This window comes from Neptuniibacter sp. 2_MG-2023 (assembly GCF_030547495.1).
GTDB lineage: Bacteria > Pseudomonadota > Gammaproteobacteria > Pseudomonadales > Balneatricaceae > Neptuniibacter.
Genome location: NZ_JAUOQC010000002.1, coordinates 57,672 through 173,014 on the forward strand (window position 1 = coordinate 57,672; position 115,343 = coordinate 173,014).

111 protein-coding genes and 1 tRNA gene (2 of these 112 cut by a window edge) are annotated in these 115,343 nt (G+C 42.0%); 48 read left to right on the forward strand and 64 right to left on the reverse strand.

The features are described 5' to 3' along the window. Window positions 1-459: the end of an urea carboxylase gene (uca, locus tag Q4486_RS02785; protein WP_303518173.1), read on the forward strand. It extends 3,174 nt beyond the left edge of the window; 459 of the gene's 3,633 nt are visible here — the last part of the coding sequence; its start codon lies beyond the left edge, outside the window; the stop codon is at window positions 457-459. Continuing rightward, on the forward strand, window positions 456-2,261 hold the full coding sequence (gene atzF / locus Q4486_RS02790; RefSeq protein WP_303518174.1) for an allophanate hydrolase: 1,806 nt from the start codon (window positions 456-458) through the stop codon (window positions 2,259-2,261). Before uca ends, atzF begins: the two co-directional genes overlap by 4 nt. A gap of 86 nt (window positions 2,262-2,347) precedes the next feature. On the opposite strand, the gene Q4486_RS02795 is transcribed toward atzF, so the two are convergent. From Q4486_RS02795 to gcvP, 4 genes are all read right to left on the reverse strand, one after another. Further along, window positions 2,348-3,295, reverse strand: coding sequence for a hypothetical protein (locus tag Q4486_RS02795; RefSeq protein ID WP_303518176.1), 948 nt, complete (start codon window positions 3,293-3,295; stop codon window positions 2,348-2,350). A 218-nt stretch (window positions 3,296-3,513) separates the two neighbouring features. Then, window positions 3,514-4,368, reverse strand: coding sequence for an EamA family transporter (locus tag Q4486_RS02800; protein ID WP_303415513.1), 855 nt, complete (start codon window positions 4,366-4,368; stop codon window positions 3,514-3,516). 143 nt (window positions 4,369-4,511) lie between these two features. Then, on the reverse strand, window positions 4,512-4,772 hold the full coding sequence (locus Q4486_RS02805) for an HlyU family transcriptional regulator (protein WP_303518178.1): 261 nt from the start codon (window positions 4,770-4,772) through the stop codon (window positions 4,512-4,514). Between the two features lie 327 nt (window positions 4,773-5,099). After that, a complete protein-coding gene (gene gcvP / locus Q4486_RS02810; RefSeq protein WP_303518180.1) occupies window positions 5,100-8,003 on the reverse strand; it encodes an aminomethyl-transferring glycine dehydrogenase in 2,904 nt (967 codons plus the stop codon). A gap of 277 nt (window positions 8,004-8,280) precedes the next feature. Here gcvP and Q4486_RS02815 point away from each other — a divergent pair, with 277 nt between their 5' ends. Beyond that, complete coding sequence (locus tag Q4486_RS02815) at window positions 8,281-10,266, forward strand: TonB-dependent copper receptor (RefSeq protein WP_303518182.1); 1,986 nt, start codon at window positions 8,281-8,283, stop codon at window positions 10,264-10,266. A gap of 98 nt (window positions 10,267-10,364) precedes the next feature. On the opposite strand, the gene Q4486_RS02820 is transcribed toward Q4486_RS02815, so the two are convergent. The 8 genes from Q4486_RS02820 to Q4486_RS02855 all read right to left on the reverse strand — a co-directional run bounded on the left by Q4486_RS02820 (window position 10,365) and on the right by Q4486_RS02855 (window position 16,432). Beyond that, window positions 10,365-11,426 (reverse strand): lipid A deacylase LpxR family protein, encoded by a 1,062-nt coding sequence (locus tag Q4486_RS02820; protein WP_303518185.1) that lies wholly within the window; start codon window positions 11,424-11,426, stop codon window positions 10,365-10,367. Then, the gene (locus Q4486_RS02825) at window positions 11,423-11,950 is read right to left on the reverse strand and encodes a disulfide bond formation protein B (protein WP_303415508.1); all 528 of its coding nucleotides are present in this window, start codon (window positions 11,948-11,950) and stop codon (window positions 11,423-11,425) included. The genes Q4486_RS02820 and Q4486_RS02825 overlap by 4 nt, the downstream gene beginning before the upstream one ends. A gap of 79 nt (window positions 11,951-12,029) precedes the next feature. Further along, window positions 12,030-12,374 carry a YdbL family protein gene (locus Q4486_RS02830; protein WP_303518187.1) on the reverse strand — a complete coding sequence of 115 codons (345 nt, stop codon included), beginning with the start codon at window positions 12,372-12,374 and terminating at the stop codon, window positions 12,030-12,032. 13 nt (window positions 12,375-12,387) lie between these two features. After that, a complete protein-coding gene (locus Q4486_RS02835; RefSeq protein ID WP_368389426.1) occupies window positions 12,388-12,588 on the reverse strand; it encodes a YnbE family lipoprotein in 201 nt (66 codons plus the stop codon). A 47-nt stretch (window positions 12,589-12,635) separates the two neighbouring features. Beyond that, window positions 12,636-15,008, reverse strand: coding sequence for a YdbH domain-containing protein (locus Q4486_RS02840; protein WP_303518190.1), 2,373 nt, complete (start codon window positions 15,006-15,008; stop codon window positions 12,636-12,638). A 27-nt stretch (window positions 15,009-15,035) separates the two neighbouring features. Beyond that, on the reverse strand, window positions 15,036-15,446 hold the full coding sequence (locus tag Q4486_RS02845) for a hypothetical protein (RefSeq protein ID WP_303415505.1): 411 nt from the start codon (window positions 15,444-15,446) through the stop codon (window positions 15,036-15,038). Next, complete coding sequence (locus Q4486_RS02850) at window positions 15,446-16,084, reverse strand: O-methyltransferase (RefSeq protein WP_303518192.1); 639 nt, start codon at window positions 16,082-16,084, stop codon at window positions 15,446-15,448. Before Q4486_RS02850 ends, Q4486_RS02845 begins: the two co-directional genes overlap by 1 nt. 15 nt (window positions 16,085-16,099) lie before the next feature. Continuing rightward, window positions 16,100-16,432, reverse strand: a complete 333-nt coding sequence (locus Q4486_RS02855; RefSeq protein ID WP_303415503.1) for a hypothetical protein — start codon at window positions 16,430-16,432, stop codon at window positions 16,100-16,102. Window positions 16,433-16,573: 141 nt separating this feature from the next. Here Q4486_RS02855 and Q4486_RS02860 point away from each other — a divergent pair, with 141 nt between their 5' ends. The 6 genes from Q4486_RS02860 to Q4486_RS02885 all read left to right on the forward strand — a co-directional run bounded on the left by Q4486_RS02860 (window position 16,574) and on the right by Q4486_RS02885 (window position 22,759). After that, entirely contained in the window at window positions 16,574-16,969 is a 396-nt protein-coding gene (locus Q4486_RS02860; protein WP_303518195.1) for a hypothetical protein, read from the forward strand. Between the two features lie 4 nt (window positions 16,970-16,973). Further along, window positions 16,974-18,461, forward strand: a complete 1,488-nt coding sequence (gene rmuC, locus Q4486_RS02865; protein WP_303518199.1) for a DNA recombination protein RmuC — start codon at window positions 16,974-16,976, stop codon at window positions 18,459-18,461. Beyond that, window positions 18,461-19,096, forward strand: coding sequence for a gamma-glutamylcyclotransferase (locus Q4486_RS02870; protein WP_303518201.1), 636 nt, complete (start codon window positions 18,461-18,463; stop codon window positions 19,094-19,096). Before rmuC ends, Q4486_RS02870 begins: the two co-directional genes overlap by 1 nt. 703 nt (window positions 19,097-19,799) lie before the next feature. Beyond that, complete coding sequence (ftsA, locus tag Q4486_RS02875) at window positions 19,800-21,041, forward strand: cell division protein FtsA (RefSeq protein WP_303415499.1); 1,242 nt, start codon at window positions 19,800-19,802, stop codon at window positions 21,039-21,041. Window positions 21,042-21,121: 80 nt separating this feature from the next. After that, window positions 21,122-22,345: a cell division protein FtsZ gene (gene ftsZ / locus Q4486_RS02880; RefSeq protein ID WP_303415498.1), complete on the forward strand. Its 1,224-nt coding sequence runs from the start codon at window positions 21,122-21,124 to the stop codon at window positions 22,343-22,345. A gap of 326 nt (window positions 22,346-22,671) precedes the next feature. Next, a tRNA-Ser gene (locus Q4486_RS02885) sits at window positions 22,672-22,759 on the forward strand. Window positions 22,760-22,834: 75 nt separating this feature from the next. Here Q4486_RS02885 and Q4486_RS02890 read toward each other — a convergent pair. Continuing rightward, window positions 22,835-23,425: a 2-hydroxychromene-2-carboxylate isomerase gene (locus Q4486_RS02890; protein WP_303518203.1), complete on the reverse strand. Its 591-nt coding sequence runs from the start codon at window positions 23,423-23,425 to the stop codon at window positions 22,835-22,837. A gap of 164 nt (window positions 23,426-23,589) precedes the next feature. Between Q4486_RS02890 and Q4486_RS02895 the strand changes: the two genes are divergently transcribed. Continuing rightward, complete coding sequence (locus tag Q4486_RS02895) at window positions 23,590-24,339, forward strand: AraC family transcriptional regulator (protein WP_303415496.1); 750 nt, start codon at window positions 23,590-23,592, stop codon at window positions 24,337-24,339. A gap of 81 nt (window positions 24,340-24,420) precedes the next feature. After that, window positions 24,421-25,296 carry an AEC family transporter gene (locus Q4486_RS02900; RefSeq protein WP_303518206.1) on the forward strand — a complete coding sequence of 292 codons (876 nt, stop codon included), beginning with the start codon at window positions 24,421-24,423 and terminating at the stop codon, window positions 25,294-25,296. Between the two features lie 81 nt (window positions 25,297-25,377). Here Q4486_RS02900 and yghU read toward each other — a convergent pair whose 3' ends face one another. The 3 genes from yghU to Q4486_RS02915 form a co-directional block, all read right to left on the reverse strand. Further along, window positions 25,378-26,244, reverse strand: coding sequence for a glutathione-dependent disulfide-bond oxidoreductase (gene yghU, locus Q4486_RS02905; RefSeq protein ID WP_303518209.1), 867 nt, complete (start codon window positions 26,242-26,244; stop codon window positions 25,378-25,380). Window positions 26,245-26,284: 40 nt separating this feature from the next. Then, window positions 26,285-26,959, reverse strand: coding sequence for a haloacid dehalogenase type II (locus tag Q4486_RS02910; protein ID WP_303415493.1), 675 nt, complete (start codon window positions 26,957-26,959; stop codon window positions 26,285-26,287). Window positions 26,960-27,041: 82 nt separating this feature from the next. Beyond that, window positions 27,042-27,581 carry a carboxymuconolactone decarboxylase family protein gene (locus Q4486_RS02915; RefSeq protein ID WP_303415492.1) on the reverse strand — a complete coding sequence of 180 codons (540 nt, stop codon included), beginning with the start codon at window positions 27,579-27,581 and terminating at the stop codon, window positions 27,042-27,044. A gap of 161 nt (window positions 27,582-27,742) precedes the next feature. Here Q4486_RS02915 and Q4486_RS02920 point away from each other — a divergent pair, with 161 nt between their 5' ends. The 3 genes from Q4486_RS02920 to Q4486_RS02930 all read left to right on the forward strand — a co-directional run bounded on the left by Q4486_RS02920 (window position 27,743) and on the right by Q4486_RS02930 (window position 31,488). Next, window positions 27,743-28,324, forward strand: coding sequence for a TetR/AcrR family transcriptional regulator (locus Q4486_RS02920; protein WP_303415491.1), 582 nt, complete (start codon window positions 27,743-27,745; stop codon window positions 28,322-28,324). A 234-nt stretch (window positions 28,325-28,558) separates the two neighbouring features. Next, the gene (locus Q4486_RS02925; protein WP_303415490.1) at window positions 28,559-29,521 is read left to right on the forward strand and encodes an ABC transporter substrate-binding protein; all 963 of its coding nucleotides are present in this window, start codon (window positions 28,559-28,561) and stop codon (window positions 29,519-29,521) included. A 71-nt stretch (window positions 29,522-29,592) separates the two neighbouring features. Continuing rightward, complete coding sequence (locus tag Q4486_RS02930; protein WP_303518211.1) at window positions 29,593-31,488, forward strand: diguanylate cyclase; 1,896 nt, start codon at window positions 29,593-29,595, stop codon at window positions 31,486-31,488. A gap of 27 nt (window positions 31,489-31,515) precedes the next feature. Here the strand turns inward: Q4486_RS02930 and Q4486_RS02935 are convergent, their stop codons facing one another. Further along, a complete protein-coding gene (locus tag Q4486_RS02935) occupies window positions 31,516-32,475 on the reverse strand; it encodes a ketopantoate reductase family protein (protein ID WP_303518214.1) in 960 nt (319 codons plus the stop codon). 467 nt (window positions 32,476-32,942) lie between these two features. Here Q4486_RS02935 and Q4486_RS02940 point away from each other — a divergent pair, with 467 nt between their 5' ends. From Q4486_RS02940 to Q4486_RS02965, 6 genes are all read left to right on the forward strand, one after another. Next, window positions 32,943-34,295: a magnesium transporter gene (locus tag Q4486_RS02940; RefSeq protein ID WP_303415487.1), complete on the forward strand. Its 1,353-nt coding sequence runs from the start codon at window positions 32,943-32,945 to the stop codon at window positions 34,293-34,295. 11 nt (window positions 34,296-34,306) lie between these two features. After that, entirely contained in the window at window positions 34,307-35,104 is a 798-nt protein-coding gene (locus Q4486_RS02945) for a hypothetical protein (RefSeq protein ID WP_303518217.1), read from the forward strand. Window positions 35,105-35,107: 3 nt separating this feature from the next. Continuing rightward, window positions 35,108-35,956 carry a mechanosensitive ion channel family protein gene (locus Q4486_RS02950; RefSeq protein ID WP_303415485.1) on the forward strand — a complete coding sequence of 283 codons (849 nt, stop codon included), beginning with the start codon at window positions 35,108-35,110 and terminating at the stop codon, window positions 35,954-35,956. Between the two features lie 23 nt (window positions 35,957-35,979). Further along, complete coding sequence (gene ptsP, locus Q4486_RS02955; protein ID WP_303415484.1) at window positions 35,980-38,211, forward strand: phosphoenolpyruvate--protein phosphotransferase; 2,232 nt, start codon at window positions 35,980-35,982, stop codon at window positions 38,209-38,211. Between the two features lie 48 nt (window positions 38,212-38,259). Then, window positions 38,260-38,847: a DNA-3-methyladenine glycosylase I gene (locus Q4486_RS02960; protein ID WP_303415483.1), complete on the forward strand. Its 588-nt coding sequence runs from the start codon at window positions 38,260-38,262 to the stop codon at window positions 38,845-38,847. A 92-nt stretch (window positions 38,848-38,939) separates the two neighbouring features. After that, a complete protein-coding gene (locus Q4486_RS02965) occupies window positions 38,940-39,944 on the forward strand; it encodes a class I SAM-dependent rRNA methyltransferase (protein ID WP_303518220.1) in 1,005 nt (334 codons plus the stop codon). Here the strand turns inward: Q4486_RS02965 and Q4486_RS02970 are convergent. Next, the gene (locus Q4486_RS02970) at window positions 39,941-40,267 is read right to left on the reverse strand and encodes an MGMT family protein (protein ID WP_303415481.1); all 327 of its coding nucleotides are present in this window, start codon (window positions 40,265-40,267) and stop codon (window positions 39,941-39,943) included. The two genes, Q4486_RS02965 and Q4486_RS02970, sit on opposite strands and share 4 nt — an antisense overlap. A gap of 88 nt (window positions 40,268-40,355) precedes the next feature. On the opposite strand from Q4486_RS02970, the gene Q4486_RS02975 reads away from it, so the two are divergent. Both Q4486_RS02975 and Q4486_RS02980 read left to right on the forward strand, forming a co-directional pair. Beyond that, a complete protein-coding gene (locus Q4486_RS02975; protein ID WP_303518223.1) occupies window positions 40,356-41,822 on the forward strand; it encodes a YdiU family protein in 1,467 nt (488 codons plus the stop codon). A gap of 226 nt (window positions 41,823-42,048) precedes the next feature. Beyond that, window positions 42,049-42,255 (forward strand): cold-shock protein, encoded by a 207-nt coding sequence (locus Q4486_RS02980; protein WP_368389427.1) that lies wholly within the window; start codon window positions 42,049-42,051, stop codon window positions 42,253-42,255. Between the two features lie 91 nt (window positions 42,256-42,346). Here the strand turns inward: Q4486_RS02980 and Q4486_RS02985 are convergent, their stop codons facing one another. After that, a complete protein-coding gene (locus tag Q4486_RS02985) occupies window positions 42,347-42,667 on the reverse strand; it encodes a DUF3301 domain-containing protein (protein ID WP_303415478.1) in 321 nt (106 codons plus the stop codon). A 132-nt stretch (window positions 42,668-42,799) separates the two neighbouring features. Here Q4486_RS02985 and Q4486_RS02990 point away from each other — a divergent pair, with 132 nt between their 5' ends. From Q4486_RS02990 to Q4486_RS03010, 5 genes are all read left to right on the forward strand, one after another. Beyond that, window positions 42,800-43,513 (forward strand): DUF599 domain-containing protein, encoded by a 714-nt coding sequence (locus tag Q4486_RS02990; RefSeq protein ID WP_303415477.1) that lies wholly within the window; start codon window positions 42,800-42,802, stop codon window positions 43,511-43,513. 121 nt (window positions 43,514-43,634) lie between these two features. Next, window positions 43,635-45,560, forward strand: coding sequence for a molecular chaperone HtpG (gene htpG / locus Q4486_RS02995; RefSeq protein ID WP_303415476.1), 1,926 nt, complete (start codon window positions 43,635-43,637; stop codon window positions 45,558-45,560). Between the two features lie 503 nt (window positions 45,561-46,063). After that, window positions 46,064-46,357, forward strand: coding sequence for a cytochrome c5 family protein (locus Q4486_RS03000; RefSeq protein WP_303518225.1), 294 nt, complete (start codon window positions 46,064-46,066; stop codon window positions 46,355-46,357). Continuing rightward, complete coding sequence (locus Q4486_RS03005; RefSeq protein WP_303518226.1) at window positions 46,347-46,517, forward strand: hypothetical protein; 171 nt, start codon at window positions 46,347-46,349, stop codon at window positions 46,515-46,517. The genes Q4486_RS03000 and Q4486_RS03005 overlap by 11 nt, the downstream gene beginning before the upstream one ends. Window positions 46,518-47,036: 519 nt before the next feature. Beyond that, window positions 47,037-49,277, forward strand: coding sequence for a diguanylate cyclase (locus Q4486_RS03010; RefSeq protein WP_303518227.1), 2,241 nt, complete (start codon window positions 47,037-47,039; stop codon window positions 49,275-49,277). 54 nt (window positions 49,278-49,331) lie between these two features. Here Q4486_RS03010 and Q4486_RS03015 read toward each other — a convergent pair whose 3' ends face one another. From Q4486_RS03015 to Q4486_RS03035, 5 genes are all read right to left on the reverse strand, one after another. Continuing rightward, window positions 49,332-50,435, reverse strand: a complete 1,104-nt coding sequence (locus tag Q4486_RS03015; protein ID WP_303518229.1) for a phosphoribosylaminoimidazolesuccinocarboxamide synthase — start codon at window positions 50,433-50,435, stop codon at window positions 49,332-49,334. Window positions 50,436-50,534: 99 nt separating this feature from the next. Then, complete coding sequence (locus tag Q4486_RS03020; RefSeq protein WP_303415471.1) at window positions 50,535-50,753, reverse strand: hypothetical protein; 219 nt, start codon at window positions 50,751-50,753, stop codon at window positions 50,535-50,537. Between the two features lie 345 nt (window positions 50,754-51,098). Further along, on the reverse strand, window positions 51,099-51,485 hold the full coding sequence (locus tag Q4486_RS03025; RefSeq protein ID WP_303415470.1) for a hypothetical protein: 387 nt from the start codon (window positions 51,483-51,485) through the stop codon (window positions 51,099-51,101). Between the two features lie 123 nt (window positions 51,486-51,608). Further along, entirely contained in the window at window positions 51,609-52,811 is a 1,203-nt protein-coding gene (locus Q4486_RS03030; protein WP_303415469.1) for an EAL and HDOD domain-containing protein, read from the reverse strand. A gap of 124 nt (window positions 52,812-52,935) precedes the next feature. Continuing rightward, on the reverse strand, window positions 52,936-53,241 hold the full coding sequence (locus tag Q4486_RS03035; RefSeq protein WP_067863713.1) for a hypothetical protein: 306 nt from the start codon (window positions 53,239-53,241) through the stop codon (window positions 52,936-52,938). Window positions 53,242-53,484: 243 nt separating this feature from the next. Here Q4486_RS03035 and Q4486_RS03040 point away from each other — a divergent pair, with 243 nt between their 5' ends. Beyond that, window positions 53,485-54,414, forward strand: coding sequence for an AEC family transporter (locus tag Q4486_RS03040; protein ID WP_303518230.1), 930 nt, complete (start codon window positions 53,485-53,487; stop codon window positions 54,412-54,414). Window positions 54,415-54,452: 38 nt separating this feature from the next. On the opposite strand, the gene Q4486_RS03045 is transcribed toward Q4486_RS03040, so the two are convergent. Continuing rightward, window positions 54,453-55,520 (reverse strand): nucleoid-associated protein, encoded by a 1,068-nt coding sequence (locus tag Q4486_RS03045; protein ID WP_303415467.1) that lies wholly within the window; start codon window positions 55,518-55,520, stop codon window positions 54,453-54,455. 140 nt (window positions 55,521-55,660) lie between these two features. Between Q4486_RS03045 and Q4486_RS03050 the strand changes: the two genes are divergently transcribed. Next, on the forward strand, window positions 55,661-56,194 hold the full coding sequence (locus Q4486_RS03050) for a YaeQ family protein (RefSeq protein WP_303518232.1): 534 nt from the start codon (window positions 55,661-55,663) through the stop codon (window positions 56,192-56,194). A 17-nt stretch (window positions 56,195-56,211) separates the two neighbouring features. On the opposite strand, the gene arfB is transcribed toward Q4486_RS03050, so the two are convergent. Next, window positions 56,212-56,625, reverse strand: a complete 414-nt coding sequence (gene arfB, locus Q4486_RS03055; protein WP_303415465.1) for an alternative ribosome rescue aminoacyl-tRNA hydrolase ArfB — start codon at window positions 56,623-56,625, stop codon at window positions 56,212-56,214. A 168-nt stretch (window positions 56,626-56,793) separates the two neighbouring features. Next, a complete protein-coding gene (locus Q4486_RS03060; RefSeq protein ID WP_303415464.1) occupies window positions 56,794-57,009 on the reverse strand; it encodes a PA3496 family putative envelope integrity protein in 216 nt (71 codons plus the stop codon). A gap of 377 nt (window positions 57,010-57,386) precedes the next feature. On the opposite strand from Q4486_RS03060, the gene Q4486_RS03065 reads away from it, so the two are divergent. Continuing rightward, on the forward strand, window positions 57,387-60,131 hold the full coding sequence (locus Q4486_RS03065) for a bifunctional acetate--CoA ligase family protein/GNAT family N-acetyltransferase (RefSeq protein ID WP_303518233.1): 2,745 nt from the start codon (window positions 57,387-57,389) through the stop codon (window positions 60,129-60,131). Between the two features lie 131 nt (window positions 60,132-60,262). Here Q4486_RS03065 and Q4486_RS03070 read toward each other — a convergent pair whose 3' ends face one another. Beyond that, window positions 60,263-60,547: a helix-turn-helix transcriptional regulator gene (locus Q4486_RS03070; RefSeq protein ID WP_082792353.1), complete on the reverse strand. Its 285-nt coding sequence runs from the start codon at window positions 60,545-60,547 to the stop codon at window positions 60,263-60,265. Between the two features lie 361 nt (window positions 60,548-60,908). Between Q4486_RS03070 and Q4486_RS03075 the strand changes: the two genes are divergently transcribed. Genes Q4486_RS03075 through Q4486_RS03085 form a run of 3 tightly spaced genes read left to right on the forward strand, consistent with a single transcriptional unit; the run spans window position 60,909 to window position 65,664 of the window. After that, the gene (locus tag Q4486_RS03075; protein WP_303518235.1) at window positions 60,909-63,545 is read left to right on the forward strand and encodes an RND family transporter; all 2,637 of its coding nucleotides are present in this window, start codon (window positions 60,909-60,911) and stop codon (window positions 63,543-63,545) included. After that, entirely contained in the window at window positions 63,545-64,354 is an 810-nt protein-coding gene (locus tag Q4486_RS03080; protein WP_303415461.1) for an outer membrane lipoprotein-sorting protein, read from the forward strand. Before Q4486_RS03075 ends, Q4486_RS03080 begins: the two co-directional genes overlap by 1 nt. Further along, window positions 64,354-65,664: a hypothetical protein gene (locus Q4486_RS03085; RefSeq protein ID WP_303518237.1), complete on the forward strand. Its 1,311-nt coding sequence runs from the start codon at window positions 64,354-64,356 to the stop codon at window positions 65,662-65,664. The genes Q4486_RS03080 and Q4486_RS03085 overlap by 1 nt, the downstream gene beginning before the upstream one ends. Window positions 65,665-65,697: 33 nt before the next feature. Here the strand turns inward: Q4486_RS03085 and Q4486_RS03090 are convergent, their stop codons facing one another. Together Q4486_RS03090 and Q4486_RS03095 are read right to left on the reverse strand one after the other, a co-directional pair. Next, entirely contained in the window at window positions 65,698-66,978 is a 1,281-nt protein-coding gene (locus Q4486_RS03090; RefSeq protein ID WP_303415459.1) for a GGDEF domain-containing protein, read from the reverse strand. Window positions 66,979-67,158: 180 nt separating this feature from the next. Further along, window positions 67,159-67,572 carry a DUF2892 domain-containing protein gene (locus tag Q4486_RS03095; protein WP_067863752.1) on the reverse strand — a complete coding sequence of 138 codons (414 nt, stop codon included), beginning with the start codon at window positions 67,570-67,572 and terminating at the stop codon, window positions 67,159-67,161. Between the two features lie 209 nt (window positions 67,573-67,781). Between Q4486_RS03095 and Q4486_RS03100 the strand changes: the two genes are divergently transcribed. Next, the gene (locus tag Q4486_RS03100; protein WP_303518240.1) at window positions 67,782-68,711 is read left to right on the forward strand and encodes a universal stress protein; all 930 of its coding nucleotides are present in this window, start codon (window positions 67,782-67,784) and stop codon (window positions 68,709-68,711) included. Between the two features lie 25 nt (window positions 68,712-68,736). Next, window positions 68,737-69,000 (forward strand): hypothetical protein, encoded by a 264-nt coding sequence (locus tag Q4486_RS03105; protein WP_067863758.1) that lies wholly within the window; start codon window positions 68,737-68,739, stop codon window positions 68,998-69,000. 139 nt (window positions 69,001-69,139) lie between these two features. Here the strand turns inward: Q4486_RS03105 and Q4486_RS03110 are convergent, their stop codons facing one another. From Q4486_RS03110 to xthA, 5 genes are all read right to left on the reverse strand, one after another. Continuing rightward, a complete protein-coding gene (locus tag Q4486_RS03110) occupies window positions 69,140-69,865 on the reverse strand; it encodes a hypothetical protein (RefSeq protein ID WP_303518242.1) in 726 nt (241 codons plus the stop codon). Window positions 69,866-69,980: 115 nt separating this feature from the next. Further along, complete coding sequence (locus Q4486_RS03115) at window positions 69,981-70,298, reverse strand: 4a-hydroxytetrahydrobiopterin dehydratase (RefSeq protein WP_303518245.1); 318 nt, start codon at window positions 70,296-70,298, stop codon at window positions 69,981-69,983. A gap of 84 nt (window positions 70,299-70,382) precedes the next feature. Then, window positions 70,383-70,649 (reverse strand): hypothetical protein, encoded by a 267-nt coding sequence (locus Q4486_RS03120; RefSeq protein WP_067863768.1) that lies wholly within the window; start codon window positions 70,647-70,649, stop codon window positions 70,383-70,385. Between the two features lie 72 nt (window positions 70,650-70,721). Continuing rightward, window positions 70,722-71,981: a DEAD/DEAH box helicase gene (locus Q4486_RS03125; RefSeq protein WP_303415453.1), complete on the reverse strand. Its 1,260-nt coding sequence runs from the start codon at window positions 71,979-71,981 to the stop codon at window positions 70,722-70,724. Window positions 71,982-72,192: 211 nt separating this feature from the next. Beyond that, entirely contained in the window at window positions 72,193-73,008 is an 816-nt protein-coding gene (gene xthA, locus Q4486_RS03130) for an exodeoxyribonuclease III (RefSeq protein WP_303415452.1), read from the reverse strand. 193 nt (window positions 73,009-73,201) lie between these two features. On the opposite strand from xthA, the gene gorA reads away from it, so the two are divergent. Next, window positions 73,202-74,554 carry a glutathione-disulfide reductase gene (gene gorA, locus Q4486_RS03135; protein ID WP_303518248.1) on the forward strand — a complete coding sequence of 451 codons (1,353 nt, stop codon included), beginning with the start codon at window positions 73,202-73,204 and terminating at the stop codon, window positions 74,552-74,554. 117 nt (window positions 74,555-74,671) lie between these two features. On the opposite strand, the gene chrA is transcribed toward gorA, so the two are convergent. Both chrA and Q4486_RS03145 read right to left on the reverse strand, forming a co-directional pair. Continuing rightward, window positions 74,672-75,844, reverse strand: a complete 1,173-nt coding sequence (chrA, locus tag Q4486_RS03140) for a chromate efflux transporter (RefSeq protein WP_303415451.1) — start codon at window positions 75,842-75,844, stop codon at window positions 74,672-74,674. Window positions 75,845-75,987: 143 nt separating this feature from the next. Then, window positions 75,988-77,244: a glycosyltransferase gene (locus Q4486_RS03145; RefSeq protein ID WP_303415450.1), complete on the reverse strand. Its 1,257-nt coding sequence runs from the start codon at window positions 77,242-77,244 to the stop codon at window positions 75,988-75,990. Window positions 77,245-77,353: 109 nt separating this feature from the next. Here Q4486_RS03145 and Q4486_RS03150 point away from each other — a divergent pair, with 109 nt between their 5' ends. Both Q4486_RS03150 and Q4486_RS03155 read left to right on the forward strand, forming a co-directional pair. Then, window positions 77,354-77,887: a DinB family protein gene (locus Q4486_RS03150; protein WP_303518251.1), complete on the forward strand. Its 534-nt coding sequence runs from the start codon at window positions 77,354-77,356 to the stop codon at window positions 77,885-77,887. Window positions 77,888-77,955: 68 nt separating this feature from the next. Continuing rightward, window positions 77,956-79,053 (forward strand): DUF1835 domain-containing protein, encoded by a 1,098-nt coding sequence (locus Q4486_RS03155; RefSeq protein WP_303518253.1) that lies wholly within the window; start codon window positions 77,956-77,958, stop codon window positions 79,051-79,053. Between the two features lie 415 nt (window positions 79,054-79,468). Here the strand turns inward: Q4486_RS03155 and Q4486_RS03160 are convergent, their stop codons facing one another. Further along, window positions 79,469-80,497: a GGDEF domain-containing protein gene (locus tag Q4486_RS03160; RefSeq protein ID WP_303518254.1), complete on the reverse strand. Its 1,029-nt coding sequence runs from the start codon at window positions 80,495-80,497 to the stop codon at window positions 79,469-79,471. Window positions 80,498-80,863: 366 nt separating this feature from the next. Here Q4486_RS03160 and Q4486_RS03165 point away from each other — a divergent pair, with 366 nt between their 5' ends. Next, window positions 80,864-82,513, forward strand: a complete 1,650-nt coding sequence (locus Q4486_RS03165) for a SulP family inorganic anion transporter (protein ID WP_303415446.1) — start codon at window positions 80,864-80,866, stop codon at window positions 82,511-82,513. Here the strand turns inward: Q4486_RS03165 and Q4486_RS03170 are convergent. Continuing rightward, complete coding sequence (locus Q4486_RS03170; RefSeq protein ID WP_303415445.1) at window positions 82,489-83,109, reverse strand: YigZ family protein; 621 nt, start codon at window positions 83,107-83,109, stop codon at window positions 82,489-82,491. The genes Q4486_RS03165 and Q4486_RS03170 overlap by 25 nt on opposite strands. Then, window positions 83,106-84,284 carry a cation diffusion facilitator family transporter gene (locus Q4486_RS03175; RefSeq protein ID WP_303415444.1) on the reverse strand — a complete coding sequence of 393 codons (1,179 nt, stop codon included), beginning with the start codon at window positions 84,282-84,284 and terminating at the stop codon, window positions 83,106-83,108. The genes Q4486_RS03170 and Q4486_RS03175 overlap by 4 nt, the downstream gene beginning before the upstream one ends. Before the next feature lie 538 nt (window positions 84,285-84,822). On the opposite strand from Q4486_RS03175, the gene Q4486_RS03180 reads away from it, so the two are divergent. After that, window positions 84,823-85,704: a bile acid:sodium symporter family protein gene (locus tag Q4486_RS03180; protein WP_303518256.1), complete on the forward strand. Its 882-nt coding sequence runs from the start codon at window positions 84,823-84,825 to the stop codon at window positions 85,702-85,704. A 28-nt stretch (window positions 85,705-85,732) separates the two neighbouring features. Here the strand turns inward: Q4486_RS03180 and queE are convergent, their stop codons facing one another. Further along, window positions 85,733-86,365: a 7-carboxy-7-deazaguanine synthase gene (gene queE / locus Q4486_RS03185; RefSeq protein ID WP_303415440.1), complete on the reverse strand. Its 633-nt coding sequence runs from the start codon at window positions 86,363-86,365 to the stop codon at window positions 85,733-85,735. A 114-nt stretch (window positions 86,366-86,479) separates the two neighbouring features. Here queE and Q4486_RS03190 point away from each other — a divergent pair, with 114 nt between their 5' ends. Together Q4486_RS03190 and Q4486_RS03195 are read left to right on the forward strand one after the other, a co-directional pair. Further along, window positions 86,480-86,989 (forward strand): DUF3087 family protein, encoded by a 510-nt coding sequence (locus Q4486_RS03190; protein ID WP_303518259.1) that lies wholly within the window; start codon window positions 86,480-86,482, stop codon window positions 86,987-86,989. A 175-nt stretch (window positions 86,990-87,164) separates the two neighbouring features. Continuing rightward, window positions 87,165-87,803 carry a rhodanese-like domain-containing protein gene (locus Q4486_RS03195; protein ID WP_303415436.1) on the forward strand — a complete coding sequence of 213 codons (639 nt, stop codon included), beginning with the start codon at window positions 87,165-87,167 and terminating at the stop codon, window positions 87,801-87,803. Window positions 87,804-87,837: 34 nt separating this feature from the next. On the opposite strand, the gene Q4486_RS03200 is transcribed toward Q4486_RS03195, so the two are convergent. The 17 genes from Q4486_RS03200 to ccoN all read right to left on the reverse strand — a co-directional run bounded on the left by Q4486_RS03200 (window position 87,838) and on the right by ccoN (window position 103,924). Then, entirely contained in the window at window positions 87,838-88,296 is a 459-nt protein-coding gene (locus Q4486_RS03200) for a hypothetical protein (protein WP_303415435.1), read from the reverse strand. Between the two features lie 210 nt (window positions 88,297-88,506). Further along, window positions 88,507-89,478 carry an SLAC1 anion channel family protein gene (locus Q4486_RS03205; RefSeq protein WP_303415433.1) on the reverse strand — a complete coding sequence of 324 codons (972 nt, stop codon included), beginning with the start codon at window positions 89,476-89,478 and terminating at the stop codon, window positions 88,507-88,509. Between the two features lie 120 nt (window positions 89,479-89,598). After that, window positions 89,599-90,513 carry a recombination-associated protein RdgC gene (gene rdgC / locus Q4486_RS03210; protein ID WP_303518261.1) on the reverse strand — a complete coding sequence of 305 codons (915 nt, stop codon included), beginning with the start codon at window positions 90,511-90,513 and terminating at the stop codon, window positions 89,599-89,601. A gap of 104 nt (window positions 90,514-90,617) precedes the next feature. Continuing rightward, on the reverse strand, window positions 90,618-91,088 hold the full coding sequence (locus Q4486_RS03215; RefSeq protein WP_303415429.1) for a thioredoxin fold domain-containing protein: 471 nt from the start codon (window positions 91,086-91,088) through the stop codon (window positions 90,618-90,620). Between the two features lie 40 nt (window positions 91,089-91,128). Beyond that, complete coding sequence (locus Q4486_RS03220) at window positions 91,129-92,010, reverse strand: alpha/beta hydrolase (protein WP_303518262.1); 882 nt, start codon at window positions 92,008-92,010, stop codon at window positions 91,129-91,131. 101 nt (window positions 92,011-92,111) lie between these two features. Continuing rightward, a complete protein-coding gene (locus tag Q4486_RS03225) occupies window positions 92,112-92,654 on the reverse strand; it encodes an adenine phosphoribosyltransferase (protein WP_067863821.1) in 543 nt (180 codons plus the stop codon). Between the two features lie 160 nt (window positions 92,655-92,814). Continuing rightward, on the reverse strand, window positions 92,815-93,609 hold the full coding sequence (fnr, locus tag Q4486_RS03230) for a fumarate/nitrate reduction transcriptional regulator Fnr (protein ID WP_303415414.1): 795 nt from the start codon (window positions 93,607-93,609) through the stop codon (window positions 92,815-92,817). A 72-nt stretch (window positions 93,610-93,681) separates the two neighbouring features. After that, a complete protein-coding gene (gene hemN / locus Q4486_RS03235) occupies window positions 93,682-95,070 on the reverse strand; it encodes an oxygen-independent coproporphyrinogen III oxidase (RefSeq protein ID WP_303518264.1) in 1,389 nt (462 codons plus the stop codon). Window positions 95,071-95,153: 83 nt separating this feature from the next. Continuing rightward, on the reverse strand, window positions 95,154-95,816 hold the full coding sequence (locus Q4486_RS03240) for a sulfite exporter TauE/SafE family protein (RefSeq protein WP_303415410.1): 663 nt from the start codon (window positions 95,814-95,816) through the stop codon (window positions 95,154-95,156). Further along, window positions 95,809-96,009, reverse strand: coding sequence for a cbb3-type cytochrome oxidase assembly protein CcoS (gene ccoS, locus Q4486_RS03245; RefSeq protein WP_067863833.1), 201 nt, complete (start codon window positions 96,007-96,009; stop codon window positions 95,809-95,811). The genes Q4486_RS03240 and ccoS overlap by 8 nt, the downstream gene beginning before the upstream one ends. A gap of 52 nt (window positions 96,010-96,061) precedes the next feature. Beyond that, window positions 96,062-98,542: a heavy metal translocating P-type ATPase gene (locus tag Q4486_RS03250; RefSeq protein WP_303518267.1), complete on the reverse strand. Its 2,481-nt coding sequence runs from the start codon at window positions 98,540-98,542 to the stop codon at window positions 96,062-96,064. Next, window positions 98,542-99,063 carry a FixH family protein gene (locus Q4486_RS03255; RefSeq protein ID WP_067863839.1) on the reverse strand — a complete coding sequence of 174 codons (522 nt, stop codon included), beginning with the start codon at window positions 99,061-99,063 and terminating at the stop codon, window positions 98,542-98,544. The genes Q4486_RS03250 and Q4486_RS03255 overlap by 1 nt, the downstream gene beginning before the upstream one ends. A gap of 133 nt (window positions 99,064-99,196) precedes the next feature. Beyond that, window positions 99,197-100,621 carry a cytochrome c oxidase accessory protein CcoG gene (gene ccoG, locus Q4486_RS03260; protein ID WP_303415406.1) on the reverse strand — a complete coding sequence of 475 codons (1,425 nt, stop codon included), beginning with the start codon at window positions 100,619-100,621 and terminating at the stop codon, window positions 99,197-99,199. A 149-nt stretch (window positions 100,622-100,770) separates the two neighbouring features. Further along, the gene (gene ccoP, locus Q4486_RS03265; protein WP_303415405.1) at window positions 100,771-101,664 is read right to left on the reverse strand and encodes a cytochrome-c oxidase, cbb3-type subunit III; all 894 of its coding nucleotides are present in this window, start codon (window positions 101,662-101,664) and stop codon (window positions 100,771-100,773) included. Beyond that, window positions 101,661-101,846, reverse strand: a complete 186-nt coding sequence (locus Q4486_RS03270) for a cbb3-type cytochrome c oxidase subunit 3 (RefSeq protein WP_067863848.1) — start codon at window positions 101,844-101,846, stop codon at window positions 101,661-101,663. The genes ccoP and Q4486_RS03270 overlap by 4 nt, the downstream gene beginning before the upstream one ends. 6 nt (window positions 101,847-101,852) lie before the next feature. Continuing rightward, complete coding sequence (ccoO, locus tag Q4486_RS03275; RefSeq protein ID WP_303415723.1) at window positions 101,853-102,470, reverse strand: cytochrome-c oxidase, cbb3-type subunit II; 618 nt, start codon at window positions 102,468-102,470, stop codon at window positions 101,853-101,855. A 23-nt stretch (window positions 102,471-102,493) separates the two neighbouring features. After that, complete coding sequence (gene ccoN / locus Q4486_RS03280) at window positions 102,494-103,924, reverse strand: cytochrome-c oxidase, cbb3-type subunit I (RefSeq protein WP_303415403.1); 1,431 nt, start codon at window positions 103,922-103,924, stop codon at window positions 102,494-102,496. Window positions 103,925-104,295: 371 nt separating this feature from the next. Here ccoN and Q4486_RS03285 point away from each other — a divergent pair, with 371 nt between their 5' ends. Further along, window positions 104,296-104,895, forward strand: a complete 600-nt coding sequence (locus Q4486_RS03285; protein WP_368389425.1) for an alpha/beta fold hydrolase — start codon at window positions 104,296-104,298, stop codon at window positions 104,893-104,895. Next, a complete protein-coding gene (gene rlmM / locus Q4486_RS03290) occupies window positions 104,892-105,959 on the forward strand; it encodes a 23S rRNA (cytidine(2498)-2'-O)-methyltransferase RlmM (protein ID WP_303415402.1) in 1,068 nt (355 codons plus the stop codon). The genes Q4486_RS03285 and rlmM overlap by 4 nt, the downstream gene beginning before the upstream one ends. A 30-nt stretch (window positions 105,960-105,989) precedes the next feature. On the opposite strand, the gene Q4486_RS03295 is transcribed toward rlmM, so the two are convergent. After that, window positions 105,990-106,271, reverse strand: a complete 282-nt coding sequence (locus Q4486_RS03295; RefSeq protein ID WP_303415401.1) for an antibiotic biosynthesis monooxygenase — start codon at window positions 106,269-106,271, stop codon at window positions 105,990-105,992. A 150-nt stretch (window positions 106,272-106,421) separates the two neighbouring features. On the opposite strand from Q4486_RS03295, the gene tusA reads away from it, so the two are divergent. Beyond that, a complete protein-coding gene (tusA, locus tag Q4486_RS03300; protein ID WP_303415400.1) occupies window positions 106,422-106,664 on the forward strand; it encodes a sulfurtransferase TusA in 243 nt (80 codons plus the stop codon). 121 nt (window positions 106,665-106,785) lie between these two features. Further along, entirely contained in the window at window positions 106,786-107,202 is a 417-nt protein-coding gene (locus Q4486_RS03305; protein WP_303415398.1) for a ProQ/FinO family protein, read from the forward strand. A gap of 65 nt (window positions 107,203-107,267) precedes the next feature. On the opposite strand, the gene Q4486_RS03310 is transcribed toward Q4486_RS03305, so the two are convergent. The 5 genes from Q4486_RS03310 to mqo all read right to left on the reverse strand — a co-directional run bounded on the left by Q4486_RS03310 (window position 107,268) and on the right by mqo (window position 114,344). Then, window positions 107,268-109,214 carry an EAL domain-containing protein gene (locus tag Q4486_RS03310; protein ID WP_303518269.1) on the reverse strand — a complete coding sequence of 649 codons (1,947 nt, stop codon included), beginning with the start codon at window positions 109,212-109,214 and terminating at the stop codon, window positions 107,268-107,270. Between the two features lie 23 nt (window positions 109,215-109,237). Continuing rightward, window positions 109,238-109,945 (reverse strand): transglutaminase-like cysteine peptidase, encoded by a 708-nt coding sequence (locus tag Q4486_RS03315; protein ID WP_303518272.1) that lies wholly within the window; start codon window positions 109,943-109,945, stop codon window positions 109,238-109,240. 22 nt (window positions 109,946-109,967) lie between these two features. After that, complete coding sequence (locus Q4486_RS03320) at window positions 109,968-111,065, reverse strand: DUF3080 family protein (RefSeq protein ID WP_303518275.1); 1,098 nt, start codon at window positions 111,063-111,065, stop codon at window positions 109,968-109,970. Then, window positions 111,046-112,458, reverse strand: coding sequence for an MATE family efflux transporter (locus Q4486_RS03325; RefSeq protein WP_368500056.1), 1,413 nt, complete (start codon window positions 112,456-112,458; stop codon window positions 111,046-111,048). Before Q4486_RS03325 ends, Q4486_RS03320 begins: the two co-directional genes overlap by 20 nt. A gap of 392 nt (window positions 112,459-112,850) precedes the next feature. After that, window positions 112,851-114,344: a malate dehydrogenase (quinone) gene (mqo, locus tag Q4486_RS03335; RefSeq protein WP_303415390.1), complete on the reverse strand. Its 1,494-nt coding sequence runs from the start codon at window positions 114,342-114,344 to the stop codon at window positions 112,851-112,853. 443 nt (window positions 114,345-114,787) lie between these two features. On the opposite strand from mqo, the gene Q4486_RS03340 reads away from it, so the two are divergent. After that, the gene (locus tag Q4486_RS03340; RefSeq protein WP_303415388.1) at window positions 114,788-115,189 is read left to right on the forward strand and encodes an SMI1/KNR4 family protein; all 402 of its coding nucleotides are present in this window, start codon (window positions 114,788-114,790) and stop codon (window positions 115,187-115,189) included. A gap of 3 nt (window positions 115,190-115,192) precedes the next feature. Next, window positions 115,193-115,343: the beginning of a tetratricopeptide repeat protein gene (locus tag Q4486_RS03345; protein WP_303518276.1), read on the forward strand. 263 nt of this gene lie beyond the right edge of the window; 151 of the gene's 414 nt are visible here — the first part of the coding sequence; it begins with the start codon at window positions 115,193-115,195; the stop codon falls past the right edge of the window.

Sequence of the window (115,343 nt, forward strand, 5' to 3'; positions counted from 1 at the left end):
AAAATAGAGGAAACTGAGTTTTCCCTTGCTGAGTATCAAGCCTTACTTGATCAGCATCAGGATGAAATTCTGCAGTGTAAAGAGCGTCAACAAACTGCGTTTGAGGAGGAACGTCAACGCTGGGTTGAGAGCGGCCAAGCTAACTTTGAAGCAGATATGATGGTTGAGTCTCAAGGGCTTGATGAGCTGCTTAGCGAACATGAAACCGCAGTGGAAAGCCAAGTGGCAGGAAATATCTGGCAGGTCTTGGTAGAACCAGGTCAAAAGGTCAAAGTGGGTGAAGTCGTCATGATCTTAGAAGCAATGAAGATGGAATTAGAAGTGGTTGCATCTGAATCGGGCGTTATTAGTAGTATCAGCCAAGAAACGGGGGCTCAAGTTCACTCGGGTCAGCGACTTATGGTTATTAATACTCAAGTAGAAACATCAGTAATATCACAGGAGACGGGTGCTGTATGAATATGCCAATGACTGTTATCGAACTATTAGCTGCCTATGAATCAGAGCAGTGGTCACCTGCTGAGTACCTTACTCAAAAATTGGCTGAGGCCAGAGCTGATACACGTAACTGCTGGATAGAATCTATCTCGGATGAGCAGTTAAATGGATTTCTGAATAACCTAAAAGGTAAAACGATTAAAGAGCTACCTCTTTACGGAATACCTTTTGCGATCAAAGATAATATTGATCTTGCTGGGCTACCAACCACAGCGGGGTGTAAAGCCTATACCTATGAACCTGAATCCTCTGCTTATGTGGTTCAGGCTCTTATCAATGCGGGGGCTGTGCCTTTAGGTAAAACCAATTTGGATCAGTTTGCAACGGGACTTGTCGGTACGCGTAGCCCGTGGGGCGCGGTGAAAAATAGTTTTAATGATGAGTATATCTCCGGCGGTTCAAGTTCTGGTAGTGCTGTCACGGTGGCGACGGGTCAGGTCTGTTTCTCTTTAGGTACAGATACTGCAGGTTCTGGACGGGTTCCCGCCGCGTTTAATAATATCTTGGGGATGAAGGCAACTAAAGGCATGGTCAGCTGCACAGGCTTAGTACCGGCCTGTAAAACCCTAGATTGTATTACTATTTTTGCCCACACAACGGATGATCTTAATCTACTGTTGGATATCGCCGGCGAATATGATGAGACAGATTGCTATGCAAGGCCTAATGCAGCTTCTAACGATGCCTCAGCTTACCAACCTGAAAACGCGCTTAAAGGTCGTAAGATTGGTGTGCCAGCGCCTGAGCAGTTAGCATTTTTTGGTAATAAGAGTGCCGAAGCGCTGTTTAACGCATCGCTGGATAAACTGCGAGAGCAAGGTGTTGAACTGACCGAGATCGATTTTGATCCTTTTGCCCAAGCAGCACTGCTGCTCTATGAAGGCCCTTGGGTTGCTGAACGCTATGCCGCGATTGAGTCTTTCTTCGAGGAAGATTCAAGCCGTTGCCTGCCTGTAATAGAAACCATTATTGGCGGCGCTGCAGGGAAAACTGCGGTAGATGCGTTTAAGGCGATCTATCAATTGCAGGCTTATAAAGTGCAGTGTGATGCGATCTTATCTACTGTCGATGCAGTGGTGATCCCTACCGCGGGTACTATCTATACCATTGATGAAGTTAATGCAGATCCCATTAAGCTAAATTCAAATGTGGGTTACTACACTAACTTTATGAACCTGCTGGATTACACCGCTATTGCGTTACCTGCAGGTATACAAACATCTGGGTTGCCGTTTGGTATTACGCTTTTTGGTCCGGCATGGTCAGATAGAAAACTATTAAGTTTTGGTGGATCTTGGCAGCAAAGTTTAGGCTTACCTTTAGGTGCGACAAATACACCGCTCCCTAAGCTTTTACCTGCAGCGACAATACAAGAGGGCTGGGTAGAACTAGCTGTTTGTGGCGCACACCTTGAAGGCTTACCGCTGAATTTCCAACTGCAGGAGAGGGGGGCACGCCTAGTTCAAGCAACGCAAACATCTGCTAATTATAAGTTATACGCACTGGCGGGAGGCCCTCCCTTTCGTCCCGGTTTGATTCGGTCTGAAGGTGAGGGAAGCGCAATTGATGTGGAAGTGTGGACTATACCCCAAACGGAACTAGGTAGCTTTCTACAAGGGATTCCGCAACCGCTAGGTTTAGGCAAAGTGGAATTAGCGGATGGCCGTTGGGTGATAAGCTTTATCTGTGAAGGTTATGCGATCGAAACGGCTGAAGATATAACTCATCATGGTGGCTGGCGTAACTATATGCTTGCTAAATGAGCTGATAATCGATAGCTAAGCGTTAACGAAAATGACATGCCTAGTGCATGTCATTTTTTTATAAATCGATATTTGGGAGAGCTTATTTATTTTACGTGATATCTGAATAATACGAGGTTATCCAAAATAACATTGCTTGACCAAATAAATGAAGCGCCTGTCCCAGTAAATTTCTCACGGAAATTCATGTAGGCTTTTTTGTTATTAACACCGATCTCATCTTCCGTGAATTCTACGGATTTAGGCCAAGATAAATAGTTGTCGCTTGATTCCCAGTTTGATGGGATATCCCAATGCAATGAGTAGGTTTCAATATATTCATTGCGACCGCTGGTATCACAGGTTTTAGTCATACGTTGCTCGCCAACCTCTTCTACGCAGCTTAAGTCGTAAATTGGGGCTGTATAAAAGGTTTGGGCGGACCAGTCTGCATTGGTTTTAGTACCATCAGAGAAGCTTGCAATTAGCCCACCATCTCCAGGGAAAAAGCGTTTTCCGCGGTTATTCTCACTACCTAAACCTGAGTTTTCCTCCCAGTCGACAACTTTAATCGCAATGTTGTACGGCGTTTTAATTTTGAATCTTACAATATTGGAATTGAACGGTGTGAAAGGTACAGGATCAACACCAATGAGCTTGCCATTAATAAATAACTCAAAGTAATTATCAGCAAATATATAACCGGTAATGACCTCACCCTCTTGATCGACTTCAATGACGGGGACTGAAGATAGATCAACTTCAGCTAAGGAGCTGGGTACTACATTAGAGCACTCATCATAAAGATTGCTGGCAAATTTATCAGCTTCATATTGAACCTTAGCTGGTACCGTAAATGAGTGATCATTAATAGATTTTACACCTATAGGCGATAAACGAGATCGCCCATTCTCACAGCTAAATAAAGTTTGGGTTTTAACTTCAGCACCGCCTTTGATGACATGTGCTGCCCCTGAATATTCATTGCTGGCAGATATTGGGAAGCTTAATATGCTAAGTAATAAAAGTGATTTTATCGGTGTCTCAATCTTCATCGGGGGGGCCTTTACTTCAAAACGCTAATGGGGAATATCATATAGGAGATGGAGAGAGTGGAAAAATATTAATAGCGTTGTCTTTCTTTTTTTGTGAATAGGCTGATCTTAAACAATAATCGCTCACTCTGTGTTTTAGCTAAGCTTGATTGGCTTCCGATTGACTCACTATAATTTTTTCTTAGCTTGATGCTTTAAAGTATCAATGCCATTGGGTACTAAGCACCCCAATAAAGTAAGACTAAACCCGCACTAACAATAATGGCGCCGAGCAGTCGTTTCTGCCAATGATCCTTTTCATGGAAAACAAAGATAGAGAACAGAACCGCCAATATGATGCCCGCATTAGTAAAGGATACAACATGGGCCGCAGGCATTAAGCCCATGGCTCTCACCACGAGCGCATAAGAGGTGCCTATACAGCAGCCACCTAAAATTATATAAAACAGTGAAGGGCGTTCTGCCGGTACCCACCGCTTACTTTCACGATGTTGAATCAGCGTTAAGCCAATAAATGCGCATAAATAACCAATAGTGATAAAACCTAATTGTTCGGCAAAACCGGGAATATAAGCGACCGCCACTTTATCGCTTAACGAGTAAATACTAGTTCCAAGCGCCGCAGCAAATGTCCAAGGCAGTGCTTTTTTTGTATCTCCAACCTTAGAGGACGATCCCACAACCCAAAGTCCTACAACGCTTACCAAAATAGCAAACAGCTCAAATGGACTAAAGCTGTTGCCAAAGAATAGGAAAGACCATAAAGCAATTAATAAAGGTGAGCTACGCGCCAGTGGGTAAACTAAAGAGACAGGCGCATAGTGGTAGGCGCGCCGTAAAGAGACGAAGTAGAAAATATTAGCGCATGCAGTTACCGCCATAGCGGCGACTAAAGGCCATTCCCATTGAGCATTGAGAATAAGATGCCAAAGTGCAAAAGGTCCCAGTATGACGCAGTGGGAAAGTAGCCCCCACCAGAGGTAATTTGCGCGTGAATTAACGTGGCGTGCCAGCAAGTTCCAAGTCACATGCATAATGACCGACAGCCCGATTAACACATAAGGGTTATCCATTATTCCCAAAACCTATCCCTTCGATATAATATTTTTTATTTTTGACAGTATCATCCCCCTAGTATTTTCAGCAATAGGCAAAAGTGACAGAATCATTTTGCTCCCACGCAGAGCATGGGAACGAGGAGGAAAGCTTTTAGTGCTTAATGGGCGAAGATCTTATCGCCTTTTTGATCAATGAGGCTTTTCGCTTTTTGATGCGTCAGTGTTATACAGTTTTGCTTATCCGCAACACGGTCAATTAAGGTATAGCTACGGTGCTTATCTTTTTTGCTGATGACTGCATGCAACCGATAACGCCCAAACTCCTCTTCGGGAAGCGCAGCAATGGTGTAGCCTTTATAACGAATGGCGCCATCCGGCAGAGGTGAAAACAGAGATTTAATTGACCCAAGTAGACTCATAACGATGCTCCTATATTTTATTGTTTTCGACACTATGAGCATTGTTAGAGAAAAGTGGAATAACCTCAGTACCAAATGACTACTTTTTATACAATTGGATATAGACTTAAGTTGCAGTGTTTCTGTCTCGTATCTCGTTACCACGCTCGGCGTGGTAATTAACAACAATGCTTCCTGATAACATATTTACTTGCTCTAAACGAAAAATGGGCCGTCAGGCCCATTTTTTAATTTCAACGCCATTGTAAACATTTTCCTAATTTATCCGGAGATGTTTTCACAATCTTTATTGAAATTCACAATCTTTATTGTAAACCGACAGATAAATTACCCTTCAGCGTAATCCTCTACCGGAAGGCATGAGCAAAATAGGTTGCGGTCGCCGTATACGTTGTCGATACGGTTAACGGTTGGCCAGATTTTGCTGTCTTTTAGGCGTTTAACAGGGAAGGCGGCTTGAGCCACGCTGTATGGGCGATCCCAGTTTGGGTCGATAAGATCTTCCAGTGTATGAGGCGCATGTTTTAGCGGGTTATTCTCCGCGTCCATTGTGCCATCTTGCACTTGGCTGATCTCTTCGCGAATGGTGACCATTGCTTCGATAAAACGATCCAACTCTGCTTTAGATTCAGATTCGGTTGGCTCGATCATTAAAGTGCCTGCCACAGGGAACGACATAGTTGGGGCATGGAAACCAAAGTCCATTAGACGCTTAGATACATCTTCCTCAGTGATACCTGATAGCTCTTTTAGCGGGCGTATATCAATGATGCACTCGTGGGCAACACGATCATTACGGCCTGCGTAAAGAACAGGGTAGTGCTTGCCTAGTTTCTTCGCTAAGTAGTTAGCGTTTAGGATGGCATTTTCCGTAGCTGCACGAAGGCCGGTGCCGCCCATTAAGGCGATATAGACCCAAGAGATTGGTAAAATTGATGCGCTACCCCAAGGGGCTGCGGAGACTGCGCCATTTTCAGGGTTTGGCCCTTCAATCGGTTGTACTGGGTGGTTGGCAACAAAGGGTGCTAGGTGCGCTTTAACACCGATAGGTCCCATACCTGGGCCACCGCCGCCATGAGGAATACAGAAGGTTTTGTGTAGGTTCATATGGGATACATCGGCACCAATCGCTGCGGGCTGGCTGATCGCCACCTGTGCGTTTAGGTTAGCGCCGTCCATGTACACTTGTCCGCCGTTCTCATGGATGATGTCGCATATCTCACAAATACTTTCCTCATATACACCGTGTGTAGATGGGTAGGTAATCATTAGGCAGGCAAGGTCATCTTTATGTTGTTCCGCTTTAGCGCGCATATCCGCAACATCAACGTTACCTTTATCATCACAGCTAACCAGCACGACTTTCATATCAGCCAGGGCTGCAGACGCAGGGTTGGTACCGTGGGCAGAGGTTGGGATTAGGCAGATATTGCGGTGGTGATCGCCATTTGATTGGTGGAATTTACGGATAGCCAGTAGGCCGGTATATTCCCCTTGAGCGCCGGAGTTAGGCTGCATGCAGATGGCATCAAACCCTGTGATCGCTTTTAGCTGATCTTCCAGTTCATCAATCAGTTGTTTATAGCCCTGTGCTTGATCAATCGGTGCAAAGGGGTGTAGTTGACCAAATTCAGGCCAAGTCACTGGGATCATCTCTGCGGTTGCGTTGAGTTTCATGGTGCATGAACCTAACGCGATCATGCTGTGCGTGAGGGAGATATCTTTGTTTTCCAGTTTCTTAAGGTAGCGCAGCATCTCAGTTTCACTGTGATAGCTGTTGAAAACGGGGTGCTGAAGGATCGCTGATTCACGTACCAGCGCAGCAGGTATAGAGTTAGAACCCTTGGCTGTTAGGTCGGCATCTATCGCTTCAATATCAAGCCCATGGCCTTCACCTAAAATGCAGTTCCATAAGGTATTGATAATTTCACGGTTCGTGCATTCGTCACAGGTCATGCCTAATTGCGTGTCGCTAACCTTGCGTAGGTTAATACCTGCATCAAGGGCTGCTTGATAGACCGTTTCTGCGTTGTCTACTTCCAGTGTAAGGGTATCAAACCAGCTGTTATTTAGCAGCTTAACGCCTTTGGACTGTAGGCCTTTTGCGAGGATATCGGTTAGACGGTGGATACGGCTTGCAATGGTTTTAAGACCGTCTGGGCCGTGGTAAACCGCGTAAAACGAGGCCATATTGGCCAGCAGTACTTGCGCAGTACAGATATTTGACGTGGCTTTCTCGCGGCGAATATGTTGTTCACGGGTTTGCATCGCCATACGTAGGGCTTTATTACCGCGGGCATCGATAGAAACACCGATAATACGGCCGGGTACAGAACGTTTGTAAGCATCACGGGTTGCAAAGTAAGCCGCATGTGGGCCACCGTATCCCATAGGTACACCAAAACGTTGAGCACAACCAAATACCACGTCAGCACCAAGTTCGCCGGGTGATTTAAGTAGGACTAAGCTCATGATGTCTGCCGCTGCACAGAACAGCGCTTTCTTCGCGTGTACTTTTTCAACCAGTTCTGCGTAGTCGTTGATGTCGCCTGTTGTGCCAGGGTACTGAACTAATACACCAAAAAATTCATGTTGATCGACCAGTTCAGCTACATCACCTACAACTACGTCATAACCGAGTGGTTCGGCGCGGGTTTGTATAACGCTGATATTTTGTGGGTGTACGTTTTTGTCAACGAGGAAGGTATTTGCCTTTTTCGCTTTTGACATACGTTTACACAGTGTCATCGCTTCAGCGGCCGCGGTTGCTTCATCAAGCAGAGAGGCGTTTGCTAGATCTAAACCGGTAAGGTCAAGAATCATGGTTTGGAAGTTAAGAATCGCCTCTAAACGGCCTTGGGATACTTCCGGTTGGTAGGGGGTATAGGCTGTATACCAACCCGGATTTTCCAATACATTACGTAAAATTACATTAGGCACGATGGTATCGGTGTAACCCATACCTATCATTGATGTGTGGATCTTATTCTTTTGGGCAACGGATTTAAGGTAAGCCAGAACTTCATCTTCGGTACGGCTATCATCAAGTGCGATCGGGGACGTTACTTTGATCGACTCGGGAACGGTCTGCTCTATTAACTGATCAAGGTCAGCTACACCCAGTTCGTCCAGCATAGCCTTTTGTTCTGCGGCAGAGGGGCCAATATGACGTGCGATGAACGCATCTTTTTGCTCCAGCGTAGATAGTGGAGTCTGATTCTGTAACGGCATCTTTTAATTACCTGTAATCAGTTGCTTATTTATTTAGAAAAAAGTGCTCAAAATTTGGGCTAATCATACCTGTTTTTTTCTATGCTTGTGAGAGGTAAACGACAAAAGTTTACTTTAGGAAACTTTTTTCTCTTATTCGGAACATTTCGGAATATTGTTGTTAAGGTCAATTTACGGCTTAAGTCTGCGACACTGTGTCACATCCCTTTTTTGACTCTGTTCTATTAGAATTCGCGCAATTTAGTTGTTTCTAATGAAAGTTTATTAAGGTGAACCTGTGAAAAAGAAAATTATATCGTTGATGGTGGCAGCGTCTGTCTCCCAATTGGCTCAGGCGGGCCATGAGTCTGATCAAAATATGGTTATTGAGATTAACCAAGGTTTACCTTCATTAGAGACAACGGTTAGTAAGTCTACTTCAGGTGTTAAAGCTTCGCCTGTATCCGATGGTGGTGAGCTACTACAAAGTATTACCGGTGTGTCGGCTGTGCGTATGGGCGGGCGAGCATTAGATCCAGTGATTCGTGGTCAGAAAGAAACTCAGTTAAATATTTTATTGGACGGTGGTTATATTCATGGTGGCTGTCCAAACCGTATGGATCCGCCAACCGCTTATACCTCCGTTGATAGTTATGATCGTGTAACGGTAATAAAAGGTAACCGCACTGTGATTTATGGTGGCGGTGGTTCAGGCGGTACGGTTTTGTTTGAACGTGATTGGCCGATGATTGATGAGAAAGGTTATAACGCGGATATTTCAGGTAGCTATCGTGGAAATGGTGAGCAGTGGGAGCTAGGTGCAGATATTAAGGCGGGTAATGATGATGGTTATATCCGCTTTATTGCTCATGAAGGTGAATCTGAAAATTATGAGGATGGTGCGGGTAACGAAGTTGAGTCTAAATATGACAGCCAATCAAATGCGATTTTGGCGGGAATTCGTTTAGGTGAAAATACAACGTTACAAGCGAGCTTTGAAAAAGTTGATGAGGAAGATGTACTTTTCCCCGGCGCACAGATGGATAGTCCTTATGCCGATGCGGAAAATTCGCGTATCAAACTTGAGCATCAATTTACGCAAGGGGCATTGCGTCAATTAAAAGTAGAAGCGTATAAATCGGATGTTATCCATTTAATGGAAAACAGTATGATGGGTGTACCATCAAGTTCTGATACAGAGGGTATGCGTATTGTTTTAGATGCGAATGCCGCTGATATTGATTGGACCTTTGGTGCAGATATTCAAAACAATGACCGTACCGCAGTTGGCTATATGAAGATGAACGGTATGGCTGCGTTTAGTCAGTGGCCGGGTGTCTCTATTGATCAAACGGGTTTGTTTGTTGAGGGCGAAAAAGCCCTAACCCGTGATGATGTGCTCAAAGCTGGTGTACGTTATGACCGCGTAGAAGCATCAGCTTCTAGAGCTGGTGAAACCTTTGGTATGACGACGCCTGCGTCTCAGTATACTGCGATAAATGGTACGACTGAGATCGATAGTAATGAAAATAATGTAGGTGGTTTTGCTTCTTGGACGCATCGTTTAAATGAGCAATATACTATTGAAACAACGTTCTCTCGTAGTGTTCGTACAGCTGATGCAACAGAACGTTATATTGCTAAAACCAGTGGTACGCCTTGGATCGGTAATCCTCAGCTAGACCCTGAAAAACACCACCAATTAGAAGCAGTATTGGCCAGTGATCAAGGTGATTTGAACTGGACATTAACGGGTTGGTATAACCGTGTTGATGATTATATTTTACGGTTTAAATCAGGCGGTACTGAACAGTATAAAAACGTTGATGCTACCTTGTACGGGTTGGAAGCCGGGCTCTCATACAAACTAACAGATACACTAGAGTTTGGGTCTTCTCTTGCTTGGTTGGAAGGTGAAAATACAACCGATGACACAAACCTATCGCGCATCTCTCCACTTGAGTTGAACACATCACTTAATTACCAGAAGCAGCAGTGGAAAGCGGGTGTTGAATGGAAGCTAGTCGCTCAGCAAAATGATGTGTGTTTAAGTAGCGATGCTTGTGGTGGACAGGACGTACGTAAAACACCCGGTTATGGGCTCGTTAATTTGCACGGAGAGTATACGGCCAGCAATGGTTTTGTGGTTGCTATGGGTGTAGATAACCTGTTTGATAAGGACTATACATTGCATGAAAGCCGTGATTATCTGCTAGATACTGATCCTGTACAGGTTGCTGAGCTGGGTCAAAATATCTGGGTTAAAGTTAGCGCTCATTTCTAATTAGTCTAACTAGACGCTGCAATATACTGGATCAGGTCGTTGGTATTTACGAGCTGATCCAGCCTCTCTCCTTTATCTATTTTGCCTGTGACTTCGCGCTATATACTGTATGAGTAGCTTAGGCTGAGTGAGCCAAAAGAGTGCCCCTCATCTTGTGCTTTAAATTCTCGACTGCGATGCACCTGCGCAAATGAAATTTTCCAGCCATGGTAAAGAGCTGCAATACCGAAGGCTGTTTCACCGACAAGGTTTTCTTTGTCTATAGAGTGACTATCGCGGAAGGTGTTTCCATCTAAGAAAATATCTTGGACTACCCAACGGCCATCCATAGATATAAAAGCATGTACCCCGAGGTTATGATTACGGCTGCCTCGCTGATAACGTCCATCGCCTAACCCCGGCGCGCTATTATCACCGCCGCTACGTAAGGCCGATGTGCCAAAATCTTGTGGCAAGTTCCAACCAAATCTTAGTTCAGCACCGGCATTGAGGTAGGTTGCAACATTACCTAAGCTGCCACCGCCATGGATGATAGTATCGTATTCAAAAAAAGGGGAAAGTTGCCCTTTTACTATACGATTTTTGTGTTCGTAGACTAACTGAAAGCCGGGTTCGTTCTTGAGCTGATTATCCCAGCCTTTAAATTTTTCAAAGCCGCGAATGTCATGGATAAAGTCTTGTGCTTCTTGTCCTAAGGCGAGAGGACCGACAATACCTAAATTAAGCTCAGCCGTATTCATCCTGTTTTTTGTTCGGCTATGGTAAGCCAAACCACCATATAACCAAGCGGCATAAGGGCGATCATTAGGGTCAACACTGGTACGATCAATATCTTGGGGTGTATATATCTGCTGCCCAACGCTAATAACCACGTTGCGTTGTAGTTGATTGGACGTTTTATCGCTTGGGTCAAATAGAGGAAGGTATGGGGTGATACCTCTGACCCAACTAGGAAGCCTCTCATCATTGAGATAATCATTCACATTAGGTGAAACCCAAGAGGCCCGTACACCATTAGTGTAGTCTTGATCGGTTTCAGCAAATAGATCATTTTCAAAATATAGATTTAAGGTCCAAGGCGCCTTGGATTCTGCTAAAGCTGCCTGCGTTGTGAGTAATAAAAAACAGGTAGCAGATGCCACGCGTGGAGTAAGTGTCACAGAAATAGCCCTTTGTTTTTTGTACGGCGGGTTAGAATCTTCCAACTGATCACAAAAAGTGCGACAAATAAGATTAAGCATTGTTCGGCCGTCCCTAAGCCAATAAGGCTTATCTGTTCCACGGGACATTGGATCGCTGCATTGATCAGTTCTGCTAGTTTACCATTAATCGATTTTTGTTCACTTAAAAGTAGTTCTATAGGCTGTTCGCAGGTGGCTGGGCTCAAGGTTGAGCTAATGGAGTGTTTCCATAAATGGTAGCTGGCTAAGGTTATGCCTGTAGCAGATAGCAGGGTATTAAGTGTTCCATAAAACCGCTGTCCGAAGGTCTGTGGATTGTGAATTAAAGCCATAAAGAAGAGTAGGGCGTTGATTAAAACTAAGAGCTTTGAAATAGACACCAGTGGGCTGCTGGTATGGGTTATAGGGTCTTGTAGGCTATAGATCGCATAGATAACGGCGGTTAAGCATAATATAAAGCCTAAGAAGTTAAAGCGGCGATAGATGGGGTCTGTAGTACTCATCTTACTCTCTTTAAGTGTTCTACGAACAAGAGCATCTTATATAGAGCGGTTCTTGTTCGTAGAGGTGTAGATACGCCGGTTATTTCTTTTGCCAATTACCGTTTTGAAGCTGGATATATTGTCCAGCAGGTGTACGTTGCTGTAGACGTTGCCCCATACGGATTTCAAAAACGGATCTTTCTACGCCCGCTTTAGCTGCACGTTTTGTATAGGCTTCGCGGCGTTTATTGTTGATATTATCGACGAGGCTACGTAGGCCAGCAGAGGGTGTGGAGGTAACAACACCAATATATCCGTTGCTTCTCTCCCCGATCAACCCCTGTGATTTGGCGTCATCCATAGAAATCGCCCAAACGGGTGTCGCTATAATTGAGAGCATGAGTGCGAATAGCGCTATAAAATTACGTAGGTTTAACTGTTTCATCACTTAAGCTCCCTTAAAAAATATCGCTGTTTTCAGATAGAAGATCATCAATCTCTCGATCAACTTTAACAAGAATTTCATGTTCTATCTTAACATTAAGATTAATTGTGATGGGTTCGCTAGGAACGGCGACTTCAACACGGGGTGAACATCCGCTAACACCAGCTAACGCAATCAAAAGCGCCATGGGTGGAAGTAAAGAAGTTAGTTTCATGATCGTTCCTCAATAGTAGCTTACTTATAACTTAAGTCTTAATTGCCTTAACGATAACGCTTCTCAATTGTTCTCGTCAATTTATCTGCGAATTGAAGTGTTTTAAGTAGTTTGGGAATGTTTTCCTCAACGTTAATGGTAAAGTCGATGGGGTGGCCGTTATGCCAATCTGGATTACTACCTTTTAGGCGAGTTGTTAGTAACGCAGTGCCATCGGGTTCATAATTAAGTTGAATATTTAATAACTCAAAGTGGAAGTTTTCTAAAGCGTCTATTGCTGTTTTTAGACCAACGTTAGTGGCTGCGTAAGCTGCAACCGAAGCGCTTGGTGAAAATATTATTTTCCCTCCAGGCGCTAAACTAAGTAGCTTGCCATTATTGACGCTTATTTCGCCATCTTTGTAACGTAAGGGAAAACTACCAGAGAGTTTTCCTTCTCCTGATAATCCCTGTTGCTGTTCAAGTTTAAGTACTTCGCCCAAATCAAGCTGTTCAATATCAAGTTGTGTTGCTAGGTCTGGGTTTAACGGATCAAACTCCAGATCCTTTACTTTTATACGTCCACCGAGTATTTCAGCGGTAAGCGTTTTTAAAGAGACGAGATCACGCCTTTTGCTACGCTCTTGCGTGTAGCTGTAATTTGTACTGACCTTTGTGATCTCAATGCCATTTGTAACCTTTCCTAGCTTAATGTTGCCTGTATCAGTTAAGCGTCCAGAGGGGGTAAGTGCTGTTTTGGAATCCAGATCTAGTTGTTCAATAAGTGATTCGCCCCAGCCAATTGTCGCTGTTCGGATGCTCGTGTTGGCATTGATTGATAGTTGGTTGTTTTTAAATTGACCACTACCCTTATGAAAAAGGCTGCCTGCTTTAAGGCTAAGTTCTGCTGGTATAGTGAAATATTTCCGCAGGGGCGTGTCGACTGTCGCTAAGCTGATAGGTTTAATTTCCCAGTTAAAGCGGCTGTTGAACGTTGTTATATCTGTTGCTGTTGTACCATTTATGACGACAGGTAAGTCTGGTGAGCTGAGTGTGTAGTTATGACTGAGTTGTTGTTTGCTTAGTTTGAATTCGGTTGACAGATTGATTAGCGGTTGCTGCTTTTTTTGTAGTTGTATATCGACCTTTTGAAGTTCTGCATGGCCTTGTAGATCTCCCTGCATTACGTCTAGTTTCTGCAGATTTAAATTAAGCTCCAGCGGCGCTATAGCTATATCAGGTAAGTTTATCGACGTGGTATTGATCTTGAGTTTCAACGGTTGTATTTGTGGCGATAGGGGAGCTTTCAATGTTTCTTTTGCAAGGTTTAAATCTACATCAACTGTATTTTGAAACTGGATGTTGAGCTTTTGAATAGGCTGGCTTAAGGCCGCATGATTGATATTGAGCAGGGTGAGCGTGCTTGTTTTATCGATGGATGCCTTTAAGTGACTGAGCGAAAAATTTATATGCCCATTAAGTTCAGCTTTCGCTTGCTCGATCTCTGGTGTCGGGTTAACAACGCTTAGGTTCGCATTTATCTGTTGCTGCGTTTGTATACTGCCTAGAAGGGCGTCAGGGGTGAACTGGGTGCGTAGTGGGAAGTTGGTAATTCCTTGGGTTTTAAGTTGACCATTGATTATTAAAGGGTTCTCTGCGCTACGCTGTTTAGCAATGGTGCTGGTTAGTGTGGGGAATAGTTTGTTTTTCCAGCGCTGTAATCCCGCGACATCTATATGCTGGGTTGAATTCAATTGGAGTTGGTCGGTATAAGAAAGTGCGCCATCTATAGTGATAAATGGATTATCATTTTCCAGAAGCCGTAGGTAAAAATGGTTATCGTAACCGAGTTTTAGATCGCCCCAGCCTAGGTTTTTATTGTTGCGGTAGTGCTTTACGCGGCTATAGAGTTCTTCGCCATCAAAAAGTAGCGCACCGCTAAAACGCCAATCAGCCGTATCGGAGGGGTAATCTAGGTTGAGATTAAGCTCGCCAACTTGGATAAGATCTACAGGTATTTTTTTGAACCATTGCTGAGGTAGACGATTACTTAAATCGATAAGGTCGTTGCTCTCTTCTGTTTCAATACTGTCCGTTAAATAGGTGATGGTAATATCCGATTTTGGCAGTTGGATTAAGCTAAGGCGCTGACGTAGATACAGATCGACAGGGTTAAAACGCAGTAGGATATTTTCTGTTGAAAGGGTGATCTGTTTGCCGGTTTGGTTTTTTTGCAATTTGAGCTTTTCTATTCGCAGTGAATCCCAGCTTGGAGGCTCCATAACTAACTCAACATGGGAAAACTCTTGCTTTTGTAACCAGTGTTCAAGCCCTTTTTGGGCAAGTATCGGCGAAAGAAAGTATAGAGCGATGGGCAGAAGTAAAAGAAATGTCAGACTAGAAGACAGTAGCCACCAAAATAGCTTAGCGCGCTTTCGCATACCGCCTCCATTTTATTAAAAGAGTTATTAGGCTGATTCGAGTTCTAAATCGTACAGTCTTTCGACTGCATCTTTTAGGTGGAATATAATATCGGTGTATTGATCGCTATCATTCTCGATATCAATGTCGCCGAGTCTATCAGCGGTTTCTTCTAATGATTCACCACGGTTATCGATTCCCTTGTCACCCAATAGCCAATACATTAGGCCGTAGATCTCTTTAACTGAACCTACTTGATCTAAGTCTTCAATGATTTCATCACGTAGTTTAATTAAGAGTGGCATTAAAGGGGCGCTGTTGTCAGTTTCTAAATAGAGATCTAAAAGTTCAGCGGCGGTTGAGATCGCATAATCTTCTGAGTTGATCATGGTGAGACCCCCGTCTATTTTTTCTAGAGAGGGGATATCGGTTTGATAGCTTTTAATTAAATACGACATTAGCGAATTTTCCTCACCACATTCATTCCATCTCTTACGGTAAGGAATAGGTTTTCAACATTAGGGTCTGTGGCAATCTCTTTGTTTAGATCAACCAGTACATCATCTATATCTGATTCGGGTTGTAATACCTTACCTGACCACAGCATATTGTCTAAAACAATAAGTCCGCCTGGGCGAGTCATTTCTAGCACTTTATGGTAGTAATTTAGGTAGTTACGTTTATCGGCATCAATAAAGGTAAAGTCTAACTGAATGTCGAGAGTCTCTATAGTTTCCAGCGCTTTACCAAATATAACTTCAATTTTATGACCGTGAGGGCTGCGGTCAAAAAAGGTCTGTGCAAACTCTATGGCACGTGGATTGGTTTCACAGCAGATTATTTTGCCATCTTCAGGCATACCCTCAGCAATTGAGAGTGCTGAGTAACCGGTAAACATGCCAATCTCTAATACATTTTTTGGCTGGTGGAGCTGAGCTAATAATTTAAGTGTACGCCCCACTAGACGGCCCGATAGCTTTTGCGGCCAACCCATATTTTTATTAGTTTCATCAATTAACTCCTGTAAAAGCTCAGGTTCAGGAGTTGTACTTTGAAAGGCATAATCTTCAACGGCTTCGTTTACCAGAAATTCCACGTATATCTTCTCTGTCTATGGCTTTTCAGCCCTTAATATCACTTTACTGGCCCAGACATTTAGCAGGGGACTGCCGTCAACAGGGCTCAATTCAAATTGGCAGATAATAATATCACTTTCTGGGCACTGCTTGATAATGGCTTTTGCATTGGCAGGGGCTGGGCGGCAGCCTGTTTTTGGCGGCGTTCCTACAGCATACAGAGACCAGTGCAGAAGTTGCTTATATTGATCGAGGGTATCGCAGACGGTATAGCTGTCATCAATAACGCGATAGGCGGGAGTAGACTCAGAATATATGGGCAGTGGTAGCAAGAGAAAAAGCCATAAGAGCCTGCTTGCTTTTAGCATAAAAGTTCCTCTAGAGCATTAATTGGCGTATTCATTATAGAGCGCTGAGTGGTAGAAAGCCTGATCGATTTTTACATTTATGGCTTGTGCTTTTGTATCCGTACAAACAGTCAGTTAACAGCTATAGATAAAAGCCTTACAATGCGGTCTGATTTATTACTTTTATGGAGTACCGGCGTGCCTATTATTGATCCACTGATTATTTTCTTAGTGACAGGAGTTGTTTCTATGTCTGCTGCATTGAGTGCAGGGGCGTTAAATAAACTGTCTGAAGAGGAGAAACCCCCGTTTGCGAGTACGCGTAACGGTATGGTGACTATTGTTATGTTGGGCAATATTGCAGCCCTAACTCTTGTTTTCTCTGCTGCTTACGGATTTATCAATTTGGAATGGTGGATCGCATTACTTTGTGTCTTTATCTCCTTCCCTGTTGTTCATGTCATAGTGATTCAACAGATGTTTGGTGAATTTAAGGCATTAATGTTGACCTCGCCTTTAGTTATTCTTTCTATCCCTGTTTTATATTTATATTGGTAATTTAATGATGCCATCGCTAACACAGCTTGATGTAGGAAGTTTGTTAATAGGTACTGTAGCTGGGTTGGTTGTGGCGTTTGTTGTTGCCAAATTAATGTTTTCTTCGTTGCGCCGTCAATTGAGTGAGCGTAATGATCAGTTAGAACAAACGCTTCTGCAAGCTCAAGGGGCACTAGAAATTGAGCGACAGGAGCATATTCAGCTTAAATCTGAGTTTCAGCAACTGAATGAACGTTATCATGGCTTGGATATGCAGCGGGCTCGGTTAGAGGAGCGTTTGGCCTATATAGAACCTTTGCTAGACAACTTAGTGACAGAAAAAAACAAATTAGAAAAAAAGTTGGAACAAACTGTTTTCCAGTTATCAGATCGTTGTGAAGTGGTTGCGGAGTTGGAAACGCGTTTAGATGCAGAAAGAGAGGCGCAAGCAGAGAAACTAGCGACATTAGAAAAAGCGCGCGAGCAGTTAAAGCAAGAATTTCAAAATCTGGCCAACCGTATTTTTGATGAAAAAGCCCAGCGTTTTTCTGAGACGAGTAAAGAAAACTTAGGCCATCTCTTAACCCCCTTACGTGAGCAGCTTGGCGATTTTAAGCGCCGTGTCGAAGATGTGTACGATAAAGAAACGAAAGACAGACAAGCCTTATACACACAAATTAGCCAGCTGAAACAGCTTAATCAGCAGATGAGTGAAGATGCGGTTAACCTTACGAATGCCTTAAAAGGCGAGAGTAAGACCCAAGGGAACTGGGGTGAAGTCATCTTAGAGAGAGTCCTAGAAGAGTCCGGCTTACGCAAAGGGAGTGAGTTCGAGTTACAGGTAAATGCATCACAGGAGGGTAAGCGCTACCAGCCAGATGCAATTATCCATCTACCTGATGGTAAAGATGTGATTGTGGATTCTAAAGTCTCTTTAACTGCTTACGAGCAGTATTGCTCTGCCGATACATCTAAAGGTGAGAATGGCGCAAGGCAGCGTTTTTTAAGGGAGCACCTTCTGTCGATACGGGGCCATATTAAAGGCTTGAGTGATAAGGCTTACCAAACGCTAGAAGGTGTTCGCTCCCTTGATTTTGTACTGCTGTTTGTTCCTATCGAAGGCGCGTTTCTATTGGCTTTAGAGAAAGAACCGAATCTTTTTAAAGAAGCTTTTGACCGAAATATCATGTTAGTTAGTCCATCCACATTGATGGTTACGCTACGTACAATTCATAATATTTGGCGTTATGAGCATCAAAATCAAAATGCGAAAGAGATCGCACAGCGGGGTGGAGAGCTGCACGATAAGTTTGTCGGCTTTGTTGAATCTATTGACGATATAGGGCGTAACCTTCATAAAACTCAACAGGCTTTTGATACAGCTCATAAACGTCTTAGCAGTGGGCGAGGTAATTTAGTGAATCAAGTGGCTATGTTGCAAAAGCTGGGAGCTGAAGGGAAGAAAAAACTCAGTTCCGATCTATTGGCGCGGGCATCAGAAACGGATCAGTAATGAAATCAATCATTGGTTACGGCTCGCTCTTGTCTGAAGGCTCTGCTCGGGAAACGGTACCGAGTCTAGAAAACTTTCGCATTGTGGAAGTATCAGGTTATAAACGAGTTTTTAATAAGGTTGGGGTGGTTTTCTTTAGCCGCCACAATGCCACGGCGGATTCACAAGAGATTGCTTGCTGTTCTACGCTTGAAGCTAGGGATTCAACGATCATCTGTTCACAGTTTGAATGTAGTGATGATGCTTATCATGCGCTCTATGAGCGAGAGCATCGTTATGATTGGTTAGAAGTCGATACGTTTCATCCCGAAGAGGGAGTGTCGAGAGGCTTTATGTGCACGACCAATACAGATACTGCATATAGGCAAACTAAATGCGCCTCTGAGCAGGAATATTATGAGCGTGTCGGCCAATACTACAGTGGCCAATTATGGCGTAATGACATTTTGCCTTTCCCCCGTTATTTAGCTTTCTGCTTGCAAGCTGCTGAGGGGCAAGGTGCCGAAGTGCTCGATAACTTTTTAGACTCTTCCTTTCTTGCGGATGGGAATACCTCCATAAGAGCCTACCTGAAAGAAGCGCCCCATCTTGAAAACTGGCGCGAAATGGATACGGGTTATAGTTACCGTCGTTAAGTGCTGTCCTTGTAGTAGATCTTAGTTCTCTTCGTCTTGATGGCTACGGCATAAGAGTGAGCTATTTCTATTGTGTTGGCGGGACTCGCCTTGTGCTTCTAGAGCTGAACGAGTGTGTATTGGGCTAACTCAGATCCTTTTTACCTGCGTTACTGTGATGGAATGCTCCGACCTATTGCCTGAAAAAGTGGTGTTTTTATCGGCAAACTGAAACTGATTCATAGTTAAAAACCGGAATTAAAATTTAATTTAAGCGTCCTTCAATTTTTTAAAAAATAATCAAAACCTAATTTTGATAATTACGCGAATATTCAATATTTAAATTTGATATTTACGTGAATAATCAAATTTAGATTTTGATCTCTACTAGATTATTCAAAAATTGATTTTGATTTGTTGTTAAAATATCAATATTAAATTTTGATTTTTAATATATTTTTAACCTGTTGAATAAGCAGTGTATATTTATTGTACGATTTTGTTTTATCTGTTTAGATTGCGCTAGTGTTTTGAAATATTTGAACTTTTTTCCTAATATATATTTTTGTTTGGCCGATAAGTAAAATAGAGTGAATTTATTGCGATGCTTTATAGATATAAAATAAAGAGTCAAAATATAAAAAAATTCATCGAAAATAGGTTGGTTTATTAATGGTAATAAGTGAAAATAAGGCAGCCTATAATTAATGTACGGCGTGTGAATATGGTAGCTAACTCAAATATGATTGTTGCACTCGATATTGGTACCTCCAAAGTGGTTTGTTTGGTTGGGGAAGTTAATGTCGACAGTACAATTGATATTGTTGGAATTGGATCCCATCCCTCAAAAGGTCTTAAAAAGGGGGTGGTGGTCAATATCGAGTCCACGGTGAGCTCTATTCAGCGTGCGGTCGAAGAAGCTGAATTGATGGCTGGCTGTAAAATCCATTCTGTTGCTGTTGGGATTGCGGGTAATCATATTAGTAGTTTGAACTCACATGGCATTGTTGCTGTGAGAGATGGTGAAGTAACCGAGTTTGATCTAGAGCGGGTAATTGATGCCGCACGGGCTGTTGCTATTCCTGCCGATCAAAAAATTCTACATATATTGCCACAAGAGTATGAGATCGATAGTTCAGAGGGTATTCGTGAGCCTTTAGGCATGTCCGGTGTACGTTTGGAAGCCAAAGTTCACTTAGTAACGGGTTCTGTCAATGCCGCTCAAAATATAGAGAAGTGCGTCCGCCGTTGTGGTCTGGAAGTGGACAATGTTGTTTTAGAACAGTTGGCATCTAGTTACTCCGTATTGACGGAAGACGAAAAAGAACTAGGTGTATGCATGGTAGATATTGGTGGCGGTACTTCTGATATCGCCATTTTTACGGGTGGTTCTATACGTCATACGGCAGTGATTCCGATTGCAGGGGATCAAGTTACTAATGATATTGCAATGGCGTTGCGCACGCCTATGCAGCATGCAGAAGATATAAAAATTAAGTACGCCTGTGCATTGGCTCAGTTAGCCGCACCGGATGAAATGATTAATGTTCCAGGTGTAGGTGATCGTCCGGCACGGACTTTATCTCGTCAATCATTAGCTGAAGTTGTAGAGCCTCGCTACGAAGAATTATTCAATATGATTCAAGCTGAGCTTCGACGCAGTGGTTTCGAAGAGTTAGTGGCTGCGGGCATTGTGTTGACGGGAGGCACATCCAAGATGGAGGGTGCTGTTGAATTGGCTGAAGAGATCTTTCATATGCCGGTTCGCTTAGCGTCTCCTCAAGGTACGCGAGGAATGGAAGATATTTTAGGTAATCCTGTTTATGCAACAAGTATGGGGTTACTGCAGTACGCCTATGATGATCAAGGCGGAGAGTCTGGCGCTCAATTAGCTGAGGTAGAAGTGATTGAGCAGCAAGCGAGTATGTTGAATAAAATGAAAACATGGTTTCAAGGTAATTTTTGAAACCCTGTTTATTAAACGGATGAATCATTAAATAAACGCTAAGTAATTAAAATAAGCGTAAAAACTGGAAGGAGATCGGTATGTTTGAGTTAGCGGATAATATTCCTCAAAGCGCCGTAATTAAAGTAATTGGTATTGGTGGTGGCGGCGGTAACGCTGTACAGCACATGGTTAATTCTGAAGTTGATGGTGTTGAGTTCATCTGTGCAAACACGGATGCGCAAGCATTAGATAACATGCACTCGAAAACAGTTATTCAGATCGGTGGTGAGTTGACCAAAGGTTTGGGTGCGGGTGCAAACCCTGAAGTAGGTCGTCATGCAGCGATTGAAGATCGTGAACGTATCGGCGAAATGCTTGAAGGGGCCGATATGGTTTTTATCACTGCCGGTATGGGTGGCGGTACAGGTACAGGTGCTGCACCTATTATTGCTGAAGTGGCCAAAGAGATGGGAATCTTAACGGTCGCTGTTGTGACAAAACCTTTTTCTTTTGAAGGCCGTAAACGCCTTAAAATTGCTGATGAAGGGATTAATGAGCTTAAAGAGAATGTAGATTCTCTTATCATTATTCCAAATGAAAAATTACTGCCAGTGCTAGGTAAAAATACTAGCCTGCTTAATGCCTTCAATACGTGTAATGATGTTTTGAAAGGTGCTGTACAAGGTATCGCTGATCTTATTATCCGTCCGGGTATGATCAACGTCGACTTTGCAGATGTCCGTACCGTTATGTCTGAAATGGGCATGGCGATGATGGGTAGCGGTAGTGGCCGTGGTGAAGATCGTGCAACAGAAGCGACTGAAGCTGCGATTAAAAGCCCCTTGCTTGAAGATGTGGACCTGAAGGGGGCGAGTGGTATTTTGGTTAATATCACCGCGGGTCTTGATCTTAGTTTGGGTGAGTTCTCAGAAGTGGGTAATATTGTTGAAGAATACGCTTCTGAGAACGCTACTATCGTTGTCGGTACAGTAATTGATCCAGAGTTGACTGATGAATTAACAGTCACTGTTGTTGCAACAGGTCTTGGACGTGCAGGCCAGCAACAGGTGGATGTGGTTAATACAGGTACTGGACGTGCTTCCGCTGTAGCTGCTGCTTCAGGCGCTGTTTCTGATTTTGATCAGCTGGAACTACCTGCGGTTATGCGTTCAGCACGCAAAGATAGCGCTCAAAGACAGAAAGCAGAACCGATTGAAATACATAGAGAGATAGAACAGGAACAGCCTGTTCTGCAAAAGACAGGTACGGATGACATGGAGTTCTTAGATATTCCAGCATTCTTACGTCGTCAAGCGGACTAAGTTAATTAAGTCTACTTGATAGTTTTATACCTTCCAGGTATTACTTTGGCCCAGTTTTAAGCTGGGCTTTTTTTCTTCTCCTGTTAGTTAGCACTCCTCTTTTAATTTAATCCTCCAGTGACTTTAGAAAATATGATCGTTGTATCTAGGCATTAATCGATTTATTTTCTCTTTTCTTGCACCGTCTAATCCGTTTATTTTGCGACAAATACCCGAAGATCAAATGATCACTGAATTTTTCCGTTAAATACCTTGCGGATAGGGGAGTCTATGTTACAATTCGCGCCGCGTTGATGAGCAGCTTTATGCCGCACTCAATGCAGGATGGTCAGGTGTCCGAGTGGCCGAAGGAGCACGCCTGGAAAGCGTGTATACCGCAAGGTATCGAGGGTTCGAATCCCTCCCTGACCGCCATCTATTAAAACGAAAAAGCCTTGCTTAGCGCAGGGCTTTTTTGTGTCTAGCTCGTGGCGTTCGCTTTGGCTTCTCTTACTGTTTCAAAGTTTCTTCAAGTAGTTCCAATCGATCTTGTCCCCAGAACTGTTCGCCATTAAGTAGATAAGAGGGAGCGCCTAACACACCGGCGTTAATGGCGTCATTGGTGTTGCTTGTGTAGATCTCTTCAATGGCTTGGGATTGTGCGCTAGCGAGTAGTACATCCGCATCAATATTGTGTGCCTTGAGTATCTCTCTGAGGGTGCTTTCATCGGCAATGTCTTTTTCGTGTTCCCAGCAGGCGGCTAAAATCTGGCCAATGACTGCTCCGGCTTCTGCCCCTGAGGCTTGAAGCGCAATAATGCACTTGTCAGCTAAAACGGGGCTGGTTGGGAAAAAGCTTGGCTGCTTGTTGATCGGCAGGCCACGTTTCTTCGCCCAACGTCCAAGTTCAATTAAGCGGTAGTCTAGTCTGCTTTTTGGGCGTTGCGGTAAGGGCGTTGCGCCGGATTCAGCAAACACTTCACCTAGTTTGACGGGTTTGAAATTTACTTGTGCGCCAGCTTCTTTGGCTATCTTTAAAAAATGAGAATGACCTAGATAGGTAAAAGGTGAAATACTGGTGAAGTAGTAGTCGATTTCCATGCTGCAATATTCCTAAGGCTAAGTTGATTCGTGAGTCATATTGGTTATTTATCACAACTTCAGTGATTAGATTTATATAATAATGGATAAATTGTCTTGAAAAGTCTCTTTTGTATGACTTATAGTCCGGTATTGTTTGGCTTTTAGTAGGTATTAAATCCTCAATGAGTAAACCGGATCGCCTTTCTGCATTGATATCTCGCTTTGATTTAAGGGCAGATATTGTTAACGATTTAAGCGCTGCGAATCTATTTCTATTCGGCTGTGTTGAAAGCGGGGAGATTAGGCGTATAGAGTTTTGGCCTCTCAAGTCAGAAGTGGTTCACTCGACTAGGGATGAGCTGATTGTTGCAGCGTCAATTGATATGGGGGGCGAGGCGAACCCTCTTGTGCAGGCTCTACCTAAGAAGATCGTTTTAGCTGTTGATCAAGCGCGTTCAATTCAAGACCTTAGTCAGCTAATATTGAGTGAGATTGTTGAGGCGCGTTGTGGCCGTGCAACGACTATCCAGCGTTTGTTTGAGGTCTTGGTCGTTATTTTATTAAGGCATGCGATTCAATCAGATATTGAGAAAACGGGGCTGATTGCTGGTTTGGCGGATGACCGGATTTGTAAGGCGATTGTGGCTATTCATGAGCGTCCTGAATTTGAATGGCATATCGAAGATCTTGCTGATATTGCTGGATTATCTAGAAGCCAATTTATGGAGTGTTTTAAAACCTGTGTTGGTCAGAATCCAGCTCAGTATCTTCGGGAGTGGCGCTTAGCTTTAGTGCGTAAAGATCTGGAAAGGGGTGAGCGTGTTAAGGCGGTTGCTTCCCGTTATGGCTACAGAAGTCAGGAAGCGCTTAGTCGAGCTTTTAGTAAGCACTTTCACTGTACGCCTTCGCAATACCGATTGCAGGCACGTTGAGTTTTAGTTGCGCTAAGGCTGTTAGATATTATTCTTAACGGCTTAAATTTAATTTGTTAAAACGTCTTAGGTTGTAGATTTATGTTTTCAGAAATTTTTTCCATTCTAGCGCCCGTCTTTGTCTGTGTAGCTATTGGCTATGGTTGGTCGAAGAGTGGTAAAGATTTTGATACCGGATTGGTGACATCTATAGTCACTTATTTTGGCACCCCTAGTTTAGTCTTTTATGCTTTAGCAACAGTGGAGTTGGAAATATCTCATTTATGGAAAATGGGCCTCTCTGCGCTTATTGCCAATCTTTCTTTTGTTGTGATTGGGGGGACTATCCTTGCCCTTCTTAAGCTACCCCATCGTGCCTTTCTGCAAGCGTTGAGCTGGCCTAATGTGGGTAATGTCGGTCTACCTCTTTGTCTGTTAGCTTTTGGTGATGAAGGGCTAGCCCTAGCGATAGCTTTCTTTACAGTCTATGTCGTGTTGCAGTTAACGGTGGGGGTTGCGTTTGTCTCTGGAAAATTTACCTTAATGTCGTTGCTAAAAATGCCGATTATTCCAGCGACCTTACTAGCCTCTTTGTTTCTCTTTACCGGTTTAACTGTACCTAAGTGGTTATTCAATACGACTAAGTTGATTGGTGATCTAACAATACCTTTGATGTTGTTTACGCTGGGGGTTTCCCTTGCCAGTCTTAAAATTAGAGGCCTGAAAACGGCCTTTGGCTTGTCTTTTTTAAGATTAGGAATGGGCGTTGGTGTTGGACTAGGTATTGTCTGGGGAATGGGGCTAAGTGGCGCCGCTGCAGGCGTAGTTATTCTACAGTGCTCTCTGCCTGCTGCTGTCTTTAGTTATCTGTTTGCGCAGCTCTATGATCAAAGGCCACAAGAGGTGGCTGGGTTGGTTATTGTATCGACCTTTATGGGCTTTGCTTCACTGCCAATGTTACTTTGGTATGTGCTGTAAAAATCCTCTACCTATATAGATAGAGGATTTAGTGGAGGTTTTGTGCCCCCGGTGTCTGTGATGGGGCTGACTGCACCTTAACTACACCTTAGGTTTTAGCTTTAAAACTTGGTCGATGTCAGAGGCGTTATACCGATTGGCTAGATTTTCCCAAGGCTCTCCCCAGGTTCTATTGACGATTCGACCCCGTTGAACGGCGGGACGTTGTGAAATCTCTTCAGCCCAGCGTTTTACATGTTGGTAGCTATCTACCTCGAGAAATTCCCCCGCATCATATTGCTTGCCGAGTACAAGATTACCGTACCAAGGCCAAATGGCTATATCTGCAATGGTATAGCTGTCTCCTGCGATAAACTTGTTGTCCGCTAGTTGCTTGTCGAGCAGGTCGAGTTGACGCTTAACTTCCATAGTGAAACGGTTGATAGGGTATTCAAACTTTTCTGGCGCATAAGCGTAAAAGTGACCGAATCCGCCGCCAAGGTAAGGGGCTGAACCTTGTAACCAGAAAAGCCAATTAAGTACTTCTGTACGCTCTGTTACATTCTTGGATAGCAGCTTGCCAAATTTCTCTGCGAGGTATAACAGAATCGCTCCAGATTCGAACACTCTAGTGGAAGAGTTGCTTTCTGAGTGATCCATTAATGCAGGGATTTTTGAGTTAGGGTTTACGGCGACAAAGCCAGAGGAAAACTGATCCCCTTCACCAATATTGATTAGGTGAGCATCATATTCTGCATCGCTGACGCCTAAAGCTAATAGCTCTTCAAGCATGATGGTCACTTTCTGGCCGTTGGGTGTAGCTATTGAGTAAAGCTGAAAAGGGTGCTCGCCTATGGGGAGTTCTGCAGAATGTGTAGCGCCAGACACAGGGCGATTGACTTTAGCCCAAGTTCCGCCGCTTTCTTCATCAAACTGCCAAACTTTTGGTGGCGTATATGTATTTGTCATATTAATTTTACTGAGGAGTTATGAAGCATTATTTTTTAAATTAAGCGTCTATTTCTTCGCTTAACTCGACTAAATCTTTGACGATTAGGTCAGGTTCAATATCCCAAGGGTCAAAGATCTTTCCTGCGTCTCGTTTTATCCACGCGGCTTTTAAGCCAGCAGCTTTCCCGCCAATCACATCCCAAGGATTGCTAGACACCATCCAGCTATTTTCTGTGTTGGCTTGGGTACGTTTCATTAAATATTGATAGACCTGAGGATTCGGTTTATAGGTATTTAGGTCATCTACGCTGATAACATGGTCTAAAAGGGGTAATACGGATGCATTGTTAAGCAGTTTGCGAACAGCGATTTCCGGGCCATTGGAAAAAGCAGATAACAGGTGTTTTTTTTCCTGCAGTTTAATTAGGCCGGGAATAACATCATCAAAGGCTTTAAGGTTTGCAAACTCGCTTACTAAATGGCGTTGCTCATCTTCAGTTAATGCGATATTAAAGGTGGCCATGCAGTAGCGTAATGCTTGTAACGTACAAACACTAAAGTCTTCGTACTGTTGCATTAAAGCACGACGGAAGGCGTACTCTACTTTCTTATCATGCCATAGCTGACCAAAGGCTTTTGCCTTAGTGCCGATGAGTTGCTCTAAGTGTTGGCCCATATCAACAGGGTCAACAAGGGTTCCATAAACATCAAAACCGATTGATTGTTGTATCATGCCTGTCCCACCTTTTAAGAGCATTCCACAGACTGCTTTTGTGAAATACTCTGAATGAATCGACTAGGTTTAATTATCGCTGTTAAACAAAGGCTTTGAACATTTCGTCAACGGGTGTTTTAGCGATATGGTTAGTGTAGTTGCTGATAACTTTCTGTGATAAGCCGAGCAGGATGCCAAGGATGTGCTTTTGCTCATAACCCGCAGTATAGAATTTTTCTAGCTCTTCAGTAGTTAAGTGGCCGCGGTTACGTAGGATTGAAAGCGTGGTTTCATGGAGTACTTGCAGTTTATCTGTAGGCATTTTTGTCTGATTTCTTAATGCTTGATCTACTGCAGGATCAACTTTCATCATATCAGCAATCATGCTGTGGGCAGGAACACAATATGCGCAATCATGTTCTACATTAATGGTTTGCCAAACGACAGTTAGTTCTGCTGCATCAAAAGCTGTTTGTTGAAATAGGTCATGTAAACGTTGGTAAGCTTCGAGTGTTGCTGGATCTTCACCAAGAACTGCATGTAAGTTGGGAATCATGCCAAAGTTTTTTAATGATGTTTCATAAAGAGCTTTGCTGCCTTCAGGCGCGGATTCCATGGTGTGCAGAGTAAAGGTTTTCATATGATCTCCAGAAAAGGTACTCATTAAAAAATAGTGCGTAATTGCATTTATTTTTTTGTGGTTAAAGTTATTGAACGATTGTTCATTTTTCTAGCTTAGCTGGACTTGAATGAATGTTCAAGTTAAAATTTGAACAAATGTTCAGCTGGTGATGAAAGACGATGGTTAATCAAATAAAGCATGATAGGGAAGTGGTGATTCAGAAAGCTACTAACTTATTTTGGGAAAAAGGCTTTCATGCCACATCTATGCGGAATCTACAGGATCATATAGATATGCGACCTGGCAGTATCTATGCCGCTTTTGGTAGTAAAGAGGGTTTGTTTAAAGAGGCGTTAAAGTGCTATACAGATGCTAATATTCGACATATGCAAAAGTGCCAAGAGCAAACCTCCTCACCACTAGAAGCACTTAAGTTGTTTATTAGATCGATTGTTAAGCGGCAGCAAGATGATGCACCCAGTGAAGTGTGTATGTTGGTTAAAACTGTGTCAGAGCTTACTGAAGATAATGCTGAGCTTTTAGCTGAATCTAAACGTCTGTTAAATATGATGGAGGATGGTCTGGAAGCTGTGATTATTTGTGCTCAGGACGCAGGTGAGATTAGTTCCTCAAGCGATACTCGTCGTTTGGCACAGTTTTTACAGATTCAATTGATAGGGCTTCGCGCCTATATACGGACAAATAAAGATAATCCGTGTATCGATCAGTTAATAGAAGATACCTTTCTGCGTTTGCATTAAATTCGCCAGCATCTTGCGATCTGATTTTTTTGTACAGAATTCTGCTCATTAGCCTTATTCCTGTTTATCTGTCGGTTTTTATAGTCCTCCTCTCGAAGTAGGTGTAGATTTGGCCGTTTTTGTATAGGTTAATTTTATTTATGTGATAAGGGTCATGATTAAGTCAGACTTATGGCTGTTTTTTATGTTTCATTAATCTACACTTATCCTACTTGTTCTCGTTAAGTGATAAATATGCAAAAACGGAATTTTCTACAGGGACTATTTACTGCTTGTTTTATCTTTTTGCTCACGTTACTTAATGGTTGTTCTAGTTCTAAAGATCCATTGGTTGTTGCTACTCATGTTTGGCCCGGTTATACGTTTATGTATCTCGCTGATCAATTGGGCTGGGTGGATACTGCACAGATAAGGTTTCAAGATACTTATTCTGCCAGTGAGTCACTGGAATTAATCAAAGAAGGTAAAGTCGAAGCTGCGACTTTAACGTTTGATGAAGTGATACGAGCTAGGTCAGAAGGGATCGAACTCACAGTTGTTGCTATCTTAGATATATCGGCTGGCGCGGATCAAGTTATTTCGCGTACAAGGTTATCTAAACTCTCCGATATAAAAGGTAAACGCATTGGTGTTGAAACCTCAGCAGTAGGTGCGGTTGTATTAAGCCATCTATTAGATCAAGCCGGGCTCACTAAAGATGATATTACCGTTGTGGATATCACTATAGATGATCAAGAGACTGCTTGGCTGGATGGAAAAGTTGATTGCGTTATCACTTACGAACCTGTGGCCAGAAAGTTAATTATGGCGGGCGGGTTTAAACTCTTTGATAGCCGATCAATGCCGGAAATAATTTTAGATGTTTTGGCGGTAAAAACAGAAGCTTTACATAAGCGAAAGCAAATTACCCATCTGATTGATGCACATTTTAGGGCGCTGCGTCATTTTGATGTACAGCGAGAAGATGCTCTATACCGTATGGCTCCTCGTTTAGGAATGGAGCCGGATTTAATTCCTTTTTTGTTCGAAGGCTTACTTCTACCCAACCGATCGAATAACCAGCGCTTAATGAAAGGAACCCCATCAGAACTCGATCGAGTAGGCGGGGAGATAGTACAGGTTATGACGCAATCAGCCTTGATTAAGGAACCTGTGAATATTAAGAACCTTGTTGATCCGAGCTTTGTTAGCCTATGAAAAATAGATTATCGAGGTGCTTATTAGGATTCTGTATAGCTGTTTGTTGCTATAGTCCTGGATTGTCAGCAATGGTTTCCGATGAAATTACTATTGGTGTGCTTGCTGTTAGAGATAAAGCAGTTATTAACCAGCGGTGGGATTCACTGGCCAACCTTTTAAATAGTAAGAACCCAAACTATTCATTTAAGATCAAAGCTTTTTATTTTGATGAATTAGAGCGGGCAGTATCAAATCGCAGTGTCGCTTATGTATTGGCGAACCCCAGTTTTTATATGTACCTGCAAGAGCGTTATGGGCTTTCCTCTCCTATTTTGACTATGGTAAATAAAACAGGGGAGCAGTTTATTAAATCCTTTGGTGGCGTTATTTTCACTAAAGCGGATAACGCTTCAATCACCAATCTAGAGAGTTTACAGAATAAAAAAGTGGCTATTGTTAGCTCTTTTTCTTTGGGCGGATATCAGATGCAAGCCTTTGCATTGGAGAGTCAGCTCGAAGGTTTGCATGATAGTCTCGAACTCGTTGAATTAGGTATGCCCCATGATCAAGTTGTAAAAAAAGTTCTGTCGGGTGATGTGGATGCAGGGTTTGTGAGAACGGGAGTGTTAGAGCAGATGGTCACGGAAGGAGATCTGTTACTCGAGCAAGTTAAGATCGTTAATCAGCAGTCTTTAATGTCGTTCCCTTTACTATCATCAACAACGCTTTATCCTGAATGGCCTTTTGCTGCATTACCTTATACTGATAATGAGGTAACAAAATATGTAGTTGCAGAGTTGCTGAAGCTAACGCCAGATGATGCGTACTCGGTAGCTATGAATATCGGTGGTTTTGATATACCTGCGAACTATTCGAGCATCACTCATCTATTGCGTACACAGCGTTTCCCGCCTTTTGATCATGATTTACCTATCTCCCTGTTAGATGTTTGGGAGCAGTACAAGTTGTCTATAGTACTGGCTATTGCCTTACTCTTTTCATTAATTATGGGCTATCTCTTTTTATTGCGTAGTAACCAAAAATTGGCGGATATACAAAATGAGTTAGCTATTGAGCGAAGCATGTTAGAAGAAATGATTTGGGCTACGCATGTCGGTACGTGGACTTGGAACTTTGAAACTGAGCAGGTGCAATTTAATGATCGCTGGGCTGATCTGCTCGGTTATACATTAGCAGAGTTAATGCCCGTTACCTTTGATACGTGGCGTAGTTTAGTTCATCCCGATGATTTACCACTTGTGGAAACTGCTTTGCAAAATCATTTAGATGGCGTGACTGCCTACTATCAGCATGAATTAAGGATGAAGCATAAAAGCGGCAAGTGGGTTTGGGTCTTAACGCAGGGTAAAGTGGTGGAGAGAGATAAAGCAGGAACCCCATTAAGGGTCTCTGGGATTCATCTAGATATTAATTCCCGTAAAAATTTGGAAGCCGAAAAAGATGCTCATCGGCAGCAGCTAGAAATTTTAGCGACTAAAGATAGCTTAACTCATTTATATAATCGCCGTAGCTTTGTAGAGTTTGGCGAGGCGCTTTTTGAGCAAGCTAAGAAAAGTAATCAGTCATTAAGCTTTTTAATGATTGATGCTGATTATTTTAAACGAATTAATGATCAATATGGACATCATGCAGGTGATCAAGTATTAAAAAGTATGGCCGCATTTCTAGAGAGAAATATACGCCAAGGTGATCTGTTAGCTCGTTTAGGTGGCGAAGAGTTTGGTATCTTGATGCCGAAGACTGAAAGAAATACAGCATTGATGATTGCGAACCGGATTTCAGAACTAGCAAAATTTGAAGTGGTTGATATAGAGGCTGAGAAACTTCATTTTAGTTTAAGCATTGGTGTGGCTGAGTTAGATGATGATATTCAGACTTTGAGCCAATTGATGGCCGAGGCAGATAGGGCGTTGTACGAAGTGAAAGCATCAGGTCGCGGGTTTGCTAAAGCTCTTACAAAGTGACGCCTATCTATAATCTGTTTGGATGCCTTAGTTATTTTCTATCTGAGCGAGCTTGTCGCATTTAATACGTAATAATGTATCAATGAGCTCTGTTGTCGTCGCAGGGGTTTTGAGTTTTAGGCAGCGCTCAATGACTGCGCCACTAATGGCATCCTGTTCTAAAGGCCTACCTTTTTCTAAATCGACCAGCATCGATGTTTTAATCGCATTAAAATTACTGATCAGTGTGAACATTTCATCCACATCTACTTTTGTTAGGGTCACATTGTCATAACTTGCTGCTTGAGCGGCTTCCTCCATCATTTTGTAAACGGTTCGGCCTAAATGAGGTTCTGATGTTATCTGTCGGGTATTTAATTCCGTTAGGGCAGATAGCGGATTAACACCGTTGTTGATTAGGAGTTTTCGCCAGAGCTCGCGACGGATGTCATCACTGACTTGAATATCAATATCAGCCGCACTAAACATTTCATATAGTGTGTTTAATAAAGCTGTATCTGTCGGCTTTTGAGTGTTCGGCCATTGCCCGAATATAATTTGCGCAATACCGTCAGCCTCTACTGTTCCCGGTTGGGTAATATGTCCACCTATTCTAACGGCTAAACCCCCTAGCGTTCTTTTTTGGCCAATAACGGCGGCTATTTGCGCTTCATTATCTACACCGTTTTGTAGGGATAGAATAGGGCAGCTGCCTTGTTTTAACCAAGAGGCCATTTCATCCATGACAGCTGCAGTGGCTGTGCTTTTAAGGCAGAGGATGATGAGATCGAAGTCATTGCATTGATATTTATCAGACCACTCTGCCTGACTTAGTGCATTCACAGGACCTTGGAAATTGATAGATGAATGCTGCAGTCTAAGTCCTTTAGTTTGCATTGCTTCCAGGTGTTCGCTTCGTGCAATAAAAGTAACCTGATGACCGGCGTTAAGTAGCTTTACTCCGTAGTAGCAACCAATTCCGCCTGCGCCCCAAATTGCAACTTTCATGAACTATCCTTAAAAATATGACTTGTGTTCTATGGTTAATCTCACTACTTAGCACACTGCACTGTGCTTATATTCAAGTGGTGAGGCTCTCATTTTCTTTATTTTACCGTCTGTTTTTTGATGTAACAGAGATAGAAGCTAGATCGGCATTATCCTGTAGATGGAGGGTATGGGCTAGCTTGAATGTAAAATTAAATTGTAGAGTCCATTGGTAATATATGTACAGTTAAACGCCCCTTTTAACATAGTTAAAGAGAATAATGGGTAATTTTTCGGTTATAAATTGAGTCATGAAATGAAAGCGAGTAATGTCAATATTAGAGCCGTTAACCTGCTGTTTTCTGTTCGTTATTTATCTATTGATCCTTTAGATAGAGTTACTTTTTAGATCGTAGGATTGTTTGATGAACAACAAAGTGTGCATATCTATGACTTCGTATCAATTATTTGATGTTTTAGGCTCTTGAATGAATGAAATAGAAAAAAAAGAAGATCTTGAAGGGTTTGTATCTCAACTTAATACCCCAGAAGAGAGCCCGTCCGTTGTTTTTGATAATGCGGTTGAGCAGCTAGTACCCACTGAAATCAGTTTATTACTGGAATCGCTACCTATTGAAAGCCGTTGTGCACGTTGGCAACAAGTTCCCGATGAGCAAAAAACTTCAGTGCTTTTGGGTATGCGTTATCAGGCGCGGGATTCTATTCTTTTAACACTAGATGAAAGCACTTTAGATCTTATTTTAAGGTCGTTAGATGCTGAGAGTCTGATTGAGTTATCAGATAACCTAACCGAAGAGCTGATTGAAAAAGCATTCGGTTATTTAGATTCCAAACAGAAAAGTTGGTATCAAGGTGCGGCGGAATTTGATGAAAAGCATATAGGTCGTTATGCCGATCATCATATAGTGACTATTCCGCCGAATGCAAAAACAAGAGATGCGATCAGAGCTTTAAAGAGAGGAACGACGGAACTTTTTGATCAGGTCTTTGTAGTTGATAAGCAGGGGCTGTTTCTAGGGGTTATCCCTGTCTCTGTACTGCTTAAAGAGAAAGATCCAATACGGATGGTGCGAGGGATGATTGAAACGGTGTCGAGTCCCGTGCTTGGGAGTGATCCATTAATGACCGCAGCCGAAACTTTAGAGCATTCGGGCGAATATTCCTTACCCATTGTTGATAATGATGGGCGGCTTGTGGGGTGTATTACACAAGCTATAGCTTTGTGGATTACAAGGGAGCATTTCGAATCACAATTTATGGCCAAAGTTGGTCTTAATGAATCTGCTGATCTATTTGTTCCTGTTTTTAAAGGGGCACGGCAACGCGCTGTTTGGTTAGGATTAAACTTACTAACAGCATTTTTAGCATCGTGGACTATAGGTTTATTTGAAGCAGTACTGAGCCAAGTGGTGGCCTTAGCTGTATTGATGCCGGTTGTTGCGTCTATGGGAGGGATTGCCGGTAGTCAGACATTGACACTTATTATTAGGGGGTTAGCGACTAAGCAGGTGACATTTAGAAATTCATGGTTATTGAGTAAGCAAGAGCTAGGTATCGCCTTGTTTAATGGCGTGGGTTGGGCGGTTGTTATTGGCTTGGTGACTTGGTATTGGTTTGATAGTGGCGTTATTGGCTTGGTTATAGGTATTGCTGTTATGGCAAATATTATGGTGGCGGCGCTATCGGGTGTTTATATTCCTTTGATTTTGGATAAATTAAAGTTTGATCCTGCTTTGTCAGGTGCTGTGGTGTTAACAACAGTAACCGATGTTGTAGGTTTTGTGACGTTCTTGGGGTTAGGAACTCTGTTGATTCTTTAGTTGGATAGAAAATGCATATAATTGATCAGCCTGCTCAGCAAGAATTAAATCTAGAAGAAAAGCAGTGGTATTCCATGGCGCTGGGAGATCTGACACTCTTTTTACAACAAAATGGCAATGAGCTTCTTACGGCAGTAAATTATCAAAGCAGAGATAAGCCAGCCTTACGTGAAGCCCTACGAAAAATAGACGACTTACCTCAAGAGGTTAAGGTCGGAGAACGTCTCTATAGTGGTCCAGAGGAGGAATCCGTTTATATCGAGCTACAACTAGCGGATAAACCTTATCAAGTGAATGCTGATACGCCCATTAAATTAGGCCCTAAAGGGCGGGTAGTGTTGTATGTTAGTACATCCTTATGGGTACAGTTAAAAACTATAGATACGCAAAAAGTGATGACGGAATACCCTGCAGTTATACCGCGTATGAGTTGGGTCGGTAGCAGTTCCATAGAAGGTGCGTTGTGTTACAGCACAAAAACTGCAGCACCGTCTGAATTAAGCCAAGTGAGCCGTAAAGAGCACCGTGCAATTACCGCGTTGGAAATTGTTAATGATAGTAGCCATTCCCCATTAACCATTCAGCGCTTATCACTACCTTTAAATATGTTGAGTCTGTTTTATTCAGAATCCGCAGGGTTCTGGACTGAATCGATTAGATTTCGAATGGATGCTGAAACGGGTGAAACCGTTATAGTTACGTCACAAAAACCACCGGATGAACTGGGTGGATGTGAAAAAATATCCACGGCTAGAGATTCAAAACAATCCAGTAGGCTTCGTACAGCTATGAAGTTGATAATGGGATAAATGATGCCTGAATTTTTACAAAGCGTTGCCCTTGTTTCTTGGTTTAGGGCCATACTGTTTATTGTTGTTGGTTTTATTATTGCCAAGCTAGCTTCACGTCTGTTTCGTAAGTTGAGCGATAATAAATTAAGTACCCATCACCAGCTATTGGGCAGTATGTTAATTTTTTATCTACTGTTTATGCTCTTTTTCCTATCAGGTTTAAAAGAGCTGGGCTTTAGCATGAGTGTGTTGCTGGGTGCGGCGGGGGTTTTATCTGTTGCTGTAGGTTTTGCATCACAAACATCAGCGTCTAATTTAATTAGTGGCTTGTTTTTGATCGCTGAAAAACCTTTTGAAGTGGGCGATGTCTTGACGTTGAATGAGTTTACGGGGGAGGTCATAGCGATTGACCTGCTGTCTATAAAGCTTAGAACTTTTGATAATGTAATGATTCGTGTGCCTAATGAAACATTAATTAAAACTACCTTTGTAAACCTTTCACGCTTTCCTATACGTCGTGTAGATCTTGTTATTGGTATTGCTTACAACGAAGATATAGAAGCGGCAAGAACTGTTTTACTTGAGGCTGCATTGCATCATCCTCGTGCATTGGTTAATCCAGATCCTTTCTGTATTGTAACTATGTTTAATGCTTCATCAGTGGATTTGCAACTGTCAGTGTGGGTAGTACGAGCCGAGCTAAAAGATGCGAAAAGTGAACTCTTAATCGCGTGTAAAAAGGCATTAGATACGGCAGGTATTGAGATACCTTTCCCTCATACCAGTGTTTATGTGGGAGAGCATACTAAGCCATTGCCGATCCAGTTAGTGCAAGCTGCTGAGCAACACAAAGAATCAAATACTAAGTAATTAGTTAATTTAAGGGATATCAGATGGATAATGTCGTATTCCAGATTTCCAAACTTATAAACCGGGTTAGTAATGAAGTCGACCCTGAAAAGCAGATCAAGCTGATTGTAGATTCCATTAGCGATCTCTTCTCTATCGATGTATGTAGTTTGTATCTGTTAAATGAAAAACGTGAACCGACGCTTTTTGCCACTCATGGTTTGAAAGCTGATCACCCTATCTCGCTTGGTGAGGGTAAAGGTCTGATTGGGCGAGTGATCACATCTAAACACTTAATTAACGTGGCCAATGCCTCTACAGAAAAAGGCTACGAATTTATACCGAGTACAGGCGAGCAAGCTTTTAAAAGTTACTGTGGCGTCCCTTTAGTAAGACAAGGTGAAAGTGTTGGTGGTTTAGTTGTACAAAACAGGCGAGCAGAAAAGCTGTCTGAAGATTATGAAGCACTTTTAGTCACGCTTGCCGCTCACTTAGCGGCAATTGTGCCTAATGTCATGCGTTTAAAAAAAGGCAGAAAACAATTAAATTTCCGCATTGAGGGTGTGAAAGGGGCTCCAGGTATTGCTGTGGCCCCGGTGTATACACTTTCCTCAGCGAGTTTAGATCAGATTCAGGCGGGTCAGTGTGATAATGTCGAAGCGGAATTAGCACGCTGGAAATCGCTTAAAGAGGAGGTTGTTCTTAGCTTAAATGAAGAGAAAGCTCTGTTAGGTCAGAGCTTAGGTGATGGCAGTATTTCCGGTATTTTTGATGCTTATCAAATGCTACTGCTAGATCCCGCTTTAAATGTGTTGATTGAGTCTGAAGTAACGTCCGGTGCTAATATTTTAACGGCACTGAAGCGCGCTCTGTATTCTTATGCCGATTCATTTAGGGCTATGGAAGATTCTTATTTAGCCGCGAGGGCTGATGATCTCCTCCATTTAGGTAATAAAATCCTCAATATTTATAACGGTCCTGTTGATAGTCATGTAAAAGATTTACCGAAAACGCCTATTATTTTATTGGGTTCTGATATCAGTGTGACTGATATAGCCACATTCCCAACCGGTATTGTTGCCGGTATTGTGTGTATGAACGGCTCCTATCTATCACATACGGCTGTGCTTGCTAATGCCTTGGGTATCCCCGCGGTGCTTGGGATTGGGCGAAATAACCATTTCGTTCAAGGGGAGCGAATTGTACTCGATGCGGATAACGCCTGTGTTATTCAGAATCCAAGTAAAGCTATCTGTAATGAGTATCGCAGAGCGGGTAAAAAGAACAGTAAAGAGGTTGAGCAACTCAAGCAGCTTAAAGAGTTACCAGCACAGACAGTAGATGGCGTGAAAATAAAGCTAATGGCTAACAGCGGCTTAGTTAATGATATTAAACCCAGTGTGGCGAGCGGTGCCGAAGGCATAGGTTTATATCGTACAGAAATACCTTTTATGACGTGCCAAGCGTTTCCTACGGAAGATGAGCAGATACAGATCTATTCGCAGATATTTGCCGCTTTTCCGTCAAACCCTATCTATATGCGTGTGCTTGATATAGGAGGAGATAAACAACTCCCATACTTCCCTATACAGGATGAGATGAACCCTGCCTTAGGCTGGAGAGGGATTCGTTTTGGATTGGATAATGCCCACCTTTTACTGACTCAAATTCGCTCAATGCTACTCTCAGCGGGAACGGAGGGGCAGTTAAATATATTGATACCTATGGTGTCTGCTAAAGAGCAAATTCAGTCCTTCAAAAAACTGGTTTGTAATGCTTTAGAGCAGCTGGAGGAGGAGGGCTTTAGCGTTAATCCACCCAAAGTCGGCTGTATGATTGAGGTGCCCGCGGCTATATCACAGATCCCTTTTTGGGCTGAAGAACTAGATTTTGTCTCAATTGGTTCCAATGATCTTAGTCAGTATCTACTCTCAGTGGACCGTAATAATGCGCGAGTGGCGAGTCTTTATGACCCCCTACATCCAGCCGTTGTACATGAGGTTAATCGAGCGGTTCAAAACGCTAGAGAAGCTGGTTTAGCTATTAGTTTGTGTGGGGAACTTGCTTCTGAACCTTTAGCTGTTGTGTTATTGGTTGGCATGGGGCTTTCAACGTTGAGTCTTGGTGCGGCTTATCTGCCTAAAATTAAAAAGCTTATTAGGATGATTGATAGTAAGGATGCGCATGCTGTTTTACAAAAAGCTCTTAAACTCCACACTACGCAAGAGATACGCGCGTGTGTTAAAGAGTATATGGAAACAATAGGTTGGGAGTAGGCTAGGCGCTTTTATCCGGTTGTTAAATGGTTGCTACAGAGGTGTGAAATGGACGTTTCCATTTATGATGGGAAAAAGCGCTGTTTCGGTAACAAACCGAATCAAAGCTATTATGCAGATTATCATGATAATGAATGGTCAGTTCCTGAGCGAAATGATCAAAAGTTATTTGAGATGCTGGTGTTAGAGGGGGCTCAAGCGGGACTGAGTTGGGATACGGTCTTAAAAAAGCGTGAGGGCTATCGCCAAGCGTTCCATCAATTTGATGTGCTGAAAGTAGCAGCGATGAGTGATGAGGAACTTGAAGCTTTACGCGAGAATGCAGCGATTATACGTAATAAGCTTAAAATCTACTCTGCACGCAAAAACGCCAGTGTTTTTCTAGCGATTCAACAAGAGTTTGGTTCTTTTGCTGATTACCTTTGGGCTTATATTGATCATAAACCTATTATTAATCACTGGAGTTCTTTTGAGCAGGTGCCGGTTACCACTGAAATAAGTGATCTCATCTCAAAAGATTTAAAAAAGCGTGGTATGTCTTTTGTTGGGTCTACTATTATTTATGCCTATATGCAGGCTATTGGTATGGTGAATGATCATCTAACCGAGTGTTGGTGTTATAAACGGGATCACTAATCTCTCTTTATGATTGGCGTATCTCTATCGTTTCTTAATCGCCTTTGACCACGTAGAATCGCAGTCCCTTTTACCTTATTAGTGCAGATCAGATGACAGACTTAGTCTCCTTACTTCAGCAAGCTTATCAAAATCGTGCCTCTTTACTTGAAACGCTTCATGCAGAAGAGACAAACTGTTATCGGCTTTTTTATGGTACGAATGAGGGTATGGCGGGCTTAACGGTTGATCGCTACGGACCTCAACTTCTGATTCAAAGCTTTCATGATTCTCTAAATGAAACACAAGTTGCCGAGATAGAGGCATTTTACAGCGCACTGTTTTCTACGGAAGAGATCATTTATAACGATCGTAGTGCGAGTAACTCGCGTCGGCAGGATGCTAATGATAAACGTAGCTTAACGCTGGTAGGACAGGAGCTAGGGGTAAATTACCGGGTAAAAGGTAAACATTCAGGTCAAGATCCTTTTCTCTTCCTTGATATGCGCGTCGGTCGACGTTACATCAAGGCGCATGCTGCGAACAAAAGCGTGCTTAACCTGTTTTCATATACCTGTGGTGTAGGACTTTGTGCGGCGATTGCGGGTGCTGAAACGGTTGTAAATGTAGATTTTGCAGAACGCAATTTGGCCATTGGCCAAGAAAACTCAGAGCTTAATAACTTAAACTCAGAACAGATCAAGTTTATTCAAAGCGATTTTTTTACTGCAGTGAAGCAGTTTGCTGGTATCCCTGTTAAACAGCGCATTCGTCGTGGACAAAAGCCGCGTACCTTCCCTCGTTTGGAGCAACAGCAGTTTGATATAGTCTATCTTGACCCACCAAGATGGGCGAAAAGTCATTTTGGTACAGTTGATCTTATTCGCGATTATCCGAGTGTGTTAAAGCCCTCTCTATTAGCGACAAAAGAGGGTGGGACTCTTATATGCACAAACAACGTGGCTAAAGTCCCAATGGATGAATGGCTTGATGTGGTAAAACGTTGTGCTGAAAAAGCGGGTAGACCGATTCAGAATATAGAGCTCTTAACACCTGAGTCAGATTTCCCATCACCGGATGGTCAGTCGCCATTAAAGATAGCGGTGTTACATCTTTAGGGGCGCCATTGGTAACTTTTCAGTTTTATTTTACCATTGATAAAACTGATGCCTTCCTCTTCTAGTCGAAAGCGCTGGCGTTTATATGCTTCGCTTTCACTAGGGAAAGAGATCATCCCCTTTGCATTGATGACCCTATGCCAAGGCAGTTGAGTGTCTTTTGGTAGCTGGCTCAAGGTACGACCCACAGCTCTAGCCATACGCGGTAATCCCGCTAGTTCGGCAACTTGCCCATAGGTAGCGACATAGCCTTTAGGTATCATTGATACCGCTTGCCATATTCTCTCTTGATAGCTTGGTTCTGTATTTACTTCTGCGTTCATTTTTTGTTATCACCGCATAATATTTGGGATGATAATACCCGACTAAAATGATAGGGTAAAAGGACGTTATATGTAGGACGATTATTCAATGGCAACGCTGAAAACACTTAATTTTGATAACAGTTATCTTAGTCTACCTGAAACTTTTTATCAGCGGCTTCATCCTACACCGCTTAAAAATCCATTTTTAATTGGTTTTAATCCCGATGTTGCGCAGTTACTAGATATTGATCCTTGCGCTGTTAATCCTTCAGTCATCGCTGGTTATTTAGGCGGTGAAGAGCTTCTACCCGGCAGTGAACCTTTAGCGATGAAATATACCGGCCATCAATTTGGCGTGTATAACCCTGAGTTAGGTGACGGTCGAGGTTTACTATTAGGTGAGGTGGTTAACAAAAAAGGCGAACGCTGGGATCTACACCTGAAAGGAGCTGGAAAAACTGCCTTTTCTCGTTTTGGTGATGGTCGAGCTGTACTACGCTCAAGTATTCGTGAGTATCTCATTAGTGAAGCTATGCATGGCTTAGGTATTCCAACGACTCGGGCATTGTCATTGGTGGGTAGTGAAGAGCTAGCTATGCGTAATGGGATGATGGAACCCTGTGCAACGGTTTTACGTGTCACTCAATGTCATATACGTTTTGGCCATTTTGAACACCTTTACTATACCCGTCAGCATGATGAGCTTAAGGTTTTAGCCGACTATTGTTTAGAACGCTATTTCCCCGATTGTTTGCAGACCGAAAAGCCTTATCTCTCTATGTATAAAGAGGTTGTGCAGCGAAGTGCTTCTTTGGTGGCAAAGTGGCAAGCATACGGCTTTGTTCATGCGGTCCTTAATACGGATAATATGTCGCTTATTGGAGAGACCTTTGATTATGGGCCTTATACCTTTATGGATCATTACAAGCCAGGCCATGTTGCAAATGGTAATGATCACCAAGGCCGTTACGCGTTTGCAAATCAACCTTCAATCATTCAATGGAATTTATCCTGTCTTGGGCAAGCCTTGTTACCTTTAATTGAGCGTGATGATGTAGTGGCTGTGTTAGATCAGTATCCAGAACATTATAAACAAGCAGAGCTGGCAGAGTTTAGAAAGCGTTTAGGGCTACAGTTACAAGATGCCGCTGATGAAGAGCTAGTGATCTCATTGCTTAAGCTGTTTGCGCTTTATTCTGTTGATATGAACAGGTTTTTCCGTTGCTTATCGGATTTTGATGGTTCTGACGCTTCTACCGCTGCTCTAATGGCGTTGATTAAAGTACCAGCGGCTTTAAGTGAGTGGCTAATCGATTATGAGGCACGTCTTGAGCAAGAGGTCGCCAGTTTTCCTATACGTCGAGCCCAGATGCGGGCGGTTAACCCTGAATATATATTACGTAATTATATGGCGGAAGAAGCGATTCGTACGGCCACGGAAGGGGACTTTACATTGGTTCATGATTTGTTGATGTTACTGCGTAATCCTATGGATGAACGCACTGAATTTAGTCGTTTTTCTGCTGCACCACCTGAGTGGGCAGGGGGGATTTCCTTAACCTGTTCGTCATAAATGAAATTAATTGCAATTTTATTGAATAAAAGCGTTTTTTTTCGTTGACCAGAGCTTAATAAGCTTTATAGAATGGAAGTCGCTTGAAAGTAAGACGTATATTTATGCACACCATTACGAAGTCTTATCAGTACCTCGTCCTGTTTTTCATAAGTAATCGCAACACTTCTAGCACAATCCGTCTCTTATGAGGCAAAAAAAATTACTCTGAAAGAATAGGACTATCATTATGTCTACTACTGGTACAGTTAAATGGTTTAACGAAGAGAAAGGTTTTGGTTTCATCGAGCAGGAAAACGGCCCAGACGTTTTCGCTCATTTCTCTGCGATTCAAGGTGACGGTTTCAAAACTTTGACTGAAGGTCAGAAAGTTGAGTTCACTGTAACTCAAGGCCAGAAAGGCCCACAGGCTGAGAACATCACTAAGATCTAATTCTTAGTAAGTTCTAGTAAGAAAAAGCAAGGCTAAGGTCTTGCTTTTTTTGTGTCTGAAATTTGTAATAGACAGAGCTTCATTATTTATTTTAATGAAGAATATGCGGATCTAAATGTACATCCGTTATTTGATAGCCCAACGTAGTAACTCGGCCTGAATAGCGCTCTTCACCGGTCGAAGAAAATTCAAAATTATAAGAACGCCAGATTCTTATCTTGCCATCAGCTGCCCGTTTTAACCAAAAAGCACTTAGATTAATATTGTCATCGAGTAACTGAAGATCTAGCTCTTTGCATTGTCTGCGAATACGATTGAGAGCGACCTCTTTTACTTTTTGCGATTGCCACCAATGATAAAAAAGGTAGGCAAATAAAGTCACGATGATTAGTGCTTGAAGATCTATATACATTGTTGCTAATTTCCAAAGCGCGTGTGGAACAAAATAAGAACCAAATTAAAAACATAGATTCTTTTGATTCTTACTTGTTTTACAATGAGTTGTATTACATTGCACGATTAATTTTATGTTGAGGCTCTACTTATGGTATCGGTTTACCAGTTTATTCAAGAAAGCTGGCTCAATCTTTTGGCCTTAGTCTGGTTTTTAGTCTGCTTCAAAGGTTACATGTTTTATGCACGGCAAAAAAGCTATGAAACACCGTGCTTAGCCAGTCTGTTACATATGTACAGAAAAGAGTGGATGCTGAGAATGCTTACCCGTGAGGTACGAATCGCAGATACTACGGCGATTGCTAACCTTGAAAGAGGGGTCTCATTCTTTGCCTCCACGACGATGCTTATTCTGGCAGGTTTAATGACGGTTTTGGGATCTACGCAGCAAGTTATTGATGTTGTGTCTGATATACCTTTTGCGTCTAAAGCGACCAGTGGTGAGTGGGAACTTAAAATTCTGTTAATGATTACGCTGTTTGTATACGCATTTTTTAAGTTTACTTGGAGCCTTAGACAATACGGTTTTGTTTCGATTATGGTGGGTGGTGCCCCCTTGCCTGAAGAGCATGTTTCTGAGCTGCAAACCGAAGCTCATGCCAATCGTATTGCAAAAATGACCTCGATGGCTGCAAATAATTTCAATGTAGGTTTACGGACATACTATTTCTGTATGGCCATTCTTGGTTGGTTTATTAATCCGTGGATATTTATGGCGCTCAGTACAGGTGTTGTTTACGTATTGTATCGACGCGAGTTTAAATCATCGACCTTAAAAACTTTAATGATGAGTGCCGGTGATTAAAAAAGCTGAGCTTGAAGCTTGAAATGAATTTTCACGTCCCAATATTGTTTTCATAGGTTGCTTTGTTGTTTGTCAGCAAAGCACTGTTTCTTGTAATAATCGATATATTGGATAAGTGTTAATGACTACCGAAACTCGTACAGAAACTCATGGTTTTCAGACAGAAGTGAAGCAGTTGCTTCATTTGATGATTCATTCCCTTTATTCGAATAAGGATATTTTCCTCCGTGAATTGATCTCTAATGCATCAGATGCCGCTGAAAAATTACGCTTTGAAGCATTATCTAATGGATCCCTGTATGAAAATGATGGCGACCTTAAAATCAACATCAGTTTTGATAAAGAAGCGAAAACCTTAACGATTGAAGATAACGGCATTGGTATGAGCCGTGATGAAGTCATCGAACATCTAGGTACTATTGCTAAGTCAGGTACATCACAGTTCCTTTCTCAATTAACGGGCGACCAGTCTAAAGATAGCCAATTAATCGGACAGTTTGGCGTAGGCTTCTATTCTTCCTTCATTGTTGCAGACCAAGTTGAAGTGTTCACTCGTAAAGCGGGTTTGCCTGCGGCTGAAGGTGTGCACTGGGTTTCGGAAGGCGAAGGTGAATTTAGTATTGGCAATGTAGAGAAAGAGGGGCGCGGTACACGTATTGTTCTTCACCTTAAAGAGGGTGAAGAGAGTTTTGCGGATGGTTTTGCACTACGTGGCTTAGTCCGTAAATACTCTGACCATATATCTATCCCTGTTGTTATGCAGAAAGAAGCCACGCCTAATTTTGATGAAGAAGGCGAAGAGGAAAAGGATAAGGCTGTTGAGCTTGAAGATGAAACCGTGAACAGCGCTACTGCGTTGTGGACACGTAATAAATCTGATGTGACTGACGAGGAGTATCAGGAGTTTTACAAACATATATCCCACGATTTCGGGAACCCACTAACATGGGCCCATAACCGTGTTGAAGGGAATATGGAGTACACCAGCCTGCTGTTTGTTCCTGAGCGCGCACCTTACGACCTTTGGAACCGTGAAGCGCCACGTGGCTTAAAACTCTACGTGCAGCGTGTCTTTATTATGGATCAAGCGGATGAGTTTTTGCCGCTATACCTTCGCTTTATGAAAGGTGTAATTGATACTAAAGACCTTTCACTTAACGTCTCACGTGAAATCCTGCAGAAAGATGCAAACGTTGATAAATTACGCTCTGCTTTGACTAAGCGTGTTTTGGATATGTTGATCAAATTAGGCAAAAATGATCCTGAAAAATATGCATCTTTCTGGAAAGAGTTTGGTCAGGTACTGAAAGAGGGGCCTGCGGAAGATTATACTAACCGCGAGAAAATTCTTAAGTTAATGCGCTTCTCTTCAACTCATACTGGTAGTGAAGAGCAGAATGTATCGTTGGATGATTACATCTCCCGTATGCCTGAAGGTCAGGATAAGATCTACTTTGTGGTTGCTGATAACTACAACACGGCTAAAAATAGCCCGCACTTAGAGATCTTCCGCAAGAAAGGAATCGAAGTGCTGCTAATGACCGATCGTATTGATGATTGGATGATGAGCCAGCTGCATAACTATGATGAGAAGGCTTTCCAAGATGTAACTAAAGGTCAGCTTGATCTGGATGATACTCAGACTGAAGAAGAGAAGAAAGTTCAGGAAGAGGCGGCTAAAGAGCTTTCAGGGTTAGTTGAGCGCTTGAAAGCAAGCTTAGCTGACAAAGTAGCTGATGTACGTATTACTACTCGTTTGACGGATTCACCGGCTTGCTTAGTGTTAGGTGAGCAAGATATGGGTCTGCAGATGCGTCAGATTATGGAAGCAGCAGGTCAGGCGGTTCCTGATAGCAAGCCAACGTTTGAAGTAAACCCTGAACATCCGTTGATTGAGAAACTTGATAAAGAAGCTGATGAAGATCGCTTTGCTGATCTTGCTTTGGTTTTATTTGATCAGGCTGGTTTAGCTGCGGGTGCACAATTGGATGATCCAGCGACTTATGTTGCTCGTCTTAATAAGTTACTGTTGGAATTAAGCGCATAAGCTTAGTCACCATCAAACTTAAAAAAGCGGCTTTTATAGCCGCTTTTTTTATGGCACTAAGGTAAGCGGCACTTTATTTTATATACATAGCATGGTTTTTAATATGTGTGATTAAGTCTTTTGCGGTTGAGGCTTTATTGTAGAGTCAGCCTTGATGAAGTTAGATACCTAGTTGTGCTCAATGTTCAGACTGTTTAATCGGTTCGACCCCTTCTGCCATTACTATCAATCCTAGCCTTTTAGCTAAAGTGACAGTGAATTGACTTAAATAACTGAGTCCGCAATAACCTCTACCAAAATCATCCATCGCAATATGAATGCTTGCTCGAGTTAGGCTTTTGCTTATCATTGTTTCTTATTATCAATAGATTTTACGGCTACTTTTTGATTCAGGTTAATGGTTTCTTGGCGCTAATAGTTGAGTATTGGATCTGTGGAATTGGGGCGATTTTAGGACGGGCATTTTTTCAAGCAGGTTCATTATTTCAATTGAGGTAATCGTAATGGGTAAAACACTAGGGCTAATTAGTTTAGTGCTATTGTCATCTATTTCCTATGTACACGCAGAGGGTCAAGTTATTTATGATAAACACTGTAAGGGCTGTCATGTTGCGGGTGTTGGCGGGGCACCAAAACCCGGAGATAGTGCAGCATGGGAGCCGCGTATAGTGCAGGGCATTGATGTGATGGTACAAACGGTTGTTGTGGGCAAAGGCGCTATGCCACCTAAAGGAACCTGTTTTGATTGTGATGAGGCGGCTTTGAAAGCGGCAGTAGAGTTGTTAATTGCAGAATGATAAACAGGGTAAATTACATACGTTGTGTATTGTTGAATCTTCTATAGTTGCAACCTGTAAGGTGGAGTTGTTGTTCAATACCTCTGTTGAGCGAAGAGTCCCTCAATCTATTACCGACTTTCCTGTAGCTAATGTTTTTCTCTCCTCATTGGCTGAATAGATGGCTTGGAAATAGTGGGTGGGCGGGCCTTATCATTGCTAAAATGCTAGAATTAGCAGTTGTGACTCCCTAGATGGAGAGTCGGGTAAAGTAGAGTGACTCTAAAGGTAAGTTTTGCTTCCCAGGCAAGTTACTTAACCAGAGAATGGCGTAGGAGCTGTTGAAACAGCAAGAGGAAGCTTAGGCCTTTGTTGTAGTGTTAATCGTGGGGAAATAAGCCATTATCAGATTATTGCTCCACACGTGGAATTTCTCGCCTCGAGATAAAAATTCAACGCTAGGCGCTTTAGAGTAGATTTTAGTCGGTGACCCTGTGTTAATAGGGAAATAGTCTGTGCATTAGAGAGTGCGTTCATTCGGCCCGCTCAGTTCATCGTTTAAATGTGTATGTAATAAGGCTATATCTTGGTTTTTGTTCCAATATAGAAAAGACTTATGGTTTTGAGTCTAATTTGTCGTTCAAACTTCATATTCCTGATCTAAACTGAAGTGCAGAGTTTTTTATTCTAAGGGTTGTCTATGCGGTTACTGTTTGCCAGCGTATTTTTCATATTGTTAAGTGGCTTGGCTTCAGCTAAAGATACCATTGATGTTCGGTTATTGTGGAAGCATCAGTTTCAATTTGCTGGTTACTATATGGCTATAGAAAAGGGTTTCTATGCCGAAGAGAATTTAAATGTCCGTTTGAAAGAGTATGACTTTAATCTTGATCTAGTTGATGAAGTTATACAGGGTGAGAGCCAGTTTGGCATAGCGCGTACCTCATTGTTAATTGATAAAAATGCGGGAGCGGATGTGGTTGCGCTGTTTGCGGCTTATCAACAGTCTCCGTTAATGCTTTTGACTCGTAAAGATTCCAATATTCTTCTCTCTTCCGATCTGAAAAATAAAAATGTCATGATCACCAACGACGCTAAAAAGGTTGGAGAGATCATTGCGATGCTTTTGCAGGCGGGCATCACCGTTTCTGACTTTAATCAGCAAGAACATAGTTACAACCCCGAAGATCTTATTAATGGTAAAACCGATGCTATGGCATCCTATATATCGAATGAACCTTTTCACTTGGAAAAACAGGGAGTGGAGTACAACACCATACATCCTAAAGATTATGGTTTTGATATGTATTCAGATATTTTGTTTACTTCTAGGGAGTTTGTAGAAAAAAATCCTGAAATTACAGACCGTTTTTATCGCGCTTCTATTCGAGGCTGGCTTTATGCATTTGAGCATATAGAAGAAACGGCGGAAGTTATTTTTAAATATTATAACTCTCAAGATAAGTCTTTATCTGCGTTGATTTATGAGGGAGAAGAGCTTAGAAAGTTAGCCTTTGATCATAATGGTACTTTTGGCACGCTTTCGATCAATAAGTTTAATGAGATGGCGCAGGTATACCTGATTACAGGGAGTATTTTTTTAGGCTACGATTTCTCTGATTTTATCTACCGCCCGCTCAGTAATATGTATAGGTTAAGCCAAGCAGAGCAGAGCTATCTTGATGAAAACCCTAAAGTGAAAGTATGTGTTCATCCGGACTGGTATCCTTTTGAATCTTATTGGCAAGGGAAATATCAGGGCATACTTGCTGACTACCTACAGTTGATAATGGGTAATGTAGGTCTTGAGTATGAAATAGTCCCTTCCATTACTTGGAAGCAATCTTTGAAAAGTATTCGTACGGGAGGCTGTGACCTTTTAGCGGGTGCCATGCAAACGGTAGAGAGAAGTCAGTATCTTGATTTTACACGGCCCTATTTGAGCGTGCCTGCCGTTATTGCCGTGAAAACTGACGAAAATAAAAAATATTTACCTGAAATGACCTTAAGTGTCATTGATAAATCAGCTTTCCAAGAGATCCTATCCATTCGATACCCTAACCTTAAAATCTTAAGTGTAGATCATGTTGTTGAAGGACTGCGTTTGCTGCAAGCGGGCACTGTAGATGGTTTTGTAGGTGCAGATGCTAATATTGCTCATATAGCTAAAGAGTTTCAGATAGCGGACATAGCGATCAGTGATGAGCTGCGAGATAGCTGGGATTTTAGTATTGCGATAAGAAATGATATGCCTTATCTGCAGAGTATTTTAAATAAATCGATTGCTGAAATAACCCCTGAAGAGCGGGATGCAATTATTAACCGTTGGTTGGTCGTTGAGTATAAACATACGGTTGATTACACCATTATTTGGATTGTAATAGGTGTGAGTGTAGTACTTGCTTTGTTGGGATTATACCGCTACATCCAAGTGATATCCTACAACAAGATGTTAAAAACAATAGCAGAAAAGGACGCATTAACCGGTATATTTAGCCGTCATAAACTACGCTCTGAATTGGAAAGCTTTACTGAATTGGCTAAGCGCCATAATTGGTCACTTTCAGTAATCTTTTTTGATATTGATAATTTCAAACAGATAAATGATAGTTTAGGCCATGATGTTGGCGATAAAGTACTGTTGGCGTTATCTAAATTGATTAGTAAGATGACTCGCAAAACGGATCGTTTTGGCCGTTGGGGCGGCGAAGAGTTTTTGTTTTTGATGCTTGAAACAGATCTTGATAAAGCGCATAAAATAGCAGAAAAGTTTCGATTAGAGATCTGTCAGCATCAGTTTGGATTACCTATGCCGGTAACCTGTAGTTTTGGCGTAGCGCAGTATAAGCATAATGAAAGTATTGAGCATTGGGTTAGTCGCGCAGACAAAGCGATGTATCAGGCCAAACATGAAGGGAAAAACTGTGTACGGGTTAGTTAAAAAACGAGCAGTATAGATAACTGCTCGTTTTAGGTGTTTTTGTATCAAACTTATTTAATCGATCAAGCCGTAATCGTTACGTAAAATCTCGATAATTTCTGCTTTCGGGTTTTCTGAAAGTGTCAGAGGTTGGCCAATGATTTTTTCTGCGATACCTACATAAGTTTCAGAGACCTTCATTAATAAGGCTTCAGGTAAGGCATTATCTTTAGCTAGAGCATAACGCTCATCCATACGCTCTTTATTTAAAAGAATATCCGGATCGGGGAAGTAGTTAAGCAGTTCTTGACGGAAAACCTCTTTAGAGTTTTCAACTACTTTGCCTTCGCGATAGGAGGGACCATCCCATATACGTGATGAATCAGGTGTACCGACCTCATCCATGTAGATCAGTTTTTCCTTACCCGCAGCATCCGTTACATAACCAAATTCGAACTTAGTATCGACAAAGACCTGATCAATCTCCGCAAGTGCGTTACTGATAACATCGAAACCCTCTTTGAGTAGTTTCTCATATTGGGCGATATCATCTGGGCTACGGAATTTGAAAGCTTCGTGATTATTGCTGATATCATCGCGTGTGATATTTACATCATCTACTTCAGGTACACCAGGAATGCCGGTAAGGATGCCTTTAGTTGATGGGGTAATAAGAAGCTCAGGTAGCTTTTGGTCTTTATTTAAGCCGTCAGCAATTTCAATCCCACAAAACTCACGCTCGCCTTTTGCATAAGAGCGCCACATCGATCCAGTGATATATTGACGACAGATCGCTTCGATCATGACAGGTCTTGCTTTTTGTACGATCCAAACAAAAGGGTGTGGAATATCTAATATATGGCTATCTGCAAGACCATGTTCACGGAAGAGTTTGAACCAGTGGTTGGATATAGCGTTTAAGGCTGCCCCTTTGCCAGGCACGCCATTCATTCCGCCTTCGCCATGCCAGATACATTCAAAGGCTGAGATACGGTCACTAATAACCATAATAGCCAACGGCGCATCAGCCGCGACATCATAGCCTTTTTCTTTAATAAGGCGTTTGCTATCAGCTTCAGTTAACCAGTAAACCGAGCGAACTTTACCGCTATGAATCGGTTGATCTGTGCGAATAGGGAGATCGTTATTAACGGCCAATACTTTATCAGCAAGACTCATTGATATATGTCCTGTATATAATCTGTGAAATCAGTAAATGAGGGGCTTTACCAAGTTAAAGCCCGGGTTTAATCGGCATTACTTTTAAGAGTTAAACTGTTATGAATAGCGTTTAACATCACGTAAAAGTGAGCTCAAATCCAAATCTTGCATGTCTGCGAGTGCTTCCAAATCATTGGATGTTCGCGGTGGTAGCTTCGTGAGCCGCTCTCGTTTGGCGTCCTTGTCTCGAATTTTCTCTAATAGACTGTTCTGTATAGCGTCCAATTGCTCTGTAGATAATGCAGAGAGGCGACTGATTAATTCTTCTTCAGTCATATTTCTCGTTTATGCTCCGAAACAAAAAATCAAAAACAATCGGTAATTATACCAGAATTGTATGATCTTCGATCAAGTGGCATTTTAAATTTTATGCTGGAAACTTACCTTTCAATTTTACTGTGGGGTGAAATAGTTTTTCTCGATGGATGTTTATCTAATTAGTTCTAAGCCCTTTGTAATAGCTGTGCGGGCTAGGTTTCATAAAATAAGACGGTAATGGTATATATGTTGTGGGTAGATAAACCAGATAATTAAATATAATAGCCTAAGTTGTCCGAGAAAGATCCATGCTGGATCTAGCCTAACCTTTTGAGCTTTGATCTGAGTTGATGGTGGAATTGCTTAGAGGAACAGATCGCGGTTGACTGAGGTTATAACGCAATGAGCACAGCTTTTACCGTGAATACAGTCGCCTGCTGCTAGCTTTTCTAACTCGTCTATTTTTTTCTTTACCTGTATCTGTAGCTCTTTTGAGACTTTTTTCTCTTGCCTATAAATCTCTAAAAATAGATCAGCTTCAGAAAAATCAAATATTATAGGGGTGGTTTTAAGGTAGCAGCTGCTTAATGTAAAGCTGATCTGATTCTTTTCTAGAATGATTTGGGATTCTACCGCTGGAATACCCCTGAACTTGAATCCTTTCGGACTCATTTGATTAAGTATTGAATGGCATATAGGAGCGCACAGTTCATTGTCAGTGGCACCAAGGCTGGTGACAAAAATACTCATGGTGACGTCCTGTCTAAGATATAGTGATACCTTTATTCTAGGGTAGGTGAGCAAAAAGGGATAGTGAGATTAATGATAGTCAGGGACGGTCGGTTTTATGTGCGAAGGTTTTGAAGTATGTCTTTAAATTGATGCGGCTTTTTGACTCTCTAGAGCCCATTGTATAGCGTTATTTTGAGATTTTAATAAGTGATTTTCGTTGACTTGGCCAGAGAGTTTATCCCATTGATAATGAGAAAAACTGATCACATCGTTTAGCATAAGGCCGAGTTCACCTTCTCGATGTAGTAAAGCGTCACTAACCGCATCGCTTATCGGTATATGGTTACTTAACTCGATCATGGGAATAGAAAATAACGCGTCGGCTCCTGATAGTATGCCCATTAAGAAGGACAAACCTGGCTCTGAATTATAATATGATGCCATAGATTCGCACATCTTGGCGCGAATAAGCAGCTCACGACAGAGTTCGTCAGGTATATCTAAAGTGCCAGAAAGAGAGACAACGACTGCCCAGCGTTTCAATTCGGTTAGGCCTAGTAAAATAATTGCTTCATTGATCGTTGAGATCGACCGTTGTAATGAGAAAGTGGCTGAATTGACTATTTTTAATAAGCGCAGGGCGAGACGAGGATCTTTAGATATGATCTTTTCAAGGTCTTCGGGTGTTACATCAGGATTGTTTAGCTCAGATAGAAGCTCCATCATGACTAATTCACTACCACTTACTCGTTGCCCTTCAATAATTTCAGGATAAGCAAAAAAGTAGCCTTGGAATAACTTAAACCCAAGTTTACGAAAGCGATGAAACTCGACTATAGATTCGACCTTTTCAGCTAAGAGTGTAACCTTATATGGTGCTAGTTTTTCTAATGTATGAAACAGCGCTTTGCCTTTAAGATCGAGCACATCAATTTTTACAATATCAACTGTATCCATAATGGCTGCAAACTTATCGTTCCAAACGAAATCATCGAGGGCTATTTTGAATCCTTTTTTAGATAGCTCTCTGACTTTCGCGATTGTATCTTCGTTAATTGGAACATCTTCAACAATTTCTAGAACTACGTTATCAGCGGCGAAGCTGGGGAGTTCGTGGAAGAGAAGTTCTTCATTAACGTTCATAAAGGCTGGAAGAATACGCATTTGCCCTTTATGTAAAACGCCGGTGAATGCATTAATAAGTACTTGGCATGTGGCAGCGGTGGCATCAAAGAGCTCACCTGGAGGGCAGCCGTTAACATCGCGGTATAAGAGTTCATAACCGACTGTTTCGTAGTTAACATCCAATATTGGCTGTCTCGCTAGTAGAATTTCCTCAAGCACTGCTAACCCTCGTACGACCTAGATAAGTTATTACTTAATTAATGAAGTTACAGATGATAGTGGGTTCTTACAAGGAAAAAAAAGCCGAGCATGGGCTCGGCTTTTTTTCTTGCTAACAATTCAATTACTTTGCAATAGACTGTAGTTCAGTCATTGCAGCTTCGCGTGTTTCGTTCGCGATAGAGGTGAATGCTTCACCTTGGCCTTTAAGTAATTCGAAAAGCGCTTTGTTTGCTTCCATGTTGAACTTAATTAGCTCTTCTGGAGTTTTAAGCTCTTTAGCTTTCTCTGCTTCAGTTTTGAAGAAAGAAGTTAGCTGTTCGCCAGACTTTTTCTGCTGTTCAATAGATTTTGTGATCGCTGCAGCCTGCAAGTTCATTAGAGATTGAAGGGCATCGAATGATTTCTGAAAATCAACTGGGTTTGTCATAATAATTCTCCTTAAGGTTCTTGTGCGCTGCACAATATGGATTCTATTCTAGTCTGTTTTTTGACCAAGTCAACACTATTTTTGCTGCGCTGCACAAAAATAAATTTTAGTTCCGAAACGAATAAAATTAAAGAGTTAGTTTAGAAGAATAATAGGAAGATATTAGGGGATGATGTATAGACCTTGGTTGAACAAATTGATCTAATTGGTTCCCCAATTAATGAACGCGAGTAGTGTAGGTCTATGGCCGGTATCGAAACGATTCTATCCCTCTTCATTCTTATAGGCCTTGGTTATCTGGGTAAGCGAACCGTTATGGCAGGGTATTCGTTAGCCCCACTCAACACGTTTGTTTATTATTTTGCGGTACCCGCGCTGTTATTTAACTCTGTATATAAACTCTCACTGGATAGTTTATTTCAGCCTTGGTATCTGCTTGCTTTTCTTCTTGCCGCTACATTAACGGCTTTAACTGCCGTGTTTGGATGTGTTTTTTTCTTTAAAGAGAAAGATCGGGAGGTGTTAGTTTTTAGAGCATTAAACGGTACCTTTTCTAACTATGCTTATATGGGTATTCCTCTGGTTTTTGGTTTGCTGGGAGAGGACGCTTATGGGGCGATGGTGAGCATTATCTTATTGGGTAATCTATTCCAGATTGGCGGCACTCAATTTCTTATTGAGAGCCAGCGTCAGGATGGTCGCGGGTTTAAGCAACTGTTGGCGATTCTGGATAAATCTCTTTTACGTAGCCCCATCTTTTTAGCAACGTTTTTTGGTGTTTTAGTTTCCGCATTAGCCCTTGAGTTCCCGGTTATTATTGTCAATGCTTTGGATCTGTTGGCACCTGCAACCGTACCGGTTGCTCTGTTTTGTTTAGGAGCAAGTTTGGAGTTTAAAGCGCTACAGCAAAGTAAAGCGGAGTTAGTATGGTTGGTGGTCGTTAAGCTATTTATTCATCCGCTGCTTACCTTAGCTATTTTCCGGATGGCAGGGCTTAATGATCATAACTGGTTATTGGCTGCTGTTTTCTTAGCTGCGCTGCCTACTGGGGCCTTAGCGCATGTTATGGCGTTACGATATGACGTAAAGGAGAAGGAAACATCGCTTACAGTGGTGCTTTCTACATTAGCTTCAATTGTAAGCGCGTCGTTATGGGTAGGGTGGATGATGTAACTGTGAGTGGTTTTACAGTTACATCACCTGAAAGGTTCTTAATCGTCCTGTTCTAGGGCTTCACGCAGTTGGTTAATGACTTTACTGGGTAAGCGACTAATAATTATGCGATTATTATCTTCGTCGAATTCAATATCTTTACCTGAGTTAAGTTCGCCAAAATTACGTTTAGTAAAGTCTACACTCCAGTTATCCGCTTTAACTTTAAGCTTGGCAAAGCGGTTAATTGTACTGGTATGAGGTTGGAACTCTTGGCTGACGTTATAGGGGCCTTTATTCGCAAATTGTCCAAAGGTGCCCGCTGCGGTTTCTGCCTGTTCTGGGGGAATGTAGGCATCGAATAGATTTTCTATCTCATTCAGATTGGCTGATTCCTTTTCAGAACGCTGTTTCGACAGATAGCTGACTACGTCTTCCACGACCTCTTCTTTACGGTCACTCATATTATTTTGGTTGCAAAAGTCTCGTGTCGCGCGGATAAGTTCGCCTGTTGATTTACGTGATGGGGTGACATCGGTACAGCCAAATGCGGTGGAGAAAAAGTGAGTAATCTCACCTTTTTCTTTGCTACCAATAAAGCTTAGATAGCTATCCTGCTTTTTGCGAAAGGTGCTGATATTAATACGCGCTGCCTGGTGAAGTTGATCCAGATTAACTTCCATCACTTCTGTCGGATGAAGGTCATTGTCAAATCCTATACTGGCTTTGTCTCGGACAAGCGCTATCAGTAAATATTCATAACGATCGCTGGCATATAGGGAGAAAAGTACATATCCGCCGTTAGCATTATGGGCAGATGGATTGTTGATGGCAGCCGCCAATTGGGACATGCTTTTATCAACCAATGTGGCGAATACAGCTTCATCCCACTCTTGGCTGACAAATTCTTCAAACGCAGATATAAATGGGTAACTCTCTTCGTTCTCAGTGTTAAAGGAACCATGGGTTAAACTTGAGCGGCGACTGAAGGCGGCGTTAAGGGTCTCAAACAACTGGGTTGCGATCGGAGAGGCGATAGGGATTATGCCACCGCGGTCGGTGATCCGTGCGGGGGACTCTTCCGATTCCTTAACGAGTTCGCGAATCGCCAGATGTTTTAATTCCATAATGACCTCAAATCTTATTCGGTAAAAATAATATGGGGGAGAGATTGTATTTAAAACTCTTCGTTGATGCAGTATAAAGATGCACTCAATGTAAATGTCCTTGTTTGTGGGCGTTCATAATTATCTATAGGTTCCCTCCCATGGCGTTAAAACCTACCATCTTTAAAGCAACGTTGAACCTGATTGATATGAATCGGGATATATATACCACGGAGAAGTTGACCTTAGCTTTACATCCATCAGAAACGTCTGTTCGTATGATGGTGCGGTTACTGGCTTATGCGCTTAACTATGATCAGGACCTTTCTTTCAGTAAAGGTTTGTCAGCTAATGATGAACCGGATCTATGGATTAAACGTCCAGATAATTCTGTGAGTTGTTGGATTGAAGTTGGACAAGCTTCGCCTGATCGGATACGTAAAGGCGTTAGCCGAGCTGATCAAGTCAAACTGTATGCTTATGGCTCAGAAGTAGATATATGGTGGGCTAAGCATTCTGAGGCACTTATGGGGTTACCTAAAACCGAGATCTATAGTTTCCCTGCTGCTCAGGTGGATCGTTTAAGTGAGTTATGCGGCCGAAATATGGAGCTGACTATTACGATTAGTGAAGAGCAACTTTATGTCACGGTGGGGGATCTGCAGCTAGAGGTCGATTTGACGCGCTTAGCTTAATCTATATATAGGGGCGGTTAAAAGTCGACTTTTCCTCGTCCTTTTTTAATTTGTCCCCGTTTGTTTTTTTTATCCATTCTTTTTCTTTGTGAACTGCGTGTGGGCTTGGTTGCCCGCCGTTGTTTCTCGAGTGTTGTCGCGGTTTTAATTAGCTGTCGTAAACGTAGTAGTGAGTCCTCTTTATTGCGCTCCTGATCCCTAAAGCTTTGTGCTTTTATAACTATTACGCCATCCACAGTGATCCTTTGATCTTGGTAGGCTAATAAGCGGTCTTTAAAAAAATCGGGTAAGGAGGAGCGTTTGATATCAAAACGTAGATGGATAGCGCTAGATACTTTATTCACGTTTTGACCACCGCAGCCTTGGGCTCGGATCGCTTTAAATTCGATTTCGTTGAGAGGGATGGATATACGGTTTGATATAGTCAGCATAAGGTTATTCTATCAATCAGATGGATAGAAAGTCAGGCTTTATGGCATTAGGGTTGTAAAGTATTTGAGGTTAGGGATGATTAAATGTTTTTTTGTCGTTTATAGCGCTAAATATAGCGCAGGCTGGTGGTTCAGCCCGCGCTCAAAACGGGTTGGATATAAAGTCAGCTAGTCATCATACCAATCATCAAATACATCTTTGATATCTTTCATTAATTCTCGTTCTTCACGCATAGCCTCCAAGCGTCGACGCTTGTCTGGATTAATGCTGTCTTTTTTATGGATAGTTGAGTCGACTTGTACTGAGTCAAGGTCATCGCTCATCCACTCTTCCAGATCAATTGCTGAATCTGGCTCATTACTAACGGGGCGTTGTTGGCTCATCGCAATGCCTCACCAATTGAGTTTATATATAGCCTGATTATGGTACATATTTCAAAATAGGAAAGTAGAGTCGAGACTATTTTTTGTCAAGAAAAAAGTAGGGCTGCAACGCCCGATAAGAATCACTTTTAGTGATGGGACAGGTTATGGAGGAAAGTGGAGACTAAGTTATTGGAAGATTAGATAAGAGAAACGGTATCTATGTGGTAAACAACTTGCCACTTAGCTACTCTAAACTTCGTAAAGTTGACCCGACCTTACTTTTGTAAGAAAGTCGTAAAATTTAGATGTTAATTATACTTTGGTATAGAAAAAATTGTTTTGCTGCAGTGCAAAAAAGTATAAGATAATGAGATATTGATAGAGGATTTCAGTGCGTGGCTACTAAGTATCTCAAACGTTTTTTTAAACCAGCTTCTATTGCTGTTTTTGGTGCATCTGCCAGAGAAGACAGCATGGGCGGTATTGTTATTCAAAACCTGCTAGAAAGTGGTTTTAAGGGATCTATTTACGCAGTCAACCGTCATGAATACGATGAGGTGCATGGCGTACCTTGCTTTAAAACCCTATCAGATCTGCCTGAAATGCCAGATTTAGCCATTGTTTGTTCACCACCGGAAACTGTTGCAGACCTTATTCGTGGCTTAGGCGTGAGTATGGTTAAGGCCGCGATGATTTTAACCGGTGGGTTGTCGATGATGAAAGATGAAACCCATCGATCATTGCGTGATGAAGTGCGGGAAGTGGCTAAACCTTATGGTATAAGGATCATGGGGCCTGATTGTATGGGTATGCTTGTCCCTGGTCATAATATGAATGCCAGTTATTCCCATGTAAATATACTTAAGGGCAAAGTCGCTTATATCGGCCAGTCGGGTATTTTAGGTACAGCTATGATCGATTGGGCAACAGGTCAAGAGATCGGTTTTTCCCACTTTTTGACCTTAGGTGATGGCGCCGATGTAGATCTTCCTTCGGTGATCGATTACCTCGCACAAGATCCATATACCCATGCCATATTATTACAGTTAAACCGTGTGGATGGATCAGCACGGGATTTTATCTCTGCGGTGCGTTCTGCTTCGCGTAACAAGTTAGTACTTGTGTTAAAAAACGACACATTTATCGGTGCAAAATCTGCGACTAAATTAGCTGAAGGCATCTATGATGATGACCTTGTTTATGATGCTGCACTGCGGCGAGCGGGTGTTGTTCGAGTCAAAAGGTCTGATGAGTTATTTAATGCATTAGAAACGCTGACACGTATGAAACCTATGCGTGGTGAACGATTGGCTATTCTATGTAATGGCACAGGTCCAAATGCGTTAGCAACAGAGCAGTTATTTAAACATAGAGGTAAACTTGCGGAATTAACGGATGAGACGCTCGATGCACTGGCTGAGATACTGCCTACCCATTGGAATCGTTCTAACCCTGTTGATCTTAATTCTGATGCGCGCCCGGAACGTTTTGCCGAAGCGGTACGATTATTAACAAAAGATAAAAATGTTGATGCGGTTTTGATGTTACATGCGCCGACACGTATGGCTTCTTCCGTTGAAACGGCTGATGCTGTGATACAGATCGCTAAAAAAACACCACGCAATATTTTAACCTGTTTTATGGGGCGAGCGACTGCTATTGAGGCCCGTAATCATTGTAATTCTGCAGGCATATCAACTTTTTTAACGCCTGAAGAATCGGTGGATGCTTTTATGCATATGGTGGACTTCCACCGTAATCAGGAAGTGATGCGTCAGACTCCACCCCCTTATATGGAGCAAAGTAGCCCTCATCATATTCGTGCTAGACAGCTTGTCCAAGATGCATTGACTGAGGAGCGGGATTATTTGCGCCATGAGGAAGCGATTGAACTATTAGATTTATATGATATTCCTGTCGCTAATACTTTTTATTGTGACAGCATTGATGATGTAGTGAAATGCGCCCAAAAAATAGAGGGTTCTGTACAAGTTAAAGCACTGCATAAACAGAATGTTTATCCATTCAGTTATGATGAGACTGGCCGCCAGCGTTGGAAAGAGATCGTACAAGACCTTTTTTCCAGTGCGGAAGTTGAGCATGCTACGACACAGCTATCCTATAGAATGGGAGAGGTTTACCCAGCAGAACATTTGATGGGTTTTTGTGTTCAGCAGATGAAGCGGGGTTTCCAATCGTTACAAATTAATGTGGGAATCACTAGAGATCCGACGTTTGGACCGGTAATCTTTTTTGGTGTCGGTGGACATACCGTGGATGTTTTAGCTGATCGCCATGTCATGCTACCCCCTTTAAATCTTGCTTTGGCCTCAGAGTTGATTAGTCAATCACGGCTTTGTCAGATCATTGAAGAAAATAGTTACCGTCCTGAACTGGATCTACAGCAACTGGCTAATTTACTGCTTAAATTATCTGAGATGATTGTTGATCTACCTAATCTTAAAGGGTTAGAGATTAACCCAATGTTGGTTAATAAAAGTGGTTTGCTAGTGATGGACGTTGCCGTCTCTCTTTCAGCTAAAGCGGGCTGTTTGTCGATCTCTCCATACCCTGAGCATCTAACTGAAAAAATAAGTCTCAAGCGTTCAGGTCGTAAGGCCATTATTCGCGCAATTCGTGGGGAGGATGAGCCTAACCACCTTGAGTTTTACAATAAGCTTAGCCCTCAATCTATACGTCTACGCTATTTTTACAGTCGCGGTATTCCAACACATCAAGAACTGGCTAACTGGACTCAGATTGATTATGACCGAGAGATGGCTTTCATTATTACAGCCCCACGGGAAGATGGGGAGGGGATGGAAACCTTAGGTGTAGTCCGTGCAGTTACAGACGCTGATAATGTACAAGCAGAGTTTAGTGTTGTTATACGTGATGATCTGCAGGGTGAAGGTTTAGGTGTCGCGCTTATGAATAAGGTTATTGAGTATTGTAAAAGTCGCGGTACTTTGCAAATTACAGGCTCAACCTTGCCTAATAACAAAGGCATGCAGAATTTAGCTAAAAAGCTAGGTTTTACAAATAGTTATAATGCCGAGGAGGAGGTTGTTGATATGAAAATGATGTTGAATGATCCCTTAGAGGATTGGCAGCGGCTGCGTTTAAACTTGCCTCGCTAAGTATTATTAAACTCTGCTTATTCATGAGCTTAAGGTATAAATATAAATAAATGGGACGTTACATTTAGCGAAGAACAAACAGTAAAATGATGGGCACTAGCTAAATTTAGACTAGCGCCTACCGTTGCTGTTTATATTGTTGGGCAAAACATCTCATGAAGAGTATGGATAATGCGTTTTGCTGTATCACCTTGTAAAGAGTAATAGATGGTTTGTGACTCTCGGCGGGTTTTAACTAACCCATCTTTACGAAGTACAGCAAGGTGTTGAGAGAGTGCTGACTGACTTAAATCTAAACAATTGTTCAACGCTGTAACAGAAAGCTCTTTCCCATCGAGATAGCATAGGATCAACAAGCGACTTTCGTTGCCGAGCGCCTTCATTAATTGCGCTGCTTTGCCCGCATTATCTTTCATCATTTCAAGGGTTTCTGCATCAAGTGATGCCACAGTTGAATCATTCAAAATTATACTCCGAAGCGCTTAACTATTAATGTTGGAAATGTAGTTTCCATACTGCTCACGCCAGCGTTACTGCTATTAATTATTATCAACTTATAGTTATTAATATGTAGTTTTTTATAACTGCTCGCATCTTACCTAGTTTGCTGCTTTTTCGCAATTTTCTAATATATTGCTGTCAAGTATAGGGCATAACTTAACCTCTTGCGCCTTAGTCTCGTCTTAGTTTTTTAGAGCCATAATATATTGCAATATTAGGTTATACTAATATAATTGATGCTTATTTACTATAAGCTTCACACTATAGAGGTGCTCAATGGGGTTTAAAGCGTGGCTGGTTGCTTTGGCTATGGAAAAACCTAAGTCGGTTTTCCTGATGATTATTGCTCTAGTGGTACTGGCAGGTCTACAGATACCGAGCATTAAGGTAGATACCGATCCGGAAAATATGTTGCCTCATGATCAGGTCGATCGTGTTTTTCATGACAATGTTAAAAAACGGTTTTCGCTCTATGACTCTATTATTGTTGGTGTAGTTAATACCGAAAGTGAACAGGGGGTTTATAACCCACAAACTTTGCAAGATCTGCATCAGCTTTCCTCTGCGGTTCAGTCTATGCAGGGGGTTATTCGTCAAGATCTGATGTCGTTGGATACGGTGGATAATATAAGTCAGTCGGTTGATCAGCCGGGTACTATTCGTTTTGAATGGATGATGAAATCGGCGCCGACAACTCAACTGCAGGCTGATCAGATAAAAGCATCTGTCGAAAACCTTCCTTTACTTCAAAATACGCTTGTCTCAGGGGATGGGAAAGCTGCCGGTGTTTATATACCGATTGAGAGCAAGTCTGAGAGTTATCGATTATCGCAAGAGATTCAGATTGTTATTGAACAGTTACAGGCAAAGCATCCTGATTCTGGAAATGAGTTTTATATGGCTGGCCTTCCTGTTGCTGAAGATACTTTTGGTGTCGAGATGTTCATTCAGATGGCGATCTCTGCCCCTTTAGCAGGGTTGATGATCTTTATTCTAATGTGGGTGTTTTTCCGTTCCATGTTATTGATTACCGCACCGATGCTTGTTGCATTGGCGGCGGTCATTATTACGATGGGTCTATTGATTGGGCAGGGCTATACCGTCCATATTATGAGCTCGATGATCCCTATTTTTCTGATGCCTATCGCCGTTGTTGATTCTGTTCATATATTGTCTGAATTTTCCGATCGCTATAAACCGGGAGATAAACCTAAAGCTGCGTTAAGGGAGGTGATAGGGCATCTATTTACACCGATGTTTTATACGTCAATCACATCGGCTGTCGGTTTTGCTTCATTAGCATTTACGCCAATCCCTCCTGTGCAGATTTTTGGTCTACATGTGGCTTTTGGTATTTTGCTTGCCTTTGTTTTAACTGTAACTTTGGTACCTGCTTATATTGTTAGTTTATCGCCTAAACGCTTGGCTGCACTTAAAGATCATTCTATTTCGGAGCAGGTGCATGAGGATGAGGATGAGGCTAGCTTGTTGAGCCGCTTGCTGTCGATTACTGGGCGTTTCTCTATAGCTAAATTTAAAGCCTTGGTAGTCATGTTTGTCGGTGTAACCTTAGTGTCAATTTATGGATTAACAACCATTCAGATTAATGATAACCCCGTACGTTGGTTTAAAGAGGATCACCGGCTTCGTATCGCCGATAAAGTGATGAATGAACACTTTTCCGGTACCTATGATGCCTTTTTAGTTTTGGAACGAACCGGCTTGGATCAGCAGAAAGCGGCTTTCCTTGCTTATTTACGCAAACAGGTAAATGCGCGTGAAAATGCAGAAGGGGTCGTTGCTAAGCTAGATAAAATTCTAGGTTCACTTGATAGTGAAGAGTACAGTGCCTTGCTACAAAAGCTCACCTTTGAATTAGATGATGCTGCCTACGAGGATAGTGCTCATGAAGCGAGTTGGTTAGCTTTATTAGATACTGTGGAGAAAGCGCAATCTGAAAGTAAATATTTTCTAACGCCCGAAGCACTAGCTTATTTGGATGACCTCCAGTTATTTTTAAATAACTCCGAGTTAATCGGGAAAAGTAACTCCCTTGTTACCTTATTGAAAACTGTATTTAGGGAGTTGCAGGGGGGCGATTCTAGCCAGTACAAGTTGCCAGAAAGCAGTAATGCTGCGGCACAAACTATTTTAAGTTTTCAATCCTCTCATCGTCCCGATGATCTATGGCATATGGTGACACCTGACTACAATTCGACTGCACTATGGCTACAACTTAAGAGCGGTGATAATCAGGAGATGAGTCGGGTTATTCAGCTTGTAGATGATTATGTAGCTCTACATCCTCTCCCTGAAAATGTTGAGATGAACTGGGCAGGTTTAACTTATATCAATGTGGTTTGGCAGGAGCAGATGGTAACTGGCATGTTAAGCAGTCTTACGAGTGCGTTTTTTATGGTGCTGGTGATGATGTTTGTTCTGTTTCGCTCAATAAAACTCGGCTTATTAGCGATGCTGCCTTTGACGGTCACGATTTTATTTATTTATGGTCTGATCGGTTTTGTCGGTAAAGATTATGATATGCCGATCGCTGTTCTCTCCGCCCTAACTTTAGGATTATCAGTGGATTTCGCTATTCACTTTTTGGAGCGCTGTCGGGCAACCTATCAACAAACAGGTAGTTGGCCTGAAACCGTTGATGAAATGTACAAAGGTCCCGCTCGAGCTATTAGCCGAAATGCGGTTGTCGTGGCGATAGGTTTCACCCCTTTATTATTTGCACCTTTAGTGCCTTATATCACCGTAGGTTTTTTCCTCGCGATGATTATGGCTGTTTCTGCTGTAGTTACCGTGGTCTTATTACCCGCTGTAATTAACGGCATTAAAAATAAAGATAAGCTTTTTTCAGTGTCAGAGAATGATCTATTAAAAAAGCAAACAGGAGAAAGGTAATGTTTAAGTTAATCTCCACAACGTCGCTGTTTGTTGTGGCTGTCCTTAGTGTTTTCAACAATGTTTATGCGGCGGACTTAACTGATGCCAATGAGATTGTGTCTAAAGCTAATTTAGTCTCTTACTACGCAGGTAATGATGGTCGTTCGGAAGCGCGAATGTTAATTACGGATGCCCAAGGTAGAGAGCAAAAGCGGCAATTTACTATTTTACGTCGTGACCGAGAAGAGGGCGGCGAACAAGACTTTCTCGTTGTATTTAGTCGTCCATCCGATGTACGTAATACCGTATTTCTTGTGGCTAAAAAGCCGGGTGGGGATGACGATCGTTGGTTATATCTTCCTGGCTTAGATTTAGTAAAACGTATTTCGGCCGGTGATAAACGTACAAGTTTTGTTGGCTCCCACTATTTTTATGAAGATGTATCGGGTCGTAGCATAAGGGAAGATAGCCATCAGTTACTGGAAACTACAGATAAGTATTATGTGATAGAGAATAAACCTCTGGATACGAATAGTGCTGAATTTAGTCGGTATATTGCTTGGATTAACAAAACTAGCTTCTTGCCGGAAAAAATAGAATATATGGATGAGAACGATACAGTCTATAGACGTGTAGAGGTTCTTTCTAGCGCACTTATTCAAGGTCATGAAACGGTAACTAAATCAAAAGTTTCTGATCTGCGTAGCGGCGGTTCAACTACCTTAGAGTTTCGTTTTCAAAACTATGATCTAGGTATGGATCAGGCTGTATTTAGTGAGCGCTCATTGCGTAAGCCACCACGTGAATGGTTGCAGAGAGGACAGTAATGAAGTCTAAAATAGCCCAAGCAAGGCTTCTACTTACGGTTGTAATATTCTCGCTCTCATCTCCAGTTTATGCGGCAGATGATTGGGGGGATGACGCTTGGGGCCAAGAGGAGAAACAAGGGGCTATAGTACATGGCTTTATCGAAACCGCTGTCGGTAGCCGAGTGAGTGATGATGCGTTAATGAGTGATGATTTAAGCTTGGCAGAGGTGCGTGCCCGAGTTGAAGCGGAAAGCTATCAAGGTGGCTTGCGCCTGAGCGGTAAAGTAGACCTATATGCTGATGGGGTTGAGAGTGGTTTAGATATCTATCTACGGGAAGCTGTGGCGGAGTTTTCCCTAGCGGATAATGTTGATGTGAGAGCGGGGCATCAAGTTTTAACTTGGGGGACTGGGGATCTAGTCTTTTTAAATGACCTGTTTGCTAAAGATTGGGTATCTTTTTTTGCTGGTCGAGATGATGAGTATTTGAAGGCGCCTTCGTCTAGTATAAAACTGTCTGCTTATGGGGAAAAAGCGAATATTGATTTTGTTTGGGCACCTATATTTAACAGCGATAATTTTATTTCAGGTGAGCGCTTTTCCTATTTTTCACCGATGGTGGGAACACAAGTAGCTGCACCTAACGGAAAGCTCGTACCGGAAGAGCCAAGTGAGAGCTTCAGTCATGGGGAGTTTTCTGCGCGTATTTATGGGCGTAGCCAAATACTTAGTGGTCGTAGTACAGAGTGGGCACTGTATGGCTATCGGGGCTTTTGGAAACAACCTAATGCCATTAATAGTAATAATCAGCCTTATTTCAGCCCGTTAACAAGTTTAGGTGCTAGCCTTCGTACGAATATTGCTAGTGGTATAGGTCATACGGAACTTGCGTGGTACAACAGTGTTGATGATGGAGGAAGCGACCCTTTAATTCCAAATAGTCAGGTTCGTTTTTTAATGGGCTATGAGCAGGAGTTGATTTCGAAACTGACCTTAGGCGTCCAATACTATTTTGAACATATACTTGACTACAATGCGTTGGTAGCTAATGACGGTGATTCTATATATCGCCCTGATGAGCATCGAGAGTTGTGGACCCTTCGCTTGACCTATAGAGCGATGCAGGACAATTTAACACTTAACTGGTTTAGCTTTTATTCGCCTACAGACCAAGACTACTATCACCGTCCCTCAGTTAAATATCGCTTTAATGATCAGGTGAATTTAACCTTAGGTGGAAATATTTTTGGCGGAGAGCAGGCACATACTTTTTTCGGCCAGTTTGAGGATGCATCGAATATATATGCACGGCTGAGGTGGAGTTACTAACATGCTTGGTAGACTGATTATGAGGCGAATTTATTAAGCGTAATCTTTTCGCTGCCCACGACGGGTTGGTTTTGGCTTAGGTTTGTAATGGACCGTTGTAGAGCAGTTACGACCGTTTTTCTTCGATGCATATAGTGCTTCATCCGCCTTTTTTATAACGGCTTGGGCATCGGCTAAGTCTGCCGTTTTTTCACAAACACCAATACTTATCTGGACACTGACCACTTCACTTTTATCGCGCTTATGGCGCTGTTGTTGGCCCTGATCGTTATCTTTGGGACGATCTTGATTACGGATATGCATTGGGTAGTTGGCGATTGTTTCCCTGAGCTGTTCTATATAAGGGAGTGCTTCCTCCTCGTTTTTACCAGGGAAAACTAAGGTAAACTCTTCCCCCCCATACCTATAGGCTTTACCGCCCCCGGTGACTTGATTTAGCTTGGCCGCAACCATTTTTAAAACCTGATCACCTACATCATGCCCGTAGGTGTCATTAAACTTTTTAAAGTGATCAATATCACACATGGCTAAGGTATATCGTTTACCTAAGGTTGCTAATTTATCTTGCAGGGCTCTACGGGCCGGAATCGCAGTTAATTCATCAATAAAAGCCATATGATAGGAGTTCTGCATTATTGAAATCGCTAGAGCAATTAGGCTGGCAGATACAAACAGGGCTGAGATAAGAGGTTTATCGAAGTAACTTAACATGATTAATGCTGAGATAAATGAAGCAAGTAGGGCCGCATCCGTATAAGTTTTACGCAATATAAAAGAGAGTAATACAGGAATAAAACAGACTGTAAAAGTAATAGCGGCGGCTTCGCTTAGGTAATATTTATGGATCAGCATCTCTAACATGCTCATCGGCAGATCGGCTAAGTAAAGCCCTATAGAGCCATTGGCCCAACTGAGATAAAGGGCTAGATAGCTGAAAAGTATAAGCGCGATTCTAATGATACCCGTGGGGGTCAATAACCCTCGCTCCTTATAGATAGCGATTAATGCCATATGAAGAGGGAGTAATACCGATATACTACTGAATAAAACAAAAGCATCAGGTTGGTTTAGACTGGTCTGTAAGCCATGTTGAATAAGCCAGTAGGCGCCACTTAAATTGAGGGCCGTAAACAGAATTCGGCTTTTTTTAAACCAGTAACCTAATAGTGCGACAATAAAAGCTACAGGGTAGGGGGTTAAGGATAAAATTTGTTGGTATTCGTGGCTAAGCTGAGTGGCTATAGGCAGCACAAGTCCCATACCACCAAGTAGTAGCAGAGAAGGCAAAATTAAGCCTGCAAGTCTTAAAAACAAATTTATAATCCAACCGAGTTAACAACTGCTCCATTGTAACGACAGTGAGCGAAAAGTAACGACAGTTAATGAAAAAAATTGTTCTAAAACAATAAAAAAGCCGAGTAAAGGTACTCGGCATAAGTTACAGGCTTTATACGGGACCCTATCTGAGGTCACTATAATGCGCTATTTAAGCGTTTAAACCCCTTCTGTTTTTTTACAGCCTAGCATTGTTGCGATCATCATCGCTGGACACCAACCAGTGAAGGCTGACTGGCTTAAACTCACACCAATAATAGCGGTGATGATTAGGAGCATAGGCGTTAGATTTAAGAAGAGTACAGCCGCTACCGTTAATAAGATTACCGACCCTGCGATAATATGAACCGCTTGATTGACGGTGACACCTTCACTGCTACAGCGTTCAGCTTTAAGCCCCATTTTCTGAAAGATAAGTATGGCTGGACACCAGCCTGTAAATGCGGATTGAAATAGATTCAAACCAACAAAGCCGGTTAGGTAATACCAGTTTGGATTCACGTAGGTTCCGAGTGCTAAGCTGGCAAGGACAACGAGGCCTGCCATTAAGCGTAGGGCTGCATTGATAGTCATAAAGCCTCCTGTTTTCAGAAAGTGTAGATTAAGGATTAATTTATATCCTAATATTATATATAAGTAAAATCTAATATAAAAGTTTTTTTATTCAGTAGTTAAGTGTTTCAATCAAGGTATCTTTCATCTATTGAATCTATACTTTGAATAGTTATCCTCGAGTGCAACGTCCGTAACTAAGAAAGATTAAGTCTATGATGAGGGAGAATATGGATAAAATTCTGGTTAATATCGATTTCAAATATGACAACGCAGGCTTATTAGACAAAGCGATATTGCTAGCAAAGCAACATTCAGCGGTTATTGAGTTGTTTAATTGTTGTTACAACCGCGGGATTACCCAAGGGTATATGTTTGATAAAGCGGCAGAGCAGAAAGCAGAGCACGCTTATATTCGTCAGACGGAAGCAAAACTAGAGACCTTATCCGAAAGGGTAGAAGCCGCGGGCGTTAAGGTCAGTTTTGATGTGTGCTGGGAGCGTCATCAGGTTGAGGGAGTTATGCGTAAAGTCTTGCGTTTTGAGCCTGACCTTTTAATACATGGGGTCCAGTCCCATCGTGGAATAGGACACTATCTGTTTGCGCCTATAGATTGGCTGATTGCAAGGAAAAGCCCAGTACCTGTGCTGTTTGTAAAACAGAAACCTTGGAAAGATATCCTCCGTATAGCGGCCTGTGTGGATCCCTTCCATCAAGGTGATGAGCAAGGCAAGATAGATAAAGTTATTTTAAAAAAGGCTCAAATGTTTATCACTGATAATCTAAGTGAGCAACGTGTTTTACACTGTTTCAATACATTACCCCACGAAGCTATTTTTGATGAGCACATGGTGACAGATTATGCTGCTTTACAAGAACGAGTAGAAAAAGAGCATGTGAAACGTTGTAATCGATTGCTAGCTGAGTTTGGTCTTAGCGTTGATTCTGAATTGGTTGATATTATAAAAGGCGAAGCGGAGTCTGTAATTAGCCAATATGCAGAGCAAAAAGGTATCGATGTGCTGGTGATGGGTGCGGTGGCGCGAGGTATGTTCGATCGGCTTCTGTTGGGCAGCACTATGGAAAAAGTAGTCGATGATGTTGATTGTGATGTGCTAATTGTTAAAGGGCCGGATTTTAAATGTCCAGTGGTGGAATAAACAAAGCCGGTTGTAAAGGGATCTAATGCGTTATCTTTTTGGTGTGGTTTTACCTGCATTATTGCAGGTGCTTGTGGTTTTTATTGTGATAGAAACAAATACAGGCAATGGTTCTTGGGCGGGGCTTGCTGCTTACCTTATTGGTATTTTCGCTATCCCATTAACGGCTATTATTAATGCGTTATATATATGGAAAAGTCCAGATGAGCACTTTCTCAATATGATCGGGAAGTGCTTTAGTATTTCTGTGATCGCCCCGATTCTTTGCATTTTTATGATGTTTTTATAGTCATATTTTAAGTGTAAAGCGGATATATGTAACTTTATTAATTTACAAATATAGACCCATTAAGCTCGTAATAACGGGAGAATATAGGCGATTAACAGGAAGTCTAGAGATGTTAAGCACCTTTTGATCTTTCACTTTTTCATACTAATGATGTGCCATCGGCGTTGATACTCAGCTCTCCATTCTTGGAAAATTCTAAGCTGATTTCAGGGTAGGCTTGGGAGCGGTTGTCACCTAAGTAGGCAGAGAAATTTTCTAAAATAATGTCCACTTCCGACTGTGTTTGAGCTTGAGCTAAGGCTTCACGCATAGGGTCAGTCGCCTGAATCGCCGCTACATGAGAGGATAAAGCGTGAGCAGTTTGTAATGTTTTAAGCATTTCGGGATGTTGCTCGAATGCCGTCGTTAATTCCTCTGTATAGGCATAATCATTAGGTAGAACCAATTTTCCTTGGTCATCAAATTGAATGGTTTGAGGCGCTTCAGGAATATTGTTTTGAGTTAAAAAGTTGGGGAAGACAGAAGAAATATGTTTTTGTAGTGCCAATACATTATTAGCACTAGGTAAGAGAAGATTAGATGCGCCAGAGGCTAAGTCGTTAACTGAGGGGGATTGGGTGAAGTAGCTATCTAAGTTGATCTCCTTCGTACCACTTCCGGTATCCATTCGATAAACGGCTGTGCTGGTTTGCATCGCTTTGGCTTCATCAGATAGGGTCACGCTTGAACTGCTGATCGATGGGTAAACCTTTGCCCCTTGGGGGTGAGGATTTACCGCTTGGTTGTTAGTGGTTAGAGAGCTATTTATCACCTTAGAGGGCGTAGTATAAGCGGTGTTGTAGCTGTTATTTGTATAAATGGTCATGGCAAAGCTCAAGGTATAATCTATGTTAGCTTATCTAAAGCGATTTATGTGCCAGTTTTGTGGGTGAAGCTTATAGCCTAAAGTTATTCGGACTGAAGGGGGGAGATAAGAAGAGTTACTGTTTTGCCAGTTTATATGCGTACAGATCCATTTGTTTGGCAAGGTCGGCATCTTTGTCGGAGATTCCAGATACTTCGTGGGTCATTAGTTGAACGTTTACCTTGTTATAAACATTAAACCATTCGGGATGATGATTGATTTTTTCGGCGTAGATGGCGCATAAGGTCATAAAACCGAATGCAGTGCTGAAATCATTAAATACAAATTGTTTGGTTACTTTTCCTTTATCTATATGCCAGCCACTACCCGTTGTATTGAGCTCATCAAGAAGGGCTTGAATCTGGTCGGCATTAAACTTATTGCCTGTCATCATAGTGCCTATACTGAGTATCAATCGAGTTGGGTCGAGCATGTTGATAAATGGGGTGTATCCCCATTTATCTATGCCAGTGCGTTTTTACAGATCAAGGTTTCGAGTTAAAACTTCAGCGGACTTAATAATACGTGTTGTCCGATAAAGTTCTGGGTGCTTTTCATCATCGGAGTATCCTACTGGATCTCCAGCGCCCGTATTGACGAACCAAGAATTTTCCGGACTGCGTTCATCCAGTAATTTTTTAAATTCCGCCGGTTTAATGCCCAGCGCTTGAGCCGCTGCATTGTAGGTGCAGCGAGTTTTTACTGCATTCAGGTAGTCTCGTATGATAATAATTTTATCCAGCATTAAAAGGTAATTCCTAAAAAGTTAATATTTGTATAGCTGTATTTACCTGTTAGCTATGATCGACATCGAACGTTATTTTTCGCCCCAAATTTTCTTAGCGGCTTCCGCAGCACGGATTCTATCTTTTTTGCTCATGCGTTTGCCTTTTACCGGCGCTTGACCTTTTTGTTCTCGAACCTCAATGGGGACGATACTATCGCGCTCAAACCCTTCTATTTGCTCACGTTCAAGGGTTTGTTTAATGCGCTTTTCAATCAGTTTAAAGTGACTGTCACCTTCATGGTCGATGAAGGAGAGTGCTAAGCCTATTTCGCCTGCGCGACCAGTACGTCCAATGCGGTGTACATAGTCTGCTGGCGAACGGGGTAGATCATAGTTTAGCACACAAGGGAGATTAGGGATGTCGATGCCGCGTGCAGCGAGATCGGTGGCCACTAATATCTTACATTTTCCTGACTTAAAATCAGCTAAGGCGCCACTGCGCTCTGCTTGAGTTAAGTCTCCGTGTAGTGCTTGTGCATTAATATCTGCACGGGATAGTTTTAAAATTACATTGTTGGCGGTACGTTTACTGGCAACAAAAATTAAAACGCGAGACCAGTTCTCTGTTTTTAGCAGGTGCTTCAACAGCATAGTGCGATTGGTACGATCGACCTCTATTGCGCGTTGTGCTAATTGTTCAGGAATTGTAGCTTCTTGTTTAATCGAGATTTCAATAGGGTTATTGAGTATCTCTTGAGTCAAGGTCCGGACACTGTGTGGGAACGTAGCAGAGAAGAGTAAATTTTGTCGCTGCTCTGGGAGTTCGTCAAGAATATCATCTAATTCATCACTAAAACCTAAATCAAGCATACGATCTGCTTCATCTAACACTAAGCTGTGTACGGCGCGTAGATCAATTGCGTTACGTTTAAATAGGTCGATTAAGCGCCCAGGGGTGGCTACAACTATATCGCAACCACTACGCATGGCTTGCATCTGAGTATTGATAGATACACCGCCATAGACAGCGAGTGATTTTAATCTGCGTGGGAAGTATTTTGCATATTGTTGAACGGCTTCTTCAACCTGAACAGCTAATTCACGGGTAGGCACCAGTATTAAAACGTTAGCGTGGTTGCTACGCGGTGGAATTGAGTCTTTCATCCTTTCCAGTATAGGCAGCACAAACCCTGCAGTTTTGCCTGAGCCTGTTTCTGCAGCGGCCAGCACATCTTTACCTTCTAACGTCGCTGGAATGGCTTTCAGTTGGACTGGCGTTGGTTCGGTGTAACCTAAATCCGTTAAAGCATTTAACAGAAAGTCGGAAAGATTAAGTGAAGAAAAAGACATAAAAAGGTAACTGCTCAAGATTCAGGAGATCGAACGGCCCATTCTAGCAGAATTGAGTAGAATTATCGGCCTGTTCTTTTAAGCCTTGGCAGGTTCAACGGAAATACTGAGTTCTTTGCCGATGCAGGGGGAGGGAAACCCTATTTAAGTAAGCCTTGCCCTTAAGCGCTTAAGCGCTTAAGCGTGTTGAGGGCAAGGTTTCTATGTTTGATTATAGATCCAGTTCTGCCCAGATAGGGGCGTGATCAGAGGGTTTTTCCATGCTTCGAATCTCATAATCAACACCGGCATCTTGGCATTTCTCTAGCAGTGGTGCCGTTAGTAAGATGCCATCAATACGTAGACCACGTTTTGGATCATCAGCAAATCCCTTTGAGCGGTAATCAAACCAGCTAAAAACACGGTCTTCATCAGGGTTAAGGTAACGGAAGCAATCAGTTAAGCCCCAGTCTGTTAGTTTTCCATACCATTCCCGCTCTTCCGGTTGGAAGCTTGCTTTGCCTGTTTTTAACCAACGTTTACGGTTAGGCTCACCAATACCGATGTCTTTATCTTCAGGAGAGATATTTAGGTCACCCATAACAACGATATTTTGTTCAGGTGAGCAGTGGGTCTCTAAGTGACTTTGTAGGTCGGCATAGAATTTACGTTTAGCTGGGAATTTTATTTCGTGATCTACACTTTCACCTTGCGGGAAGTAACCGTTCATGACTCGAATAGTATTGCCGTTGTCTGTTTCGTAATCACCCATAATCATGCGCTTTTGCGCATCTTCGGTATCGGTTAGGTAACCTTTCTGTACATTGGTCAGTGGCTTTTTGGAGATAAGACAAACACCGTAATGGCCCTTTTGTCCATGGATTTCGACGTGGTAGCCCATCGCTTCAACATCGGCCATAGGGAAGGCTTCATCATGGACTTTGGTTTCCTGTAAGCCGATGATGTCTGGTTGGTATTTATCGATAACGGCTTGTAGTTGGTGGAGGCGTGAGCGAAGGCCATTCACGTTGAAGCAAATTAGTTTCATCTGATCGCTGTCCTGATCGGTAAATAAATGAATATGAATTTTATTGAACAATTAAGGGGAAAGATACTCTGAAAGTGATTAGGAAAATCAATTAGGCTATTTAACTTTCTTAATTAGCCCTCATAGTAGTATCAATGTAAATTGATACTTATAAAATAGACCCATCTTTAAGACACAAGTAAAGGAGCCTGTTGTGGCGGAATATGATTTTGATCTATTTGTAATTGGTGCCGGTTCAGGTGGTGTGCGTGCAGCTCGTATGGCTGCTGGTATGGGTGTAAAGGTAGCTATAGCTGAGGATCGTCATTTAGGCGGGACTTGTGTCAATGTTGGCTGTGTACCTAAAAAGTTGTTTGTTTACGCTTCGCAATATGCAGAAGGCTTTGCTGAAGCTGCGGGATTTGGTTTAACGAATAAAGGCGTGGAATTTGATTGGCCCACTTTACGTGATAATAAAACTCGAGAGATTGAGCGCCTAAATGGGATCTACCAGAATCTTTTAGTTAATTCTGGCTGTGAGCTGATAAATGGTCGTGCGGTATTGGTTGATGATCATACTGTGGCTGTAGGTGATAAGCAGTATAGCGCTGAGCGTATTTTGGTTGCGGTTGGTGGTTGGCCAAATGTGCCTGATATTCCAGGCAAAGAACATATCATTAGCTCTAACGAAGTCTTTTATCTGGATGAGTTTCCTAAACGTGCGTTAGTCGTTGGCGGTGGTTATATTGCAGTCGAATTTGCCGGTATTTTTTCAGGCCTTGGTACTGAGACAAAATTGGTTTATCGAGGTGATCTGTTTTTACGTGGTTTTGATAATGAAGTACGTGAGTTTGCGGCGACAGAAGTGGCTAAAAAAGGCGTAGATCTAGTATTTAATAATAATGTTGAATCTATAGAGAAGCAGGCGGATGGCTCTTTGCTTGCTCAGATGACAGACGGTTCTAGTATTGAAACTGATCTTATTATGTACGCAACAGGCCGTAATCCTAAAGTAGCTAACCTTGGTTTAGAAACGCTAGGCATTAAACAGGCTAAAAACGGTGCGATCATCGTTAATGATCAGTTCCAGACCAACGTTCCTTCTGTGTATGCAGTTGGTGATGTAATTGATCGTGTTCAGTTAACACCAGTCGCTTTGGCTGAAGGTATGGCCCTAGTTAATAACCTATATGCGGGCGAAAATAGAAAGGTTGATTATGACCTAATTCCAACCGCTGTTTTCTGTCAGCCAAATATAGGTACCGTGGGCTTGAGCGAAGAACAGGCGCGTGAAAAATACAGCAATGTTGAGGTGTATAAATCGAGTTTTAGAGCGATGAAGCATACCTTAAGCGGCAGTGAAGAGCGTACCTTTATGAAGATGCTGGTGGATGCTGATTCACGTAAAGTTATTGGCGTGCACATGGTAGGCCCTGATGCGGGTGAGATTATTCAAGGCATAGGTATCGCCTTAAAAGCGGGTGCAACCAAAGAGGTGTTTGACTCGACTATAGGTATTCACCCAACAGCCGCTGAAGAGTTTGTGACTATGCGAGAACCTGTTTAACTTTCTTATAAGCTCTCCTTCCCTTTGAGCTTAGAGTTAGCCCGCTTTGTGCGGGCTTTTTTTTGTCTATGATTCTTATAGGGTATTTTTTATATTGAATGCTCTCGCTATTGATTATTAAAGCAGAAAACCAAGGCCGATAAAGCTTAAAACAAATAGCAGTATAGGTGGCTTAAACTGTCTTAATATAAAGAATGCGATAAGCGCGATGGCAAAGTCGATATTAGATTGTACTGCGCTTATGAAAATAGGTTGATATAAGGCAGATAGCAGCAGCCCAACTACAGCCGCATTAACGCCCCAGATTGCCCCAGCAACCCTAGGTTGTTTAGCTAATGATTCCCACGTATTTTGTAGACTTAATACCAGCAATAAACCCGGTAGGAAGATAGATAGTGTTGCGACTAAGGCTCCTATTAAGCTTGCATTAGGAGTCAGTTCTGCACCTAAAAATGTAGCTAATGTAAACATCGGCCCCGGTACTGCTTGAGCGGCGGCATAACCGGCAATAAAACGGTCGTTATCAATATGTTCTAACGACTGTTGTAGCAAAGGGAGTACTACATGTCCGCCACCAAAAACTAAACTACCCGTTTGGTAAAAGGATGCAGCAAGGGCTACCCAATCAGAAATATAAGCGAGAGGAGGTAAAATTAGGAACAAGCTAATAAAGAGGATAAAGGGAGGCTTAGCGAGTATAGATTTTACTGTAGATGTAGAATTTTTCTGTATGTTTAGAGCAGTGTTTTCTATATGGGATTGGTGTCTGGATTCTACTACGCCATACACTGCCGCCCCCATTAATACAGCCATCTGTGTCCAAATATTAGGTAGTATTAACAGGGCGGCTGCACTAAGTATAGCGATACAAAGCGAACGTTTTTCTTTACAAAAGCTACGTTGCATATTCAGTGTTGCATCGGCGACTATAACAACGGCCAATAATTTTAAGCTGTGGATTAGGCCATTGACTCCACTGCTGCCTTCGCCGAATTGAGTAGTGGCAATAAAATAGATAATTAGAAAAGAGGGTAGTGTGAAACCGACAAAAGCAGCAATGCCTCCTGCTATACCTGCGCGTTTTAATCCGATAGCAAAACCCACTTGGCTTGATCCAGGGCCGGGTAAAAACTGGCTTAGGGCGATAAGTTGGGCATAAGCTTCCTGTTCAAGCCATTTTAGATCTTGGACAAATGTTTTTTGGAAATACCCCAAGTGAGCTGCTGGGCCACCAAAACTAGTGCAACCTAGCAGAAGAAAACGCCAGAATACCTCCAAAATTTTAGACATTTATATCCTGTTACCTATGCTGATTAGTCACTAATTGACTATTTTCGAATAAAGCGCATCACTGCAAATATTGCAGAATAAGGTAGAGATATGAAAATTATATGACAACTCTAAGCCTTAGTTGTTGAGTGGGATATGTTAACTTATTCAATCTGTTTGTTTTTAGCCTCAATCCATTGGGACATGTATTGAGTACTTTTCATGCTGTGGTGCATTAGCATTGAGCCAGTGAAGTTTTGGAGTCTGTGAGTTTGTACGTTGTCGAGTAAGGCTAAGATTTTTTGAATCAGAGCGGGGCCTGTTTTACTGCCGTCATATAAAGCCGTTAAAATTGGTCTCGCTGCTTGTTTTGCCAACAACCAATTATCAGGTTCACTATAAAGCGTCACACAGGCGTTGATAAACTCTTCATCATTCTTGGCGATTTCTCCCGGCCAGCTATAATTTGGAGCCATACCTTCCGCGCCAATATCTGTTGTTATTGAGGGTGTCTCGCATACCATTGCGTCTAAAAGTTTGCCTTTAATGCCAGCACCAAATCGTAAGGGAGCTAAGCATAAGCGTGCTTTTTGTATCACGTCGTAAGCATCATCTGCCCAGCCTTTGATTAGAAAACCGCTTTTAGGATTGTGTAGTGCAGTTGCCTTTGGTGGCGGATAGGATCCGTAAATATGTAGTTCTATGTTCGGTAGCCCTTTCTCTTTTAATCGTTTTCTAATCTCTGGCCACAAGGTTTGTATATATAGAACAGAATCCCAGTTAGGGGCATGACGGAAGTTGCCGATCATCATCATATGTTGTCGATCCTCATAGGAGGCAAGCTGTTTGGGGAGATGATTAAGGTCAAGCATAAAAGGGAGGTGATGAATTTGTGAAGCGGGCATTTGAAACTGTTTTTGGAGCAGCTCTATCTCATAGCTGGAGATGATTAATGAAAGGTCTGAACGATAGATCGCGGCTATTTCACGTTTTGCGATATCAGAGTATAGGTCACTTAACTGCATCTCTCTTGCTTGTTTTACTGCTTGATGGCGGGCATTTCGTAAACACTGCAGATCTTCTGTATCTAAAATACGCAGAGCATTTGGGCAGTTTTTTTCGACTCGCCATCCAAACTGTTCTTCCATCATAAAGCGGTCAAACATAACAATATCTGGTTGTAGTTCATGGATGGTTTGATCGAAGCGACTATCATTTAATGTAATCGATAAGGTATCTATTCCCTCATCTTTTAAGTCGACCATATGATCTGTTACTTGTGCAGGGCTGGCAAATATCACCTGCCAGGCTTGACGTTTAAATAGACGCAACAGGGATAACATATGGCTACCGGCTGCAGATGATTTAGGTTCCGGCCAGACGTATCCAATAACTAGAACTTTGAGTGGAGATGCCTGCATGAGAAATACCTATAGAAAAAATTAACTGAGCTATTTTACCTAGCCAAGGTGGAGAATCTACAAGTTGTCATGTTCGCCTGTTTAAATAGATACAAATAAAGGAGGGAATATGACACTGAAAGATCATTTTGAGTTAATGGCTCGTTATAACCAGTGGATGAACGAAAGTATTTATGAAGCTGCAAGTGAATTGGAGCCATCTTTGCTATCAGCGGATCAGGGTGCTTTTTTTCATTCTATTTTAGGCACACTTAATCATATTTTGGTTGGCGATATTATATGGTTGAAACGGTTTGCTGAGCATCCGTCCCATTTTAAGGCGTTAGAAGCAGTTAAGCTAATAGCTAATCCAGACACGTTAGATACATTACTGTACTCCGACTTTAATGAGTTAAGGGACGCACGTTATGTGTTGGATATGGCGCTTATTGATCTATGTGATCAGGTAGAAGTTTATGACCTTGCTTATCCATTAGCCTATTTCAATATGCATGGGAATAAATTCGAAAAACGGTTTGGCTATCTACTACAACATTTCTTTAATCATCAAACCCATCATCGTGGTCAAGTGACCACATTATTGAGTCAAAATGGAGTTGATTTAGCAACCACTGATCTATTAGCTATCATTCCTGAGGCTTGATAGGGTAAAAGTTGTTCCTCTCCAATGATGTGGGTTGTGGAGCAGAACGATGGGCTAATGGAGTAAAGATGAAGTTACATATTACAAATGGTGATTGTGCTGGCGATATGCTTAATCGCTCAGAACGGATACAGGGTGATGTACTTTGTTGGAAAGATCTATTACATGATGGTCCGGTTCTCGCGCTTCCATACGAAGCATACAGTAAGGCGCGTACCACTTATTTGATGAGTCTACTTAAGAGCGCAGAGTATTCGGGCGAGATCACTGAACAGATGATTGCAGCTGACTTTGTTGCTCGGAAAAATCGATTAGACAATATTGAAGTCTATGATGAAGTTGTATTGTGGTTTGAGCATGATTTATACGATCAACTACAGCTGCTAGAGATCTGTCATCGCCTTCTTAATCTTGGATTAGCAACGCCTCCGTTATCAATTATCTGTATTGATCGCCATCCTGAGGTCCCTTATTTTTATGGCTTAGGTAATCTGACACTTGAGATGATGGAAGAGTTGTTTGATCAACGCGTTCCTTTATCACAGCGCCATCTTATAGTGGCAGATACTATTTGGAATTTTTTTACTGCCCCATCGCCTGAAAACTTGGCGAGTGTTGCACAAACCGAAATAGCTGAGTGGCCTTTTATGGCGGCAGCACTACGTCGATTTTGTCTTGAATATCCATCTATAGAAACGGGCTTAACTTTAACGCAAACTTATCTACTTTTGACCTTATTGCGTGCCCCTGATGAATTACCTGCCTTGGAATATACTTTAAAACAGTCGGAACTGAAGGGTTTGCTGCCTGAAGGGACTAGTGCTACTGAACGGTATTATGAGGTTCTCTCTGGGCCGGCAACATTTAGGCGGGTTTTTAATCACCTGCAACAGTTAGAAGCGGCTCCTTTTATGGGAGACCTCTCTGTTCGTTCCGAACTTAACCGCTTGATGAATGCCGATCTACCTTATATTAGTAAGTGTCTAGTTAATGGTGAGGAGGTTTTTTCGCTGACGGTTGCTGGGGCGGAAGCGCTTCAAGGCAACAAACAGTGGCAAGGGGGCAATCCAAGTGATTTCTGGCGTGGTGGAGTGCATTTAACCTCAGAAGCGTACTGGTTGTGGGATGAGCACTTAAAACAGTTCAATGTCTCAGCCTATGATTAGCCCAGCCCAGTAGGGAACCGCCTAGTTTCTTTTTTCGCGCTCTTGGTAAATTCAAATAATCTCGTTGTTGAGTTACTTAGATAATTCTTATCTTCAAAAGTAGATATGACGTGAAGGTGTAATGCTTTATTTTGTTGGCTTGTAAATGGATGTTGATAGCGTAAAACTATTTTTTATAGTCTTGTTATGAGGTTTAGTTGGTTCTAGATAAGGTTTGGGGAAATCACTTATATCAGGAAATTTAATAGTTTTTAGTATCTGATTAGGCTTTTGAATGGTTATATAGCAGGGGTGTGGGTGGTAGGGATTTTATGAGGGAATAGGAAAGATTTCAGGCCCGGACTGCGTTCGGGCCTTACTTTCTTTCTTGTTCCAGCAAGCAGGTTTTAGCAATTAGATCTTAGGCAGCGTCTCTTTAATTTGCGCATTTTACTTGGTTGCGACCACTGTCTTTGGCTTTATAAAGCGCTTTATCTGTACGGTCTATCAATTGTTCAGCGGTTTCCCCATGTTTAAACTGAGAAACCCCAAAAGATGCCGTAATCGAGCTGATAATTTCTCCCGATTTCTTTTGTTTAATTCTAATTGCTTGAATTTTTTCGCGTACCTTTTCTGCAATTTCGCTTGCAGAATCTATGTCAACTCCAGGCATCAAGACGGCAAACTCTTCACCACCATAACGTACTGGGAGCATAGGTTCAGGGCATACATCTTTTAGAAGTTTACCTACATATTGCAACACTTTATCGCCCATCAGGTGTCCATAGGTATCGTTAAAATTCTTGAAGTGATCGATATCTACCAAAATGAATGATGAGATAAGGTTGTGATTTGTGTTGCTGACGAGTTGCGCTAGTTCAGAGTCAAATACCCGACGGTTGAATAGATTGGTCAGTGGATCAACACGAGCATCTTGCCTTGTTTTATTTAGCTCTTCTTTGAGTGCTTGGATCTCTATTTGAGCCGCATACATTCGTTCTTGAAATAGGCGTGCGGTGTCTCCAATAGATTTAGTATGTGTTGATAGCGCATGAATAATTGAATCTAGGGGTAGGCTTGCTTCGCCATCCTCTTGTTGCTGAAGTGTGACTAAACTCTCTTCTAATACGGTATTAAAATTGGCCGTTTTTTCAGCTGTGTGGCCAGCATCTTCATAGAGGTTGTTAATTAAGCTGATTAAACTTGCTTGAATATCTTCAGCACCGTTGATCTCATCCTTGATCATATGCTCACGAAAAAGTTGTTCGCTGAGCATGGTAGGGCAAGTGCCGTAGGTTGTAAGTGTTTTGTCTAACTGAACATTCAATTCTGGTAGACGGTCACTCACATAGGTGTACCACAACGCATAATTGAGTGGATTGGGGGGGATGTTGTGCTTAACCATCAATGGGATGGCCTGACGTAGATATTCAGCAGCTTGGTTATTGTTTTCAGCGAATTTCATACTACCTCAATCGCTTAGATATAGTTGAACGAATGTTGCTTTGAAACAGGCTTTCTGTGAAATAATCTAGAAAGGTCGTTCCTTCATTACCCGGTAACTCTAAAACAAGCGTTTTAATTTATAAACAGTTTATTAAATAAATATTTAATTACAGTCACTTAAAGCTATGTTTCTTGTATCGGCAGAAGTCCTTTAATCTTCAATGAAATATCTTTTTTCTTGATTTATATTCATCGTCCAATATAAGTTTGATCGATTATTGATCTGATGGGTCTATAGGTAGGTGGCGCCTTTGGCCTTATAAAGATAAGGTTTCTTGCTACACTGTTTTGAGTATTAGTCATTTTATAAGGAGGGATTCTCTTTATGGCGCTGCTTCGTGGTATTCATTTTCGTAATATACGAGGAGATGTTTTTGGGGGTATTACTGCTGCAGTGGTTGCGCTCCCTCTAGCGCTAGCCTTCGGTGTTTCTTCTGGTGCAGGGCCTATAGCCGGTATTTACGGCGCTATTTTTGTTGGTTTTTTTGCGTCTTTATTTGGTGGAACTCCAGCTCAAGTGTCGGGGCCAACGGGGCCGATGACTGTTGTTATGGCGGCAGTTTTTACTCAGTTTAGTGCTATTGATCCGGTACAGGGGCCTATTTTGGCCTTTACTGTTGTGCTAATGAGTGGTTTTTTTCAAGTGCTCTTCGGGCTGTTTAGGCTGGGTAAGTATATTACCTTGATGCCATTTCCTGTGATATCCGGTTTTATGAGTGGTATTGGGGTTATCATTATCATCTTAGAATTAGCGCCGCTATTAGGACATAGTGGTGAGTCATCGGTGATTGCCTCATTGCAAATGCTGCCAGCAAATATTTTATCTTATCAGGCTTCGGCTCTACTGCTTGGTGTATTAACGCTGTTGATTGTTTTTTTATGCCCAAAATCAATAGCGAAAATTATCCCGTCACCCTTAATCGCTTTGTGCTTAGGTACACTGATTTATGTCACTTTATTACCTGAAGGCAGTGTGCCTGTTATTGGTAGTATCCCTTCAGGTTTACCTGAATTTATCTTTCCAAGTATTGATTTTGCACTTCTTGAAGATATGTTGCTGGCTGCAATTATGCTGGCGGCTTTAGGCTCGATTGATTCTTTATTAACCTCATTAGTGGCAGATAATATAGTTAAAGAGCAGCATGATTCCGATCGCGAGCTGATTGGTCAGGGTGTTGGTAATATGATGGCGGGGCTTTTTGGTGGGTTACCTGGTGCGGGGGCGACAATGCGAACCGTCATTAATATTCGTGCCGGAGGGCAAACACCTCTTTCTGGAGCTGTTCATGCCATTGTGCTTCTTCTTATTGTTTTGGGGGCGGGTTCTTTAGCGGAAGATATTCCTCACGCAGTGCTTGCTGGAATTCTAATTAAGGTTGGCATTGATATCATTGATTGGAATTTTCTTAAGCGGCTTCATCGAGCGCCCGTTTTTGTTGTTGTGTTGATGCTTTTAGTATTCGGGCTGACGGTTTTTGTTGATCTTGTTACTGCCGTCATTATTGGTGTCTTTATAGCGAATGTCATTACGATTAAGCATCTATCGGATATTCAGATTGATTCCATTCGAGTTGTTGCAGATCAACCTGATGATATTGATCAATTAAGCCCAAGAGAAAAAGAGATTCTTGTTAGCGCGGGAGGAAAAATCCTGCTTTATCATTTAGAGGGGCCAATAAGTTATGCTTCTGTGAAAGGGATGACAAAGAAATTAACGAATAGTCAGCCCCATGATGCCCTAATGTTTGATTTTACGTCAGTCCCTTTGATTGATGTGTCTACCGCAATGGCGATTGAAAATATTATGGTTGAAGCGTTAACGGCTAATCGAAGCGTGTATATGATTGGTATTAATGGGCCGGTTCGCAGTGTGCTTTCTAAAATGCAGATACTTAACCGCTTAGCTGATGAGTGTTTGTTTGATAAGCGGATAGATGCGTTAGAAGCGGCTTACCAACGCATCACCTTATCTTGATAATGTATTTGGTGTTGGTAGGGAATAAGTTGCTGTCTTAATTCGGCCAGTTGTTGGTCGCTTGCTTGGCCGGTGAGTAGCAACTCTTCATTCCAGTTGCGAGACAGTACTTCTGCGTGGCATTTCATGAGTAGTGTTTCAATACTACCGACTAAAGCGTGGGGTAGGGTTAAAGTAAAACGAAATTTATCTACTTTTTCTAATGTAGGTAATGTTTTTAAGGCTTCTTGGACGGCTAAGCTGTAAGCTCTGACAATCCCTCCAGCACCGAGCTTAATACCACCAAAATAACGTGTTACTACGATGCTGATCTCACAAAGCTCTGTGTGACTAAGAACGTTGAGCATTGGTTTTCCTGCAGTGCCTTTAGGTTCACCATCATCACTACTTCCCCAGCAGTTTAAGTCCGATCTAGGTCCTGCAATCTGCGCCCAGCAGTTATGATTTGCTTTGCTATGCTCTTGTCGTATGCCATCTAAAAAGGCTTTAGCGCTCTCTAGGTTAGGTGTATGGCCTATATGGGTAATGAAACGACTATGTTTTACTTCAATCTCTGATTGATACAGCGCTTGTGCGGGGATCTGCTGTTGATTCATCGCTCCAACCCTGTAGCTAAAAATATATGGCCTAGCCAATCTTGGGGAAGCTCTAGTTCTGCTAATGATTTTTTAAGCCCCGCAATTATCTGTTCTGAACTATTATCCGGTAGGGTTAATGGTTGATGTTTAGGCGCAGATAAGAGTATTTCTAGATTGACTTTGTTTTTGTAGTAATGAAGTGACAGGCGATAAAGGTTTACCTCTTTATCTAGAGATTGCAGGTACTGTTGAATGCATGGCTCGATATCGTCGCGCATCGGTAATAATTGGTTACTATGTAACTTTTCATGCTCTTCATCATCGTAGGTATCTATGTGGTAGATGATATGAGCGATATCCCCATTGTCATATAGCTTCATGCATGCGGCATCACCAATAAAGTGGCCTTCAGAGGCGCTAATGAAAGGGGAGACTTGAATGTGCATTTCTAACAAGCTTTTATTCCCCATCGCTCGGGTTTTAAAACTATGGACACTGATAATTCCTTTAACTGACATAACTTGGCTTTTATACTTATCAACCTGCTCTGGGGGTAAGGCTGAGCCAACCAGCTCTTGAAAACTTTTCCAACTAAGACTCCATCCAATTTTAGCAACCATTAATGCTACGGCTATAGCAGCCACAGAGTCGAGCCAAGTGATCCCTGACATTGCCCCTGCAACACCGATAAAAACTACAACGGATGAAATTGCATCTGTTCGACTATGCCAAGCATTTGCAATTAGGAGATCAGATCCTATTTTACGGCCAATTCTAACTGTATATTGATAGATCCACTCTTTTAAAATAATGGAGAGTAAAGCAGCGGCTAATGCGGGCCATTCGGGAATAGGTAAGGTTTCATTACTCAGTAAATTGAGAGTACTGTCGTATGCCATAGCGCCTGCGACAGCAATCAAAATACTCCCTAAGAGTGCAGTACCAACCGTTTCAAAATACCCATGCCCCCAAGGATGGTTTTCATCTGGTCCTTTATGAGAGATTCTTAAAATTACGATGACTATAAGGTCAGTAAATAGATCGGATAAAGAATGGATGCCATCAGCGATTAAGGCGGATGAGTGCGAGACAAGGCCAACGCCTATTTTTAGTAGACCTAAGAGCGTATCGATTAACGCTCCGATGATGGTGACTTTATTTGCGGCTTTTAGCTGTGCCGTATCTCGTTGCATTATTTGTCCATTTTAACTCAGAGGGTGAAGATCAAAGATAGCTTTATCTTAGCAGTTTTATTGTTTTCGATAAGCAAGAAGTAAAGGTAGATAGGTTATTTGTAGTTATTGAAGGTTATTTGAATGCTTTGTTTGAAATTGCCGGATAATGCTAGCTATTTAGGGGTGTTTAGGCGAATCATTGTTTTATTGAAAATATACCTTTTACACTGTTAATTTGTGTAACTCATTAATGTCTCTCCTATACATATTTTAAAACCTTAAATTACAGTATTGACATATTTAACATGTTGATATTAAAGAGGTAATTTGTTATTGATCAAAAAATGATCAGTTTGACGGAGCGCCTTATTTAATAGGCGTTTCATGACGTTTTAAATAAATAACTCACAAAGTTATCCACAGCGTATGTGGGTAGCCTTTGCTATCCCTTATATCATCAGTGTTTGAGTTTTATTGGGTATAAAAAATTGCCTTTTATGTTGTATGAAAACCAACAAAAACTTAGTATCGTTTTATTAAAAATTTAGGATTGAATATGGAACATGGAATAGCCGTACAGCTGGTTTTACCTCTAGCACTTTTTACTATTATGCTGGGTGTTGGAATGTCTTTGCGGGTGCCTGAGTTTTCGCTGCTTTGGCGTCAACCTAACGTTGTCTTCGTTGGGGTTTTATCTCAACTTTTGTTATTACCTTTATTAGGTTTTGTTGTTGTCAGTGCTTTTGATCTCCCTGCGGCCCTAGCTGTCGGTATTATGGTGTTAACTTTTGCACCTGGGGGAGCGACATCTAATATGATTACTTATCTGTCACGGGGAGATACAGCTCTGTCTGTTTGTCTAACAGCTATCTCTGGTTTGATTACACCCATTAGTATGCCGATTTTAACGGCCTTAGCCGTCAGTTACTGGATGGGTGAACAAGCGGCGATAGAGTTTCCCATTGTTCTTACAATGGTCAAGTTGATGGTGATCTCTGTGCTTCCCGCTTTATTGGGCGCCTTAGTTCATCATCGCTGGCCTGCTTTTTGTCTGCGCATTGAGCGCTATGTTAAAGCGTTAGCAGGTCTTTTTCTGGTGTTGGTTGTTTTCGGTATAGTAAAAACGAACTGGGAGCAGTTACCCGCGTTAACTTTTCAGTTAGGGCCGAGCGTACTTGTACTCGTTTCTTTAGCTATGTTTTTAGGTTATTGGATTGCTCGTCAGATGCGACTTAATACAGAGCAAGGTATTAGTTTAGCTGTAGAGGTAGGTATTCAAAACGCGGCGATAGCCTTGTTAATAACGGGGGGGATTTTACATAATTCGGAGATGGCTGCCAGTGCGCTTATTTATGGCGTTCTGATGAATATTCCCGCTTTTATATTAATCGCTTACCGTTTTTATACATCTAGGCAGATATTTAACCGTACAGTGTAGCGACCTAGTTCCAACCAATACCTTAGTTTCAATCAATACCTAAGGTTTTATGGCTTTGAAGACTCAGTTTCCACCGTGGGTTCTTTAAGCAGAAGTTGATAATATCTTGAGTGTGGATAGGGCGGGTTGGACTATCTAAAGGCTGTAGATAAAATTCTCTGAAATCCATCTCTTCAAACTGTTCAGGTCGGGCAAGTTGCTGAGGGTAAACTAGCTTTAATTCATCACCAGAAGTGATTATTACCTTGGCATCGGCTTTTGGACTGACACAGACCCAGTCAATGTTGTTTGGAAGAGGTTTTGTTCCGTTGGTTTCTATGGCAATAATAAAACCATGCTGGTGGCAGGTATCGACCAAGTTTTGATCGAGCTGGAGAGCAGGTTCTCCACCAGTAAAAATAATATAAGGTGGAATATGACTGTCTTTAGGCCAAAAAGAGCTTAGAAACGTACAGAGATCATCGGCAGTTTTGAATTTTCCACCGTTTTGACCATCAGTTCCGATGAAGTCAGTATCGCAGAAATTACAGACAGCTGTTTGCCTGTCTTGTTCGCGACCGGACCATAAATTACAGCCGCTAAAACGACAAAAGATTGATGCGCGTCCACTTTGTGCACCTTCGCCTTGCAAACTATAGAAAATCTCTTTTACGGAATACATTAGATTATGTTAGAAAGGGCCTTTATTTTAAAGGCGCTAAGTCTACACTGGCAGATTTTGACTGCAAGTTAATTTCATTCATCATCATATAATTAGGTTTAATAGGGTAGTTACGTGGAACTTAAACAGATAGATAAAACGATTTATAAGAAAAAACAGCGTAAGGTTGCGCTGATTTTGTGTCTGATCTTTGCGCTGATTGCTTTAGGATTAAGTGCTTTATTACGTAACTATTTTGGGAACCCAGAACAAGCAAACACCATGATCAATTTAATAGGTGTTTTAACAGGCGCTTTAATTACGATCGGTGTTTTTTCTAGATTTGTTGGGCGTCCTTATTATGATGAACTTCGTTATGCATGGAACCTTAAGCGTCAAGCTTTGAAAATACAGAATCATCGTCATCGCTGGGAAGTGTTGCTTGATGAAGGTGATAAGACTGCCGCTATTGTATTGGCTTTTTATTATAAGGCTACGTTACAAATTCAGAGTCTTGAAGGGAATGATTTTGGTTTTCATGACACTGAAAAACGGGAAGCTAAATTTTTAGATCAATGTCAGCAAAAAGGTTTAGAAGCGGATCCTCATTTATATACGATTGATATGTTACTCACCCTAAAATAGAGAGGTTTATCTCGTTTCTATTTTATAAAGGTGTCGTTTTATATTTGTTCTTAGCGATAAATCGTCCATCAGTTTATTCTAATGTCTTATATTAGAGTTAATGACTATTAGTAGGCTTTTGTGCAAAAATCGTTATAACTATACCGAATAAACTTATAATAATAGAGGTTTCGACATGTTAAAGCACACAGTGGGTCGTTTTGCGTTAGTGGCGGCATTGATCTCATCTCCCCATGTAATAGCTGAAGGAGGCAAGGCGATGATAGCGCCGGGTCTTGTGTCTTTTACTGTTCAGCATGATGGTGAGCCTATTGAGGTTATGCGTAATCAAGATCCTAATAATACGATTAATGAGCTTTATAACACGACCTTTCGAGGTATGCCTCAGCCAATAAGACCTTTTGAGCCTTATGATGTTGAAACTATTGGCGAACGTGAATTTGTTGATTATATGCAACAGGCGGAAACTGATGAGAATATCTTAATTGTAGATACTCGCACCGTTGGTTGGCATTATCGTTTAACGATTCCAGGCAGCATGAATGTTCCTTATACCGTAATGGAAGAAGAGGAAACAGCGGCGGATGCTTTGGAAGAGTTTGGCGCAGTTAAAAAAGAAGATGGTAGCTTTGATTATAGCCAAGCTAAGACATTAGCAATGTTTTGTAATGGTTATTGGTGTGGACAAACGCCAGCCTTAATTCGAGCAATGCTAGAAGCTGACTATCCAGCAGAAAAGCTGAAGTATTATCGTGGTGGAATGCAAGCCTGGACAAGCCTAGGTCTGACTACTGTAGGCGATGGGGTAGAGTAGAGTATTCATAGGAAAGCCTACAGGGTAGGTTTTCCTAACTTATCACTTGTCCTCTATAAACTAAGCCTGATTTTTTTCTTTCAGCTTTAGGTTTATCTTTCTTTCGTTCGACTACTTGTCCCCTATAGATAACGGTATTCACTTCCTCAGCTATCTCATCAGGCTCTTCAATGGGGGCTTGTTCGGTTTCAATGATTTCCTCAGAATAGCCTATCTTTTCTAATAGATGTAATGCAGCCTCAGGTTGTAAGCTTTCTGCAATGGGGAAAAGCAGGTCTGGAGTAAAGGAGCAGCGCAGGTTTTGGCTGTTGACTAAAGTGTTGAATGCTTCTTCGTTATTTAGTCCGCAATAATTTAATCCAATTAATGCACCTTGATTGATAACAATTTGCCCAGAACGGTTTGATTCGGAAGCAATGAAAACGGTACCCGTGAGTTTTTCCCGGCATACTTTCAATAATGTATTTTCTAAAGAGAGTGGAACATTTGTCATTGTAAATGGCCCATAAGCTATAGACCTTGTAATCAAAAGCATGAATTACGCCAAAAACATTAACCTTTTGATTTTTAATGACTTAAATTTTTTTAACGCTTATTTTTGTTCCATTATGGTGACGATTGGTTCGTTGTGATTTTTTTTAGTGCATTTTTCTGTCTGGAAACAGGTCAATAAAAGGGGCGAGGTGGGAGCGCCCCCTTTGGTTTATTCAGGAAGGCATATTTCGTTGCGGATTATCGCCAGTATTGTACGAATAAAAAGTATGCTGATGACCACTGAAGATAAAGTAAGTAATACAATAGCTATATATTGGAAAAATGGAGATGGATTGTGTTGATACATCACCAATGTTGCTATTGTTGAGGCGGCTAAAGGGAAAGAATACGCCCACCAAGACATGTAAAATTTTATTTTACTGAATCTAGGTAGTTGTGTGAAAAGCAGTAATACTAAGAACATCGATGTATAAAATAAGATACGCGAAAAGTTGTCTAGATCAGCGTTTAATTTCATGTATGAGATAAAACCTACCGCTGGGGGAGCGATTAAGATAAATAGGGTAGGGAGCAGCTTTTGTGGTAGCGGCTCATGGAAGAACATACGGTTAAAAATGAGAGTCTTTAAAATAATCCAGTAAATAAACCCAATTGAAAAAAAGAACCAGCTTAACTCTATAAAACCATGCTCAACACCGGCAATGGGAATCAGGATATTACCGACAACAGGTATGAACCATGCTGGGGTTGAATGTTCGATTTTAAATTTTGGATGGTGAATCCATTGGCTTAAAGCATGGATGGTAAAACCTAAGTGTATAGTGACACCTGTTCCCCATAAATATAATGAGAGCTCCTTAGATACATGTAGAGTTGCGATACTCATTAAAATAAGACTAATGGAAAACGCAGGGAAAAAACTCATTTTGATGGGATGTTGATACTCTTCTACAACAGCGTTTGGGTATTTTTTTGCTTTTAATGTATAAGTGATAACAATCAGTAGTAGTACTGACGCACTTAGAATAAGGAGTGCCTGAGCAATCACGTCAGTAAAACCAAAAACGACAGAGGCTTTATCCCAAGCGAGGGTAAGCCCTGTTAATCCCATTACTACAGAGAAAAAAGCTGCAGGAAAAAATTGTAGTTTAGGTAAGTTCTGTTCAGGGCTATTTTGCATGTCTCTAACCATCATTAAATTAGAATATTCTAATATTATAATTATTTTTAAGAATTAAAGCCAAGTTTTTCTGTACACCTTTTCCCAGTCATTAAGTATGGCTGGGAAGCAGCGATTAGTTTAGGGTCTCTTTGCTTCACCACCAAAGGCCTTAATAATCGCAGGGAACAGTTTGGCAAACTCTAAGCCCATTTGAACCATATCTGCATCAAATTGAGCGACTTCATCTTCAGCGGCCTCATCGGACATTTTATCTTGTAGTTGGTCACTGAGTTTAAGGCGTTTGATTGAGAGATCATCTTGTAGCAGGATTTTCAGATGTTCATCCCATTCAAGGGCAAGTTTAACTACTCGTTTACCTGCTTCAAGGTGGGCAACAAACTCTTCATCTTCCAGTTGTTGACCTTTAATTCGAATAACACCGCCTTCAAGGACATTATCGCGTAACTCGCATTCATCTAACACTTCAAAGCCTTCAGGTATGCTAGTGTCACTTTCTAACCAAGTGGACATAACGGCTGATGGTGATTGCTGCACATCAGGAAGTACTATAGGTAGACTACCTAGCGTTCCACGTAGGTGGCTTAGTAGCTCTTCAGCACGTTTGTGGCTAGAAGAATCAACAGCAATCCAGCCTAAGCTAGGAAGTATAATTGCACTGGTTTGTTGGAACTTACTGAAAGCGCGGGGTAGGAGGTCAAGCACAACTTCATCTTTTAGTTGGTCTTTCTCTTTTTTATAAACTTTACGTGCTTGGTCGCGCTCAATAACGGCAACCTTTTCACCAACGGCTTCTTTGATAACGGCGCCGGGTAGGATCTTTTCCTCTTTGCGGGTAGCCACCATAAACATGCCGTGTACTTGGTGAGCGAGTAGATCTTCTGTTAAATGGCAAGGTGAAACCCAGCCATAACGGCTCAATTCTTGGCTTTTACAAGGTGTAAATGTTTGTTCCAAGAGCTTTTCTTGTAACTGTTCCTGTGTGTATTCGAAGGGTTCAGTTAAACGATAAAAGATGACATTCTTAAACCACATAGCAGCTCCTGATAGAAAAAAGGCAGTGCATAGTAGCAAGAAATGTTGTGGATGGAAGAGGAAATTATAGGTTTATGACGAAATTAATTATCTAAATAGGGTGCTTAGGGATTTATTTTTTTAAAAGCTGTATTAAGGGACTTATCGACATAGTATCCGTAGAGATCTAAGGTGTTGATGCCGACCATCTTTTCTGCAATTTCCTCACCTTTATTGTTGAGAAAAAGCAGTGTTGGGGTTGCCCATGCATTGTACCGTTGAGCAAATGTATTAGCGCCTACCTGTTGCCCGTTAAAATCTTTAATGCTACCTCCTGTATTAATTTCAAGCTCGCTAAAGAGCGTAGTGCTCTCATAATGACCACTTAAAAGCATTGGATGGATGATCTCTTCGGTAATAAGAAGACAGTAGTTACAATTAGGTTGCGAGACTAAGAGCATCACAACTTTTTCCTGACCTGATGAATTTCTACCAGTCTCTACATAGGCTTGCTGTAAGTCTTTTGTTCTCGGTATTTCCACAGCCCAGATCGCTTGGCTGATTATTAAACAAAAGATCGGTAGTAATCTAAACATGTAAATTCCGGCGTTTATTCTCAGCGTAGGGGCTGAGTGTTTATAGTTGTTCGATGAATTCTAAACTATGTTCAGTAACTTCATCCATATAAAGGTCGCGAAAGAAGTGATCAGCTCCCTCAATTTGAATGCTTTGTACCGCATCGTTGTTTAAAGTTTCCAATTTTTCAAATAGATCGGCAACAATAGTATCTTCACTGCCACTGAAGACTAGTGTTGGCAGTGTAGTTTTAGATAATAGCGTGGGAGTATCAAGGCGTGGGTTAGCTTGATAGTAGTTTACAAAGCTTGAAGCGGCTACTTGCGTATCTTCACAGTAGATAAAATCTGTATTGGTAAGCATGTTATCTGGGGCTAATTGAATAGCTTTTTCTAGCTGATCTGGCAGTGAGTGTTGGTAGCGTTTGTTGTAACTCGCTGCTTCATATTGTTCCGACCAAGTTTGCGGAGCAATTAAAATTTGTCCTTTTATAACAGGGTCTGAGTGTGTATCCGCATACCAAGCTGTTTGATTCCCTCCCCGGGAGTGGGCGGCTAATATTATCGATTGGCTACCTTGTGTTTTAAGCCAGTCCACCCAAGCAGCTATTTCAGGAATTGCATCGGTATGTTTATGGGTGTGAGGAGTTTTACAGTCGTACATACCATGCCGATTATCCAGGCCTAAACTTAAATTGATAGCTAGGCTACTCATGCCTTCATCAGCCAGTAGCTCTTGCCATGTGGCAATGATCTCCATGCCATTGTGGGCGAGTGTGCCGTGGGTGATGAGAAGTATATTGTTAAAACCGTTCTCTTCTGTCAGGTGCAGGTTGGCATTTAAGTCGAGATGCTTATATTTTAGTGTGATCTCTTCTGCATATAGGTTGCTGGAGTTAAGAAGGCTGCTAGCAAGGAATAGGGCGATAATAATACGGAGCATAGAAATACCTAAACGGCTTGTTCGTCAATTAAGTTATAATGATATTCTTAAAAGAAATATGCAAGCCGTTTCAGTATTCTATTAGAGGTCACTTGTAGTGTTTAAAGGCCTTCGTAGGCTAGAAGCGTATGTACTGGGACACCTGCATCTTGGATTTTACTGGAACCTTGAAGATCAGGTAGGTCAATGAGTGCAGCGGCTTCTGATACTGATGCTCCCAATTTTTTGATAATGCTGCAGGCCGCAAGTATTGTTCCGCCTGTAGCGATTAAATCGTCAAAAACTAAAACTTTGTCTCCAGAAGTAACTGCATCAACCTGCATTTCAACGGTCGCTGTGCCATATTCCAGCTTATATTCTTGTTCGATTGTTTGGCCTGGAAGCTTCCCTTTTTTACGGACGAGAACTAAGGGAATATTTAGATGGTAGGAGATAATAGAGCCGATCAAAAAGCCTCTGGCATCAATGCAGGCGATATGAGTAATATCACTATCAACATAACGCTGAATAAAAGCGTCAGAGATCATGCGCAATGCTTTCGGGTCTTTAAATAGGGGGGTTATGTCACGGAACTGTACGCCAGGTTCAGGCCAGTCAGGGATGGTTCGAATAACTGACTTCACATAACATTCGTCGTATGACATTAAAAACTCCTTGGAAACTGCTTGTTGATTTGGCTCAATGCATTTTAGGGGAGATAAAGGTCTAATGAACCCGTTGGGTTACACATTGAGATGGCTACTTTTTGTGCGACTGACGAGCACCGGTAGTCAATATGCCGGTGCTCTTTTATTTTATCGATCTTTAGCAGTGGCCGTTTTTACCACATTGAGCACTTACTGGTTCAGTCGCATCACTTTCTATAATCTCTCCAGATAATCTGTAGAGTTGCTCTATATCTTCTATATGAACCTCTTTACCTTCAACGCGCAGTAAATTAGCTTTTTGGAAACGTGTGAAAATACGGCTGACAGTTTCTACGGCTAAGCCTAAGTAATTACCAATCTCATTACGTGACATGGATAGACGGAAGCTTGTTTCAGAATAGCCTCTTGCTTTAAAGCGTTGCGATATTTTCACCAAGAATGTTGCTACACGCTCTTCTGCATTTTTCTTTGATAAAAGAAGCATCATCTGTTGCTCTTCGCGAATCTCTTTACTCATAGTGCGTAAAAGCTGGCGGCGTAGTTCCGGAAGCTGCCCCGACAGATCGTCGAGACGCTCAAATGGAATTTCACAAACGGTTGTAGTTTCTAGTACTTTTGCTGAGACAGGGTATTCGTTGCAATCAAATCCGCTCATGCCAACAAGTTCACCTGGAAAATAGAATCCAGTGATCTGTTCTTCACCTTCATTTGTGATGGTGTAGGTTTTAACGGTCCCTGCTCGAATCGCATACACGTCAGTGAACTCGGAACCTTGGTTAAATAGGTGCTCCCCTTTTTTTAATGGTCGGCTTTTATCGATAATCCTATCTAACCGTTCCATCTCTGTCATATTAAGCGAAACGGGGAGACATAATGAGCTAAGACTACAAGTGTTACAGCTAACCTGCTGCAAACTGCGCAGCTTCCCTTCGTTTGTCTTGTTATCACTCATAATACATTCCTGTTGTCGTTATAATCGAGTGGCTACATTTTGATTATGTAATATTTCTGTAAATACGGAAAGTTAAATAATCCGTGAGAATCGCTGTGAGCTAAGGTCTTTTGGTATATAAGCATCAAAAGCCATGCATATTCTGCGAATTAGTAACCGACCGGCGGGTGATACGGTAATGCGTTTTGTGTCCATTTGAATAAGACCATCGGTGGTAAAAGCGCTTAGCTCTTGCTGGGCATCGGCAAAGTACTGATCGAATTGGATACCGAAGCGCTGCTCTATTGGTGCTTTTTCTAATTCGAAATGGCAAATAAGATGAGTGATGACATGGCGTCGGATAATGTCATCTTGGGTTAAGCTTACGCCGCGTTTAATTGCATGTTTTTCGCTTTCTACTGTATCTGTATAAGCTTGCATCTCATGCTGGTTTTGATAGTACACAGAACCAATTTGACTAATGGCAGATACCCCCATGGCAACTAAGTCACATTCAGAATGTGTTGTGTAGCCTTGGAAATTTCTGTGTAGTTTTCCCGTGTTTTGCGCAATAGCTAATTCATCATCAGGTTTAGCAAAGTGGTCCATGCCTATATAGACATAACCGGCATTGAGTAGTTTACTGATAGTTGATTCTAGAATAGCAAGTTTCGTCTCTGGGCTAGGTAGTGTTGATTCATCGATGTGACGCTGTGGCCTAAAACGATCTGGCAGGTGAGCATAATTAAATACAGAGAGTCTATCTGGGTTCATCTCAATAACGGTATCTAATGTCTCGTTAAAGCCATCAAATGTTTGATAGGGCAAGCCATAAATAAGATCAAGGTTAAGTGAGCGGAAGCCTTGGCGGCGAGCTTCTTCTAAAATGGCAGAAGTTTGTTCAACCGATTGCACACGGTTAACAGCTTCTTGCACTTTAGGGTCTATATCTTGTAAACCTAAGCTAATGCGATTAAAACCGATCTCTCTTAATACTTGGATTGTTTCTTCAGTGGCTTCTCTTGGATCTATCTCAATAGAGTAATCGCCGGAGTCATCATCTAGTAGATTAAAATTAGCCCGCATCTGCTGCATTAACTCTCTCATCTGCTCATGGCTAATGAAAGTAGGCGTACCGCCGCCCCAGTGAAGCTGAGTGACCTGACGGTCATTACTATACCATTTGGAAAGCTGAGCCATCTCTTTATACAGGGTATCCAAATAGGGCTGTGCTTTCTTACGATTTCGTGTAATGACCTTATTGCAGGCACAGTAGTAGCAGACGTGTGCGCAAAATGGGATGTGCACATAAAGAGAGAGTGGCGCATTTAAGTCGGCAGAGTTCTGTCCTGTTGTCACTAAATCCGAGGAAGATAGTTCAGGATCGAACTGAACGGCTGTTGGGTAAGATGTATAGCGTGGACCTGAAAGGTCGTATCGCTTGATTAGATCTAAGTCCCATTTTATCAGGTTGCTATCCACGAATGTTTCCCTCGTTATCTCGACTGCTGCCATCACTGACAGTAAATAATCTATTAGTAACTAAGCTTGGTTTAACTCTATGGCTAATTCAGTATGCCTTGCCAAGGGATTGTGTAGAGTCCCATCAGTATAATCAGGCTACCAGAGAGGTGTTTTGTTAGTTTTCGTTGTAAAACTGTTTTTACCTGTTGTGCTAAAACGCCAGTTAAAAGCATAGTGGGCAGCGTGCCTAATCCAAAAGCGATCATTAATTGTGCGCTTAAGGTCCAGTCCGCAGCGGCGGATGCCCATATGAGTGTGCTATAAACGAGACCGCAAGGTAGCCAGCCCCAAAGTACGCCGAGCATGAGTGCTTGGCGTAATGTTTTAACCGGTAAAAAGTGGCGTGCAAAAGGGCTGATTTTTTTCCAGAGATAGGAGCCTAGATGCTCAACCTTGGTCAGACCTTGCCACCATTGTGCTATATAAAGTCCCATGCTGACTAACATTAAACCTGCAAATATTCGTAATGCGAGTTGTATGCTTGGGTTTTCAATTAACCAACTTACACTGCCGAGTAATGCCCCCGCTATAGCGTAGCTGGTAATTCGCCCGCTGTTGTAACCCAGTAATAAGCCAAAGCCTTTCATACCATTTGGGCTGCTAAGGGAAACTGTTGTCGCAATACCACCGCACATACCAAGGCAATGTGTACCGCCGAGTAAACCTAGCAAAAATGCGGTTGGTAGTGAGAGTGCTTCAGTCATCCTTATCCTTAGGAGAAGGTTTTTTTACTTTGGCGTCATCGGGAATCAGTGCTTCGTCATCGTCATATAAAATGCTATGAGCGGGGCTGTCCAAATCATCATACTGACCATTATTAACGCTCCAAAAGAAAGCCCAAACGGCACAGCTCGCTAAGATGATAGCGATTGGAATAAGGAGAAAAATAATGTCCATGGGAATCAATAACCCTTAATTTTTAAAGGAGTAATTCTACCTGATTTTGTTGTTAGGGGTTAGTCTTCAACGTTTCAGATTGATGTTTGATTGGGCCTAATTTTCTTTTCTTTAAGCGGTTCAAACGCATAGCATTACTGACAACAACAAGCGAGCTTGCAGACATTCCTAGTGCCGCCATATAAGGAGCAATAAAGCCAAAAGCTGCAAGAGGAAGCGCCATAAGGTTATAGAAAAGAGACCAAAATAAATTTTGTTTGATGATTCGCTTAGTTTTTCGAGCGAGTAAAATACCGTCCACTAAGCGTAGTAGGTCGTGACTGATTAACACTCCGTCAGCATTAGTTTTTGCTAAGTCTGTTGCGCCGCCCATAGCAATCGATGTTTGGGCGCCAGCCAGTACAGGAATGTCATTTATTCCATCGCCTACCATGACGACCTGTGCGCCATTTTCTTGAAGGTTTTTCACATGACTTAGCTTTTGCTCAGGAGAGACGCCTGATACTGTGTTATTAATACCTAAGAAAGTGGCTACTTCCTCAACCGCAGATGAATTATCGCCTGTTAGCATTTCACAGGTTAATCCCAGTTGCTGTAGATGTTTGATGGTCTGTTGGGCTTCTCTGCGAACTTGGTCGTTGAGCCTAAACCAAGCTAAAGCTGAATTTTCATTGCAAAGGAGTAGCCATTGACCACTGGTTTCTGGCAAAGGGGGTTGAGGTTGTGAACAAATCTGGGATGAAAAGTCTGGTTTTCCTATACGGTAGCGCAGATTACCTATAGACCCTTCGAGTCCTTGACCTACTTCATTATGGATATTGGAAGCGTTCAGTTCGGCTGATTTCTCATGAAACGCTTTGGCTATAGGGTGTTCACTATGTTTTTCAATCGCCGCTGCAATTTTAGTACATTCGCTTTCACTGAGATCTGTTAAGGGTACGATTTGCTGTAGGCTCAGATTGCCTTGAGTCAATGTGCCGGTTTTATCAAAAACAATATGGGTGGCAGTGGCTAGGCTTTCTAATACATGGCCGCGGGTAATCAATAACCCATTTTGTCTTAAGGTACCGGTTGCTGCAGTCAGTGCTGTCGGAGTTGCTAGAGAGAGTGCGCATGGGCAGGTGACAACGAGAACTGAGAGTGTAATCCAAAAGGCTTGAGAGGGTTCAACTAGCCACCAACTGAAGCCAACAATAATCGCTGTTAGTAGAACCGCAGTGACAAAATAACTAGCGACTTTGTCGGCGACTTTAGCTACATGAGGTTTTTCCTCTTGCGCCCGTTCGAGCAAACGAACAATGGCAGATAACTGGGTCTCGTTACCTGTTTGAATGATCTTGATGGTAATTGGGTTTTCTACGTTAATTGTGCCGCCAACAACCTTATCATCGATTTGCTTGCGTATAGGTAGGTATTCACCGGTTAATGCGGATTCATCAACTGAGCTGTTACCCGCGGTGATAATGCCGTCAGCTGGGATCGTATGGCCTGGCCGTATAATGACATAATCGCCTACCGTTAAGTCTTTGACGGGAATTAGTTGCTCATCATTGCCGACGATCTTTAATGCACTTGCAGGTAGTAAATTAAGTAAAGAGTTCCCCGCACGGCCTGTGCGGTGACGGGCTTTCATCTCAAGGAAGCGACCAATTAAAAGAAAGAAAGTAAACATGGTCACTGAATCAAAATAGACTTCGCCGCTATTTGTGATTGTTGCCCAAACGCTGGCGAGATAGGCGCCACCTATAGCTAGTGATACAGGAACATCCATAGTGAGATGTTTGGTTTTGAGGTCTCGCCAAGCCGCCAGAAAGAAGGGGCGTGCGGCATAAAAAATAACGGGGGAAGCAATAACTAGGCTTGCCCAACGCATGAATGTGACGTATCTATTTTCAATGCCCTGAATGTCACCGCCATAAAGAGCAACCGCGATCATCATTGTTTGCATCATCCCTATACCGGCAATACCTAGTCGGCGGGTTGCTCGCTTCTGTTCTTGTTCTAAAAGCTGCTCTTCTTTATCAGGGTGATAGGGGTGGGCTTGATAACCTATACGGTATATTTCAGAAAGCAGGGTGCTTAATGGGGTAACTGTTTTATCCCAAGTGATACGCGCACGGTGGTTAGTTAAGTTAACGTGTGCTTTCTCAACGCCAGGAATCCCTTGAATATGATGTTCCAAGAGCCAAACACAGGCTGCACAAGTGATGCCTTCAATAACGAGGGAGGCTTCGGATAAGTTGTCTTTAGTAATGACAAAGTCTTTCTGGATATTAGGTTCGTTATAGAGAGTTAGTTCTTGAAGAAGTTGTTCAGGTAACTCTTTGCTTCTAATTTCAGGTGAACCTGCTGATTCGGTACGATGCTTATAATAGGTATCTAGCCCACTATTAACGATGGTTTCTGCTACAGCTAAACAACCGGGACAGCACATGTCACGCGGTTCATCATTGATAATGGTTGTGAAATTGCTACCAGGTGGAATAGGGAGTCCACAGTGGTAGCAATTTTTTGATGAGTGGTTGTCCGTCATTAGTTGTGCGCTGGTTCTAACTCAATACTATTTTGATCATAAGGCGGATGGATCTCCGCACGTAAGTTCCAGCTAGCAGAATCATCTTCTAAGATAAGGTAACGTTTACCTTTAAGGGATGTTTGCAGGCTACCGGTATATGAATTGGTGCTTGGAACCTGTTTTAGCATGATGTTTTGATCGTACTGTTGATGCGTTGGATGCACGATACTTAGTGTTAAATGCTTAGGCTTTTCGGTCTGGTTTGATCTGAAATGTACCATTAGATCGCCTGTTGCATTATCAAGTTCAAGAGTGCCTGAGACGCCTAAAGCTTTAGCTGCTTCTGAATGGGATTTGTCAACAAAGTGGCCCCGTGCAACTTTGTACATATCATCTTTAACTATACCGTCGTGGGTAATGATAGATAGGTAAAGGAAAGAGGTGCCATAAATAACGACGGCAATGATTGGCGCTAAAATAAACCAGAGCCAAGGCTGTCTGTACCAAGGAGCAATCGGTGTGTTGTCTTCTGAATTCATTGTTATATACCCCAAAAAAAAGCTGCAAGTTAAATGCGTGTACGGTTACACATTTAACGGGCAGCTATTCTAACCTATTTACCAACAAGGTGGTGCATAAATGCACCACCTTATGTTGATATTCATCAGCAACTTAGCGTTTCGGCGCTGGGCCAATAAAGCGGTTTTCCTCTTTTATAGAAATTGAAGGGTTATCTAATGCTTCAACCTCAAAAAGAATATTGTTATTGGCTTTGCTTAAGTATTTAGCTGGAATAGCAATACGTATAGGCAGATCCAATAGTTCACCGGACTTAATCATTACAATCTCATCGCCCATATATTTCATGCCTTCAAGTCCTGAAACTTTAATGCTGAATTCATGATCAATCTGCTCTTTGTTTGCGAGCTTGAGAGTGTAAGTATTTTCAATCATGCCATTAGAGGTTTCAGCGAATAGCTTGCCTCGGTCACGCAAAATATCTACTTCAAGTGGGATACGGCTATATAGTGTATATCCGAATGCGATAAACATCGCGCAGAGAACTGCAAAGTAGCCTATTAAACGTGGACGTAAAATATGAGTTTTATTCCCGGCTAACTGATGTTCTGTTGTGTATTTAACGAGGCCTTTTTCATAGCCTACTCGTTCCATAATATCGTCACAAGCATCGACACATGCACCACAGGCGACACACTCATATTGAAGACCATCGCGTATATCGATTCCGACAGGGCATACGTGAACGCAGTGGTTACAATCAATACAATCACCTAAGCCTTCGGCTTTATAGTCACTCCCTTTTTTACGTTTACCTCGGCTTTCACCGCGCTCTTCATCATATGAAATGATAAGGGTGTCTTGGTCAAACATGACGGATTGGAAACGTGCATAGGGGCACATATAGATACAAACTTGCTCTCTTAGCCAGCCTGCGTTTCCATATGTGGCAACCGCGATAAAACCAATCCACCACATCTCCCAAGGGCCTAGTTGGAATGAGAGAACGCCATCGATGAGTTCTCTTATCGGGGTGAAATAGCCAACAAAGGCAATCGCTGAGGCAATAGAGAAAAGGATCCAAAGTATATGCTTAGCGCTTTTTCGCATGAGCTTTTCTGTGCTCATACCTTCGGTTTTATCCATGCGCATGCGTTTGTTACGGTCACCTTCAGTCATGCTTTCGATCCAGATATAGATCCAAGTCCACACAAATTGTGGGCAAGCATAGCCGCACCATAAACGTCCAGCGAATACAGTGAAGAAGAAGAGGGCGAAAGCAAGAATAATAAGTAACCAAGATAACAACATGAAATCTTGTGGCCAGAACGTCATGCCAAATACATGAAATTGGCGGTTGGGTAGGTCAAATAAGACAGCTTGACGGCCATCCCATGTAATCCAAGAAAAACCGAAGAACATTAGAAGCATAATGAAGCTTGATGCTTGACGGAATTTTTTGAAAATGCCTGTATAGTCTTTAACGTAAATGTGCTCACGTTTTGCGTACAGATCAAAATTCTCCTCAGAATTTTTCTTTTTCTTTGGAGTGACGTCTTGAACTGGGATCTGATTCATATCGTTGCTCACATACTCACCAGTGATAATTGAAAATCAACTTTGCTAATACCTGCTCAATGCATTAGCAAAGCTGAATATTTTAAACGATCTACAAAAAAAGGCGATATGATCCATATCATATCGCCTTTTATTTTCAATTTCTGCACTTACTTATTTGACAAGCTATATACGTAAGCGGTGATCAAATTGATTTTGTCTTCGCTTAATAGGTCTTTATGAGCAGGCATTACACCAGCACGACCGTTACGAATTGTATGAGCAATGTTCTCAAAAGAGCCGCCATATAACCATGTGTTATCAGTTAGGTTTGGTGCTCCTAAGATAGGCAGGCCTTTAGCGTCAGCGCCGTGACAAGCAGTACAAAGTGCCTGGAATTGGCCTTTGCCGCGTTCAGCTGCTTCACTATCAGACTCTGCTCCGCTTAGTGATAGAACGTAGTGCGCAACATCACGTACACCTTCTTCACCAAGAACTGCGCCCCAAGGTGGCATACCACCTACGCGACCATTAGTGATGGTGGTTTTGATCGTTTTTGGATCGCCGCCGTATAACCAATCATTATCAGTCAGGTTAGGGAAGCCGTGTGCGCCTGTCGCTGCTGAACCGTGACACAGTGAGCAGTTGTTAGCGAACATGCGTTGACCCATTTTAAGGCCACCTGCATTTTCAGGCTTTAGAAGTTCTTCAGTAGGCAGAGAAGCGTATTTTGCAAATACAGGCTTATATACTTCTTCTGCATGTTGAATTTCTTCTTCCCATTGGTTGTGAGATGTCCATCCAAGCAAGCCTTGGTAATTACCTAGACCTGGGTATAGAACAAGATAACACAGACCAAAAACGACAGTTCCAATAAACATCTGGAACCACCATTTAGGGAGTGGATTATCATACTCAGCTATGCCATCAAATTCGTGGCCTAGCGTTTCTTCAGTAGTCTCTTGGTGCGGTTGGCTCTTGCGAGTAGCAAGAAGCAGCCAAGTACAGCCAAGAATTACTGCTAGGGTAATTACCGTTACCCACGCGCTCCAGAAAGCACTCATTTTTGATCTCCCCCGTTATTGGACTCATCACCCAGTATTGGCTCGTCAGGTTCCTGAAGAGGCATATTCGCTGCATCGTCATATTTTTCTTTGTTTTTAGGGTTAAGTACCCAAGCAAACAACGCTAAGAATGTGATTAGCATGACAACCGGAATGTATGGACCATAAACTTCGTAATTCACGCGTTATTACCGCTTGTTGTTGTATTCAGAATGCAATTTGCCCAAGGACTGCAAGTAGGCAACAAGAGCATCAATCTCATGTTTGCCTTGCACTGCATCCTGCGCACCAGCGATCTGTTCATCAGTGAATGGAACGCCAACACTGCGCTGTGCTTCAAGCTTCTTGGCTGTATCTTTGCCAGTTAGCTTGTTTTCAAACAACCAAGGGTATGCCGGCATTTTAGATTCAGGAACAACGTCACGAGGGTTATACAAGTGAGCGCGATGCCAATCATCAGAGTAACGGCCGCCTACGCGAGCTAAATCAGGACCAGTACGCTTAGAACCCCATAAGAATGGATGTTCCCATACTTGCTCATTAGCGGTTGAGAAGTGACCGTAACGTTCCGTTTCTGCACGGAAAGGACGAATCATTTGGCTGTGACAAACATTACAACCCTCACGGATGTAGATGTCACGGCCTTCAAACTCAAGTGCTGAGTATGTACGTAGACCTTCGATAGGTTTAGTCGTAGAAGACTGGAAGAACAGAGGTACGATCTCAGCCAAACCACCGCCACTGATGACGATGATAATCAGCAGGATCATGATACCGATGTTCTTTTCAATCGTTTCGTGTTTGATCATTTCTATATGCTCCCTTGACCTTAAGCTGCTTGTGCAGAAGCATTAGCTTCTGGTGCAGTGCTGTTTTTACGAACAGTCTGCCAAGTGTTGAAAGCCATCAGAACCATACCCGTTAGGAAGAACATGCCGCCCAACCAACGAACGAAGTAACCAGGATGAGACGCTTCAAGTGCTTCAACGAAGCTGTATGTCAACGTACCGTCTTCATTCACTGCACGCCACATTAGGCCCTGAAGGATACCGTTAACCCACATTGCGCAGATGTATAGCACTGTACCAACGGTAGCAAGCCAGAAATGCGTGTTAATAAGGCTAACACTGTACATCTGAGCTTTGCCGAATAGGCGAGGGAGCATATGGTATACAGCACCGATAGAGATCATTGCTACCCAGCCAAGTGCACCTGCGTGTACATGGCCAATAGTCCAGTCAGTGTAGTGAGACAGTGCGTTTACTGTCTTGATGGACATCATTGGGCCTTCGAACGTAGACATACCGTAGAAGGATAGGGATACAACAAGGAAGCGAAGAACAGGGTCTGTGCGAAGCTTATGCCAAGCGCCAGACAAGGTCATCATACCGTTGATCATACCACCCCATGATGGAGCAAGTAGAATCAAAGACATAACCATTGCTACAGACTGAGTCCAGTCAGGAAGCGCTGTGTAGTGAAGGTGATGACCACCTGCCCACATGTATGTCGCAATTAACGCCCAGAAGTGAACGATAGATAGGCGGTAAGAGTAAATTGGACGTTCAGCTTGTTTTGGTACGAAGTAGTACATCATACCTAGGAAGCCAGCTGTCAAAAAGAAGCCTACAGCATTGTGGCCGTACCACCACTGAACCATCGCATCTACAGTACCAGGGTAAATAGAGTATGACTTCCACATTGTTACGGGAATCGCCATGCTATTTACAATATGCAGTACTGCAACTGTAATGATAAAGGCCATGTAGAACCAGTTGCCTACATAGATGTGAGATGTTTTACGCATCTTCACAGTGCCAAGGAAAACTACCGCATAAGCAACCCAAACTACTGTAATCAGTAGATCGATTGGCCATTCTAGTTCGGCATACTCTTTAGAAGAGGTCAAACCTAGTGGCAATGTGATAGCAGCTGCAAGAATTACAACCTGCCAGCCCCAGAAGGTAAACGCTGCAAGACCATCAGAGATCAGGCGACGCTGGCTGGTACGCTGTACAACGTAGTAAGAAGTTGCAAACAGGGCGCAGCCGCCGAATGCAAAAATAACTGCGTTAGTATGCAGTGGACGCAGACGACCATAGGTCAACCATGCGGTATCAAAGTTTAGTGCAGGCCAAACCAATTGTGCAGCGATTAGGACACCGACGGTCATACCGACGATACCCCAGATTACTGTCATTATGGCGAACTGGCGCACCACTTTATAATTGTAGGTGGGGTGTTCAGTTGCTGTGCTCATGTCAGACTCTCATCAACAAGCTAGATTATGGAAATTTGAGTTTCGCTGCCAATTATCTGGGAATAAGCCCGTATTATCAATGTATTTAGGAGATTAACTGGGGCATATTGTCGCAGGAGTTGAATGTCGACCTAGGTATAGTATCTTTACTTCTTACGTCTTGGTTTTGCTTTTAAATTGTTGAATTTAAAGGGTTATATTCTTTTCTGTATCTGCTGTTTTTTCGAAGTTAAGATCTATTTAGTGGCTTTTTTTGACCTATATCTATGTTTTTTGAAAAAGAACGGGGTTCTTTTCAGGGCTTTGTTTGACATAAATCAATTTCGATTTGTGCAATAATCAGTTGCTTTTATGTGGATAGGGCGCGGTTAGTGTTAATAAATGGAAAGCCTGTGAATGGGCGGATTATTCTTGCGCATGGCGCGGGAGCCGGTATGAATAGTGAGTTTATGCAAACAATAGCTGAGAAATTAGCTAGGCAAGACTTCGAAGTAATCCGTTTTGAATTTCCTTATATGCAGCTTATATCTGAAACAGGCAAACGCCGTCCTCCTGATCGAATGCCTAAACTTCTCGCTGCTTTTGACGAGGTGATAGCTCAATTTGATGATGGTGTGCCGTTATATTTGGCAGGGAAGTCGATGGGGGGACGTGTGGCTTCGATGTTGTTTGAGCGCTCTCCGGCGATTGGGTGTTTTGTTTTTGGTTATCCGTTCCACCCAGCAGCTAAACCTGACAGGCTTCGTATTGAACATTTGTTAGAGATTGAGAAGCCTATGCATATATTTCAAGGCACAAGAGATCGAATGGGTTCACTTTCTGATGTAACGCAGTACAATCTGCCACAATCGGTGTCATTGCATTGGTTAAACGATGGTGATCATGATCTAAAGCCTAGAAAAGTATCAGGTTTTTCGCGTGAGGATCATTTAAATCATATTGTTAGTTTTATTAAGGATTGGGTGCGTTGAACCTTATTAATCGTTTGCTTTTACAGTGTCGTTCCGGTTTTGAGAAAGAGGCTGCGGCGGAAATTACTGATCGGTGTGGGTCTGTAGGTATATATGGTTACTGCACGCTTAATGAGAACGACGGCTATCTCTTTTTTCATATTCAGCAAGAAGGGCATGCAGAAAAAGCGATACGAGAGCTCGGTTTCCACGAATTTATCTTTATTCGTCAATGGATGGCCTGTGGTGACTGTCAAAGTTTAGAGCGAGAGGATCGTGTTACTCAAATTGAAACCTTAATTGAAGGTTTTCCCTCCTGTTCTGATCTTTGGGTTGAATATCCAGATACGACCGATGGGCGGGAGTTGGCGACATTTTCGCGTAAATTCGGCTCAGCATTGGCACAAAAGTTACGTAAATCTACTTTTTTGAAAAAGGAGAAACCTAATAAAGCTCTCCGTTTGATGCTGTTTGTGTTGACGGGCAGTGATATTTATATAGGTTATTCTGCTGTGGCTAATTCTGCGCCTTGGCCGTTAGGGATTCCTCGGTTGAAGTTCCCTAAAAATGCACCTAGTCGTTCAACGTTAAAATTAGAAGAGGCATGGCATTGGTTTATCCCTAAAAATGAGTGGGATGAACGATTAGCACATGGTTCTCGTGCGGTTGATCTTGGCGCTGCGCCGGGTGGTTGGACTTGGCAGCTTGTGCAGCGGAGTATGTTTGTGGCCGCTGTTGATAATGGGCCTATGCAGCCTGATTTAATGGAGACTGGGCAGGTTAACCATGTCCAAGAAGACGCATATAAATTTATTCCAGATCAACCTGTTAATTTAATGGTTTGTGATGTGGTTGATAAACCGATTAAGACAGCGGATATGGCTGCTGATTGGGTGATCAATGGATGGTGTTCTGAAGCTATATTTAATCTTAAGTTGCCAATGAAACAGCGTTACCAAGAGGTTACTGCATGTTTTAATTTGATCGCCGAGCGGTTTATGAATGCAGGGCTTGGTTATGAATTGAGCGCTAAGCACCTTTATCATGATAGGGAGGAGATTACTTGCCTCTTGCGTATTCGTTAAATCGAACACGCAAGGACAAGTCTGTTTATATTAATGTTCATATACGGTGATTTTTTCTTCGCTTTCTAGCATTGGGTTAATCATTGCCATCATTTCTAAACGCTCTTCTGAACTCGCCCAGCGTTGCCAGTCTTGCAGTGTTCTATAGGTTGCAATAACGAGCCGATGCTTATGATTGGTAACATTTTGTAATGCTTCTCCAGAGATAAAGCCGTGTGCTTGCATGGCTCGTTGTAAGGTTTCCCGTGCAGCTTTGTCATAATGTATGACTAATTCATCTGCTATGTGACGTTCGATCATAACTCTGATCATAGCGCTCTCCCCATCTGAAATAACATATCTGTCTTATAGAATGGTTTATTTATGGCTTAAAAGCGATTTTAGTTAAGTAATTCGAGTTAAATTGCTTTTTCTGTCATAGGTAATTTGAGACAATATACGACTTTGTGCAAGAGACAAAAGATGACTGATATCAAAGCAGATCATATTCTAGACGCACAGGGTTTATATTGTCCTGAGCCGGTTATGATGTTACATAACCATGTCAGGGATATGGGAGTAGGGGAGATACTGCATATTATTGCAACGGATCCTTCTACTCAGCGCGATATCCCCAAATTTTGTAATTTTTTGGGTCATGAGTTGGTGGGAGAGTATGTAGAGCAGGAACTTTTTGGGTATTATATCCGTAAAGGTGAACGCTGATATCCATCAGATTTTTTTGAAACCAAGCAATTAATTTATCAACTGGAACAATTGCTTGAATCTGCTGAAAAGCAGCAGAACAACCATATAAAGTAATATGTTCCAGTCCGAGGCTTACAAGGTGAATGACGTAGTAAACAAAGCGCCAAAGGCGAAATCCAAAAACCGTGCTGCTAATATGGCTGCCCTGCAGCAGTTGATGGAAGCGTATCCTAAAACCTTTGATCGTAAGAATGTCAGACCTCTTAAAATCGGTATTCAGGAAGATTTGGTTGCTGATGAGAAGGTTGCAAAAAACAAGATTAAAAGAGCTTTAGCGAGCTATGTTCGTGCCCTAAATTATTATCGTTCTTTGCGTGAAGGCGCTGAACGTATTGATATTAATGGTGAAGCGGCGGGTGTTGTTACTAAAGAAGAGTCTGAACACGCTAAACAGAAGTTGAAAGAGATTAATAAAGCCCGTCAAGAAAAGCGTCAGGAACAAGAGCGGGAAGAGCGTTTGAGTATGAAATTAGAGATGTTAGTTAATCGTAGCTAAATCTCTTTCAGACATAAAAAAACGACGGCATGCCGTCGTTTTTTTATGTCTGAACCTAACTGAATCTAGCTTAGTTCTTTCGGTGAACCATGTAGATAGCCTTGGCTACCATCAATCTCAAGCTGAGTTAATAACTGTAGCTGGCTTTCGCGTTCTACATGCTCAGCGTAGGCTTGAATATCTAAACTATGGGCCACGCTGATTAAACTGCTAACAAAAAAGCGATCTTCTGCATTTTGGTCTATTTCCCTAATGAGGGAACCGTCAATTTTCACGTAATCTGGTTGTACAGAGTACAAATAGGAGAAACCATTGGGGTGAACACCAAAATGATCAACACCGAAGCCAATATCAAGCTCTTTTAATGCTTTTCTAAAGGCTGTTATCGCATCGGTATTATTTAAAACAGCAGTTTCATCTACTTCAAATAGCAGTTTGCCTGCAAGGGATTTTCCCTTTAGCTGTTTGGATAGCCAATCAATCAATGAATCACTTTGTATAGCTTCATGGCTTAAGTTTATGGTTAACGGGCAAGCTGCGCTCTCAATTTTTTGTAAGGCTAGCTCGATAACTGCACGATCCATTTCAGTCATAAGGCCAAGCTCTTTTACCAAGTTGATAAACTCGCCTGCCGATGTGGCTTTGTTATCGCGGTCTAAAATACGAGTGAAAATTTCATCTTGGATCGGCATTGAGTTGGGACTTTTGCTATAGACGCTTTGTGCTTGTAAAAATATTTTACGCTGATTGATAGCATTAGCGACATGCTGTTTCCAATCAGAAGGTTGGGTGTTGGTTGCGTTCGCTTCGCTATTATATTGCTTCCACAATACACTTTCTTTGGTCGCTTCCTCGCTGGCGATTTTAGCATCGGATAGGAGTTGGCTACTATGACTTATATCGCTGCATTCACAGCTACCCACACTAATAATAGGGTGGGAGATCTCTGTATTCATAAGCTGGCTTAATAGCTTACGGCTTTCTAAGTCCACTTTGTCTAATTTAAGTTTTAATTGATCAAAGTTTGTATGGCTGGTTAATAAAACGAAGTCAGCACCGGTAATCCTTCCGAGGATAGACTGGTCTGCCTGTCGAGATACCTCTTCCAGCAGTGTGGCTAAGTGCTTGAGAAGGTTGTTGGTTTTGTCCATGCCTATCTGTTGGTTGATCTTTTGTAGGTTGATCAAGTGGATATTAAACAGGGTGCCTTTACCAAAATCTTTACGGTAATCAATTCGTTCTGCTAGTTGAGTAATTGTTGCCCTTTGGTTAGATAGGCCCGTTAGGTTATCTTGATAAGCGTTACGGCGAAGCTCTTCAATATTTCGAGCTTGCTCTTCAAACATACTTTTTACGCGTCTAATCATGCGATTCATCGCTTCGACAACTTGGCGCAATTCTCGAGTGCTTGGTAGTTTTTCTTGTTCTATGTAGCGTTTTTCTGAAAGCGCTATAGCTTGCTGTTCGACACTGTTTAGTGGTCTTAATAAATATCGAATTAGGCTGCTAATAGCTAATAGGCAGATGATGGAAAGAGATACAAACAAAATTATACTATCTTGAGCTCCCTTCCATAACTTATCGTAAGCATAGTCTGCACTACTTCGTACATAAATTTTACCCACCTGTTGCCATTGATAAGTGACTTCTCGATACATAGAGGGGGGAGTAATAACGACTAAATTCTGGAACCACTGGGGAATATCATCGCTAATCGTTGATGGCACACTTTTCTCAAATAAGATGCCTTGTTCAGCATTAGTTACAATGATTTGTTGGTAGAAACCGCTGTCAAAAATAGCGTTAACTGCGGTTTCCACAGTTGCGCTATCGTTCTCTGCCATATAAGGACCGAGGTAGAGGCCTAAGTGTGTTGCGGAGTCCTGCGCGTGAGATTCCAATTGGTCTTGTAGTATTGACCGCGAACTTTCTGACATAATATACAAAGTGCCAGAAACCAAGCCGATAAGAATGGCAAATATCGCAGCTATCAGTTGGTTTACTAGTGACATAGTATTGCTCCTCGTCATTAAACCTAGCGCAGGTTAATGTCTTTGTTTTCAATTCTTGATTGCAACTTAACCCAGGGTTTTAAACGATCAGATGTGCCGACTAATGTCGTTCTACGGCCCATTTTAGATATCCAAAGTTTATCACCATTGAAGCTGTATACGTGCAGCAAATCAGGGCGTTTTGACGCGGGTAAGATTGTGCCATTGATATTGTCGAGTATTAATGGGATAGCGCTCTGATTGGGGTAATAGGTTAAGACCATATGTGCTTGGTTGTACTCTAATGCTTTTACATAGGCTAAATTCATTTTTTCTACAGGTACACCCAGTTCTTTTAGGGTGTAATATTTAGCAATACTGAAATCTTCGCAATCACCGCCATTTGTTATGAGAAACTCGACGGGGGTTGCCCAGTAATCTTTTTTCTTCCAGTGTTTTATATCATCCAGAAAGCGCACTTGGTTAAAAAAATCGTTTACCTGTTCTAGCTTATCCTGCTCGCTTTCATTGGCCAGTGTCGTAAGCATCTCCTGCCAAATTTCTAATCGACGCTGTGCTTTTGCACCGTACTGCTTACCTAGCTTTTCTATATCTGCTTGGCTAAGGCGAATGCTTTCATCTGCACCCACTTGAATGAAAATCAGGCAAGAGAGTGCGAGCATAAATGCCAGTAGAGATAGATGGCATCGGCTGCTAAAACTGCGCTTGTCTATAGAGCGAACTGAATTCAATGTTGAGTCCATAACCTAATGGTCAATCACTATGTGTAGGCATCATGCCACATTGTTTGAGCAGTTTCTGCCAGCTCTGCGTATGTTTATCTCGTGCAAAAATATATTGTGCCCATAAACTATCCGGTTGCGAGTTAGATAGTATTAAACGTCGATAAATTTCTAGTTGCTTAGAGGGTTTCAAATTGTAGCTATTAAAGGAATCAATTAATTGATTGTTGGCTGATCTCCATTCTATCGCATATTTGTGAACCATAGCTAAATAGGGCTGAACCTCACCAATATAATATTTATAAAAAACGTTTTGTATGATTTTAGCTCTTGTGGAGGGAGTATTGTTAAAACACAGCTGTTTTTTTTGTAATCCATGCTCAATCGTTTGCGATGCATTCATTAAATGGGCAGTCAGCAATTGAAGTGAACTTAGAATTTTAGGGCCTGAGCGGTTGTTATATAAAATTTTATAATTAGATTCTAAGTTATTGAGTGCTTGAGGGATTTCCCATTGGGCACCTAGGCGCGGGGATTTAATAATATCGGTTAAGGTTTTAATCGCATTGATGCTGTTCTGCGTACTACCATCATCCAGTAAAGGTAATAGGTTTTTAGCACGTGAGAAGTTTAGCTCTATCTCTTTTGCGGTGAATATACCGTTCCATAGTTCTGAAGGTAGGTTTTCCTTTTTTATCTGATAAATAGTATCAACTTGGGCCAACAGTTTTGGGTCCACTTGAGAATCAGTGCTTAATTTTTTCTTACACTTCTCTAATGCATGAAAAAATATTAACTCATAATGCATTTTTTGTGAGGGTGCATAAACCTTACCTAAGGAGCTATTTCGTTCTGCAATTAAAGGTAATAACTTACATTCTTTTAAGTTCATAACGTCGAGTAGGCCCTCTCTGATCTCTGTAGTGGGGCGGATCAGGTGGCGACGAAGGGGGAACTGGTGACGAGAGGGGATATCTCCTACATGTAGTTGATCAACCTTGAGTACATTGCTGATTCTGTATTGGTAGTTATTCAGCATCTCTTCAGGTGTATCTCGCTCACAGCCTGTAAGGATTAGGGCTAGTAAGGTTCCCCACAAAAGATGATAACTATATTGAAAGAGATGCATGTAAGGTCTGTTTGCTTTTCCATTTTAAACGAGAGAGTAACAGTATAGCGCTAATTGTTAGGCCGATTAAAAGACCAATCCAAAAACCACTAGGGCCCATCTGCGTAACAACAAGATCTGTTTTGCCTAAAACATAGCCTGTTGGTAAGCCTACAAGCCAGCATGAAATAAAGACAAGCATAAGAGGGAATTGTGTATCTTTGTAGCCCCTTAAAGCGCCAGAACAGGTGATTTGTACAGCATCTGATAGTTGGAATACTGCAGCTATTGTTAATAGGGTGGTCGCAATCTTAATGATTTCTACATCTGTGGTGTATAAGGTGGCTATTTGTTGGGCAAAAAAAGCGATAAGCCCAGAGCTGATTAAAGCAATAGATAAGGTGATGATTAAACCTGCTTTTGCACTATGAATCGCCCCAGCTGCATTTTTTGCTCCCAATTGATGACCAACTCGAATGGTCAGCGCAAAAGAGATGCTCAGTGGAATCATAAAGACGAGTCCCGTGAAGGTTATAGTGATTTGGTGAGAGGCAATAATTATTTCACCAAGATCAGCTATTAAGAGGGCGATAACCGAAAACATACTAACTTCGATTAATAAGGCAAACCCTATAGGTAAGCCTAAGGCTACATAGCGTTTAAAAGCATCGATTTCGGGGAGCTTCCAGCCATTTAGTGGAGATAGCTTTTTAAATGTACTGGCATTGGTCAGGTAGATAATGGAGACAATTAACATTAGCCACATCACGATTGCGCTAGCCCAGCCGCAACCAACTCCGCCTAGTTGAGGGAAGCCTAATTTTCCATAAATTAGCAGGTAATTAAGGGGGATATTACACAGAAGACCAAAGACCGCAATTTTCATAGCAGGTTGGGTTTTGCCAAAGCCTTCGATATAGCTGCGGATCAGTTGGTATAGGAGTAAAGCGGGTATGCCCCATGAGATTGCAGCAAGATACTCCATGGTTAATGCTGCTAAATGGGGTTCTACATCCATAAAAGCTAAAATAGGAGCGCAGTTATGTAGAAAAAACATAGCGCAAAGGCTTAGTAGAATCACAATAAGTGATCCTTGGTGAAGGGTTTCATTTGCTTGGTGAGGTTTCTCTTCACCAACAAAGTGGGCAACCATAGGCGTAGTTGCCATTAAGATCCCTTGGCAAGCAATAAATATAGGTAGCCAGATACTCGACCCTAAAGATACAGCGGCAAGGTCGGTGGAACTGAAACGACCGGCCATAAGGGTATCAACAAACCCCATTGAGGTTTGCGCTATTTGTGCGATTGCAATGGGGAAACCGAGATTAAGTAATAACTTGATTTCAGAAAGGTATTTCAGCGCTCTGCTCCAGTAAAATAAGGGGCTAGTTTTATATAGTAAAGAAGCTATCAGTTTACCTTAGCGGGTATTTTCTTCTAAAAGTTCGAGTATTTGTAACGCTTCAGTTGCTGATTGGCCACAAAAATCTTGTTCAGCTTTAAAGTCTGCGCATGCTTTCGGCCGATCGGGATGATGGAAGATAGCACAGCGTAAAGTTTCTGTAAGATGCTGGCATCTGACACCGGCAGGTTTTTGGAGACTGCTGATACTTGGAGCTATACAGCATGCTCCGCATTTTTCTCTGCACTGCATAGTGTAATGTGCTTCATATAAAGTAAGAGGTGGGTATTGTACGTTGGCAACCAGTAAAGAAAAAGGCCGATATACTTATCGGCCTTTTTAAAGTTTGAGCTAGCTTTTAGTTTCAGTCGCGAGCGGGTTGATGAACTGATATCACCTATGGGCTAGCCTTTTTCAGGGTCTAGTTTTAGGGTGGATAGTGTATATTCGCGGATTGATTTTAGGCGTTCAGGGTCTTGAGTAAGGTCATGGCCATAGGAGGGAATCATCTCCTTAATTTTTGCCTGCCACTCAGGTGACGCCAGTTGATCTTTAAAGCAGATTTCTACAATACTAAGCATCGCACTAACGGATGTTGATGCTCCAGGTGACGCGCCAAGTAAAGCAGCTAAAGTACCATCAGCAGCGGTAATAACTTCAGTTCCGAATTCTAATTTCCCTTTACCGTTCTCATCTTTTTTGATGATCTGTACACGTTGGCCGGCGTGAGAGATCTCCCAATCGTTTTCTTTAGCTTCAGGGATAAAGTTGCTCAATGACATAACACGTGAACCATGTGTCTGCATCACTTCACTAATTAGGTATCGTGTTAGATCCATATTAGTAGCACCAACATAGAGCATTGGTTTGAGGTTATTGAGCTTCATGCTGCCAATTAAATCGAAAATAGACCCATTTTTAAGGAACTTAGTTGTGAACCCCGCAAAAGGCCCAAACAGCAGTGATTTCTTGCCATCAATTATTCGAGTATCAAGGTGAGGAACAGACATAGGTGGAGCGCCAATAGGGGCTGCTCCATATACTTTAGCGGCGTGCTGTTCGATGATCTCTTCATTTTTACAGACGAGCCATTGGCCACTTACAGGGAAACCACCATACCCATCAGCTTCAGGAATCGCTGTTTTCTGTAATAGGGGGAGTGCTCCACCGCCCGCGCCTAAAAATACAAAGCGGCTATCAATAACATCAAACTCGTTAGTTGCGTTATTTTTGATAGTGACAGACCAGCTAGTATCTTTATTTTGATAGAAATCTTTAACATCATGGTTAAGAAGAAGCTCAAAATCACTTTGATCTTGAAGGTTTTTAACCATGTGACGGGCCAGTGCGCCAAAGTTTACATCAGAGCCATAACGTACCCGAGTCGCCGCTATTTTTTCGTTGCTCTTTCTGCCTTCCATGACCAGTGGCATCCATTCTTTCAGAACTTCAGGATCTTCACTGTACTCCATTACGTTAAATTGATGATGTGAGCTTAGGGCTTCGTAGCGCTTACGTAAAAACTCTACGTTTTTATCGCCCCAGACGAAACTTTGATGGGGGACTGGATTAATAAACTGTGAAGGCTCGGGTAGTGCATTTTGCTGGACTAGATAGGACCAGAACTGCAAACTCACTTCAAACGAGGCATTAATAGCAAAGGCTTTGTCACAATTAATGCTGCCATCATCCATTTCCGGCGTATAGTTCAATTCACAATAAGCGGCATGTCCTGTTCCCGCGTTATTCATGCAATCTGTGCTTTCGACAGCAATTTGATCGAGTCGTTCGATCATGGCTATTTTTAGGGATGGGTCCAGCTGCTTGAGCATAACACCAAGTGCCGTACTCATCGCTCCCGCGCCGACTAGCAATACGTCTACTGATTTTGTGGTCATAGGAACTTCGCCATTTTAATAATAATAATGGTTTGTGAAGTGACACAGGTAAGGAGGCTTGTGGCCGCAACGTAATTATTAATTATGCTGAAATAGCTTATTACGTGATTACCTGAGACTTCAGAGCCCGCAAACAATGGGATGATTATATTACAAATTATATTGTTGCAGTGCAGTTGGCGCGAATTATACGGGTTTTGTTCTGAATGTCTTGGTTTGAAAGTCTAAAGACGTTAGCCATTTGGATAATAATAGTCCTAAAGTATTATGTTTTTAGGGGGAGTTGAGTTGTTTTTTTAATATTGCTGACTTACATCAATACTTACTATTCTGTTTAGTTATAAGCGCGGGTTTTTTTGATATTAGTTTTTAGATATTTACATAGTGGATAGTCTGGACTAGGCTGCAAGCCTTATACAACATACATCTGCTTGGAGTTGTTAGTGGAAGATATTCTTGAGTTGTTACAGGAACGTAACCAAAAAGTTCCGGTGCCATTAGATCTACCGGATTATGATGATCTGGTTGAGATAGAAGAAGCGATTCTGATCTCTTTACCAGATGAGTATAAACAGTTCATGCTTGAGGCAAGTAATATTGTCTGTGGCTCTATTGAGCCAGCGACATGTGCAGATCCTCAATCTCATACCTTTCTTCCTGATATGGCAGCAAGAGCCTGGGATCTAGGCATGCCACGTGAATATATCCCTATTTGTGAACATGAAAATGGATTTTATTGTATCGCTGATACTGGACAGATCTTTCTATGGTTGTATGACGAGGGTATCGAGGATGAGTGGGGATCAATATGGGATTGGGCTAAAGATGTTTGGTTGGAGAGTTAACCTATGAATGCTCAATTATTTAAACAGGTAGAGCAGCTGGCTGAAGCGTTAATGTCCGCAGCAGATCGAGATGATGAAGCTGTCTTTTATCAACTTTATGATCAGTTGAAGTCGTTATGTAAGCAGCACGTTGGTAAGAAAAGCGATCATCCGC

Coding starts and splice junctions, on each gene's coding strand:
- atzF (WP_303518174.1), top strand. CDS start 456: ATGAATATGCCAATGACTGTTATCGAACTATTAGCTGCCTATGAATCA.
- Q4486_RS02795 (WP_303518176.1), bottom strand. CDS start 3,295: ATGAAGATTGAGACACCGATAAAATCACTTTTATTACTTAGCATATTA.
- Q4486_RS02800 (WP_303415513.1), bottom strand. CDS start 4,368: ATGGATAACCCTTATGTGTTAATCGGGCTGTCGGTCATTATGCATGTG.
- Q4486_RS02805 (WP_303518178.1), bottom strand. CDS start 4,772: ATGAGTCTACTTGGGTCAATTAAATCTCTGTTTTCACCTCTGCCGGAT.
- gcvP (WP_303518180.1), bottom strand. CDS start 8,003: ATGCCGTTACAGAATCAGACTCCACTATCTACGCTGGAGCAAAAAGAT.
- Q4486_RS02825 (WP_303415508.1), bottom strand. CDS start 11,950: ATGAGTACTACAGACCCCATCTATCGCCGCTTTAACTTCTTAGGCTTT.
- Q4486_RS02830 (WP_303518187.1), bottom strand. CDS start 12,374: ATGAAACAGTTAAACCTACGTAATTTTATAGCGCTATTCGCACTCATG.
- Q4486_RS02835 (WP_368389426.1), bottom strand. CDS start 12,588: ATGAAACTAACTTCTTTACTTCCACCCATGGCGCTTTTGATTGCGTTA.
- Q4486_RS02840 (WP_303518190.1), bottom strand. CDS start 15,008: ATGCGAAAGCGCGCTAAGCTATTTTGGTGGCTACTGTCTTCTAGTCTG.
- Q4486_RS02845 (WP_303415505.1), bottom strand. CDS start 15,446: ATGTCGTATTTAATTAAAAGCTATCAAACCGATATCCCCTCTCTAGAA.
- Q4486_RS02855 (WP_303415503.1), bottom strand. CDS start 16,432: ATGCTAAAAGCAAGCAGGCTCTTATGGCTTTTTCTCTTGCTACCACTG.
- Q4486_RS02860 (WP_303518195.1), top strand. CDS start 16,574: ATGCGGTCTGATTTATTACTTTTATGGAGTACCGGCGTGCCTATTATT.
- rmuC (WP_303518199.1), top strand. CDS start 16,974: ATGATGCCATCGCTAACACAGCTTGATGTAGGAAGTTTGTTAATAGGT.
- Q4486_RS02870 (WP_303518201.1), top strand. CDS start 18,461: ATGAAATCAATCATTGGTTACGGCTCGCTCTTGTCTGAAGGCTCTGCT.
- ftsA (WP_303415499.1), top strand. CDS start 19,800: ATGGTAGCTAACTCAAATATGATTGTTGCACTCGATATTGGTACCTCC.
- ftsZ (WP_303415498.1), top strand. CDS start 21,122: ATGTTTGAGTTAGCGGATAATATTCCTCAAAGCGCCGTAATTAAAGTA.
- Q4486_RS02890 (WP_303518203.1), bottom strand. CDS start 23,425: ATGGAAATCGACTACTACTTCACCAGTATTTCACCTTTTACCTATCTA.
- Q4486_RS02895 (WP_303415496.1), top strand. CDS start 23,590: ATGAGTAAACCGGATCGCCTTTCTGCATTGATATCTCGCTTTGATTTA.
- Q4486_RS02900 (WP_303518206.1), top strand. CDS start 24,421: ATGTTTTCAGAAATTTTTTCCATTCTAGCGCCCGTCTTTGTCTGTGTA.
- yghU (WP_303518209.1), bottom strand. CDS start 26,244: ATGACAAATACATATACGCCACCAAAAGTTTGGCAGTTTGATGAAGAA.
- Q4486_RS02910 (WP_303415493.1), bottom strand. CDS start 26,959: ATGATACAACAATCAATCGGTTTTGATGTTTATGGAACCCTTGTTGAC.
- Q4486_RS02915 (WP_303415492.1), bottom strand. CDS start 27,581: ATGAAAACCTTTACTCTGCACACCATGGAATCCGCGCCTGAAGGCAGC.
- Q4486_RS02920 (WP_303415491.1), top strand. CDS start 27,743: ATGGTTAATCAAATAAAGCATGATAGGGAAGTGGTGATTCAGAAAGCT.
- Q4486_RS02925 (WP_303415490.1), top strand. CDS start 28,559: ATGCAAAAACGGAATTTTCTACAGGGACTATTTACTGCTTGTTTTATC.
- Q4486_RS02930 (WP_303518211.1), top strand. CDS start 29,593: ATGGTTTCCGATGAAATTACTATTGGTGTGCTTGCTGTTAGAGATAAA.
- Q4486_RS02935 (WP_303518214.1), bottom strand. CDS start 32,475: ATGAAAGTTGCAATTTGGGGCGCAGGCGGAATTGGTTGCTACTACGGA.
- Q4486_RS02940 (WP_303415487.1), top strand. CDS start 32,943: ATGAATGAAATAGAAAAAAAAGAAGATCTTGAAGGGTTTGTATCTCAA.
- Q4486_RS02945 (WP_303518217.1), top strand. CDS start 34,307: ATGCATATAATTGATCAGCCTGCTCAGCAAGAATTAAATCTAGAAGAA.
- Q4486_RS02950 (WP_303415485.1), top strand. CDS start 35,108: ATGCCTGAATTTTTACAAAGCGTTGCCCTTGTTTCTTGGTTTAGGGCC.
- ptsP (WP_303415484.1), top strand. CDS start 35,980: ATGGATAATGTCGTATTCCAGATTTCCAAACTTATAAACCGGGTTAGT.
- Q4486_RS02960 (WP_303415483.1), top strand. CDS start 38,260: ATGGACGTTTCCATTTATGATGGGAAAAAGCGCTGTTTCGGTAACAAA.
- Q4486_RS02965 (WP_303518220.1), top strand. CDS start 38,940: ATGACAGACTTAGTCTCCTTACTTCAGCAAGCTTATCAAAATCGTGCC.
- Q4486_RS02970 (WP_303415481.1), bottom strand. CDS start 40,267: ATGAACGCAGAAGTAAATACAGAACCAAGCTATCAAGAGAGAATATGG.
- Q4486_RS02975 (WP_303518223.1), top strand. CDS start 40,356: ATGGCAACGCTGAAAACACTTAATTTTGATAACAGTTATCTTAGTCTA.
- Q4486_RS02985 (WP_303415478.1), bottom strand. CDS start 42,667: ATGTATATAGATCTTCAAGCACTAATCATCGTGACTTTATTTGCCTAC.
- Q4486_RS02990 (WP_303415477.1), top strand. CDS start 42,800: ATGGTATCGGTTTACCAGTTTATTCAAGAAAGCTGGCTCAATCTTTTG.
- htpG (WP_303415476.1), top strand. CDS start 43,635: ATGACTACCGAAACTCGTACAGAAACTCATGGTTTTCAGACAGAAGTG.
- Q4486_RS03000 (WP_303518225.1), top strand. CDS start 46,064: ATGGGTAAAACACTAGGGCTAATTAGTTTAGTGCTATTGTCATCTATT.
- Q4486_RS03010 (WP_303518227.1), top strand. CDS start 47,037: ATGCGGTTACTGTTTGCCAGCGTATTTTTCATATTGTTAAGTGGCTTG.
- Q4486_RS03015 (WP_303518229.1), bottom strand. CDS start 50,435: ATGAGTCTTGCTGATAAAGTATTGGCCGTTAATAACGATCTCCCTATT.
- Q4486_RS03020 (WP_303415471.1), bottom strand. CDS start 50,753: ATGACTGAAGAAGAATTAATCAGTCGCCTCTCTGCATTATCTACAGAG.
- Q4486_RS03025 (WP_303415470.1), bottom strand. CDS start 51,485: ATGAGTATTTTTGTCACCAGCCTTGGTGCCACTGACAATGAACTGTGC.
- Q4486_RS03035 (WP_067863713.1), bottom strand. CDS start 53,241: ATGACAAACCCAGTTGATTTTCAGAAATCATTCGATGCCCTTCAATCT.
- Q4486_RS03040 (WP_303518230.1), top strand. CDS start 53,485: ATGGCCGGTATCGAAACGATTCTATCCCTCTTCATTCTTATAGGCCTT.
- Q4486_RS03045 (WP_303415467.1), bottom strand. CDS start 55,520: ATGGAATTAAAACATCTGGCGATTCGCGAACTCGTTAAGGAATCGGAA.
- Q4486_RS03050 (WP_303518232.1), top strand. CDS start 55,661: ATGGCGTTAAAACCTACCATCTTTAAAGCAACGTTGAACCTGATTGAT.
- arfB (WP_303415465.1), bottom strand. CDS start 56,625: ATGCTGACTATATCAAACCGTATATCCATCCCTCTCAACGAAATCGAA.
- Q4486_RS03060 (WP_303415464.1), bottom strand. CDS start 57,009: ATGAGCCAACAACGCCCCGTTAGTAATGAGCCAGATTCAGCAATTGAT.
- Q4486_RS03070 (WP_082792353.1), bottom strand. CDS start 60,547: ATGAAAGATAATGCGGGCAAAGCAGCGCAATTAATGAAGGCGCTCGGC.
- Q4486_RS03075 (WP_303518235.1), top strand. CDS start 60,909: ATGGGGTTTAAAGCGTGGCTGGTTGCTTTGGCTATGGAAAAACCTAAG.
- Q4486_RS03080 (WP_303415461.1), top strand. CDS start 63,545: ATGTTTAAGTTAATCTCCACAACGTCGCTGTTTGTTGTGGCTGTCCTT.
- Q4486_RS03085 (WP_303518237.1), top strand. CDS start 64,354: ATGAAGTCTAAAATAGCCCAAGCAAGGCTTCTACTTACGGTTGTAATA.
- Q4486_RS03095 (WP_067863752.1), bottom strand. CDS start 67,572: ATGACTATCAATGCAGCCCTACGCTTAATGGCAGGCCTCGTTGTCCTT.
- Q4486_RS03100 (WP_303518240.1), top strand. CDS start 67,782: ATGGATAAAATTCTGGTTAATATCGATTTCAAATATGACAACGCAGGC.
- Q4486_RS03105 (WP_067863758.1), top strand. CDS start 68,737: ATGCGTTATCTTTTTGGTGTGGTTTTACCTGCATTATTGCAGGTGCTT.
- Q4486_RS03110 (WP_303518242.1), bottom strand. CDS start 69,865: ATGACCATTTATACAAATAACAGCTACAACACCGCTTATACTACGCCC.
- Q4486_RS03115 (WP_303518245.1), bottom strand. CDS start 70,298: ATGATGACAGGCAATAAGTTTAATGCCGACCAGATTCAAGCCCTTCTT.
- Q4486_RS03120 (WP_067863768.1), bottom strand. CDS start 70,649: ATGCTGGATAAAATTATTATCATACGAGACTACCTGAATGCAGTAAAA.
- Q4486_RS03125 (WP_303415453.1), bottom strand. CDS start 71,981: ATGTCTTTTTCTTCACTTAATCTTTCCGACTTTCTGTTAAATGCTTTA.
- xthA (WP_303415452.1), bottom strand. CDS start 73,008: ATGAAACTAATTTGCTTCAACGTGAATGGCCTTCGCTCACGCCTCCAC.
- chrA (WP_303415451.1), bottom strand. CDS start 75,844: ATGTCTAAAATTTTGGAGGTATTCTGGCGTTTTCTTCTGCTAGGTTGC.
- Q4486_RS03145 (WP_303415450.1), bottom strand. CDS start 77,244: ATGCAGGCATCTCCACTCAAAGTTCTAGTTATTGGATACGTCTGGCCG.
- Q4486_RS03150 (WP_303518251.1), top strand. CDS start 77,354: ATGACACTGAAAGATCATTTTGAGTTAATGGCTCGTTATAACCAGTGG.
- Q4486_RS03155 (WP_303518253.1), top strand. CDS start 77,956: ATGAAGTTACATATTACAAATGGTGATTGTGCTGGCGATATGCTTAAT.
- Q4486_RS03160 (WP_303518254.1), bottom strand. CDS start 80,497: ATGAAATTCGCTGAAAACAATAACCAAGCTGCTGAATATCTACGTCAG.
- Q4486_RS03165 (WP_303415446.1), top strand. CDS start 80,864: ATGGCGCTGCTTCGTGGTATTCATTTTCGTAATATACGAGGAGATGTT.
- Q4486_RS03170 (WP_303415445.1), bottom strand. CDS start 83,109: ATGAATCAACAGCAGATCCCCGCACAAGCGCTGTATCAATCAGAGATT.
- Q4486_RS03175 (WP_303415444.1), bottom strand. CDS start 84,284: ATGCAACGAGATACGGCACAGCTAAAAGCCGCAAATAAAGTCACCATC.
- Q4486_RS03180 (WP_303518256.1), top strand. CDS start 84,823: ATGGAACATGGAATAGCCGTACAGCTGGTTTTACCTCTAGCACTTTTT.
- queE (WP_303415440.1), bottom strand. CDS start 86,365: ATGTATTCCGTAAAAGAGATTTTCTATAGTTTGCAAGGCGAAGGTGCA.
- Q4486_RS03195 (WP_303415436.1), top strand. CDS start 87,165: ATGTTAAAGCACACAGTGGGTCGTTTTGCGTTAGTGGCGGCATTGATC.
- Q4486_RS03200 (WP_303415435.1), bottom strand. CDS start 88,296: ATGACAAATGTTCCACTCTCTTTAGAAAATACATTATTGAAAGTATGC.
- Q4486_RS03205 (WP_303415433.1), bottom strand. CDS start 89,478: ATGCAAAATAGCCCTGAACAGAACTTACCTAAACTACAATTTTTTCCT.
- rdgC (WP_303518261.1), bottom strand. CDS start 90,513: ATGTGGTTTAAGAATGTCATCTTTTATCGTTTAACTGAACCCTTCGAA.
- Q4486_RS03215 (WP_303415429.1), bottom strand. CDS start 91,088: ATGTTTAGATTACTACCGATCTTTTGTTTAATAATCAGCCAAGCGATC.
- Q4486_RS03220 (WP_303518262.1), bottom strand. CDS start 92,010: ATGCTCCGTATTATTATCGCCCTATTCCTTGCTAGCAGCCTTCTTAAC.
- Q4486_RS03225 (WP_067863821.1), bottom strand. CDS start 92,654: ATGTCATACGACGAATGTTATGTGAAGTCAGTTATTCGAACCATCCCT.
- fnr (WP_303415414.1), bottom strand. CDS start 93,609: ATGAGTGATAACAAGACAAACGAAGGGAAGCTGCGCAGTTTGCAGCAG.
- Q4486_RS03240 (WP_303415410.1), bottom strand. CDS start 95,816: ATGACTGAAGCACTCTCACTACCAACCGCATTTTTGCTAGGTTTACTC.
- ccoS (WP_067863833.1), bottom strand. CDS start 96,009: ATGGACATTATTTTTCTCCTTATTCCAATCGCTATCATCTTAGCGAGC.
- Q4486_RS03250 (WP_303518267.1), bottom strand. CDS start 98,542: ATGACGGACAACCACTCATCAAAAAATTGCTACCACTGTGGACTCCCT.
- Q4486_RS03255 (WP_067863839.1), bottom strand. CDS start 99,063: ATGAATTCAGAAGACAACACACCGATTGCTCCTTGGTACAGACAGCCT.
- ccoG (WP_303415406.1), bottom strand. CDS start 100,621: ATGAATCAGATCCCAGTTCAAGACGTCACTCCAAAGAAAAAGAAAAAT.
- ccoP (WP_303415405.1), bottom strand. CDS start 101,664: ATGAGTGCTTTCTGGAGCGCGTGGGTAACGGTAATTACCCTAGCAGTA.
- ccoN (WP_303415403.1), bottom strand. CDS start 103,924: ATGAGCACAGCAACTGAACACCCCACCTACAATTATAAAGTGGTGCGC.
- Q4486_RS03295 (WP_303415401.1), bottom strand. CDS start 106,271: ATGATCAGAGTTATGATCGAACGTCACATAGCAGATGAATTAGTCATA.
- tusA (WP_303415400.1), top strand. CDS start 106,422: ATGACTGATATCAAAGCAGATCATATTCTAGACGCACAGGGTTTATAT.
- Q4486_RS03310 (WP_303518269.1), bottom strand. CDS start 109,214: ATGTCACTAGTAAACCAACTGATAGCTGCGATATTTGCCATTCTTATC.
- Q4486_RS03320 (WP_303518275.1), bottom strand. CDS start 111,065: ATGCATCTCTTTCAATATAGTTATCATCTTTTGTGGGGAACCTTACTA.
- mqo (WP_303415390.1), bottom strand. CDS start 114,344: ATGACCACAAAATCAGTAGACGTATTGCTAGTCGGCGCGGGAGCGATG.